Source organism: Moorella sp. E308F (assembly GCF_006538365.1).
Lineage (GTDB): Bacteria > Bacillota > DSM-521 > Neomoorellales > Neomoorellaceae > Neomoorella.
Window position 1 is genome coordinate 678,988 of record NZ_BJKN01000002.1, and the last position, 115,343, is coordinate 794,330.

114 protein-coding genes, 1 tRNA gene, 1 pseudogene and 2 riboswitches are annotated in these 115,343 nt (G+C 54.7%); of the genes and pseudogenes, 25 read left to right on the forward strand and 91 right to left on the reverse strand.

The genetic code is table 11. The features are described from left to right. Positions 1-89: 89 nt before the first annotated feature. The 7 genes from E308F_RS09875 to E308F_RS09900 form a co-directional block, all read right to left on the reverse strand. Positions 90-278 carry a hypothetical protein gene (locus E308F_RS09875; protein WP_141264757.1) on the reverse strand — a complete coding sequence of 63 codons (189 nt, stop codon included), beginning with the start codon at positions 276-278 and terminating at the stop codon, positions 90-92. Then, entirely contained in the window at positions 247-456 is a 210-nt protein-coding gene (locus E308F_RS09880) for a hypothetical protein (RefSeq protein ID WP_141264758.1), read from the reverse strand. The genes E308F_RS09875 and E308F_RS09880 overlap by 32 nt, the downstream gene beginning before the upstream one ends. Before the next feature lie 124 nt (positions 457-580). Next, positions 581-658 (reverse strand) — tRNA-Pro (locus E308F_RS09885). An 85-nt stretch (positions 659-743) separates the two neighbouring features. After that, a complete protein-coding gene (locus tag E308F_RS15870) occupies positions 744-947 on the reverse strand; it encodes a hypothetical protein (protein ID WP_141305120.1) in 204 nt (67 codons plus the stop codon). Beyond that, complete coding sequence (locus E308F_RS09890) at positions 926-1,066, reverse strand: rubredoxin-like domain-containing protein (protein ID WP_129588675.1); 141 nt, start codon at positions 1,064-1,066, stop codon at positions 926-928. The genes E308F_RS15870 and E308F_RS09890 overlap by 22 nt, the downstream gene beginning before the upstream one ends. Before the next feature lie 105 nt (positions 1,067-1,171). Beyond that, positions 1,172-1,333 (reverse strand): rubredoxin, encoded by a 162-nt coding sequence (rd, locus tag E308F_RS09895; protein WP_083476630.1) that lies wholly within the window; start codon positions 1,331-1,333, stop codon positions 1,172-1,174. 112 nt (positions 1,334-1,445) lie between these two features. Then, positions 1,446-1,826 (reverse strand): desulfoferrodoxin, encoded by a 381-nt coding sequence (locus E308F_RS09900; RefSeq protein WP_141264759.1) that lies wholly within the window; start codon positions 1,824-1,826, stop codon positions 1,446-1,448. 199 nt (positions 1,827-2,025) lie between these two features. Here E308F_RS09900 and rbr point away from each other — a divergent pair, with 199 nt between their 5' ends. From rbr to rd (E308F_RS16920), 4 genes are all read left to right on the forward strand, one after another. Next, entirely contained in the window at positions 2,026-2,601 is a 576-nt protein-coding gene (gene rbr, locus E308F_RS09905) for a rubrerythrin (RefSeq protein WP_141264760.1), read from the forward strand. Positions 2,602-2,636: 35 nt separating this feature from the next. Continuing rightward, on the forward strand, positions 2,637-2,876 hold the full coding sequence (locus tag E308F_RS09910) for a hypothetical protein (protein ID WP_253260441.1): 240 nt from the start codon (positions 2,637-2,639) through the stop codon (positions 2,874-2,876). 69 nt (positions 2,877-2,945) lie between these two features. Next, positions 2,946-4,145 carry a nitric oxide reductase FrpA gene (fprA, locus tag E308F_RS09915; RefSeq protein ID WP_141264762.1) on the forward strand — a complete coding sequence of 400 codons (1,200 nt, stop codon included), beginning with the start codon at positions 2,946-2,948 and terminating at the stop codon, positions 4,143-4,145. Between the two features lie 44 nt (positions 4,146-4,189). Continuing rightward, complete coding sequence (gene rd / locus E308F_RS16920; RefSeq protein WP_141264763.1) at positions 4,190-4,879, forward strand: rubredoxin; 690 nt, start codon at positions 4,190-4,192, stop codon at positions 4,877-4,879. Between the two features lie 63 nt (positions 4,880-4,942). Here rd (E308F_RS16920) and E308F_RS09925 read toward each other — a convergent pair whose 3' ends face one another. The 7 genes from E308F_RS09925 to E308F_RS09955 form a co-directional block, all read right to left on the reverse strand. Continuing rightward, positions 4,943-5,680 carry a hypothetical protein gene (locus E308F_RS09925; protein WP_141264764.1) on the reverse strand — a complete coding sequence of 246 codons (738 nt, stop codon included), beginning with the start codon at positions 5,678-5,680 and terminating at the stop codon, positions 4,943-4,945. 15 nt (positions 5,681-5,695) lie between these two features. After that, the gene (locus tag E308F_RS09930; protein WP_141264765.1) at positions 5,696-6,928 is read right to left on the reverse strand and encodes an NAD(P)/FAD-dependent oxidoreductase; all 1,233 of its coding nucleotides are present in this window, start codon (positions 6,926-6,928) and stop codon (positions 5,696-5,698) included. Beyond that, positions 6,925-7,380 (reverse strand): 4Fe-4S dicluster domain-containing protein, encoded by a 456-nt coding sequence (locus E308F_RS09935; protein ID WP_141264766.1) that lies wholly within the window; start codon positions 7,378-7,380, stop codon positions 6,925-6,927. The genes E308F_RS09930 and E308F_RS09935 overlap by 4 nt, the downstream gene beginning before the upstream one ends. Positions 7,381-7,397: 17 nt before the next feature. Beyond that, positions 7,398-8,906, reverse strand: a complete 1,509-nt coding sequence (locus E308F_RS09940) for a glutamate synthase-related protein (protein WP_141264767.1) — start codon at positions 8,904-8,906, stop codon at positions 7,398-7,400. After that, positions 8,888-9,994, reverse strand: a complete 1,107-nt coding sequence (locus E308F_RS09945; protein WP_141264768.1) for a class II glutamine amidotransferase — start codon at positions 9,992-9,994, stop codon at positions 8,888-8,890. The genes E308F_RS09940 and E308F_RS09945 overlap by 19 nt, the downstream gene beginning before the upstream one ends. Positions 9,995-10,047: 53 nt before the next feature. Further along, positions 10,048-11,382, reverse strand: a complete 1,335-nt coding sequence (glnA, locus tag E308F_RS09950; protein ID WP_141264769.1) for a type I glutamate--ammonia ligase — start codon at positions 11,380-11,382, stop codon at positions 10,048-10,050. Positions 11,383-11,539: 157 nt separating this feature from the next. Continuing rightward, positions 11,540-12,196 carry an ANTAR domain-containing response regulator gene (locus E308F_RS09955; protein ID WP_253256489.1) on the reverse strand — a complete coding sequence of 219 codons (657 nt, stop codon included), beginning with the start codon at positions 12,194-12,196 and terminating at the stop codon, positions 11,540-11,542. Between the two features lie 333 nt (positions 12,197-12,529). Between E308F_RS09955 and E308F_RS16570 the strand changes: the two genes are divergently transcribed. Next, on the forward strand, positions 12,530-12,697 hold the full coding sequence (locus E308F_RS16570) for a hypothetical protein (protein WP_253260442.1): 168 nt from the start codon (positions 12,530-12,532) through the stop codon (positions 12,695-12,697). Positions 12,698-13,014: 317 nt separating this feature from the next. On the opposite strand, the gene istA is transcribed toward E308F_RS16570, so the two are convergent. The 9 genes and pseudogenes from istA to E308F_RS10005 form a co-directional block, all read right to left on the reverse strand. Beyond that, on the reverse strand, positions 13,015-13,749 hold the full coding sequence (gene istA, locus E308F_RS09965; RefSeq protein ID WP_253260467.1) for an IS21 family transposase: 735 nt from the start codon (positions 13,747-13,749) through the stop codon (positions 13,015-13,017). 89 nt (positions 13,750-13,838) lie between these two features. Next, entirely contained in the window at positions 13,839-14,507 is a 669-nt protein-coding gene (locus E308F_RS09970) for a type I restriction enzyme subunit R domain-containing protein (RefSeq protein ID WP_172613932.1), read from the reverse strand. A gap of 91 nt (positions 14,508-14,598) precedes the next feature. Further along, complete coding sequence (locus E308F_RS09975) at positions 14,599-17,619, reverse strand: type I restriction endonuclease subunit R (RefSeq protein WP_141264772.1); 3,021 nt, start codon at positions 17,617-17,619, stop codon at positions 14,599-14,601. After that, a complete protein-coding gene (locus E308F_RS09980; protein ID WP_141264773.1) occupies positions 17,616-19,058 on the reverse strand; it encodes a restriction endonuclease subunit S in 1,443 nt (480 codons plus the stop codon). The genes E308F_RS09975 and E308F_RS09980 overlap by 4 nt, the downstream gene beginning before the upstream one ends. Further along, the gene (locus E308F_RS09985) at positions 19,055-19,861 is read right to left on the reverse strand and encodes a TIGR02391 family protein (RefSeq protein WP_141264774.1); all 807 of its coding nucleotides are present in this window, start codon (positions 19,859-19,861) and stop codon (positions 19,055-19,057) included. The genes E308F_RS09980 and E308F_RS09985 overlap by 4 nt, the downstream gene beginning before the upstream one ends. Further along, the gene (locus tag E308F_RS09990; RefSeq protein WP_141264775.1) at positions 19,858-21,885 is read right to left on the reverse strand and encodes a type I restriction-modification system subunit M; all 2,028 of its coding nucleotides are present in this window, start codon (positions 21,883-21,885) and stop codon (positions 19,858-19,860) included. Before E308F_RS09990 ends, E308F_RS09985 begins: the two co-directional genes overlap by 4 nt. Positions 21,886-21,928: 43 nt before the next feature. Beyond that, positions 21,929-22,915: pseudogene (locus E308F_RS16925) on the reverse strand (type I restriction-modification system subunit M); the annotation flags it as partial. Between the two features lie 678 nt (positions 22,916-23,593). Continuing rightward, positions 23,594-24,556, reverse strand: a complete 963-nt coding sequence (locus tag E308F_RS10000; protein WP_253260443.1) for a helix-turn-helix domain-containing protein — start codon at positions 24,554-24,556, stop codon at positions 23,594-23,596. Between the two features lie 285 nt (positions 24,557-24,841). Next, positions 24,842-25,027 (reverse strand): hypothetical protein, encoded by a 186-nt coding sequence (locus tag E308F_RS10005; RefSeq protein WP_141264776.1) that lies wholly within the window; start codon positions 25,025-25,027, stop codon positions 24,842-24,844. A 408-nt stretch (positions 25,028-25,435) separates the two neighbouring features. Here E308F_RS10005 and E308F_RS10010 point away from each other — a divergent pair, with 408 nt between their 5' ends. The 6 genes from E308F_RS10010 (at position 25,436) to E308F_RS10035 (ending at position 30,978) form a co-directional block, all read left to right on the forward strand. After that, positions 25,436-26,578, forward strand: a complete 1,143-nt coding sequence (locus tag E308F_RS10010; RefSeq protein ID WP_141264777.1) for a PRK06851 family protein — start codon at positions 25,436-25,438, stop codon at positions 26,576-26,578. A gap of 152 nt (positions 26,579-26,730) precedes the next feature. After that, a complete protein-coding gene (locus tag E308F_RS10015) occupies positions 26,731-27,801 on the forward strand; it encodes a glycosyltransferase family 4 protein (RefSeq protein ID WP_373995960.1) in 1,071 nt (356 codons plus the stop codon). A gap of 21 nt (positions 27,802-27,822) precedes the next feature. Continuing rightward, positions 27,823-28,524, forward strand: a complete 702-nt coding sequence (locus tag E308F_RS10020) for a glycosyltransferase family 2 protein (protein WP_141264779.1) — start codon at positions 27,823-27,825, stop codon at positions 28,522-28,524. A gap of 121 nt (positions 28,525-28,645) precedes the next feature. Further along, positions 28,646-29,107 (forward strand): hypothetical protein, encoded by a 462-nt coding sequence (locus E308F_RS10025; RefSeq protein WP_054936823.1) that lies wholly within the window; start codon positions 28,646-28,648, stop codon positions 29,105-29,107. Between the two features lie 67 nt (positions 29,108-29,174). Further along, a complete protein-coding gene (locus E308F_RS10030; protein ID WP_141264780.1) occupies positions 29,175-30,293 on the forward strand; it encodes a glycosyltransferase family 4 protein in 1,119 nt (372 codons plus the stop codon). Between the two features lie 37 nt (positions 30,294-30,330). After that, positions 30,331-30,978: a hypothetical protein gene (locus tag E308F_RS10035; protein ID WP_141264781.1), complete on the forward strand. Its 648-nt coding sequence runs from the start codon at positions 30,331-30,333 to the stop codon at positions 30,976-30,978. Between the two features lie 50 nt (positions 30,979-31,028). Here the strand turns inward: E308F_RS10035 and glnA (E308F_RS10040) are convergent, their stop codons facing one another. Then, on the reverse strand, positions 31,029-32,363 hold the full coding sequence (glnA, locus tag E308F_RS10040) for a type I glutamate--ammonia ligase (RefSeq protein WP_172613618.1): 1,335 nt from the start codon (positions 32,361-32,363) through the stop codon (positions 31,029-31,031). Between the two features lie 258 nt (positions 32,364-32,621). Between glnA (E308F_RS10040) and E308F_RS10045 the strand changes: the two genes are divergently transcribed. Next, complete coding sequence (locus E308F_RS10045; protein ID WP_172613933.1) at positions 32,622-33,266, forward strand: DUF1614 domain-containing protein; 645 nt, start codon at positions 32,622-32,624, stop codon at positions 33,264-33,266. Between the two features lie 76 nt (positions 33,267-33,342). Here the strand turns inward: E308F_RS10045 and glnA (E308F_RS10050) are convergent, their stop codons facing one another. The 35 genes from glnA (E308F_RS10050) to E308F_RS10220 form a co-directional block, all read right to left on the reverse strand. After that, the gene (gene glnA / locus E308F_RS10050) at positions 33,343-34,764 is read right to left on the reverse strand and encodes a type I glutamate--ammonia ligase (RefSeq protein WP_141264783.1); all 1,422 of its coding nucleotides are present in this window, start codon (positions 34,762-34,764) and stop codon (positions 33,343-33,345) included. A 258-nt stretch (positions 34,765-35,022) separates the two neighbouring features. Continuing rightward, on the reverse strand, positions 35,023-35,361 hold the full coding sequence (locus tag E308F_RS10055) for a LysM peptidoglycan-binding domain-containing protein (RefSeq protein ID WP_141264784.1): 339 nt from the start codon (positions 35,359-35,361) through the stop codon (positions 35,023-35,025). Positions 35,362-35,428: 67 nt separating this feature from the next. Then, positions 35,429-36,646, reverse strand: a complete 1,218-nt coding sequence (locus E308F_RS10060) for an aspartate kinase (RefSeq protein ID WP_141264785.1) — start codon at positions 36,644-36,646, stop codon at positions 35,429-35,431. A gap of 34 nt (positions 36,647-36,680) precedes the next feature. Further along, positions 36,681-37,571: a homoserine kinase gene (gene thrB / locus E308F_RS10065; RefSeq protein ID WP_141264786.1), complete on the reverse strand. Its 891-nt coding sequence runs from the start codon at positions 37,569-37,571 to the stop codon at positions 36,681-36,683. A 75-nt stretch (positions 37,572-37,646) separates the two neighbouring features. Then, complete coding sequence (gene thrC, locus E308F_RS10070; RefSeq protein WP_141264787.1) at positions 37,647-38,693, reverse strand: threonine synthase; 1,047 nt, start codon at positions 38,691-38,693, stop codon at positions 37,647-37,649. Further along, positions 38,690-39,988, reverse strand: coding sequence for a homoserine dehydrogenase (locus E308F_RS10075; RefSeq protein WP_141264788.1), 1,299 nt, complete (start codon positions 39,986-39,988; stop codon positions 38,690-38,692). Before E308F_RS10075 ends, thrC begins: the two co-directional genes overlap by 4 nt. A gap of 73 nt (positions 39,989-40,061) precedes the next feature. Beyond that, positions 40,062-41,171, reverse strand: coding sequence for a homoserine O-acetyltransferase MetX (gene metX / locus E308F_RS10080; RefSeq protein WP_141264789.1), 1,110 nt, complete (start codon positions 41,169-41,171; stop codon positions 40,062-40,064). Position 41,172: 1 nt separating this feature from the next. Next, complete coding sequence (locus E308F_RS10085) at positions 41,173-42,462, reverse strand: homocysteine synthase (protein ID WP_141264790.1); 1,290 nt, start codon at positions 42,460-42,462, stop codon at positions 41,173-41,175. Positions 42,463-42,546: 84 nt separating this feature from the next. After that, positions 42,547-42,662, reverse strand: a riboswitch (SAM riboswitch). Between the two features lie 78 nt (positions 42,663-42,740). Further along, positions 42,741-43,484 (reverse strand): FadR/GntR family transcriptional regulator, encoded by a 744-nt coding sequence (locus E308F_RS10090; RefSeq protein WP_141264791.1) that lies wholly within the window; start codon positions 43,482-43,484, stop codon positions 42,741-42,743. A 217-nt stretch (positions 43,485-43,701) separates the two neighbouring features. Then, positions 43,702-45,180, reverse strand: a complete 1,479-nt coding sequence (gene spoIVA, locus E308F_RS10095; protein ID WP_141264792.1) for a stage IV sporulation protein A — start codon at positions 45,178-45,180, stop codon at positions 43,702-43,704. A gap of 278 nt (positions 45,181-45,458) precedes the next feature. Further along, entirely contained in the window at positions 45,459-46,466 is a 1,008-nt protein-coding gene (locus tag E308F_RS10100; RefSeq protein ID WP_141264793.1) for an NAD(P)H-dependent glycerol-3-phosphate dehydrogenase, read from the reverse strand. Beyond that, positions 46,467-47,051, reverse strand: a complete 585-nt coding sequence (plsY, locus tag E308F_RS10105; RefSeq protein ID WP_141264794.1) for a glycerol-3-phosphate 1-O-acyltransferase PlsY — start codon at positions 47,049-47,051, stop codon at positions 46,467-46,469. Positions 47,052-47,071: 20 nt separating this feature from the next. Then, on the reverse strand, positions 47,072-48,388 hold the full coding sequence (gene der, locus E308F_RS10110; protein ID WP_141264795.1) for a ribosome biogenesis GTPase Der: 1,317 nt from the start codon (positions 48,386-48,388) through the stop codon (positions 47,072-47,074). Positions 48,389-48,466: 78 nt separating this feature from the next. Beyond that, a complete protein-coding gene (locus tag E308F_RS10115; protein ID WP_141264796.1) occupies positions 48,467-49,810 on the reverse strand; it encodes a DUF512 domain-containing protein in 1,344 nt (447 codons plus the stop codon). A 121-nt stretch (positions 49,811-49,931) separates the two neighbouring features. Continuing rightward, the gene (locus tag E308F_RS10120; RefSeq protein WP_141264797.1) at positions 49,932-50,423 is read right to left on the reverse strand and encodes a DUF3189 family protein; all 492 of its coding nucleotides are present in this window, start codon (positions 50,421-50,423) and stop codon (positions 49,932-49,934) included. Positions 50,424-50,447: 24 nt separating this feature from the next. Then, a complete protein-coding gene (locus E308F_RS10125) occupies positions 50,448-50,942 on the reverse strand; it encodes a DUF3189 family protein (RefSeq protein WP_141264798.1) in 495 nt (164 codons plus the stop codon). Position 50,943: 1 nt separating this feature from the next. Further along, positions 50,944-52,179, reverse strand: coding sequence for a stage II sporulation protein P (gene spoIIP, locus E308F_RS10130; RefSeq protein WP_172613887.1), 1,236 nt, complete (start codon positions 52,177-52,179; stop codon positions 50,944-50,946). Positions 52,180-52,219: 40 nt separating this feature from the next. After that, the gene (locus E308F_RS10135) at positions 52,220-52,957 is read right to left on the reverse strand and encodes a DUF1614 domain-containing protein (protein ID WP_141264800.1); all 738 of its coding nucleotides are present in this window, start codon (positions 52,955-52,957) and stop codon (positions 52,220-52,222) included. Positions 52,958-53,197: 240 nt separating this feature from the next. After that, the gene (gene fni, locus E308F_RS10140) at positions 53,198-54,256 is read right to left on the reverse strand and encodes a type 2 isopentenyl-diphosphate Delta-isomerase (RefSeq protein ID WP_141264801.1); all 1,059 of its coding nucleotides are present in this window, start codon (positions 54,254-54,256) and stop codon (positions 53,198-53,200) included. An 18-nt stretch (positions 54,257-54,274) separates the two neighbouring features. Then, the gene (locus E308F_RS10145) at positions 54,275-56,476 is read right to left on the reverse strand and encodes a bifunctional 4-hydroxy-3-methylbut-2-enyl diphosphate reductase/30S ribosomal protein S1 (RefSeq protein ID WP_141264802.1); all 2,202 of its coding nucleotides are present in this window, start codon (positions 56,474-56,476) and stop codon (positions 54,275-54,277) included. A 115-nt stretch (positions 56,477-56,591) separates the two neighbouring features. Further along, complete coding sequence (locus E308F_RS10150; RefSeq protein WP_141264803.1) at positions 56,592-57,170, reverse strand: lysophospholipid acyltransferase family protein; 579 nt, start codon at positions 57,168-57,170, stop codon at positions 56,592-56,594. A 74-nt stretch (positions 57,171-57,244) separates the two neighbouring features. Next, positions 57,245-57,952 carry a (d)CMP kinase gene (gene cmk / locus E308F_RS10155; protein WP_141264804.1) on the reverse strand — a complete coding sequence of 236 codons (708 nt, stop codon included), beginning with the start codon at positions 57,950-57,952 and terminating at the stop codon, positions 57,245-57,247. Further along, positions 57,949-59,259 (reverse strand): 3-phosphoshikimate 1-carboxyvinyltransferase, encoded by a 1,311-nt coding sequence (gene aroA / locus E308F_RS10160; RefSeq protein ID WP_141264805.1) that lies wholly within the window; start codon positions 59,257-59,259, stop codon positions 57,949-57,951. Before aroA ends, cmk begins: the two co-directional genes overlap by 4 nt. 60 nt (positions 59,260-59,319) lie before the next feature. Then, complete coding sequence (locus tag E308F_RS10165; protein WP_253256487.1) at positions 59,320-60,492, reverse strand: prephenate dehydrogenase; 1,173 nt, start codon at positions 60,490-60,492, stop codon at positions 59,320-59,322. Next, entirely contained in the window at positions 60,483-61,343 is an 861-nt protein-coding gene (pheA, locus tag E308F_RS10170; protein WP_141264806.1) for a prephenate dehydratase, read from the reverse strand. Before pheA ends, E308F_RS10165 begins: the two co-directional genes overlap by 10 nt. Continuing rightward, on the reverse strand, positions 61,340-62,368 hold the full coding sequence (gene aroF, locus E308F_RS10175; RefSeq protein WP_141264807.1) for a 3-deoxy-7-phosphoheptulonate synthase: 1,029 nt from the start codon (positions 62,366-62,368) through the stop codon (positions 61,340-61,342). Before aroF ends, pheA begins: the two co-directional genes overlap by 4 nt. A 179-nt stretch (positions 62,369-62,547) precedes the next feature. Continuing rightward, positions 62,548-63,330 carry a tryptophan synthase subunit alpha gene (gene trpA, locus E308F_RS10180; RefSeq protein WP_141264808.1) on the reverse strand — a complete coding sequence of 261 codons (783 nt, stop codon included), beginning with the start codon at positions 63,328-63,330 and terminating at the stop codon, positions 62,548-62,550. After that, positions 63,320-64,525 (reverse strand): tryptophan synthase subunit beta, encoded by a 1,206-nt coding sequence (gene trpB / locus E308F_RS10185; protein WP_141264809.1) that lies wholly within the window; start codon positions 64,523-64,525, stop codon positions 63,320-63,322. The genes trpA and trpB overlap by 11 nt, the downstream gene beginning before the upstream one ends. Before the next feature lie 38 nt (positions 64,526-64,563). Continuing rightward, on the reverse strand, positions 64,564-65,211 hold the full coding sequence (locus tag E308F_RS10190) for a phosphoribosylanthranilate isomerase (protein WP_141264810.1): 648 nt from the start codon (positions 65,209-65,211) through the stop codon (positions 64,564-64,566). 21 nt (positions 65,212-65,232) lie between these two features. Then, positions 65,233-66,021, reverse strand: a complete 789-nt coding sequence (gene trpC, locus E308F_RS10195; RefSeq protein ID WP_253256486.1) for an indole-3-glycerol phosphate synthase TrpC — start codon at positions 66,019-66,021, stop codon at positions 65,233-65,235. After that, positions 66,009-67,028 carry an anthranilate phosphoribosyltransferase gene (trpD, locus tag E308F_RS10200; protein ID WP_141264812.1) on the reverse strand — a complete coding sequence of 340 codons (1,020 nt, stop codon included), beginning with the start codon at positions 67,026-67,028 and terminating at the stop codon, positions 66,009-66,011. Before trpD ends, trpC begins: the two co-directional genes overlap by 13 nt. A 29-nt stretch (positions 67,029-67,057) precedes the next feature. Continuing rightward, positions 67,058-67,699, reverse strand: coding sequence for an aminodeoxychorismate/anthranilate synthase component II (pabA, locus tag E308F_RS10205; RefSeq protein WP_253260445.1), 642 nt, complete (start codon positions 67,697-67,699; stop codon positions 67,058-67,060). Continuing rightward, positions 67,680-69,164, reverse strand: a complete 1,485-nt coding sequence (gene trpE / locus E308F_RS10210; RefSeq protein ID WP_141264813.1) for an anthranilate synthase component I — start codon at positions 69,162-69,164, stop codon at positions 67,680-67,682. Before trpE ends, pabA begins: the two co-directional genes overlap by 20 nt. A 183-nt stretch (positions 69,165-69,347) precedes the next feature. Next, complete coding sequence (gene aroH, locus E308F_RS10215; protein ID WP_141264814.1) at positions 69,348-69,755, reverse strand: chorismate mutase; 408 nt, start codon at positions 69,753-69,755, stop codon at positions 69,348-69,350. A 54-nt stretch (positions 69,756-69,809) separates the two neighbouring features. Next, positions 69,810-70,220 carry a HutP family protein gene (locus E308F_RS10220; RefSeq protein WP_062281816.1) on the reverse strand — a complete coding sequence of 137 codons (411 nt, stop codon included), beginning with the start codon at positions 70,218-70,220 and terminating at the stop codon, positions 69,810-69,812. A 221-nt stretch (positions 70,221-70,441) separates the two neighbouring features. Here E308F_RS10220 and trkA point away from each other — a divergent pair, with 221 nt between their 5' ends. Both trkA and E308F_RS10230 read left to right on the forward strand, forming a co-directional pair. After that, positions 70,442-71,785 carry a Trk system potassium transporter TrkA gene (gene trkA, locus E308F_RS10225; protein WP_172613889.1) on the forward strand — a complete coding sequence of 448 codons (1,344 nt, stop codon included), beginning with the start codon at positions 70,442-70,444 and terminating at the stop codon, positions 71,783-71,785. After that, the gene (locus E308F_RS10230; RefSeq protein WP_253260446.1) at positions 71,769-73,241 is read left to right on the forward strand and encodes a TrkH family potassium uptake protein; all 1,473 of its coding nucleotides are present in this window, start codon (positions 71,769-71,771) and stop codon (positions 73,239-73,241) included. Before trkA ends, E308F_RS10230 begins: the two co-directional genes overlap by 17 nt. Before the next feature lie 118 nt (positions 73,242-73,359). Here E308F_RS10230 and E308F_RS10235 read toward each other — a convergent pair whose 3' ends face one another. The 4 genes from E308F_RS10235 to E308F_RS10250 all read right to left on the reverse strand — a co-directional run bounded on the left by E308F_RS10235 (position 73,360) and on the right by E308F_RS10250 (position 77,965). After that, the gene (locus E308F_RS10235) at positions 73,360-75,378 is read right to left on the reverse strand and encodes a sodium-translocating pyrophosphatase (RefSeq protein WP_141264817.1); all 2,019 of its coding nucleotides are present in this window, start codon (positions 75,376-75,378) and stop codon (positions 73,360-73,362) included. 160 nt (positions 75,379-75,538) lie between these two features. Next, a complete protein-coding gene (gene ilvC / locus E308F_RS10240) occupies positions 75,539-76,531 on the reverse strand; it encodes a ketol-acid reductoisomerase (protein WP_141264818.1) in 993 nt (330 codons plus the stop codon). Between the two features lie 121 nt (positions 76,532-76,652). Continuing rightward, on the reverse strand, positions 76,653-77,183 hold the full coding sequence (cobO, locus tag E308F_RS10245) for a cob(I)yrinic acid a,c-diamide adenosyltransferase (RefSeq protein ID WP_141264819.1): 531 nt from the start codon (positions 77,181-77,183) through the stop codon (positions 76,653-76,655). Positions 77,184-77,233: 50 nt separating this feature from the next. Further along, positions 77,234-77,965: a pseudouridine synthase gene (locus tag E308F_RS10250; protein ID WP_141264820.1), complete on the reverse strand. Its 732-nt coding sequence runs from the start codon at positions 77,963-77,965 to the stop codon at positions 77,234-77,236. A 187-nt stretch (positions 77,966-78,152) separates the two neighbouring features. Between E308F_RS10250 and E308F_RS10255 the strand changes: the two genes are divergently transcribed. Both E308F_RS10255 and E308F_RS10260 read left to right on the forward strand, forming a co-directional pair. Then, positions 78,153-78,752 carry a phosphatase PAP2 family protein gene (locus E308F_RS10255; RefSeq protein ID WP_172613613.1) on the forward strand — a complete coding sequence of 200 codons (600 nt, stop codon included), beginning with the start codon at positions 78,153-78,155 and terminating at the stop codon, positions 78,750-78,752. 22 nt (positions 78,753-78,774) lie between these two features. After that, complete coding sequence (locus E308F_RS10260) at positions 78,775-79,320, forward strand: methylated-DNA--[protein]-cysteine S-methyltransferase (protein WP_141264821.1); 546 nt, start codon at positions 78,775-78,777, stop codon at positions 79,318-79,320. On the opposite strand, the gene E308F_RS10265 is transcribed toward E308F_RS10260, so the two are convergent. The 12 genes from E308F_RS10265 to E308F_RS10320 form a co-directional block, all read right to left on the reverse strand. After that, on the reverse strand, positions 79,295-79,786 hold the full coding sequence (locus E308F_RS10265; RefSeq protein ID WP_172613728.1) for a spore maturation protein: 492 nt from the start codon (positions 79,784-79,786) through the stop codon (positions 79,295-79,297). The two genes, E308F_RS10260 and E308F_RS10265, sit on opposite strands and share 26 nt — an antisense overlap. Positions 79,787-79,834: 48 nt before the next feature. Further along, positions 79,835-80,425: a nucleoside recognition domain-containing protein gene (locus E308F_RS10270; RefSeq protein ID WP_172613612.1), complete on the reverse strand. Its 591-nt coding sequence runs from the start codon at positions 80,423-80,425 to the stop codon at positions 79,835-79,837. A 135-nt stretch (positions 80,426-80,560) separates the two neighbouring features. Continuing rightward, complete coding sequence (gene ytfJ / locus E308F_RS10275; protein WP_141264824.1) at positions 80,561-81,022, reverse strand: GerW family sporulation protein; 462 nt, start codon at positions 81,020-81,022, stop codon at positions 80,561-80,563. Next, entirely contained in the window at positions 81,004-81,711 is a 708-nt protein-coding gene (locus tag E308F_RS10280; RefSeq protein ID WP_172613890.1) for a DUF2953 domain-containing protein, read from the reverse strand. Before E308F_RS10280 ends, ytfJ begins: the two co-directional genes overlap by 19 nt. Positions 81,712-81,768: 57 nt before the next feature. After that, positions 81,769-82,311, reverse strand: a complete 543-nt coding sequence (scpB, locus tag E308F_RS10285; RefSeq protein ID WP_253260447.1) for an SMC-Scp complex subunit ScpB — start codon at positions 82,309-82,311, stop codon at positions 81,769-81,771. Then, entirely contained in the window at positions 82,308-83,075 is a 768-nt protein-coding gene (locus E308F_RS10290; RefSeq protein ID WP_141264826.1) for a segregation and condensation protein A, read from the reverse strand. Before E308F_RS10290 ends, scpB begins: the two co-directional genes overlap by 4 nt. Before the next feature lie 19 nt (positions 83,076-83,094). Beyond that, complete coding sequence (trpS, locus tag E308F_RS10295; protein WP_141264827.1) at positions 83,095-84,072, reverse strand: tryptophan--tRNA ligase; 978 nt, start codon at positions 84,070-84,072, stop codon at positions 83,095-83,097. 20 nt (positions 84,073-84,092) lie between these two features. Beyond that, positions 84,093-84,722, reverse strand: a complete 630-nt coding sequence (locus E308F_RS10300) for a site-2 protease family protein (RefSeq protein WP_141264828.1) — start codon at positions 84,720-84,722, stop codon at positions 84,093-84,095. A gap of 16 nt (positions 84,723-84,738) precedes the next feature. Continuing rightward, complete coding sequence (locus E308F_RS10305) at positions 84,739-85,803, reverse strand: CCA tRNA nucleotidyltransferase (protein WP_172613891.1); 1,065 nt, start codon at positions 85,801-85,803, stop codon at positions 84,739-84,741. 15 nt (positions 85,804-85,818) lie between these two features. Further along, positions 85,819-87,141, reverse strand: coding sequence for a diaminopimelate decarboxylase (gene lysA, locus E308F_RS10310; protein ID WP_172613892.1), 1,323 nt, complete (start codon positions 87,139-87,141; stop codon positions 85,819-85,821). 103 nt (positions 87,142-87,244) lie between these two features. Further along, a complete protein-coding gene (locus E308F_RS10315; RefSeq protein ID WP_141264829.1) occupies positions 87,245-88,435 on the reverse strand; it encodes a glycosyltransferase family 4 protein in 1,191 nt (396 codons plus the stop codon). Positions 88,436-88,520: 85 nt separating this feature from the next. Further along, positions 88,521-90,683, reverse strand: a complete 2,163-nt coding sequence (locus E308F_RS10320; protein ID WP_141264830.1) for an amylo-alpha-1,6-glucosidase — start codon at positions 90,681-90,683, stop codon at positions 88,521-88,523. Positions 90,684-90,810: 127 nt separating this feature from the next. Beyond that, positions 90,811-90,957, forward strand: a riboswitch (cyclic di-AMP (ydaO/yuaA leader). A gap of 109 nt (positions 90,958-91,066) precedes the next feature. Between E308F_RS10320 and E308F_RS10325 the strand changes: the two genes are divergently transcribed. From E308F_RS10325 to galU, 3 genes are all read left to right on the forward strand, one after another. After that, positions 91,067-92,524, forward strand: coding sequence for an alpha,alpha-trehalose-phosphate synthase (UDP-forming) (locus E308F_RS10325; protein WP_141264831.1), 1,458 nt, complete (start codon positions 91,067-91,069; stop codon positions 92,522-92,524). Beyond that, on the forward strand, positions 92,499-93,254 hold the full coding sequence (gene otsB, locus E308F_RS10330; RefSeq protein ID WP_141264832.1) for a trehalose-phosphatase: 756 nt from the start codon (positions 92,499-92,501) through the stop codon (positions 93,252-93,254). The genes E308F_RS10325 and otsB overlap by 26 nt, the downstream gene beginning before the upstream one ends. 71 nt (positions 93,255-93,325) lie before the next feature. Beyond that, positions 93,326-94,234 carry a UTP--glucose-1-phosphate uridylyltransferase GalU gene (galU, locus tag E308F_RS10335; protein WP_172613608.1) on the forward strand — a complete coding sequence of 303 codons (909 nt, stop codon included), beginning with the start codon at positions 93,326-93,328 and terminating at the stop codon, positions 94,232-94,234. Positions 94,235-94,275: 41 nt separating this feature from the next. On the opposite strand, the gene E308F_RS10340 is transcribed toward galU, so the two are convergent. The 7 genes from E308F_RS10340 to spoVAC all read right to left on the reverse strand — a co-directional run bounded on the left by E308F_RS10340 (position 94,276) and on the right by spoVAC (position 100,920). Next, complete coding sequence (locus E308F_RS10340; RefSeq protein WP_141264834.1) at positions 94,276-95,235, reverse strand: acyl-CoA dehydratase activase; 960 nt, start codon at positions 95,233-95,235, stop codon at positions 94,276-94,278. 55 nt (positions 95,236-95,290) lie between these two features. Next, a complete protein-coding gene (locus tag E308F_RS10345; RefSeq protein WP_141264835.1) occupies positions 95,291-96,379 on the reverse strand; it encodes an acyl-CoA dehydratase activase-related protein in 1,089 nt (362 codons plus the stop codon). Then, on the reverse strand, positions 96,376-97,380 hold the full coding sequence (locus E308F_RS10350) for an acyl-CoA dehydratase activase-related protein (protein ID WP_172613893.1): 1,005 nt from the start codon (positions 97,378-97,380) through the stop codon (positions 96,376-96,378). The genes E308F_RS10345 and E308F_RS10350 overlap by 4 nt, the downstream gene beginning before the upstream one ends. Then, the gene (locus E308F_RS10355; protein ID WP_141264836.1) at positions 97,370-98,929 is read right to left on the reverse strand and encodes a spore germination protein; all 1,560 of its coding nucleotides are present in this window, start codon (positions 98,927-98,929) and stop codon (positions 97,370-97,372) included. Before E308F_RS10355 ends, E308F_RS10350 begins: the two co-directional genes overlap by 11 nt. Before the next feature lie 21 nt (positions 98,930-98,950). Continuing rightward, the gene (gene spoVAE, locus E308F_RS10360) at positions 98,951-99,295 is read right to left on the reverse strand and encodes a stage V sporulation protein AE (RefSeq protein ID WP_062282404.1); all 345 of its coding nucleotides are present in this window, start codon (positions 99,293-99,295) and stop codon (positions 98,951-98,953) included. Positions 99,296-99,378: 83 nt separating this feature from the next. Then, positions 99,379-100,395, reverse strand: coding sequence for a stage V sporulation protein AD (spoVAD, locus tag E308F_RS10365; protein ID WP_141264838.1), 1,017 nt, complete (start codon positions 100,393-100,395; stop codon positions 99,379-99,381). 12 nt (positions 100,396-100,407) lie between these two features. Further along, positions 100,408-100,920 (reverse strand): stage V sporulation protein AC, encoded by a 513-nt coding sequence (gene spoVAC, locus E308F_RS10370; protein ID WP_141264839.1) that lies wholly within the window; start codon positions 100,918-100,920, stop codon positions 100,408-100,410. Between the two features lie 162 nt (positions 100,921-101,082). On the opposite strand from spoVAC, the gene E308F_RS10375 reads away from it, so the two are divergent. Further along, complete coding sequence (locus tag E308F_RS10375) at positions 101,083-102,879, forward strand: glycoside hydrolase family 15 protein (RefSeq protein ID WP_172613894.1); 1,797 nt, start codon at positions 101,083-101,085, stop codon at positions 102,877-102,879. 72 nt (positions 102,880-102,951) lie between these two features. Here the strand turns inward: E308F_RS10375 and E308F_RS10380 are convergent, their stop codons facing one another. The 9 genes from E308F_RS10380 to E308F_RS10420 all read right to left on the reverse strand — a co-directional run bounded on the left by E308F_RS10380 (position 102,952) and on the right by E308F_RS10420 (position 112,892). Next, a complete protein-coding gene (locus E308F_RS10380) occupies positions 102,952-104,325 on the reverse strand; it encodes a PFL family protein (RefSeq protein ID WP_141264841.1) in 1,374 nt (457 codons plus the stop codon). Between the two features lie 81 nt (positions 104,326-104,406). Continuing rightward, positions 104,407-104,691: an ACT domain-containing protein gene (locus E308F_RS10385; protein WP_141264842.1), complete on the reverse strand. Its 285-nt coding sequence runs from the start codon at positions 104,689-104,691 to the stop codon at positions 104,407-104,409. Next, on the reverse strand, positions 104,688-105,440 hold the full coding sequence (locus E308F_RS10390) for a TorD/DmsD family molecular chaperone (RefSeq protein WP_253256484.1): 753 nt from the start codon (positions 105,438-105,440) through the stop codon (positions 104,688-104,690). The genes E308F_RS10385 and E308F_RS10390 overlap by 4 nt, the downstream gene beginning before the upstream one ends. Then, on the reverse strand, positions 105,395-106,537 hold the full coding sequence (locus E308F_RS10395; RefSeq protein ID WP_141265243.1) for a DUF362 domain-containing protein: 1,143 nt from the start codon (positions 106,535-106,537) through the stop codon (positions 105,395-105,397). Before E308F_RS10395 ends, E308F_RS10390 begins: the two co-directional genes overlap by 46 nt. Positions 106,538-106,695: 158 nt before the next feature. Continuing rightward, positions 106,696-106,947: a hypothetical protein gene (locus E308F_RS10400; protein ID WP_141264843.1), complete on the reverse strand. Its 252-nt coding sequence runs from the start codon at positions 106,945-106,947 to the stop codon at positions 106,696-106,698. 5 nt (positions 106,948-106,952) lie between these two features. Then, positions 106,953-108,737, reverse strand: a complete 1,785-nt coding sequence (locus tag E308F_RS10405; RefSeq protein WP_141264844.1) for a phosphoenolpyruvate carboxykinase — start codon at positions 108,735-108,737, stop codon at positions 106,953-106,955. Between the two features lie 211 nt (positions 108,738-108,948). After that, positions 108,949-109,311, reverse strand: coding sequence for a DUF2294 domain-containing protein (locus E308F_RS10410; RefSeq protein WP_054937201.1), 363 nt, complete (start codon positions 109,309-109,311; stop codon positions 108,949-108,951). A gap of 63 nt (positions 109,312-109,374) precedes the next feature. After that, the gene (locus E308F_RS10415; RefSeq protein ID WP_141264845.1) at positions 109,375-110,064 is read right to left on the reverse strand and encodes an HAD family hydrolase; all 690 of its coding nucleotides are present in this window, start codon (positions 110,062-110,064) and stop codon (positions 109,375-109,377) included. Between the two features lie 149 nt (positions 110,065-110,213). After that, on the reverse strand, positions 110,214-112,892 hold the full coding sequence (locus E308F_RS10420) for a calcium-translocating P-type ATPase, SERCA-type (RefSeq protein WP_141265245.1): 2,679 nt from the start codon (positions 112,890-112,892) through the stop codon (positions 110,214-110,216). Between the two features lie 492 nt (positions 112,893-113,384). Between E308F_RS10420 and E308F_RS10425 the strand changes: the two genes are divergently transcribed. The 5 genes from E308F_RS10425 to E308F_RS10445 all read left to right on the forward strand — a co-directional run bounded on the left by E308F_RS10425 (position 113,385) and on the right by E308F_RS10445 (position 115,289). Next, the gene (locus tag E308F_RS10425; RefSeq protein WP_141264846.1) at positions 113,385-113,591 is read left to right on the forward strand and encodes a spore coat associated protein CotJA; all 207 of its coding nucleotides are present in this window, start codon (positions 113,385-113,387) and stop codon (positions 113,589-113,591) included. 24 nt (positions 113,592-113,615) lie between these two features. Further along, entirely contained in the window at positions 113,616-113,873 is a 258-nt protein-coding gene (locus tag E308F_RS10430) for a spore coat protein CotJB (RefSeq protein WP_141265246.1), read from the forward strand. 15 nt (positions 113,874-113,888) lie between these two features. After that, positions 113,889-114,461 (forward strand): manganese catalase family protein, encoded by a 573-nt coding sequence (locus tag E308F_RS10435; protein WP_141264847.1) that lies wholly within the window; start codon positions 113,889-113,891, stop codon positions 114,459-114,461. Between the two features lie 127 nt (positions 114,462-114,588). After that, positions 114,589-114,984: a HEPN domain-containing protein gene (locus tag E308F_RS10440; protein ID WP_216364511.1), complete on the forward strand. Its 396-nt coding sequence runs from the start codon at positions 114,589-114,591 to the stop codon at positions 114,982-114,984. Next, on the forward strand, positions 114,948-115,289 hold the full coding sequence (locus tag E308F_RS10445) for a nucleotidyltransferase domain-containing protein (RefSeq protein WP_011392910.1): 342 nt from the start codon (positions 114,948-114,950) through the stop codon (positions 115,287-115,289). The genes E308F_RS10440 and E308F_RS10445 overlap by 37 nt, the downstream gene beginning before the upstream one ends. Positions 115,290-115,343 lie beyond the last annotated feature (54 nt).

The window sequence follows — 115,343 nt, forward strand, 5'->3', positions numbered from 1 at the left end:
CCTTTAAGAGGCTAGTTCAGCCTCCAGGCGGGCCATATTCTCCAGTTCCTGGCGTATGCGGCCTTCTAAGATAAGGAATTGCTCTCCGGTCATAGCTCCAATCCCTTTTGCCTGACTTCTAACAATAAACCTGCTACAGCGTCTTCGGCCAGAACTATGCTGGGCGGAAAGGGTGCTGTGATAGCCTCTACCTCCAGCCACATGCGCCAGTAGTGGTCTTTAGCTGTAAAGCCTTCTATCAATAAATCAATATCGGAATGAGGGGGTAAAATACTCACTCCAGACCAGGGAACCATAAAGGTAGACTTTTCTAACCTTGTATTTCTCTTTTAACCAGCTGGCAGCCAGGCGAGCTTTTGTTAGCGCTTCCTGGCGGCGGTTTATGGCAGCCTGCTTTTCTATTTCAGCCCGCCGCTGCCAGGCCTTTCGCATGGTACTAATATCATCCAGCACCATGTTCCCCGCCTTTCTTACTTAAAGCTCACCACTGCATTACATTGTATCGTTACTTTTTTTACCAGTTAACGGCTATATCTTAAGAAGTGAAAAATAAAAGACGCCATTATGGCGTCCTGTAAAATGGTCGGAGCGACTGGACTCGAACCAGCGGCCTCTACCACCCCAAGGTAGCGCTCTAGCCAAACTGAGCTACGCCCCGTTCTTCCTCTGTGCAAGGAAAAGTATATCACTTGACGAACGGCATTGTCAAGGGGCGATTCTGGCGCAGCCCGGGGCAAGTAAAATTATTTATTCTGCAGGGCGCTGTGCAGTTCGCACAGGTGCCGCCTTTCCTGGCGTAACAACTCATCAATCACGGCTGTCTCAGTTACAGAAACAAGGTTTTTTAAACCGCTAAAAAACAGCAGGGCATCCTTTTCAAACTGGATGGCGAAAGTAAAATACCTGCTATCAACTGCCGTGTTAACTATATAGAGCCGCCGCCGCAATCAGGGATATAGCAGTTGGCATCGACAAAACTACAGGTTGACTGACAGGAAGGACATTTTTCCGGAGGGGCTTCCCCTTCAAAAGCATAACCACATACGGAACAGCGCCATTTATTCATGCCAATATGCCTCCTTTAGACTCTAGCCCAGAAAACTTTTGTCGCCTTATTGCAACTGCAGTCAGCCATTTATAATAATGGCGCCTACCGGTTAACAGGGTGCTTTCAGGCTTCAGGTTCAAACATCTCTTTGCCGGCGCTGCACACCGGGCAAACCCAATCTTCCGGCAGGTCGGCAAAGGGCGTATCCGGGGCGATGCCGTTAGCAGGATCGCCTTCAGCCGGGTCATAGACATAGCCGCACGCTATGCAGACATATTTTTCCATTAAAAATGCACTCCTTGCCATATTATCTTACCCGGGTATACCGCCCGGGTTAATTTGACTTCAAATAACGTAAAGAAACATGCTGAGCTGGAGTGATTATTTTTAACTTGGTTTAATTATTGGACCGCCAGTGGCCGTGGAGGTTGCAATAGGCGCGGGCCGTGGCACTCCCGGATTCAGTACAAAAAACTGCCTCGGGAGCGTCACCGGGATCCAGGTGCTGCCGCAAGACCTGGCCGCCGGCCTGCAGTTCGATCCACTCAATATAATGCTTTTCTTCCATTGGATGGGGAATACTGCCAACGGTCACTTTAAAACCACCATTAACTTTAGTAACTACCGGGACATGCTTTTCCTTGCTGGCGTCTACAGTGTTCTCCGTCAATAACTCCATGGGTTTGCCGCAGCATACCAGGGCCCCAACACCGGGATGGAGGACCTCGACAATATTACCGCAAACATTGCACCTGTAAACCTGGCCGATTGCTGTCATAATGAAATTCCCCCCTTTTAGTAAGGATTACTATTCGCAATTAATATTCGCTATAATTTCCCTTTTTTCCTGCCGGTTATAAAAGTTTTTCAAAAAAAATTTGCCTTTTAATTGCTTAAACCACCAACTGATGCCTGCCTTGACTTCCTAACTTTGGTAAGGTAAAATGGCGTCGAAATCTTATAGAGGAGTGAGCAATATGCCCGGTCTTAAAGGTACCCGGACGGAAAAAAACCTGCTAACGGCTTTTGCCGGCGAATCCCAGGCTCGCAACCGCTACACTTACTATGCCAGTCAGGCGAAAAAGGAAGGCTATGAGCAAATTGCAGCTATCTTTTTAGAAACTGCCGATAACGAAAAAGAACATGCCAAGCGTATCTTTAAATTCCTGGAGGGCGGCGAAGTAGAAATTAGCGCCGCTTTCCCGGCCGGTACCATTGCCACTACTTCCTTGAACCTGGCCGCCAGTGCCGACGGGGAAAATTACGAACATACCACCATGTATCCCGAGTTTGCCCGGGTAGCTGAAGAAGAAGGTTTCAAGGAGATAGCTGCCGTCTTTCAGGCCATTGCCCGGGCCGAGAAGGGACATGAAGAACGCTTCCGCGCCCTGCTGGCTAATATAGAAAATAACCGTGTCTTTAAGCGGGAAGAAAAGGTAACGTGGCGCTGCCGCAACTGCGGCTATATCCATGAAGGCAATGCCGCCCCGGAAGTATGCCCGGCCTGTGCTCATCCCCAGGCGTTCTTTGAACTACAGGCGGAAAATTACTGAGGAGTGGTGACGGCCTTATGTCTTGCCCGACGATTATGGCCATCCTGGTTGACAACCGGCGCGAAACGGCGACTAAAGTTCAGGAGATTTTAACCAAGTATGGCTGTATTATCCGGGTGCGCCTTGGCCTCCACGAAACTGAGGCCTGTAGCGACGAAGGATTGATTATCCTGCAGTTATGCGCCCCTGAAGTCCAGGTCCAGCAGCTAAGGGATGAGCTTAACGCCCTTAGCCGGGTAAAAGCTGAGGTAATAAAGCTGACATTGGATGATTAATTAGCCGCCCTGTTTTACTGATAGGCGAGGATGAAAAAACAGACCGGCCGAAAGGATGGTTAAGGACTCATGAGCCAGCCCGTTACCATTGCGGAAGGTATTTACTGGGTGGGTGCCATCGACTGGAACATCCGCTACTTTCACGGCCCCGCCTTTTCCACCCACCGGGGTACTACATATAATGCCTACTATATTGTCGATGAAAAAACCGCCCTGGTGGATACCGTTTACGAACCCTTTCAAGAGGAATTGATCGCCAAACTGAAGCAAATCCAGGACCCGGTCAAAATCGATTACCTGGTGGTCAACCACACTGAAAGCGACCACGCCGGCGCCTTCCCGGCCATCATGGACCTATGCCCCGGCGCCCACGTCCTCTGTACCCAGCGTGGTTATGAAAGCCTCAAGGACCATTACCCTCATCTTGATTTCCAGTACACCATCGTCAAAACCGGGACCAGCATCAGCCTTGGTAAACGTTCCCTGGCATTTATCGAAGCGCCCATGCTCCACTGGCCCGACAGCATGTTTACCTATGTTCCCGAAGAGGCCCTGCTCCTTCCCAACGATGCCTTCGGCCAGCATATCGCCTCCAGCGCCCGCTTCGATGATCAAGTAGATGTGGGACTAATTATGGACGAGGCGGCCAAGTATTACGCCAATATCCTCATGCCCTTCAGCAGCCTGATTACCAAAAAGCTGGAAGAAATCCAGAAGATGAATCTGACCATTAAAACCATTGCCCCCAGCCACGGCATTATCTGGCGGCAGGATCCCTACCGGATCATTGAGGCCTATGCCCGCTGGGCTGAAGGCAAAGGTACGGCAAAGGCCGTTATTGCCTATGATACCATGTGGCTGAGTACGGAAAAGATGGCTTATGCCCTTCTGGACGGCCTGGTGGCCGGGGGCTGTGAGGTCAAGCTCTTCAAGCTCTCCGTATCCGACCGCAATGATATTATCAAAGAGATCCTCGATGCCCGCGCCGTCCTGGTAGGCTCACCGACCATCAATAACGACATCCTGCCGGTGGTCTCTCCCCTCCTGGATGACCTGGTGGGCTTAAGGCCGAAAAATAAAATCGGCCTGGCCTTCGGTGCTTACGGCTGGGGGGGCGGCGCGCAGAAGATCCTGGAGGAACGTTTAAAGGCCGCCAAAATTGAGTTAATTGCCGAGCCCGGCCCCACAGTGAAGTGGGTGCCTAAAGAGAGCGACCTGCAGCACTGCTATAACCTGGGCCGGGAGATGGCTATAAGAATTAGGGGCTAGAGGCGTTATGACACTCTGACTTACATTTACATGGAGGGATAGTTTTGGATACCAAAGCCCTGCATACCATTTCCTACGGGCTGTATGTGGTTACGGCCAAAAAAGACAATCGTTTCAACGGTCAGGTTGCCAATACCCTCTTCCAGATTTCCTCGGAACCGCCGACAGTTGCTGTCAGCATCAACAAGCAAAACCTGACCCATGAATTTATCCAGGCCGGCAGGAGCTTTGCCGTCTCGGTCCTGGCCAAGGATACCCCCCTCTCCCTCATCGGCCAGTTTGGCTTCAAATCCGGCCGTGAGGTAGACAAGTTTGCCGGGTTGAACTACAAGCTGACGCAGGCCGGGCTTCCTTACCTGGCCGAACACACCCTGGCCTACCTGGAAGCTAAAATAAATCAAACGGTTGACGCCGGCACCCACAGCATTTTTATCGGCACTTTAACGGATGCCGCCGTCCTGCAACAGGGTGAGCCCATGACCTATGCCTACTATCATCAGGTCAAGCGCGGCACGACCCCGAAAACGGCGCCGACCTTTGCCGCCGCCGGGGCGGAAGGCGGGCCGGCTACCACTGCTCCCAGGTACCGGTGCACTATCTGCAATTATATCTATGACCCGGCCAAGGGCGATCCGGAACACGGCATCGCTCCTGGTACCCCTTTTGAGGACCTGCCTGGTGACTGGGCCTGCCCTATCTGCGGCGCCGGTAAAGAAGCCTTCGAGAAAATTTGATTGCGCCCCCCTGGATTAGCAAAAGCCATCTGTCTCACGCAGATGGCTTTTTGTTCATTTCACTCAATAAGCATACAACGTACCATATGGCCGTTTATTGTAGGGTATCAACTTGGTAAAGGGACGGGCCAGGATCTTTTCGGCCTCCAGGTCAAAGTAACGGGCAAAATCGCCAACAATTTTCCGCAGGCGCTCCTGGTCGGCGGCTGTAAGCGGTACTGCTTTAACTTCTTTACCCAGGTAGAAAGAATCTACCTGGCCGCGGATAAAGATTTCGCCGCCGTGCATCCCGGTGCCTATAAAATTACCCACAACAGCTTCCCCTGGTTGTAAATCCAGGCCTAGGAGGACCAGGGTGCCGCCGGCCATGTACTCGCCGAAAAAGTCTCCGGCCTTACCGCCGATGACAATCAAAGGGTTTTTATCCCGGAAGGCCTTCATGTGGATACCTACCCGGTAGCCGACATTACCACGGATGAAAATCCGGCCGCCGCGCATGGAGTAACCGGCTATATCGGTGGCGTTGCCGTGGATAATTACCGTGCCGTCGTTCATGGTGTTGCCCACGCCGTCCTGGGCATTACCAAAAACCTCTATTTCCAGACCATCCATAAGGGCCGCCAGGTTGTTGCCCGGCACGCCGTAAACCTCCAGCCGGGCCCGGCCCTGGACCCCGGCACCGATATAACGCTGGCCGTTGACGTTTTTTAAAACCAGTTCCCGGCAGCCGTTATCCAGGAGGGTCCTGATGGACTCATTCAGGGTTTGATAAGACAGTCCCCGGGCATCCAAGGTTTCCATAAAATCCCCTTCACCTCACTCTGCCAGCTTTTGCTTCCAGATGGTTTCCGGTAAACTTAAGAGACCAAAATCTGGCCGCAGCAATGCATCTTTAAAGGACGTGACCTCAATGCCTTCCTCGAGCAACTGGCGGTAGATGCCGGCCCGATCGATTTTATTGATCAGCAGCGCGCCGCTCAAGCAGTTATCCTTTAAAACCAGCTTGCGGTAGACCAGGGTGGCAGGGTCTACTTCCGTCAGGAGTTCATATCCCTCACCGGTGGCTACACTGTTACCCATGCTGATAATATGCAGTCCCAGGAAACCAAGGGCGTTATAGGGCGGTAAGGGTAGATAGGTCTCCTGTGCCCCGGCCATATTGCGCCCAGCTATTTTCCCCTGGATGGCAGCATGGGGTAGTAAAGGCGGGTTGCCATCCACCACATCCCCGGCGGCGTAAACGCCGGGTAGGCCGGTGCTGAGGTCCGGTCCCACAACGACGCCGCGGTTAATGGTTACCCCTGGTAAACCCTCGAGCAGCTCAACGTTAGGCCGCACGCCGATGGCAATCACCAGGATGTCGGCCTTGAGTTCCCGGCCGGATTTAAGCTCCATATGGAGGTGGCCATCATCCTCCTGGCGGATGCCGGTCAGGGTATCGTTTAAATAAAGGCTGATACCATTATCCTGCAGGAAGCCGGCTATTAAAGCTCCCGCTTCCGGGTCCAGGGCTGGGGCCCAGATGCGGTCGGCCAGCTCCACCAGCGTTACTTTGACGCCCCGCTGCACCAGGCTCTCCATGGCCTTGAGGCCCGTGGGCCCGGCCCCCAGAATTACGGCTTCCCTCCCGGGGATGGCAAAAGCCTCCAGGCGACGAACGTCGTCATAGTTTATAAAGGTAAAATAGTTGGCCGCGGTTAACCCCGCAATTGGCGGCACAAAGGGCCGCCCCCCGGTGGCTAGGAGCAAACGGTCGTAGGGGAGCTTCTCACCGTTATCCAGGTGGACCTGGCGGACTTCCGGGTCCAGTTTTACGGCCCGGCGTCCCAGGAGGACGCGGACGCAATTTTTTTCATAAAACTCTTGCGGCCGGTAGGGCATATCCTGGTCCTGGACCCGCTTTTCCAGCCAGTAGGAAATCAGGGGCCGGCCATAGGCATAATAGTTTTCCGCCGAGACGATGGTAATGGAACCTTCCCGATCATATTCCCGAATTCCTGCGACGGCGTTGACGGCAGCTACGGAATTGCCGATAATGACGTAGTTCATGCCCCTGCCCTCCTTTCCTCAAAAACAAGGGCCCGGTTGGGACAACCGGCCACGCAGGCCGGCTCATCAGCCTCCCGGCAGAGGTCGCATTTCAAAGGCACCGGGCGACCGTTTTTCTCCCCGGGCCGGATGGCGCCATAAGGACAGCCGGCCACACAGGTCCAGCAACCCACGCATTTATCTTCCTGGCAGTAGACAATCCCCGTCTCCGGATCTTTGACCATGGCCCCCGAGATGCAGCCGGCCACACAGCGGGGATCATCGCAGTGCCGGCACTGGACGGCCACCGAAAGGGGCAACCGCTCTTCGACAATAACCCGCGCCGTACCCCTTAAATTCTCGCGCTTGTAGGCCCGGAATAGATCGCGGCTGCGGGAATGGGCTACAATGCAGTTCACTTCGCAGAGGTGACAGTTCATACAGTAGGCCGGCCGGGCGTATACTTTTTTCACTGGTGTTCCCTCCCCTGCTACATTGCTTCGCCAGCATGCTTGACACCCAGGAGCTTCAGTTCCACTTCGTTCAAGCCAACGCCCCGCAGGTGCAAGCGGTTGCCGCGCAGGCTTTCAATGGAGTTGATGCCCATGCCGCCCAGCATTTCTTTTATCTCGTGGGACCAGCCCCGCAGCAGGTTGTAGAGGCGTTCGGCGCCGATTTCCGGGTTCAGGCGCCGGCTGCGGTAGGGATCCTGGGTGGCGATGCCCCAGCTGCACTTGCCGGTATAGCATTTCTGGCAGAGGTGGCAGCCCAGAGCAATCAAGGCGGCGGTGGCGATGTAGACCGCGTCGGCACCCAGGGCTATGGCTTTCACCACATCGGCGCTGCTGCGGAAGCCGCCGGCAGCCACCAGGGATACCCGGTTGCGGATACCTTCCTCGCGCAAGCGCTGGTCCACGGCGGCAATAGCCAGCTCGATGGGAATACCCACATGGTCCCGGATCATGGTAGGCGCCGCCCCGGTTCCCCCCCGAAAGCCGTCAATGGCGATGATATCGGCCCCGGCCCGGGCAATGCCGCTGGCAATGGCCGCCACGTTATGGACGGCCGAAATTTTGACGGAGACCGGTTTCTGGTATCGGGTTGCTTCTTTTAAAGTAAAGATTAATTGCTTCAAGTCTTCAATGGAGTAGATATCATGATGGGGAGCCGGTGACAGGGCGTCGGTACCCTCAGGTATCATTCGCGTCTCTGCCACAGGCGCGGTAATCTTTTCCCCCGGCAGGTGGCCGCCGATGCCCGGTTTAGCCCCCTGGCCGATTTTAATTTCGATCACGCGCCCGGCATTCAAGTAGTCGGCATGGACGCCGAAGCGGCCCGAGGCCACCTGCACCACGGCATGATCGGCATACTCGTAGAGATCCCCCGGCAGGCCGCCTTCGCCGGTATTAAACAGGGTGCCGAAGGCTTTCGCCGCCCGGGCCAGGGATTCAAAGGCCTCATGGCTGATGGACCCGTAGGACATGGCGGAAAACATGATGGGGGTCTCGATGGGCACCAGGGGGGTGCTGGTTTTATCTTTGCTTTCCTCCCGGCTTACCGGCTCGGCACGGCTGCCCAGGTAAGTCCGCAGTTCCATGGGTTCCCTTAAGGGATCAATGGAAGGATTGGTCACCTGACTGGCGTTAAGGAGCAGCCGGTCGAAATAAGGGGGGAAGGGCTGATCGTTCCCCATGCCGGTGAGGAGCACCCCGCCGGTTTCCGCCTGCTTGACAATGTTGCGTAAGTGTCCTTCCGTCCAGTGGGCATTGGGCCGCATGGGCGGCGGGTTTTTATAAATAGTCAGCGCCCCGGCCGGGCAGATGCTAACGCAACGCTGGCAGTTGACGCAGTTGGCATCAATGGCATAGAGACGGTCGTCTTCCGCGTCATACTGCTGGGCGTCAAAGCCGCACTGGCGCACGCAGGCCAGGCATTTAATGCATTTGTTGTCATCGCGGACGACACTGAATTCAGGCGGCATCAGGCTGAGAGACGGCATTGGGATCCCTCCTCCAGGCGGCCGATGACCGGCTCGCCGCCCTGCGGGTACCATACCTTTTCCACGTCAGGGCAAATTTCCCGGATGGCTGCTTCCTCGCTGGCCACATACAGGGTAGTACCTTGAGAACCGGCCACCAGAGGCCGCAGCTTGATGCGGTCGTTGAGGGCCATAATGCCGCCGCTGAAGCCGACAATGATAGAAAAGGGCCCGTTCATCAAAAGGCTACCGTAAACTACCCGCAGGCGAGTATAAAGGTCGCGTTCCGCTGCCGGCAGGCGGTCAATTGCCTGCCAGAAGGGGGCTGCCAGGACCCTGGCCGCCAGTTCCAGGGGCAGTTTATGGCGCCGGACCAGTAAATCTATGGCATAGGCCACTACTTCGGTATCTGTCTGCAGGGTCATTTTATATCCGTACATTTCTAAAAAGCGCCGGTTGGCCCCGTAGGAAGATATCTCGCCATTATGAACTACAGACCAGTCCAGCAGGGTAAAAGGGTGGGCGCCGCCCCACCAGCCGGGGGTATTGGTGGGAAAGCGGCCGTGGGCAATCCAGCTGTAGGCCTGGTACTCGTCCAGGCGGAAAAACTCGCCGATATCTTCCGGATAACCCACTCCTTTAAAGGCTCCCATGTTTTTACCGCTGGAAACGACATAGGCGCCGTTGACGCTATCGTTGATACGCATGACCAGCCGGGTCATGAAGTCGGCCTCTGACTCCTGGGATTCTTCAATTTTCGACAGCCTGGGGGTTACAAAATAGCGCCATAGTAAGGGCGCTTTGCCAATGGACCGGACATGACGGGTAGGGATACGGTCTTCGGCTTCAATATAAAAATTATCCTTAATCAACTCTTCCACCTGGTTGCGGCTCAGCTTGTCCTCAAAGAGCAGGTGCAGGGCATAATAATCTTGATATTCCGGGTAGATGCCATAGGCGGCGAAGCCGCCGCCCAGGCCGTTGGACCGCTCCTGCATCAGGGCAATGGACTGGATGATAGCGCTGCCGTCAACCCTGCGCCCGTCTTTATTGATAAAGCCGCTAATGGCGCATCCCGAAGGGATCCGGTATTTTCCCTCCCTGAGCATCGTTGCTCACTCCTTAATATGGAAGTGTGAAGTTAGAGGTGAGAGGTGGGATACTAAAATTTCGTCAGGTACTGGTCGATCTCCCACTGGTGTACCCTGGTACGATATTGTTCACATTCGAGTTTCTGGGCCAGGGTCAGGCGCTCATAGATATGGGGTCCCAGAGCTTCCTTGATAACCTCATCTTCTGCTAGGGCTTCCAGGGCTTCATCAAGGCTTCCCGGCAGGACGCCGATGCCTTCCGCCTGGAGTTCGGCCGGGGTCATGGCAAAGATATTTTTATCCGTCGGCGGCGGCGGGGTCAGGCCTTTTTTAATTCCATCCAGCCCGGCCTTCAGCAGTACGGCCAGGGCCAGGTAGGGGTTGCAGGAAGGATCCGGGTGTCGCACTTCAATGCGGGTGGAAGGACCGCGTTTGGCCGGCACACGGATCAAGGGGCTGCGGTTGCGCGGCGACCAGGCGATATAGACCGGCGCTTCATAACCGGGAACCAGGCGTTTATAAGAATTGACCGTCGGGTTGGTTACGGCCGCCAGGGCGCGGGCGTGAGCCATGACGCCGGCGATAAACTGGTAAGCGGTCTGGCTTAAGCCCAGCCTGTCGTCGGGGTCGTAAAAGGCGTTCTGGCCGTCTTTTGACAGGGAGATATTAACGTGCATACCCGAACCGTTAATGCCGTAAATGGGCTTGGGCATGAAGGTGGCATGGAGGCCGTGACGCTGGGCGATGGTCCGCACCACGAATTTGAACGTGGCAATGCGGTCAGCCGTGGTCAGGGCCTCGGCGTATTTAAAGTCAATCTCATGCTGGCCGGGAGCCACCTCATGATGGGAAGCCTCGATTTCAAAACCCATCTGCTCCAGGGTCAGGACCATGTCCCGGCGGGCGTCCTCCCCCAGGTCCACCGGGGTAAGGTCAAAGTAACCGGCCCGGTCGTGGGTTTCCAGGGTCGGCCGGCCGGAGGCGTCGGTATGGAAAAGGAAGAATTCAGCTTCCGGCCCGGCGTTCATGGTAAAACCCATAGCGGCCGCTTCGGCCATAACCTTCTTCAAGGTACAGCGGGGACAACCGGCAAAGGGCGTACCATCGGGGTTATATACGTCGCAAATGAGGCGGGCTACCGTCCCCTCATGGGGCCGCCAGGGGAAAACAACAAAGGTGTCTGGGTCAGGGCGCAGGTACATATCCGACTCTTCAATACGCACAAAGCCTTCAATGGAAGAGCCGTCAAACATGAGTTCATTGTTGAGGGCCTTGGGCAACTGGTCCACCGGAATGGCTACATTTTTCAATACCCCAAAAATATCGGTAAACTGGAGGCGAACAAATTTTACCCCCCATTCTTCAGCCCGGTTTAGGACAGCCGCCCGTTTTTCCTTGTCATCCATCAGCATAAACCTCCTGCTAAATTGATAGAAGTGAGAGGTGAGAAGTGGGAAGTGGGATCTTCTATAGAAACTGGCTACGCCAGTTTCTTTATAAAAAGCGTCCTGCAAGAAAAGGGCATAAAAACCCTCTCCTTCAGGACGCCGTTGCCCTAAAGGGTTAGTCCGTCTTTTTGGCCTTATTGCTGCCACCCTGGAGTTCATGGGCGACAATAATGGCTTCCGCGATGCTTTTCATGGGAACGCAGCGATCCATACTCTGGCGCTGCATGCGCCGGTAGGCCTCGGCTTCCGTTAACCCCATGGTATCCATGAGAATGCCCTTGGCCCGCTCAATTATTTTCCGCGCCGCCAGGGTCTCCTTCAGCTTGCTGATTTCCTGCTGCAGGCGGCATATTTTCTGGTAATTGGCCAGGGCTGCTTCTACCGCCGGCAACAGGGTGCTTTCCTGGACCGGTTTAATTAAATAAGCAAAGATTGGAAAATCACGCGTACGGGCAAGCAGATTGCGGTGCCAGGAAGAGGCTAGGAGGATAATTGGTGCTACCCCATCTTCCTCGATTATCCTGGCTACTTCCAGGGCATTGGTACCCTGGAGTTCGCTATCTAGAATTATCAGGCTGGGCTGCAGGGTGCGGATCATCCGCAGGGCCTGGCTGCCGTCCGGGGCTTCGCCGGCAATCAAGTAACCTTCCCGAACCAGCATGTACTTCAAGTTTTGCCGGGCAGACGGGTCGGCACTGGCGATAAAAATTTTGGGCTGCTGCATAAAATCTAATCCCTGCCCTCCTCGCGCTACGCCGTTGTAGCACTTCATGGACCCCTTTGCCCTGCGAAATGCTTTTTCATTTGGTATGGCACAATTATAAAGGAAAAACACTGAATTGACAATAGGCAAAACTGATGTATTCAGTATTTCAAAAAATATTTCCGCATAGTGAAAATCATGTTATTCTTGGACCAAGCAAGTTTTGTGCCTGGGAGCATAAGATTTAAGTAAGTTAGTATTACAGGGAGGTTATAACATGGGCCAGGGCAAGTTGCGAAGGGTTTTCCCGGCGGGAATACCTGTGAGGGTTTTTATTCCTTTTATGATTACATTATCGAACCCGATGCCACCCGGATCTTTGTCGTTAAAGGCGGCCCGGGAGTGGGCAAGTCCACCTTCATGCGTAAAATCGGCGAAACCATGCTGGCTAAAGGTTATGATGTAGAATTCCACTGCTGCTCCTCCGATAACAATTCTCTGGATGCCGTGGTTATCCCGGCCATTAAAGTAGCTCTAATGGATGGTAAGGCTCTTTTGCAACCTTTTTAATGCCGCCGGCGCGAGCAGACCTGTTTTGGCCCGACAAATCATGCTCACGCCGCTCAAAAAAACGGGCGGCGCGAGTTTAGTTATCAAGATGGTTTCTAGAGGGTCCGCCCAAAAGGCTAAACAGACGAGCGGTTCCACGCTCAAGTTTCTGGCAAGTCGGAGCAGGGTATTGCCGTAATGTCCGGTCTGGATTAACTAAAACCAATTCCCAAACGTACAGCGCTGATAAACCCTCTTTCGCTCTCAAATACGTCATAGAGCTTTTCTTGAGGGAAGTCACCCACAGTCACCACCTGGTCGGAAAATATCTCCCCCAATCACCTCCAGGCCCCGCAGCAGGTGTTCCTGGACGTAGTAAAAGGAGCGTTCCACTTTTCCTTGGTCCGGGCACGGTAGTTTTCGCAAGCCGAAGGCTGGATGCCATATAGCCCGCAGAATCTTAAAAACTCGTCATTATACCGGACGATACCGTCCTTCTGGTGGGTGATAACCATTTGCTTGCCGTTGTCTATCACCAACTCCGGGGCATAGCCGCCGAAAAAGTCAATGGCTTCAACCAGGACCCGGATCACGTCGGCGGTGGTAATGCTTAAAGAGAAGGTATAGAATTTCATCCGGCTAAAAGACAGGATCACTTCGTGGAAATATATTTTCACGGGCTTCCCGTCAACTGGTAGGGTCCACACCTTCCAATCGTACTGCATCTGCCAGCCCGGCCCGGTTTCCACCCGGGTGGTAGCTAATTTAGCTGCCTTATCTTCTGCCTTTATGGACCTAAGATAACGGTGGACACTGGCCAGGGAGCCTTGATAGCCCTTTTCTACCAGTTCTTTGTAAATCTTCGGGCCAATATATCCTTTAGCAAGCATGGCCTTGATTTCTTCCTGATACCTATCCAGTTCTTTTACGTATTCCCTGGCTTTAAACTGGGGCGGGTTGGCTTCTTTCAGGTACTTCCTGACGGTATTCCTGGACACCCCTATTGTTCTGGCTATTTGCTTGATGCCGACCCCTTGAGCATGCAGTGCCTTGATGCGCTGCCACTTGTACATGCTGACCACCTCTTTTTCCTCCCCCTCTCGAGGGAGATTTTATCACATGGTGGTTCAGTTTTATTTGACGATCTGGGGTCAATTCTATTTTACGATCTACACGCCTCCGGGTGGGGACTCACGAGCGCAAACGCCTTGGTTAACTCGGTGCAGGCTTTCAGGAAGCGGCTCTTTGTTTCGTCATCCGCCACCACCGCGTTATGCGCCCGCTGCAGGAGTCGCGTGAGCTCCGCCGACGCCAGCCGCCGCCACCCCTGGTAATCAATCCCGTGGAAGAAGGCACAGGTGATATCGTACTTCTCCCGCAACACCGCAATCGCCTGGTCCAAGGGGATCATCGCCTCGTTGCGGTCTTTCTCGGTGTAGCAGGCCAGCGCTTTTTTGAGGTCGTCGGCGATCCCGATGTAGTCCACGATCAGCCCGCCCGGCTTGTCCTTGAAAACGCGGTTCACCCGGGCGATCGCCTGCATCAGGTTGTGGCCCTTCATCGGCTTATCAACGTACATCGTGTGCAGGCAGGGGTTGTCAAAACCGGTGAGCCACATATCCCGGACGATCACTAACTTCAAAGGGTCGTCGGGGTCCCGGAAGCGCTTCTTCAGTTCCTCCTGCTTGGCCTTGCTCCGGATGTGCGGATGGTAATCCTCCGGGTCACTCGCCGAGCCGGTCATCACCACCGCCACCTCGGGACAACCTGGTAGCTCCCGGAGATACTTGTAAAACTTAACGCAGATGTGCCGGCTCATGTAGAAGACCATGGCTTTACCGTTTAAAGCCTTCAGCCGCCTTTCGAAGTGGAGCACGGCGTCGCGCAGCTGCCGGGCTAAGCCGCCGATTAAGTCGTACTGGCTACCTCGCGCTGCCAGGCTCGCTGTAGGTCAGTGCGAATACCGTATCGGTCAACCAGCGACGGAACGACTCATTGTCGCTGAACTGCTTGAACAGCTCAGTGTCATCCTTGAGCAGCGCAGTCATCACCCGAACGAGGGCCTTGTCGTGCTCGATGCGTGCGTTTTGTTTGTCAGAATGCTTGCGTGCATTCTGGTAGGCGGTGTCGGCCGCTACTCGTGCAGGAATCTCCTCGGTGATCAGTTTGCGCACCCGATCGGCGTCGGTCCAGGGAATGTTGCCGAACTGATCGTTAAAAGCCTTGATGATGTTCGAGAGACGGTCGAGCTCCGGTTCGGGCTTGTGTCCACCACCCACAGCGGGCACCGGTTCGATTTCGGCATCCGCATCGGAAAGCGCGATACTCATGCTCGCCTGCTTTTCGACCCGGTAGCTGTCCATGTCGATCGCCTCGAGGATGCCCTTTGAGAGGTCTTCCTCTTTCGGCGCCGGCAGCTTGGGTACCAGGAAGTTAAGGAAGATCGATAGCTTCTCCCACTCGGCGTTAGTGTAGGGGAGGATTGAAGACAGAAAGTTATAGGTTCGCAAAAACGCCTTGGCTTTGCCCTTGAAGTCGACCTGACCGTCCTCGTCGAGATGCTCCATGTAGGTGGCGACGCAGGCGTCGAGGATCGGGTCGAGCTGGTCACGGTCGGCCCCGCTCAGGTAGAGCCGCACCAGTTCATCAACTTGCTCAGGCGCGTACACCTGGTAGCCGTCAAGGTCGGCTTTAAGGTCGTGCAGCTTGTTCGGGTCGGTCTCGTCGGCGAGGATGGTCGTCCGGTAGTAGGGCTCGAAGGCCTTCCGGATCGTCTCCGGATCGTTGACGAAATCGAGGACGAATGTGTCGTGCTTCTGGGGGTGGGCGCGATTGAGGCGCGAAAGTGTCTGCACCGCCTTGACCCCGGATAGCACCTTGTCCACGTACATTGTGTGCAGGAGCGGCTCGTCATAGCCGGTCTGGAACTTATCGGCGCAGATCAAAAACCGATACGGGTCCTCCCGGATCTTGTCAGCGATCTGGTTCGAGGGAAAGCCGTTAAGGCTGGCCTCGGTGACCTGTTGACCGCCATACTCGTGCTCACCCGAGAAGGCCACAATCGCCCGATAGGGGCTTTTGCGCTCCGCAAGGTACGCCTTAAAGGCATGGAAGTACTGAATAGCTCGCTCGATGCTGCCGGTCACCACCATGGCCCGCGCCTGACCGCCGATCTTGCCCTTGGCGATCACCTGCTCATGAAAGTGGTCCACCATGATCTCGGCCTTGAGCCGGATGGCGTACTCGTGCCCCTCGACGAAGCGGCGCAGCTTCTTCTGCGCCTTTTTGACGTCGAATTCGGGGTCGTCCTCGATGGTCTTGATGAGCCTGTAGTAGCTCTTCACCGGCGTGTAGTTGGCCAGCACATCCAGGATGAACCCTTCCTGGATGGCCTGTTTCATGGTGTAACTGTGGAACGGGCGATGCTTCACCGTGCCGTCGGGCTGCGGGTCGGGTTCACCAAACATCTCCAACGTTTTGTTCTTAGGGGTGGCGGTGAAGGCGAAGTAGCTGGCGTTCGGCAAAAGCTTCCGGGCCTCCATGAGCCGGTTGATCTGGTCTTCGAAGGTCTCGTCTTCGTCCTCGGCACCGGCCTCCGACAAGGCCATGCTCATCTTGGCCGAGGTGCGGCCGCCCTGACTCGAGTGCGCCTCGTCGATGATGATCGCAAAACGGCGCCCGCGGTGCTCGTTGCCGATTTCGTCGAGGATGAACGGGAACTTCTGAAGCGTCGTAATTATGATTTTCTTGCCGCCCTCGATGAAGCGCCGAAGGTCGCCGGAATGCTCGGCGTGCCCCACCGTGGCGCTCACCTGGGCAAACTGTTTGACCGTGTCCCGGATCTGCTGGTCCAGGATGCGCCGGTCTGTCACCACGATAATGGAATCGAAAACGGGTCTTCCGTCCTTCGCGAGACCGATTAGCTGGTGGGCCAGCCAGGCGATGGAGTTGGACTTGCCGCTGCCGGCGGAATGTTGGATAAGGTAGCGCCGGCCCACGCCGTGTGCCGCCGCGTCCGCCAAGAGTTTTCGCACCACGTCGAGCTGGTGATAGCGGGGGAAGATCTGCCGTCGCCGTTTCTTGCCGGTCTTGAGGTCTTTTTCCTCAACGAGTTGAGCGTAGTTTTCGAGGATGTCGGTCAGGCTCTCACGGGTGAGTATCTCCCGCCACAGGTAATCGGTCTTGAGCCCCTGCGGATTGGGAGGATTGCCCGCGCCGTCGTTCCATCCCTTATTGAAGGGCAGAAACCACGACGCCTTGCCCGCAAGGTGCGTGCAGAACCACACCTCGTTTTCGTCCACGGCGAAGTGCGCCACACACCGCCCCAATTCAAATAGCTTTTCGCGCGGGTTGCGGTCACGCTTGTACTGCTCGATGGCATCGTGCACCGTCTGTTTGGTGAGGCGGTTCTTGAGCTCGAAAGTGAAAACCGGCAGGCCGTTGATGAAGAGCACCAGGTCCAGCGCCCGCTGCGTCTCATCGCGGCTGTAGCGGAGCTGGCGCGTGACGGTAAAGCGGTTCTGCTCATAGAGTGCCCGCGCTTGCTCGTTTCCAGGCGAAGGAGTGCCGTAGAAAAGCTCGATGCGGTGCTGCCCGTGCTGAATCCCATTGCGCAATACGTCCACCACCCCGCGCTTGCTCACCTCGCCCTGGAGCCGCGCCAGAAACTTCCGCCGTGTGGGGCTGTCGTTATCCAGATCGAGCGCTTCGGCAACCTCCGGTTGCGTCGAACGCAGAAAGGCCGTAAGCTGAACCAGATCGACGCAGTACTCCCGGTCGTAATCGGCCGGATCGCCAGGGAGCCAACCCACACCGCCGTAGGGTGCCGGCGTCTCGGCAACGAACGCCGGAGTGCCGGCAGGTCGAGGTACGCAGTCGCTGCCAGTCAGCGCCCGGCAGATAAGAGTTTCAAGCCCGGCTTCGCTGGTGTCGGTTGGTTTCATGGTTCAACTTCCTCCTCAGAGAAAGTTTCTGCAGCGGCCTCATTATCTGCCGCCTCACCTTCCGCTGTCTCCTCTGTGTCCTCCAACTCAGCTTCCTCCTCAGCTGGCTCCTCTGGCAGCCGCGCCGCGACCTCGCGCACATCCACCTTGCCGGTGACGACGTCGGAAATGAGGCGGGTGCGGTATTCGCGCAGGAGTTCGATTTCGCGGCGAGCGGCAGCAATGGCAGCGTCGATCTTGGTCGTCTGGGCGTCGAGGTACTCCACGATGGCGGATTGTTCGGGGAGGGGAGGAAGGGGAAACAGCATTGCCCCGACGAACGTCCAATCGGCCCGGGGCATCTTGGCACCGTAAGTCGAGCTGTTTACAAAATCAATAGCTGGTGCCGATCGCAGAACCACCTCTAGATAGTGGGGTGCAACAACGGGCCTTGCGCGCAAAACAAAAAACTCACCAACGCAGACGCCACTCTGTTTGGGACGAACAACCTTAGCAAGATATGGCCTGAGCTTTCCGAAAAGAACATCTCCAGCTCGGAAGCGCTTCACTTGACTGTCAAATTGTGCTTCTCCGGATGGCACCAGAAGGCGACCTGTCCAACTCTCAACGTGCTCCAATGCTATGTAGAGATCCTCATCGTTCTTGGTACTCGTCTGCTCGTTAATATGATCGACTACCGTTTTCAGCCGCCGCACCTCCCAATGCTCCGGCACCTCGCCCAGCCACTCCACGCCCGAGTCCTTGTACGCCGGGTAGGGCTGGCCGGTGCGGACGTCGATCTTGCCGGTGACGGCCTGGTGGATGAGGGTCTGCTTGTACTCCTCCAGAAGTTTGACCAGTTTCTGCTTGGCTCGAATATATCGCCGAATCCGCCGGTCCATGTAATCGAGAAAGCGGACGATGGCGGTTTGTTCATCGGGTGAAGGGATCGGGATGTACAGGGCACCAAACTTCTCCCTTGTAAAGTGCGCGATTGTAGCCTTGTTGGTAAGAGCGTCAAACCAACCGGTTGTCGCAATAACGCTCATGACATACTGCAAGTAGTCGTTCCGACAATGATCACGTGGGCGAACACGATGCAGTGCATTCTGAATAATGAATCCCTCTGGTATTTCTTTCACAATTCCGCAACGCCCTCCTTCACCCCCTTCGCATACAAGAAGATCGCCAGCAGTGATACCAAATTGTTGGATATCTCGTGGACTGGCCCACATCCTTGGTGCATCTGATGTTCTCACCGAAAACCACTGAATATGTTGTGCCTTAAGATAAGGAACCTCAATATCGTCTGGGCTATTCGGTCTTGTTTGCAGCATTTTTCCAAGTTGAATGTCGTAATGACGCTTTACCGGCTTGACCTCCCAATGCACCGGCACCTTGCCAAGCCAGGGCACGCCGGAGCCTTTATAGGCGGCGTAGGGGGTCAGGGTGCGTATCATGGCTGACCTCCTTCACGAACTAGCACGGCATCATCCAGCTTGCGATGCAACAAAGAGAGGAGTGTAAGGTAGTCTACAGCGTCGTCTTCTCCTTTCCACAGAATCTTTGGCTCGTGAGCCCGTGGGTTCCGGATTGCGCCAAAGCAACCTTTCAGCAGTAACGCGAAGCCCTTGTGCTCCGACTTTTCGCTTTCTGTTCGGAGCGAATTCAGAGCGAGCAGAGGTCGGTCGATAGCGAAAACATGATCAATGAGTGCCGCGCCGTCCAACTGAACGCCCGTCATGTCCCGGATACGTTGGGCAAGCCCTTTCGTTGCTTCGAACACGGCATGGAAGTAATTGTCCTGCATTAGTTCGGCTCGGCAGTACTTTAACACCTTTGGGTGCACACTACGGCCCTTTAACTTCGCTCGGATGGTCTCTACGCGTTCTTCTGCCTCGTCCAGTGTTGTCACCATGTTCACTTGTCGGAACTGCCCATCGGGCCCGTACTCTAAGCCAGAGAAAAGCAAGATCTTGTTGAGTTCTTGTCGATGTTCCTCGAACTTCTGCGGCTGATCAACAAATCGTACTGTAGCGAGGAATGCGCGTATGAAATCAAGCACGTGATTGGCACACTTGTACTCATTCTGGTAATGTTGAAATACCCAGTAAAGGCGCCGCCACTTCGTGGATTCGCCGGATTTGTCAACCAGTCCCCGTTCCCGAAGCACTTGGGAAATCTCACTGCCTGTGCCGCATTCACCGAGTAAGCGTGCAAGTCTTTCAATCTGAGCATTGGTAAATGGTCGGACCGTGGTCATCTTGTTGATCCTCCCAAAATCTCCGCCAGCAACCCCTCCGCCTCCTTCTCCACCGCCAGCAGGTCGGCGCGGATCTCCTCCAGGGTGCGCAGGGCCTTTGGCTTGTAGAAGTAGCGGTTGAAGCTGATCTCGTAGCCCACCTTGACGCTCGCCGGGTCGTACCAGGCATCCGGCGCGTAGGGCAGGACCTCGCGGCGCAAGAAAGTCTCGATGGCCGTGCGCTGGTCTTCCGGGCTCGGCAGGTAACCAGGCTGATGGCAGGCCTGGCACTCAAGGAACGGGATCTGCTCGCTGTCGCGCAACTCCGTGTCCGGTTCATACTCCACCACACGCGGCTTGCCACCGATGACAACCTCAAACAGCCCGCGCAGCGGGTCAGGCGCCGTGCCGGGTTTGTGGATTTTTTTGATGACCGGCGGTGCATCTTCGGCACGCTCGGCCGTTTCCCGAAGCGCCTTGATCTCCTTGGGAGTGTAGGCGCGCTCGGGGTCGATGCCTTTCAAGCGCAGGGGGCGCTCCACCGTCACCTTCCAGTAGCCGAAGGCCGCGTTGGAGAAGATCTTGGACTGTTCGGTCTCCTCGAATTTGAGGAAGGTATCAACAATGCGACGGATGTCCTCTTCGGACAGCTCGCAGTTCTTCTTGCCCAGGTTCTTGCGCAGGGGCTTGTACCACTGCGTGGCATCGATGAGCTGCACGCGGCCTTTGCGGTGCTCGGGCTTGCGGTTCGTGAGCACCCAGATATAGGTGGCGATACCGGTGTTGTAGAACATGTTGAGCGGCAGGGCGACGATGGCCTCGAGCCAGTCGTTCTCGATGATCCAGCGGCGGATGTTGCTCTCGCCCTGGCCGGCGTCCCCCGTAAACAGCGACGAGCCGTTGTGCACCTCGGCGATGCGACTGCCAAGCGGGGTGTCGTGCTTCATCTTGGAGAGCATGTTCACCAGGAACAGCATCTGGCCGTCGCTGGTGCGGGTGATCAGTGAAAGCTCCTCGCCCCGGTGCTGCACGACAAAGCGCGGGTCCTTGATGCCAGCCTTGCCGCCCATGCGTTCCAGGTCGCTCTTCCAACTCTTCCCGTAGGGCGGATTGGAGAGCATGAAGTCGAAGGTGCGGCCGGGGAAGGCGTCGTTGGACAGGGTTGAATGCTCGGGCCCGCCGACGATGTTGTCGGCAGCATCGCCCTCGCCCTTGAGCAAAAGGTCGGCTTTGCAGATGGCGTAGGTTTCGGCATTGATCTCCTGGCCGAAAAGATGCACCGAGACCTGTTTGCCGCGTTCTTTCGCCAGCTGCAACAGGGTTTCCTCGGCCACCGTGAGCATCCCGCCGGTGCCGCAGGCGCCATCGTAGAGCAGGTAGGTGCCGGATTCGATCTGGTCGGCGATCGGCTCGAATATCAGGCGGGCCATCAGTTTGACCGCATCGCGCGGGGTCCAGTGCTCGCCGGCTTCTTCGTTGTTTTCCTCGTTGAAGCGGCGCACCAGCTCCTCGAAGATGGTGCCCATGGCGTGGTTGTCGAGGCCGGGCAGCCGGACGGTGCCGTCGCTGTTGAGCACAGGGTAAGGACTCAGGTTGATGGACGGGTCGAGGAACTTCTCGATGAGCGTGCCCAGGGCGTCGGCTTTGGCCAGGCGGGGGATCTGGTTGCGGAACTCGAAGTTGTCGATGATCTCCTGCACGTTGGGCGAGAAGCCATCGAGGTAGGCGCGAAAATCCGCCTCCAGTTGCTGGCGGCTGGCACGCGCCTTGAGGTCGCGTAGCGTGAAGGGGGAGGTGTTGTAGAAGGCTTGACCAGCGGCCTGTCGCAGAGCAGCGTCCTGGTGTACGATCCCCGCTTTGTCGAGCGAAGCTTTCATGTCGAGCACGGCCTGCTTGGTGGGCTCCAATACCGCATCCAGTCGGCGGATCACGGTCATCGGGAGAATGACGTCACGGTACTTGCCGCGCACGTAGAGGTCGCGCAACACGTCGTCGGCAATGCCCCAAATGAAGTTGGTGATCCAGGTCAGTTGGCCGTTCTCCATGTTAAACCTTCCTCCAAAAAGGTCGCATACTCTCTAGTGAAAGTACGCCGAACTTCCAGCGCTTGTCCTCGCGCAGCTGCTCGGCGCCCCACTCCTTCATATTGAAGGGCGGATTGGCCAGGATGAAATCGGCCTTGAGATCAGGGAAACGGTCGTTGTGGAATGTGTCGTCCTGCTCGATCCTGCCGTCGATGCCGCGTCTGGCCAGGTTCATCCTGGCCAGACGCCACGTGGTGTAGTTCGACTCCGGGCCGTAGATCGAGATGTCGCCCTTCGCCTTGCCTCCGTTGCCATTCCCGGTGGCATGAGCCCGGATGAAACCGACGGACTGGACGAACATGCCCCCGGAACCGCAACAGGGATCGTAGACCTGCCCTCTGTACGACTCGATAATCTCGACTAGAAGCCGGACGATGCAGTGCGGCATGTAAAACTCGCCGCCTTTCCTGCCATCGGCGCTGGCGAACTGGGAAAGGAAGTACTCGTAGACACGGCCGAGAACATCCCGCGCCACGGCATCGCCGTTGATCAGGTCAATCGTCGAAAGAGGTTTAGCAGTTCCCCTAAGGTCTGCGCCGGAATGGCGGCGCGGGCGTAAATCTTCGGGAGCACGCCGCGCAACTGCTTCGGGTTCTCTTTCTCGATGGCGGCCATCGCCTCGTCAATCAGCCGGCCGAGATGCGGTTGGTGCGCGTTCGCCAAAAGATAAGACCAGCGGGCTTGGGGCGGGAACCCGATGATGTTGGCGGCCAGGTACTCGTCCTTGTCCTCAGCGACGGAAGCGATGTATTCCGCCGACGCCTCCTTGACGTAGTATTCCGTATTGGCGGGGTCGGTAACGGCGCGCGTCAGGAACCGTTGCCGGTTTTCAAAAGCGTCCGAGAGGTATTTCAAAAAGAGCAGCCCGGATGATGTGCTTGTATTCGGTTGCCTCCACCGTGCCCCTTAGCCGGTTGGTCGCCGACCAGAGCCGGTTGGCGAATTCGAGGTCGCCGTTGCCGTTTTTTACCGCGCTTTTCCATTTCGCCATAACCTTCTCCCGCAGGATGAACCGAAAGTTTACCAAACAGCTGGTTTTTAGAGGTTCAAACAGTAAAGGAGCGTACTGCCGTAACGCCCGTTTTTTGTTTTATTCGCCAATCGCTGCCATTTTTCCTGCCGGAGCCCTTACAGCGTCAACTGTCTTTTTTTCCCCATTTTCTCAGCCGGCGTTCGCACTCGGTGCGGGGCAGGCGGCTTCCCATCGCCCGCATCTTTTCTAGCGCTCGAGCCGCTTATTGGGGCGTAACGATTTGCTGTCGAACCAGTTCGTCAAGTATCCAAAGCGTCCCGTGCACTGATACTTTCTCTTGTTCCGTGGCTTTCCGCAGGTGCCTGTCACCGGTTAGCAAAACAGCGCCCCTTGCTTTGGCCAGCGCCAGGGCAAAAAGGTCCACGCGCGAGGGCGTCGGGATACCGGCTTGCTAATTGAATGACAAGGTGGACTCCGTCGCCGACAAGTTCCTCCTGCTGCAATCCGATGGATACCAGGGCCTGTCCATCGGGCACCCGTAATTCGGCAATAACCATATCCGGGGCGATAAACCGGAGCGGCAGTTGGAACGATTCGTGAATATCCCGCCGGCATACAGGTCGATCCAGATGTTCGTGTCAGTCACGTGGGTCCGCCGGGAATCCTCCATGCCGCTCGGCCACCTCCCGCCAAAATTTAGCCAGGGATTTGGTGAGAAGTTCGGCGGCACGGGATTCTGAGATCAGATCCTCCGTAAGCGCACGCATCACGAGCCGTTCCATCCGCTTTGGTTCCTCGGGGGGCAGAGCATCGCCGGGTTCTTTCTGGTCCCAACCACGGTGGCGAAATTCGCGCGAACAAATTCGTGGCGAGCGCTTCCGAAATGATACTTAAATCCTTCGCCCGGTAAATCCAGGCCTGCATACTGAGGCCGTATTTATGCTTTAAAAGGTGCAGTTCGTAGAGGCTAAGCGCCTGCCGCTGCTCCCCCGATTCGCGGCACGCCGCCAGTGCGGGGTCTAAAAAAGCACCAGCAAACCGGTGCGCCGCTTTCTCTGCACTCGCCCCTTTTTCAGGCCGGAGAATAATGTGCCCTAATTCGTGGGCCAAATTGAAGCGCTGGCGGTCGCCGGGAAGACTACGCCGCATAACAATGACCGGGGTGTTGTCCTCCATCATGAAGGTGCAGGCGTCAAAGCCATCCACACTGTCTACCAACCCAACCTTGATCCCTTTATCCTCAAGAAGTTCGGTCAGGTTTTCGATGGGGGCCAAGCCTAACTGCCAGGCCGCCCTTAGCTCTTCCGCCATCCGCTCCGCTTCTTCCAGCACGGTAATCCTGGGATTTACGCCCTCCGGTAAAACAAAGCCGCGTGCGGCGTCGCCGGGCGGGAAAAGCGCTTCAATTTCGAGATATCGTTCAAGCCACCCCTGGATTTGGGCAAGGACCGTTTGTTCTTGTTTGCGGCGCAGCGCAGAATTTTTACGGTAAGCCGGCACGGAAAGGTTCACCCTACGCGTCCGGAAAAAATATTCAACCTTGACCCCGAGCGCCTCTGCTAGACGGAGCAGGACACCGGAACTTGGTATGTCTAAGCCCCGTTCGTACTTTGAAATGGCCTGAGGCGACACACCTACACGGTTGGCTAATTCCCGCAAACTCAGTCCAGCGGCCCGCCGGGCCATCCTGAACCGTTCTCCGACCATCACCTTTTCACCCCGGTTGACATTCTATCAAAAATATTGCATTTTGTAAGCCGAAGAATAATTGGAAATCAGGGGGGACACCATACTCAATCTGCTCAGTTCCTCGTCCGCCGGGGTCCTTTGGGTCCGCTCTTGCGCGGCGGCAGGATCCGTTCGCAAGGTGCGCCGCGGCACTGCTCAAAGGATACTGCCAGACCTCTTCTACCAGCCCTGCACGGACGGGATTAAGCTCCGCCATCAGGTGCAGGTATGCCCTGTATCATCTTCGCAAAAGAATGTTTGCTGCACTTCCACTCGTTCCACAACCATGCTGCCGGATTTCGCCGCCAGACCGAGAAGGAGAAACAGAACCAAGCCGGGAATGACCAGTTTCAGCACGCGCCGCGGAAAATGATGGTGGATAACATTTTCGCACGTCGTCACCTCTCCCTGATATAATCTACCTGGACATCTCCAACACCTCGATTTCCTCCCGCTGCTAAGTTTACTGACCATTAGCAGCAGGATTCGATTTGTTGGGGGTGGGTCCCTTTTTGTTTACCATTTCCTTAAAAGTGGGTCACTTTTAGATTACCATATACAAGCGGCGTCTTAGAAAATATTTTCTATTAGGTGTTCTGGGGAATCCGCAAAATTAGTGTGACACGTCTTTATCCTTTGCTCCGTAAAGGAACTCCGGCCTTTCTGTGACACAAAGGAACGCCCTGATCTCAACCATTGCTCGCGCTTCACGCCTTCCTGTAGCCAGATGGAAATAATTGAAGCTATATGCAAAGTGTAGGACCGTAAGCATAAGATTTAAGTAAGTTAATTTTACAGGGAGGTTAAAACATGGGCCAGGGCAAGTTGCGAAGGGTTTTTCCCGGCGGGAATACCTGTGAGGGTTTTTATTCCTTTTATGATTACATTATCGAACCCGATGCCACCCGGATCTTTGTCGTTAAAGGCGGCCCGGGGGTGGGCAAGTCCACCTTCATGCGCAAAATCGGCGAAACCATGCTGGCTAAAGGTTATGATGTGGAATTCCACTGCTGCTCCTCCGATAACAATTCCCTGGATGCCGTGGTTATCCCGGCCATTAAAGTAGCTCTAATCGATGGTACGGCTCCCCATATAGTTGATCCTAAGAACCCCGGTGCGGTAGATGAGATTATCCACCTGGGGGACTACTGGGACGAAAGCAAAATGCGGGCCCATAAAGAGGAAATCCTTAAAGCCAACGCACGGGTGGCGCGCTTGTTCCAGATAGCCTACAGTGCCCTCCGGGAAGCCAAGGTTATCCGCGATGAGTGGGAAAGTTATATTTCCGAGTGCATGATTGAAAGTCAGGTAAACAAGGCTGTGGCCAACCTGCTTCATGCCATTCTCAGCGGTGTAGCGCCACGCTATGACCGGCCGGCTAAAGTTCGCCATCTCTTTGCTACTGCTATTACCCCTGATGGCATCATTACCGGCCATGTAGAATCCCTGCTCCAGGATGTGCAGCAGCTATATACCATCTCTGGCGAGCCAGGTTCCGGCGTGCCCCAGGTGCTGGCCCGGATCGCCGACCTGGCCCACGAAAAAGGATTGCACACGGAGATTTACCATTGTCCCTTCAATCCCCGGAATATTGACCTGGTAATTATACCGGAAATAAAAGCAGCGGCCATGAACGTCCAGCCGCCCCACACTTACGATCCCTCCTGCCTGCCGGAACTCACGGCCATGAAACTTAACCTCTCGGCCTATATCGACCGGGATAAGCTAGGAACTTACGCCCACGAGATCAGCAGCGCCGCCTACCGCTATCAGGCCTGCCTGGACCGGGCCGTGGCCTATATCCGCCAGGCCAAGTTAACCCATGATTACATGGAAACCTTCTATATACCGGCCATGAATTTTGAGGCCATTAACGCCAAACGCCAGGAGGTCCTGCAGCGGATTTTGAACTATGCTGCTGAATTTCCTGAAAACCTGATTAAAGCAAGTTAAAGCTTTAAACCCTTCCTAATCTGCAGTATTAGGAAGGGTTTTTGGTAACTATCCGCGGAACAAAAGCATAAGTTAACATGAGTACAAGAGATGGAAAAGAAACGGGGTGATACTCCCTGGACCGGCAAATAGCCATTTTTACACCCAACCTGCTGGCCTGGAATGGTCAAGAACCAGTTATCGGGGGCCTGGAAAGATACCTCCACGCCCTGGCAGAACTCCTGACAGAGATGGGTTATGAAGTTTCCTTCCATCAGAACGCCCACCGGGATTTTCAAACTACTTTCCGCGGCTGGCCGGTATATGGCTACCGGGCCGATCAGCACCATTTGCACTTAACTGTTAAACGAATGGAGGAAACTGTCCGCGGGAGAGTGCTTTATTCCTCTATTCTCCAGCAAGTCTATTACCGACCCCGTTCTATTTGCATCTCCCATGGCGTCTGGTGGGAACTACCGGGTTACAGCCCGGCCCACGCCCGGGCTGCCTATGAAAACTATGTCGCTGCCGCCCTTATTCAGGCCACTTTAATCATATCTTGCGACTACAACTTTCTTAACGTTGCTCGGGCCATCTACCCTAATCTGGCCGACCAGAAGGTCCGGGTAATCCCAAACTTTGTCGATTTAAAGCAATTTTATCCCCGCGAAAAGGAACAACAGCCCAGGGTACGCGTCCTGTACCCGCGCCGGCTGGCCCCGGAACGGGGCTTTGACCTGTTGAAAGAGGTTATCCCTCCTTTACTGGCTGAGTACCCCGACCTGGAGTTTTACTTTGCCATTGATACAAATACCCCCCGGTACCTGGAGATTTTTCATGCCTGGCGGCAAAAAGAGGCCCATAACGGGCGTATTCTTTACAGTCATCCAGACTTTAACGCCATGCCGGAGGTTTATGCCGCTGCCGATATAGTTGTTATTCCCAGTATTTATTCGGAGGGTACCAGCTTTTCATGCCTGGAGGCCATGGCCATGGGTAAGGCTGTTATTGCCACCAATGTTGGCGGACTCACCAACCTGATTATCGATGGCTATAATGGCCTGTTAATCCATCCCTCCAGGGAATACCTGACCCAAGCCCTGCGCTTTTTAATCGATCACCCCCGGGAACGCCTGCGCCTCGGCGCCAATGCCGCTGCTACCGCCCGGGCCTTTGACCGTCGCCTCTGGGAAGCCCGCTGGCGGCAGTATATCAACAAGGTTTATCCTTTGGATAAGCAGTAGTTCGGAGGGAAAGCAAGTTCTATGCCCAAGGTTACGGCCATGATGATCGTCCGTAATGAAGCCAATCGTTATCTGGAGCGTTGCCTTAAAGCTTTGACTAACTATGTTGATGAGCTGGTCATCCTGGACGATGCCTCTACGGATGCTACTCCGGAGATCTGTTTGAATTTCCCCATGGTTAAACTTTATCGCCGCGATACCCCTTTATTTCTTAAGGATGAAGCTCAGTTGCGCTGCGAACTCTGGCACCATACTGTTGCTACCAACCCCGAATGGATACTGGCCATTGATGCCGATGAATTCCTGGAGACCAGGGTAGAACGGGAACTCCCTTATTTGTTAAAACAGGATCTCTTCCCAGCTATTAGCTTCCGCCTTTTTGATTGCTGGGGCAGTGAAGACTACTACCGCGTCGACGGCCTCTGGAATCCCTGGCTGCGTGGTTTTTCTATCTACCTCGTCAAGTACCAGCCCTGGCTGGATGCCGCCTGGCCATTACAAAAATTTCACTGCGGCCGCCTGCCTCTAGCCTACCGCCACCTGCCCCACCTGGAAAGCGATCTGAGGATCAAACACCTCGGCTGGGCCAACCCGGCTGACATCCGGGTTAAATACGAGCGCGCCGTTAGCCAGGATCCGACCTTTAAATATATGCCCCGGGAACATTATGAAAGCATCCTCTGGCCAGCGGATAAAATTCAGCTCGAAAAATGGCAGGACTAGATAACTTCTCCGTGCTAAGATGCATATAGTAATATTAATCCAGAAAAAGGAAAGACCCCCTTTGTTAATACCAAAAAGGCACAGGGGGAAAGAGAAAAGCTTGTAATAAGGAGTGATCTGCATGGCTCTAACCGCCAGTGCCACTGTTACTGGCAGTACGGCAGGAACTGCCGATGTAGCTCTAACCTTAAGCCCGACCACGGCTCTTTTTTCCCCGGCCAACCTGGTTCCCGGCCAGTCTGTCGGGTCGCCCCAGCTGCAAGTGTCAAATACCGGTACTGTAGACGAGTATTACTTTATCTTTGCTGACTGGAAGGAAGTAAGTCCTACTACTCCCCGCGAGGCCCAGTTACTTGCCGACCGCTTAAACATTTATATCGAAGCCAGCCCAGCAACAGTGCTCTATAATGGCACTCTTTCCGGTCTATACAACCAGCCTTCTAGTGGCCGCCTGCTGGTTTCTCCCTATGATGATCTGCTGACCTTCGTCGTCAGCCTGCCTAGTACTGCTGGTACCATAGCCCAGAACCTGGACTTGAGCGTCGATCTGGTCTTTACGGCCCAGGCTTCCCCCCTCGCTTAATGCCCTAGCCCGGCCCTTGGCCGGGCTTAATTTTGTAGAGCTGATTGCAAGAAGGTGAGAAAGAGATATGACGACTAAAAAGGTAGCTTTATTAACGACTAACTTTTTTCACCCTACTAACGAAAGAATTATTATGGGCGGTGCGGAGCGTTACCAGGTTGACCTCTGCCGCCTGCTCCGCGAGCTAGGTTTTTATGTTGAGGTCTGGCAGATAGGCAGCGGTTGGACCCGGGAATTCGATGGCGTGCGTATCCGCAGCATCCCGGTTTCTAAAAGCGAATACCATACCTTTCCCGATCTCAGTACAGCCTTTTACGAGAATTCCATGGCCTTTGATTACGCCATTTATTTCATCCTTACCCTGGCTTACCCCATAGCCCGGGAAAAAAGCATTGCCATTAGCCACGGGATCTTTTGGGATTGGCCGGGTTTCGACCTCATGGCCGGACGCCTGGAGGAACGCCAGGAATGGTTAAGGCGGCTTGGTATTGCCCTGACAGGGCCACAAAAATTAATCTCTGTAGATACCAACACCATTAACTTCTTCAATGCTACCCTCCCCGGCTTTTATCACAAATGGGAGTACATCCCCAATTATGTTGATACTGACCTTTTTCACCCACCTGAAGAGGAAAAAAATAGCACGGATACCATCCGTGTCCTCTTCCCCCGCCGGCTGGTTCCCGTTCGCGGGATTAATGAAACCATGCGGGCAGCAGAAAAATTGACGGCTCGCTATCCCTGGATTGAATTTCATTTTTGTGGACGCGGCCATGATGACAACGCCGAAAGGCTCATGTCCCAGTGGATTGCTACCCAGGAACGTTGTTTTTACTACTGGAAGCCCCTGGAGATGATGCCTGAGGTTTACCGCCAGGCGGATATTGTCATCATCCCTTCACGCTCTACCGAAGGCACGAGTCTGGCCGCCCTGGAGGCCATGGCCAGCGGCCGGCCGGTAATTGCCGGCCTGGCAGGTGGCTTGAGCGACATTGTTTTGCACGGCTACAATGGTTATCTAATTAAACCGACTGTGGAAAATCTGGTGGCGGCCATCGAAGATTTGGCCCGGGATAAAGCTAAAAGGCAGATCATGGGCCAGAGGGCTCGGGAAGTGGCTCTGACTTTCAACCGTAAGATATGGTCCGAGCGTTGGGCCAGGGTTCTGGAAACAGTTTTTCGCTAATTGTCTGGTTTTGGACTCACCGGGTGGGTGAAGGTATGTGTCCTTTACAGCTCCTACTGTGGCCAATAAAGGAAACCTTTTCCATGTCGGTCCCAGTCCGATTATCCTGGTAACGGTGCAAGAATGGGTGGTCTTTAATATCGTGCAATCTACTTTGCTGTTAATTCCAACCTGGGGAATACAGCCAGTAAGTCCGCCTGCACATGCGCTTGCTGCCCATGCCGACCGGCCTTTATTACTTGAGGAACTACAGCCGGGGATTGAATTAATCACTGCGGAAAGGGTGCTGGATTCGGTTTACCTGGCCACGGATAATTTATTCCAGTGGTCTTATAGTTCCTCCTCACCTACCCCAGGCGTGCCGGTTAAAGTTATTGCCTGCTGTGCTAAAAATATTACCGTCAGACATCAACTGGTGCCCATTTCTTCTGGCAGCTATGCCCTGGCGAGGGCTTTCTACAATTATGAAGTTCTTGTGACCTATGCCGATGCTGCCGGCCACACTGCTACCATTACCCTTATGTCCGGGCCCCGCTGGCAGCGGGCCTTTGTTTCCCCCGGATCGGGCCGCCTGGAGGTACAGGTCAAGGTAGCCTGTTCACGTATTGAGATCACCACTCCACCTGCCCCGAAACCCGGGCCGGCCTTACCGTATAATCCGGTCCGGGTATGGGTTTGGGTGTAACAACCCGGGCGTGTCTCTGGTCGCGAAATTGGCGGCACCTCATGCTGATTTCAAAACATGGTCAAATATTGCTCTACTTCCCACTGATGGACCTGGACGCGGTACTCGTCCCATTCTTTTTCTTTGGCTTCGACAAAGCGTTCATAGATATGATCGCCCAGGGCTTCCCTGATTACATTATCACGTGAAAGCTCGTCCAGGGCTTCCTTCAGGTCCTCCGGCAGGCTGCCGATACCCAGGTCGCGGCGTTCGGCCGCCGTCATTTCGTAGATATTGCGCTCTACAGGTGCAGGGGGCTGGATCTGCTTTTTTATCCCGTCCAGGCCGGCTTTGAGCATGACGGCCAGGGCCAGGTAAGGATTGCAGGCCGGGTCGGGGTTGCGCAATTCTATTCTAGTTGAGGCCCCGCGCTTGGCCGGTACGCGAATCAAGGGGCTGCGATTGCGGGGGGACCAAGCGATATAGACCGGGGCCTCAAAACCTGGTACCAGGCGTTTGTAGGAATTGACGGTCGGGTTGGTAACAGCTGCCATGGCCCGGGCATGGTGCATCAGGCCGCCGATATAGTAATAAGCTGTCTGGCTTAGTTGTAAGGGATCTCCAGGATCATAAAAGGCGTTCTGCCCGTCTTTGAACAGAGACTGGTGGGTATGCATGCCCGAACCGTTAATGCCGGCTACCGGTTTGGGCATAAAGGTGGCATGAAGGCCATGGCGCTGGGCGATGGTGCGGACAACAAATTTAAAGGTAGCGATTTTATCGGCCGTGGCCAGGGCGTTATCGTATTTGAAGTCAATCTCATGCTGGCCCGGGGCAACCTCATGATGGGAAGCCTCGATTTCAAAGCCCATGGCTTCCAGGGCCAGGACCATATCCCGGCGGGCGTCTTCGCCCAGGTCAACCGGTGACAGGTCAAAGTAACCGGCCTGGTCATGGGTTTCTAGGGTGGGCTTACGGCCATCGGTATGGAACAGGAAAAATTCCGCCTCGGGGCCGGCATACATGGTATAACCCATAGCTTCCGCCTCGGCCAGGACTTTTTTAAGCACTCCCCGGGGGCAACCGGCAAAGGGAGTGCCGTCAGGGTTATATACATCGCAGATAAGTCTGGCTACCGCCCCGTCTGCCGGCCGCCAGGGAAAGATCGCAAAGGTAGAGGGGTCGGGCCTGAGATACATATCGGATTCTTCGATGCGGACGAAACCGTGGATGGAAGAGCCGTCAAACATTAATTCGCCGTCAAGGGCTTTCGGTAATTCCTTGGTAGTTATAGCAACATTCTTTAAAACCCCGAAGATGTCGGTAAACTGCAGGCGGATAAAACGGACGTTAAGTTCCTTTACCCGCTGAAGAATATCATCCCTGGTCAGTTTTTCATTTATCATCAAAAATCCCCCAGTTAAAATTTTCCCAAAAGCAAAAAGCCCTCTTAAGCTACTGCTTTCCATAGCTTCAGAGGGCTTCTTTACCCCTTTGGGAACGCCATTGCTCCCGTTTAAGGTTTTTACCGGTTACTGACTTTTGCAGTTATTATATCATACTTTATAGAGCCGTCAAGCTTTTTTATGATAGAATATTTACGACGGCCCGGGGATAAAATGGATTAGCAAGGTTAACCGGGTACAAATATCATTGGGGTGATTATAAAAATGTTGTGGTCGCTACTATTCCTTTTTTTATTTATCCCCATGCTGCTGGCTTCCCTTTTCCTCAATTTAGCCGTTTTTTCCTTTGCCCGGCTGGGACTGACACCGGCAGGAGCTTTTGCTTTGCTTGCCGCTTCAATCATTGGCGGGCTCATTAATATCCCTATTTCCCGCCGGCGTCTTTATGTTGAACAACCCCAGTTCGGTCGCTTCCCCTTCTTTTTCTATTACCTGCCCCAGGTGAGCTACCAGCTCCTGTGCGTTAACGTCGGCGGGGCGGTGATCCCCGTCCTCTTTTCCCTCTACCTCCTGGCCACCCGCGCACCATTAATACCGGCCCTGCAGGCTACGCTTATTGTTACCATTGTAGCCAAGGTTCTGGCCCGGGTAGTACCGGGAGTGGGTATTTCCATACCTACCTTTATCCCGCCCATTGTCGCCGCCCTGGCCGCCATTATCGTTTCTCCCCATAATGCCGCCCCGGTGGCCTACATTGCCGGCGCTCTGGGCACCCTCCTGGGAGCCGACATTTTAAACCTCGGCGCCATCCGCAGCTTGCGCTCCCAGGTGGTCAGCATCGGCGGCGCCGGCGTCTTTGACGGCATTTTCCTGGTGGCTTTAGCCGCTTCTTTATTAAGTTAAAGTATTGAATTAAAGCTGCCTGTAGGGGACAACAAACCCTGCCCTTACTGGCAGCAGGGCAGGGTGAATACTTTGCCTAAATATCGTAGTACAGGACAAACTCGTAGGGATGGGGCCGGAGTTTAACCTGGCTGATTTCCTTTTTCGTTTTGTATTCAATCCAGCTATTGATAAGGTCCTCGTCAAAGACGCCGCCCTGAAGTAAAAACTCGTGATCATTTTGCAGGGCGGCAAGGGCTTCTTCCAGGGAGCCCGGCAGGGAGCTTATCCTGGCTGCTTCTTCCGGCGGTAAATCGTAAATGTCTTTATCCAGGGGTTCACCCGGATGAATCTTGTTTTTAATCCCGTCGATACCGGCCATTAAAAGGGCGGCAAAGGCGAGGTAGGGGTTGCAGGAAGGATCGGGCGGCCGGTATTCGATTCTCTTGGAGTTCGGGCTGTTGGAATACATGGGAATACGGATGGCCGCGCTGCGGTTGCGCTGGGAGTAAACCAGGTTCACCGGGGCTTCAAAGCCGGGCACCAGCCGCTTGAAAGAATTGGTGGTGGGGCTGCAGAAGGCAGCCAGGGCCGGGGCGTGCTTCAACAACCCGCCGATATAGTAAAGGGCGGTTTCGCTTAGACCGGCGTAGCCACCGGCGTCAAAGAATAATGGCCGGCCGTCTTTCCACAGGCTCTGGTGGACGTGCATCCCCGAGCCGTTGTCCTGGAACACCGGCTTGGGCATAAAGGTAGCCGTTTTGTTATGCTTGATGGCTACGTTTTTGACCACATATTTAAACATCATCAGCTGATCAGCCATCCGGGTGAGGGGTGCGTACTTCATATCAATTTCACCCTGCCCGGCCGTGGCTACCTCATGGTGGTGAGCCTCCACGGCGATGCCCATCTCTTTGAGCAATAACACCATTTCTGTACGCAGGTTTTGCAGGGTATCAGTAGGGGGAACCGGGAAATACCCTTCCTTATAGCGCGGCCGGTAGCCGAGGTTGGGATGGCCGTTCATTTCCGCTCCCGAATTCCAAAACCCTTCTATGGAGTCAATGAAGTAGTAGCCGGCATACTGGCTGTGATCAAAACGAACGTGATCGAGGATGAAGAACTCGGCCTCCGGACCCCAGAAACTGGTATCGGCAATACCCGTTTCTTTGAGATAGGCCTCCGCCTTCTGGGCTATAAAGCGGGGATCGCGATTGTAGTTCTTACCAGTCACCGGGTCATAGACGTTACAGATCAGGCTCAATGTCGGGATTTCGCAAAAGGGATCAATAAAGGCTGTTCCCGGATCGGGAATGAGGATCATGTCGCTTTCATTAATGGTTTTAAAGCCGCGAATACTGGAACCGTCAAAACCTACGCCGCTGGTAAAAACCTCTTCCCCAAACTGTTCTCTGGGGACCGTGAAATGCTGCCATGTGCCTGGCAGGTCGATAAATTTCAGGTCAACCATCTGAACATTGTTTTCCCTGGCCATGGCGAGGACTTCTTTAGCCGTCATACTCTTGGTGAAACCCCTTTCATTATTAAATTATAGTCTTGGTCTACCATTTTCGTCCTCCCAGGAACAAGCTTTTCCTTACACCTCCCTCTGCTCTAGGAAAAAAGAAAGACGCCCCATCGAGGTTTTTTACCCCTGGAGCGTCTTTGCTCACTCTGGCATGCATCGCCGTTTGATTTAATAAGTTTAAGGACATCCTTGCCCTTTGCTATTAATATATACCACAATTAAATTTTTTGCAAGCACAAATTCAGCAATTTACCCTGGCAGGCAGATATTCTGGCCGACCTGGAGATTGTAGGGATCTACATGGGGATTTAGTTCCAGCAACTTTTCTACCGTCGTCCCGGTGGCCCGGGCAATGCTGTACAGGGTGTCGCCGGGAGCAACCTGCCAGTATACGCCCGAGGGACAGGGCGGTTCGTTAGGCAGGCAGAGCACCTGGCCAATCTGCAAATTATAAGGATCAATCCCGGGATTCAGGCGTTCCAGTTCGGCTACCGTAGTACCAATCCGTAAGGCTATTTGATACAGGGTATCCCCCGCTTCCACCCGCCAGTAACGGCCGGATGGGCAGGGTACTTCAAAAAAGCCCACGTACAACCACCCCTTGCAGGTTATCTTCCTGCATCTTATGCGTGGGCTCAAAGAAAGGTACTAACGTTTATTCCTTGTCCAGGCCGAAGCGGCTGTGGAGGGCCTGCATGGCCCTGGTCAGGTACTCTTCATCAATGATGCAGGAAACCTTGATCTCGGAGGTGCTGATCATATGGATATTGATCCCTTCCTCCGCCAGGCAGGCAAACATCTCAGCGGCTACGCCGGGATTGGTAATCATACCGGCGCCGACAATGGACACCTTGGCCACTTTATCATTATAAGTTACCTTGCTGGCACCGATCTCGGCGCGCACCCTTTCGGTAACCTCAACTGCCTTGCGGAGATCGTTGCGGCCCACGGTAAAGGCAATATCGTTGATACCGTCTCGCATGGCACTCTGGACGATCATATCGACATTAATGCTTTCTTTGGCAAGGGCAACAAATAAGGCTTTGGCAATCCCCGGCCGGTCGGGAACATCGTGAAGGGCAATCCGGGCAACATTCCGATCGCCGGCTACGCCGCTGACCACCATTTTCTTTTCCATTTCGGTCACCTCTTTCACCAGGGTTCCTTCATTATAGTTAAAGCTGGAACGTACCTCTAAAACCACATGGTTCAGCTTGCCGAACTCCACTGAGCGGGGCTGCAGCACCTGGGCGCCGAGACTGGCCAGTTCCAGCATTTCGTCGTAGGAGATAACCGGGAGTTTCCTAGCTGCCGGTACTATCCGGGGGTCCGCCGTATAGACGCCATCCACATCAGTATAAATCTGGCAAACGTCAGCCTTCAGGGCAGCAGCTACGGCTACGGCCGTCGTATCCGAACCTCCCCGGCCCAGGGTCGTAATTTCATTATCGCCAGTTCTGCCCTGGAAACCGGCAACAATGACAATTTTTCCTTCCGCCAGCTCCCGGTGCAGGCGATCACAGCTAACCTCCAGGATACGGGCTTTGGTGTGGACATTATCGGTTAAAATGCCCACCTGAGGCCCTGTCAGGGAAATGACCGGTTCACCGAGTTCATGGATGGCCATGGCCAGCAGGGCAATAGAGGTCTGCTCTCCCGTAGCCAGGAGCATATCCATTTCCCGGGCCGGTGGGTTGGGACTGATCTCGTGGGCCATAGCGATCAGGTCGTCGGTCATATCTCCGGGGGCCGAGACAATGACCACTACATCATTGCCCGCCCGGCGGGTGTCTACCACCCGGCGGGCTACACTTTTGACCCGTTCGGGCCCATTAACGGAAGTTCCGCCGTATTTTTGAACTATAAGTGCCATAAAGAACCTCCTGTAAAAGAGATGTGAGAGGATATTAAACGATCAATGCGCCCTGGGAGCACGGGGCTAGCTCTTTCACGGTACAGGCCACCCCATGGCGGGCAAAGGCTGCCGTCATGGCCTGTCCTACCTCGGGCTTGCGGCCATGGCAAAAAGCAATTACCGACGGCCCGGAACCGCTTAAAGTGACAGCCAGGGCCCCGGCCTCCCGGGCGGCGGCAAAAACATCCCTCATCCCCGGCACCAGGGACAAGCGGTAGGGCTGATGCAGTTTATCCTCCATCATTTTTCCCATTAACTCCAGGTCACCGGCCTGGACGGCGGTCAGGAGGAGACCTACCCGGCTGAGGTTAAAGACAGCATCACTTAAGGCCACCCTGGCCGGCAGGACACCCCGGGATATCCTGGTTGACAGGGTGAACTGGGGAATAGCAACCACGGTCATTAAGCCTGCCGGCGGTTCCAGGCGCCGGCAGTAGACCTTATTCCCCTCCCTGGCGGCTACTACCAGGCCGCCTAAAATAGCCGGGGCCACATTATCGGGGTGCCCTTCCAGTTCCGTAGCCAGATTTACCAGATCATCCCGGCTTAATGGTTCACCGAGAAGGGCATTGGCTCCAACAAGCCCTCCCACCAGGGCTGCTGCGCTGGAGCCCAGGCCCCGTGCTATGGGGATGTTATTATGCATTGCTATTTTTAAATTAACGGCTACCCGCCTGACGCGTGCAAAAACGGCCATGGCCGCCCGGTAAGCTATATTTTCCGGTCCCCGGGGTATGGTTGCCTCGCCTTCACCGGTTACGGTAATCTCCAGGTCAGGAGCTGCTTCGATTAGCAGTTCATCGTAAAGGTCCAGGGCCATACCCAGGGTATCAAACCCCGGCCCCAGGTTGGCTGTTGTAGCCGGCACCCGTACCAGTGGCATAACTTATCCTACCTTCATTTCTCCATCTCCAGGGCAAAACTTTAAAGTGCTCTGCCCCCTGATATTGCTGCATGCTTACAATATTACTTCTACTATCCTGGCCTCTTCAGGCGGCAGGGATATAGGTTCGGCCACTTGTTTAATGGCAATATTGGGATCCTTCAGGCCGTGACCGGTCAATACGCAGACGACACGGTCGCCCTGGTGAAAATAGCCTTTTTTAACATACTTGATTACCCCGGCCAGGGAAGCGGCCGAAGCCGGTTCGGCAAAGATGCCCTCGGCTGTAGCCAGCAGGCGCTGGGCCGCCAGGATTTCTTCATCGCTGACACAGTCGATAAAGCCACCGGATTCTTTCGCCGCCCGTACGGCCGGCTGCCAGCTGGCCGGGTTACCAATGCGGATGGCCGTGGCCACCGTTTCCGGGTTGGGCACCACTTCGCCCCGCACAATGGGCGCCGCGCCTTCGGCCTGGAAGCCAATCATTTTCGGCAAAAAATGACTCCGACCGGCCTGGTAATACTCATTAAAGCCCTTCCAGTAAGCAGTAATGTTGCCGGCGTTGCCTACAGGGATGGCCAGGTAATCGGGCGCCTCGCCAAGCCAATCGCAAACCTCGAAGGCAGCCGTTTTTTGCCCTTCAATACGGAAAGGGTTAATGGAATTAACGAGAGTAATAGGATGTTTGGCCGTAATCCGGCGTACCAGCTTCAGGGCGTCGTCAAAATTACCCTGGATGGCAATCACCCTGGCGCCGTAAAAAAGAGCCTGCGCCAGTTTCCCCAGGGCGATGTTGCCTTCTGGTATAAGAACGCTGCACTTTAAGCCGCAACGGGCGGCATAGGCGGCAGCCGAAGCTGACGTATTTCCCGTCGAAGCACACATAATGGCCTTTGACCCGGCCTCCATAGCTTTGGCCACCGCCATGACCATGCCCCGGTCCTTAAAGGAACCGGTGGGGTTAAGCCCCTCATACTTGAAATAGAGTTTTATCCCCAGCTCCCGGGAAAGATTACCGGCGGCTATCAGGGGAGTGTTCCCCTCCTGTAAAGTAATCAAGGGAGTTGCCTCCGTCACCGGCAGGAACTCCCGGTAAGCGCGAATAACCCCCGGCCAGCTCAACTACTTTCTCCTCCTTCTACCCGCAAAACGCAGGCTATTTCTTTAACAACTGGCAGACCGGCTAAGACACCAAGAGCATCCTTCAGGTTTTGCTCCCGGACACGGTGGGTAATGAGTACTAGCTCGGCCAGTTCCCCCAACATCCGCTCCTGGATGACCGAGGCCAGACTGACTTCTCGGTCACCAAACACGCCGGCGATACTGGCCAGGACCCCCGGCCGGTCGACAACAACCAGTCGTAAGTAATACTTTGTATTGATTGCTCCTATAGGTTTCAGGGGTTTGTCATAAAAGCAGGTACAGGATATGCGGCCCCGGGTTTTGTACTGGAGGTTGCGGGCTGCTTCTATAATATCGCCCACCACAGCGCTGGCCGTAGGCATGGAACCGGCCCCCCGGCCGTAAAACATAGTTTCCCCTACGGCATCGCCTTCCACGAAAATGGCATTAAAAACATCGCTCACTGCCGCCAGGGGATGGTTTATAGGTACCAGGGCCGGGTGGACCCGTACTTCGATTCCCTCTTCGTCTTCGCGGGCAATTCCTAAGAGCTTAATGGCATAACCCAGGTCGGCGGCGTAACTGATGTCCTGGGCAGTCAGGTGGCTGATGCCTTCCCGGTAAACATCCGGGTAAGTAATGCGGGTACCAAAGGCAATGGAAGCCAGAATGGCCATTTTGCGGGCGGCATCGTCACCTTCAATATCGGCTGCCGGATCGGCCTCGGCATAACCCAGGGCTTGGGCTTCCCGAAGGACTTCTTCAAAATCACGGCCTTCCCGGCTCATCTTGGTGAGGATATAATTGGTGGTCCCGTTGACGATGCCCATGACCTGGCGGATACGGTTGCCGGCCAGGCATTCCTTCAAGGGGCGAATAATGGGAATGCCACCACCTACACTGGCTTCAAAAAGAAGATCAACGCCGCTGGCCGCAGCGGCATCAAAAAGCTCCTTGCCGTGAAGGGCGAGGAGATCCTTGTTGGCCGTAACCACGCTTTTGCCCCGGCTGATTGCCTTGAGGAGGTATTCCCGCGCCGCGCCGGTGCCGCCCATAACTTCTACTATAATATGAATATCCGGGTCGGCCAGGATCGTTTCCGGTTCGGTAGTAAGCAAGTCGGGACTGACTTCTACCTGGCGAGGTCGATGCCTGTCCCGTACCAGGATGCGGCTGATTTTCAAAGGCCGGCCCAGCTTCTGGGCGATGGCAGCCCCGTTCTGTCGCAGGAGCTGGACCACGCCGCTGCCCACGGTACCCAGGCCCAGGAGGCCGATATTTATTGGTCCTGACACACCTTCACTCTCCTTGTACCTTTCAATTTTACCTTATCCCTCAATGTTGGGCAATACTTTTTATCCAATCGAGTCAGAGCTTAACCTGGCGGAGGTAAGGTTTAATAATAGCCTCCAGCTGTTTAAATTCAATAAGAAAGGCGTCATGACCATAGGGAGAATTGAGTTCCATGTACTGGGCGCGACCGCCGCTGGCATTAATTAGACTGACAATCTCTTTCACCTGGTAGGGAGGGAAAAGAAAATCGCTGGATATGCCTATCCCCAGACATGGAGGTAAATTATGCCATACTTCAGTATAATTTCCCCGGCCCCGGCTGACATCATGGAGATCAATAGCTTTGGTCAAGTAGAGATAAGCATTGGCGTCAAAGCGCTGGACCAGCTTTCTCCCCTGGTAAGCCAGGTAGCTTTCCACTTCAAACTGGCCCTCAAGCTGGTAGTATTTTCCCGGGTCCACCACGGTCCGGCCGAATTTCATGGTCCAGGAAGGGTCGCTCTTATAAGTAATGGTCCCTATCCGCCGGGCCAGGGCCAGTCCCCGCTGGGGTCCCGGGGTGCCATAATAGTCGCCACCCTTCCAGTCAGGATCGGCGTAAATAGCTTCTCGCTGGACATTGTTGAAAGCTATCTGCATAGGTGTCGTCCGGCCGCAGGTGGCAATGGGGATAATGGCTGTTACCATTTCCGGGTAAAGGAAACCCCATTCCAGGACCTGCATACCGCCCATGGAACCGCCGATGGCCGCTACCAGATGTTTCACGCCCAGGTAATCCAGCAGTATTTTCTGGGCCCGAACCATGTCACGAATAGTAATTATTGGAAAATCTAGACCATAGGGCCTGCCGCTGGCCGGGTTTATGCTGGCTGGTCCTGTAGTCCCATAACAGCTGCCCAGGACGTTGGCACAGATCACGAAATAACGCCCGGTATCCAGAGCCCTGCCCGGTCCCACCAGGGGGTCCCACCAGCCGGGCAGCCGGTCGTCCGGGGAATGGCGGCCGGCAATATGGGCGCTGCCGGTAAGGGCATGGAGAACCAGGACGGCGTTATCCCCGGCAGCATTCAGCTCGCCATAGGTTTCATAGGCTATGGTAAGGGGGCCCAAACGGGCCCCGCTTTCCAGCTGCAGGCTTCCCGGCCAGTTATAAAACCGGGTGGTAACAATACCTACATCGCCCATACTATAACCTGCTCCTGCTCAGGGCCTGATCCAGGTCGGCAATGAGGTCGTCGACATCTTCCAGGCCAATGGAGAGGCGGACCAGATCCTCAGTTACGCCTGATGCCAGCTGCTCCTCGGGCGTTAATTGCTGGTGGGTAGTGCTGGCCGGGTGGATGACCAGGGACTTGGCGTCACCGACATTGGCCAGGAGAGAGAACAGTTTCAGGCTGTTGATAAATTTTTTCCCTGCTTCCCTGCCACCTTTAATACCAAAGGTTAAAATCGCCCCTGCTCCCCGGGGGAGGTACTTTTGCACCAGTTCATAGGAGGGGTGGTTGGGCAAGCCGGGGTAACTTACCCAGGCGACGGCCGGGTGTTCTGCCAGCCAGCGGGCAATCTGCAAGGCATTCTGGACGTGCCGCTCCATACGTAAGGGCAGGGTTTCCAGGCCCTGGAGAAAAAGGAAAGCATTGAAGGGACTTAAAGCCGGTCCCATGTCGCGCAGGAGCTGGGCCCGCGCCTTGACGATATAGGCCGCCGGCCCGAAAGCCTTCAGATAACTGAGACCGTGATAACTGGGGTCCGGATCCACCAGGCCGGGAAAATTACCGTTGTCCCAGTTGAATTTACCGGCATCGACAATGACACCGCCTATGGAGGTGCCGTGGCCGCCGATAAACTTGGTGGCTGAATGAACCACGATATCGGCACCGAAGGCAATGGGCTGGCATAAATACGGCGTGGCAAAGGTATTGTCAACGATCAGGGGTATGCCAGCCGCGTGGGCGATGGCCGCCAGGGCTTCCAGGTCCGGTACGTCCAGTTTGGGGTTGCCTATAATCTCTACATAAATGGCACGGGTGTTGTCGTTAATGGCCCTCCGGTAATCTTCCGGATCGGTACTGTCGACGAAGCGGACCTTGATGCCGAATTTTGGCAGGGTGTAATTAAAGAGGGTGAAGGTGCCGCCGTAAAGGCTGGTGGAAGCCACGATTTCCTGCCCGGCGGTGGCAATATTGGCAATGGCCAGGGTGATAGCCGCCTGGCCGGAAGCCGTAGCCAGAGCCCCCACCCCACCTTCCAAAGCAGCCATTCTTTTTTCGAAAACATCGGTAGTGGGGTTCGTGATCCGGGTGTAAATGTTGCCGGGTTCGCTTAAGGCAAAGAGGGTCGCCGCATGGTCGGCATCCCGGAAAACGTAGGAAGTGGTCTGGTAAATGGGTACGGCTCGCGCTCCCGTAGCCGGGTCTGGTTCCTGGCCGGCGTGGACCGCCAGGGTGGCAAAACGGTACTGCTGCTGCTGGGACATAGATATTCCCCTCTCTTTTTAATTAGCCGGCTGCGGGGGAATAAAAAAGCCTCTCCGATAAGAAGAGGCATAATTTTCTTACCCCCCTTATCTCTCAGGGCATATGCCCTGCAGGAATTGGCACCTGTCGCCCCCGAAAAACCGGGACAGCGGGTTGCCGGGTTTCATCGGGCCAGTCCCTCCACCACTCTTGATAAGAGTTTTTAGTTCCTGTATTAAGTTAAGCCAGCTTGATATACACTATAAACCCTGTTTTAGCTGATGTCAAGGATTTTTATTTATCCCTCGCGCCAGGCGGCGGCTACCTGCTCCTCGACGTCTTCCAAGTGCCGCAACATGGCAGCCGCAGCCCCTTCGCCATCACGGTTAAGCAAAGCCTTTACTATCTCATAGTGTTCATCGACCGAGCGTTCACCGCGCCCGGGAATGGCCAGGCTGCGGGAGCGGCTGTCAGCCAGGAGATCGAGCATGCTGTGCATCAAGCGCACCAGGACGGTATTGCCGGTGGCCTGGGCCAACCGGTAATGGAAATTGCTGTCATGCCCGGCGAGGAGGGAAAGGCGGCCGCTGCGCAGGCGGCCCAAATGTTCCCTGGTGGTGGTCACCATGCCGGCCAGTTCCTGGATATCAGCCTGGCTGGCCCTTTCCGCCACCCAGCGGGCCGCTTGGGGCTCCAACACTTTACGCACTTCAAATAAATGCAAAACGGTATCCCTGTTCACCGGCAGGTGGCTGGCAAAGCGCTTTAAGTATTCATCGGGATCCTGCTCGCTGATAAACGCCCCCTGGCCGTGACGGATGCTTACCAGGCCCTCGGCAGCCAGCATTTTTAAGGCTTCCCGGACGGAAGTACGGCTCACACCCAGCATTTCCGCCAGTTCCCGCTCGGCCGGCAGGCGATCGCCGGGTTTCATCCGCCCCTCAAAAATGCTTTTTTTGATTTCATCTACCACCCGGTGGTAGACGCTTTTGGGATTGCGGTTAATGGGCTGGAAAGGCCTGTCAATCGAACTATCGCGCAAGGTTTATCGCTCCTACCCGTGGGACAAGTGGTCTTACCTCTCTATTCATTGTACCATAACCAGGGGGAGCAGTAAATAACCACCTTACCCGGCTCCTTATATCTGGATAGTTAATCCCGATCCCGCCACTTATCATTGACAATGAGCAGTTACCGGGCCAGGACCGTAACGGCGGAAAAAATCCGGGGCGTTGCCCCGGTTACCGTTAGCCACCTGGCTAAATTATAATGCAGATTAGCCCGCCGCCACCGTCGTTGACAATGCGTTCTACTGTTTCCTGGAGCTTCACCTGGGCACTTTCCGGCATACGGTAGAGTTTACTCTGGATACCTTCCCGCACCAGTTCGCTCAAGGATTTGCCGAAAACATTGGTCTGCCAGATCTTCTGGGGGTTATCTTCAAACTCCTCCATGATGTATTTCACCAGGTCCTCACACTGCTTTTCAGTACCTATCAGTGGCGTTACCTCGGTAGTGATATCGGCGCGGATGAAGTGGTAAGATGGGGCTGTGGCTTTGAGCCTTACGCCGGAGCGACCACCTTGCTTGATAAGTTCCGGTTCGGCCAGTTCCATTTCTTCCTCGGTAGGCGTAACGACACCGTAACCGGTGTTGCGTACTTCCTGGATACCATAGGCGATTTTATCCCATTCTTTCTTGATGCCGGCCAGTTCCTGTATCCAGCGCAAGATATCCTGGTCACCATTGATGTCCAGGCCACTGACTTCCCGCAGGATTTGGTAGAAAAGCCCTTCCCTGGTCGCCAGGTCAATGTGGGCGGTACCGGTTCCCAGGTCCATATCCTTTAATGCTACCCGGGAAACATATTCATTTTCATTAAGCCTCTCAATAGCGCCATTGATATCTCGCAAACGCCGGACCTCCCCTACTGAATCCCGAACGGCATTTTCCAGTTGCTGTCTTAACCAGTGTTCGCCTGCCAGTTCATCCACCCAGCGGGGCAGGTTGACGTTGACCTCGGCCACCGGAAACTCATAGAGGGCCTCTTCCATGATATGCAGGATGTCTTCTTCGTTTAAATGCAGACAGTCCACCGGTAAGACCGGTACATCATAAGCGGACTCCAGTTCCCCCGCCAGGGTAATTGTGTCTTCCGCCAGGGGATGGACGGAATTGAGCAGGACGACGAAGGGCTTACCTAAATCCTTGAGTTCCCAGATGACCCGTTCCTCGGCATCGACGTAATCTTCTCGGGGAATCTCGGTAATACTGCCATCGGTGGTGACAACGATGCCAAGGGTGGCGTGGTCGTTGATTACCTTGCGCGTTCCTGTTTCCGCTGCTTCCTGGAAGGGTACCGGCTCTTCAAACCAGGGCGTCTGGACCATTCTGGGGCCCCCGCCCTCCTCATAACCCAGGGCGCCAGGAACAGTATAACCAACGCAATCTACCACCCGCACGCGCATCTTTAACCCTTCACGGATGGTAATCTCCACCGCTTCATTGGGAATAAATTTGGGTTCGGTGGTCATAATCATGCGCCCGGCGCCGCTCTGGGGCAATTCATCCCTGGCCCGGTCCCGTTCATTGGGATTTTTGATGTTAGGCAACACCAGCTTTTCCATGAATTGAGTAATAAAAGTCGACTTGCCACTGCGTACCGGCCCCATGACGCCGAGATAAATATCACCACCGGTACGTTCGGCTATATCCCGGAAAATATCCCGCTTTTCCACCCCGTATTCTCCCTCCCCAGGCCATTTAGTTTACCGTCCAGTCCTGCTGGCATGTTTTAACAATACATCTATATGACTTGACGGTCAGAATATGACCCAAAAATCATTTTTGGGGTCAACCTTTTACAAGTATATGCACCTGGGGACAAGAGAAGAACCTGCGGTGAATAGAAGATGGAGGTGAGAATTGGGAGGTAAGAGGTTTTAGGTTTGTCTGCCATGACAATTACTGCTTTACTATTACCTTCACTTTGGTTGTGCTCTGGCAAAATAAAGGTCTACCAGAGACCTGTTTCGACTTCGTGGGTACGTGGTCGCTCCATCAGGGCGGCCACACAGTCCCGCGCAGGTTTGCCCGCATAAAGAACCTGGTAAATCTCTTCGGTAATAGGCATCCGGATCTGGTACTGACGGGCTAGCTCCCGGGCTGCCGCCGTAGTCCGCACACCTTCGACTACCATGCCCATCCCGGACAGGACTTCGGCCAGGGCCTTGCCCTCTCCCAGCTGCATCCCGGCGCGACGGTTACGGCTATACATGCTGGTACAGGTGACAATCAAATCGCCAATACCACTTAAACCGGCAAAAGTCATGGCTTTGCCCCCCAGGGCTACCCCCAGCCGGGCAATTTCCGCCATACCCCTGGTCATTAGGGCAGCCCGGGCATTATCGCCCAAGCCCAGGCCATCAGCAATCCCTGTGGCCAGGGCAATAATATTTTTTAAAGCGCCGCCAAATTCGACCCCTGTTACATCGGGATTGGTATAAACGCGAAAGGTAGGGTCCATAAAAATATCCTGGACATATTCAGCTACATTCCTGTCAGCAGCAGCTACGACCACGGTAGTCGGCAGGCCGCGGCCAACTTCTTCTGCGTGGCTGGGGCCGGAAAGCACCGCCACCCGGGTAAAACCTTCTTCGGCCAGGACTTCTGATAAACGTTTTTTAGTGTCCAGTTCCAATCCTTTCGCAGTATTAACGACTATAGTTCCTGGAGGTAAAAAAGGTTTTACCTGCCGGGCTGTTAACCTGACGGCATGGGAAGGTACGCTCAAGACCACCAGGTCTGCATCCCTAGTGGCGGCCTGCAAATCAATCGTCGGCCTGATACCAGCAGGTAATTTCACCCCGGGTAAATATGCTTTATTTTCCTTAATTTCTTCCAGTTCAGCCACAACTTCCCGGCGCCTGGCCCACAGGTTCACCCGAAACCCCTTGCGGGCCAGTAAAATGGCCAGCGCTGTCCCCCAGCTACCGGCACCAATGACGGCAATAGTTCCGAGCAATTAACTTCGCTCCCCCAGTTTATGTTCGGTTCCAGCCAGGAGCCGTTTTATATTGGGACGGTGACGGTAAATAATCAGGGCTGTTCCGGCAAAGGTAAAAAGGGTGTAGGGCCAGGGCCGGTGAAAAAAGAGCATGAGAAAGGGGGCTAAGGCCGCAGCAATAATTGACCCCAGAGAGACATAGCGGGTAAAGACCACAATTATAAACCAGATCACCACCGCCCAAAAAATGGCAGACGGTGCCATGACCAGTACTGCCCCAGCAGTCGTGGCCACACCCCGACCACCTTCAAATTTCAGGAATATGGACCAGCTATGGCCGATTATGGCTACCATAGCCGTAAAGGCTGCCAGCCAGGGGCCTCCAAAAGCTTGCCCCAACCAGACAGCCAGCATACCTTTAAAGGTATCAGCTGCCAGTACCAGCAAGCCTGGAAAAGTACCCATGGTCCTTAAAGCATTGGTGGCGCCCACATTGCCACTGCCCCGTCGCCGAATATCAAAGCCGTAAACATAACGTCCCACCACATAGGCTGTGGGAACAGAACCGATAAGATAAGCAAGTACCAGGGCCAGCAGCCACATATTTTCCCCTCCATTTTAAATTATTGTCCCTTGCTGCGGCGGAACAGCAAGCGTAACGGTGTGCCTTCAAAGCCAAAAGCCTGGCGGAGCTGGTTTTCCAGGTAGCGCTGGTAGGAAAAATGGACATCTTCTGGACGGTTACAGAAAAAGATAAAGGTTGGGGGGTTAACCTTGACCTGGGTGGCGTAAAAGATTTTAACCGCCTGTCCTTTTACCGCCGGCGGTGGCGTGAGCATGACCGCTTCCTGCACTATGGAATTTAATGTGCTCGTAGCAACGTGACGGCTGGCTTCTGCTCCCACAGCATCAATGGCAGGTAAAATCCGGCCAACCCGTTGTCCTGTCAGGGCCGAAATAAAAAGGATAGGAGCATAGGACATAAAACTTAACTCTTCACGGATCATCTCCTCATAACGGGCCATTGTTTTATCATCCTTGGGCACCAAATCCCACTTATTTACTATTATTATAGAGGCTTTGCCCTGTTCATGGCCATAGCCGGCTATTTTTTTATCTTGTTCGGTAACGCCTTCGGTACCGTCCAGGACTACCAGGACTACGTCGGCCCGTTCCACCGCCTTCAGTGCCCGTAAAACGCTGTAATGTTCTGTTGGGTCAGCGATACGGCTCTTGCGACGCATACCGGCGGTATCAATAAGGATATACTCTCTTTCACCCTGGCGAATATATGTATCTATGGCATCCCTGGTAGTTCCCGGCAGTTCGCTGACGATGACCCGCTCTTCGCCCAGAAGGCGGTTGACGATAGAAGACTTACCCACATTGGGGCGCCCCACCACGGCTACTTTTAAGGCCATCCCGTCCTCTTCTGCAGCACTCTCCGGTAAGAGGTCAACTATCCTGTCCAGGAGATCGCCTATATTTAAACCGTGAATGGCAGAAATAGGCAAAGGATCTCCCAACCCCAGACGATAAAATTCGTGGATCAGGGTAGGATCGCTGAAGTCTTCGACCTTGTTGGCCACCAGGATTACCGGCCGCCCGGAGCGGCGTAATAGCTCTGCCACCTCATCATCATCGGCGGTCAGGCCGGTCCTGGCATCAACAACAAAAAGGATGACATCGGCTTCCTCCAGGGCCGTTTCGGCCTGGCGCCTTACCTGGACTACCAAGGGATCGTCTGATCTGGCGGCAATGCCGCCCGTATCAACCAGGGTAAACTGGCGACCCCGCCAATCGGCATCGTGGTAAAGGCGGTCCCGGGTTACTCCGGGGGTGTCTTCAACGATAGCCACCCGGGCGCCGGTGATGCGATTGAAAAGGGTTGATTTGCCCACATTGGGCCGGCCGACAATAGCTACTACCGGTTTAGGCAAAAAAGGATTCCTCCATAAAAATATAATACTATAAATCTCAAAATGATAGACGGCTGGCTTTTATATCGGAGCGAGCTTCTACTGAATAACGACGTGGCCGCAGCATCCCGCTACCAGCCCTTTTCCCGTAGCTGGAACTACTTCTACGTCAACTTTCAGTTCAGCGGCAAGCATTTCCGGCGTCAGGTCATCCAGAAAAACCGGGGCATCCCTTTTTAACATGACGTCGGGGATGAGAATAACTCCGTCTTTTTCCCGAACCCAGGAGGCGGCTTCTTTTAAGCCCCTTAACAGGTCCCGGCCGGTCAGTAGTCCGGCCACCGTCACCTGCGGGCCAAAGAAAAAGTTCGTTACCGGAACCACCCTGGCTTCCAGGTTGCCGGCCCTTGCCATCACCTCCTGAACTAGCCCCTCCAGGACTGGTGCCGCCAGGGTACCGGTAGCTATTATCACCCGGCGAGTCTGGATTTCAGGTCGGTTGAGGTTGGCCAGAACAGCTTCAAAATCATCCAGAAAAAGGCGCGTGAGACCAACACCATTTTCCGTCTGGGGAAAGTCGTCATAGTAAGAAGCTGCAGGTAGGGGAAGATTGGCCAGCAAATAGAATTCATCGGCGCCGTAGACCAGGCCGCACCCAAAGCGGCGGCGAAACCCAACCTGCCAGGCTGCAATCCGGTTTACTATTGCTGCGGCCTCCTCCGGCGTCACCCTCCTTAAAGGGAATAAATGCTCCCGCCGTGAGGTCAGGCCCACAGGTACTACCGCAATGGATTGGACGGCTGGAAAAAGGCTGCTGAGGTCCTTTACCGTCCGCTCTAACTCCGGGCCGTCATTAAGCCCCGGGCAGAGGACAATCTGGGTATGCATCTGAATGCCGGAGGCGGCCAGTTTCCGCAGCTGTGCCATTATCTCCCCGCCACGGGGATTTCCTAATAGCTTGCTTCTTAATTGCGGGTTGGTGGTATGGACGGAAATATAGAGAGGGCTGAGGTGCCAGCGCAATATATATTCCCAGTCCCCAGGTTTTAAGTTGGTGAGGGTAATAAAATTGCCGTGAAGAAAAGAATAACGATAGTCGTCATCTTTGATATAAAGACCGGGCCGTAAGCCCCGGGGCATCTGGTCGACAAAACAAAAAAGGCATTTATTCCCGCAACGGCGCAGGCCATCAAAGGTAGCAGAGGCAAATTCCAGCCCCAGGTCCTCATCGTAATCCTTTTCAATTTCCAGAAGCCATCGTTCACCGCCAGGTTTTTCAATCTCTACCTCCAGGTTTTCACCGGCGCAAAGGTAACGGTAAACAATCAGGTCGGGCACCCTTTCCCCGTTGATGGCTACCAGTACATCGCCAGGGTTGATGCCCAGCGCGGCGGCTATACTGTCCGGCCGGACGGCTGTTATTACTGCCCTTTGTTTAGCCAAGTAGATGTCATCTCCTGACTTCCCTTGCCCAGGTCCAGCTGTAATATACATGGCCTGCGCTTTTTCGCCTTAATTATCCAATATTTTACCCCCGCCGTCAAGGTTTTGCTGGAAGCCTTTGTTATACGCCTGGATAGAGGTTCTGGCTGCCGGATTTAACGTTATGGAGTTCTTGCTGGCGAGCCTCCTTAACCAGGTTAACCAGGACGGGATAGTCTCGCCCCAGGCTAAACTGCAGCAGCAGACGCCCCAACCAGGCCAGTGATGGATAGCGCCGGCAAAAAGCGCCCGCCCGCCATAAAAAGGAAACCCGGTGGGAAACGTCTATCCAAAGTACTTCACGCCGATCTTGGCCCAGGGCTGCCAGGAAAGTCTCTATAGCCCGCCGGGCTGCTTCGCCGTCATGGCCGACGGCAGCAGTATAGACGGCATGGCCTTCTGGCGTATAACCTATATGGCGCATGCCGCCTTCCCCTTCAAAAGCGTCAAAGTGGGGCAATTTTTTTAACTCCTCCCAGGCCGGCTGCCGGCCTGGATTTAAAAAGCCCGCATGCAGGGCAGCGGCGATAACCCCCGCATGGGTACCACTAAAACAGGCATAGACGATAATCACCGTGGCAAACCTTTCCGGGTAAATTTATGCTTGTCTTGTTGGCGTCCCGGGTAATGCACGTGCTGGCATCCACAGATGCTGATTTTGTTCTACTAGCTTCAACAGACTGGCGAAAGCGCGCCTGGTACCCAGGACAACCAAAGGCCGGCCCAGGAACGTCAGGCCCATACGGCGCGAAGTAAAACCGCCGATCCGCATGAGAAGATTTACCAGAGGAGAGGTATTAAGAAGCAGGATGTCCTGCCGCTTTATTCCCAGTGTTGCTGCCAGATCATAGAGAAGGGCTTCAAATCGGCTACCCAGGTTCTTTTTACCCACGGCATAGACCCTGTTACCATACACATCGGTACCCATAAATTTTAGTTCTCCTTCTTCTCCCCGGCTGCGACCATCAAAATACGGCAGGGCCAGGAGTTCCGCTGCCGTAGGTAACCTGTTCCGGGGCAATAGCCCCAGGTGGATAGCCGCCGTCGTAACCGAAGAATGGGAACCACCAAAACAGTGGTATATGACAATCATTTTAATCCTTTTGCCAGTCAGCCCTTTCCTCATTGGATGATGATTCTGGGGCAGGTTTCTTGACATATTTTACCATTTCCTTCTGGTTGTCAGGTTCCCGCCCTTCTTCTCTAGGCATCACGGGCCGCCTTGCCCGCCTCCACCCCAGTAAATTGATCCACTCTATCGAAGTAAACTGCTTCAGCCTGGACACAGCTTTATCCCAGCTGCCGGTAGAAACAATCAGGAAGGCACCGCCGCCAAGGATGACGGCCAGGATAACAAACAGAACGCCTTTCCAGTCGGCAGCCGTACTAGAAGTCCGGGCGGCCGTAGGCCGGGCAGCCACACCCAGGACAGGGGGTACAATGTCAGCAAAAAGAGTTGCCCCCCGTTCGGCTTCAGGCAGAGTGTTGGTATAGGTACCGACTTCCATGAGCAAGGCCCGGGGTGACAGGTCCTGGTTATAGCTGCCGGCGCCGATAAAAATCCCCCTGATCAAGCCGGGATACCTGGAATCGGCGGCTGCCTTGAGCCGTTTGGCAAAATCCAGGTTGGCGCTCATATTCTGATTTTCCCGGCCGACGACCAGTCGAACCATCGTTACATCCTGGTCGTTAATGTTGCGGCGATAAAAGGAGGGATCAGGTACGCCATCGCGGTGCAGGTCAAAAATGGCTGCTGCCCCTTTTTGCAGTAAACCCACGGCCGTGCGACGCGATCGCCGGTAGGCCGCGTCGTCATGGGGGGCATGGGAGGTCTGGTCATCGATTACAGTTAAGCCCAGGCTGCGCAGACGATTGGCAAAGGCCGTACCCACCTTCAGGATGCCACCACGGCCAGGTATACTCTCTGCACCTTGAGTGGGTACGTAGGATTCGTCATCATGGGAATGGTAAATGCCGATTACCTGGGTGCCTTCGGCCTGAACCGGGGCAACTGCTTGCGAGGGAACAACAACCTTTTCTTCTCCACGGGAAAGCTGCTCTATACCTATTTCCCGGCAGATAGCCCGGTTCCCTTCAACACGAATTACCTTATAACGGTGGTTGTCGGCGGCAATAAATTCATCGTTGATGTAAATCCGGCGGGCCATCATATCCAGGATCCGTCCCTGTTCGTCAACTAAAATGGAATATTCGCCTTCGGTATGGGTCTGGCTCATCAGCAGGTTTTTCAGGCTGAAGACCCTGGTAGTAGCTACCTTCCGGCTTTCCTGGAAGGTAAAGATAGCCACCAGGGCCAAGGCGGAAACCAAAAGGATCAATCCACCCCAAAATCTTCGAGGTCTCCTTAATTTATTCACCCTGTTCACCACCGTTATCCTTTTTATTGTCTGGTAAAGGTTTTAGTGAAGCTCCTCGCAATCCGGCCAGCAGGGAACGCGGGCGCCCGTCTGCCTTCGGCCCACCCTGGATCCTTTCCCGCGCTTCACCGATAAATTCTGCCAGGAGTACGGCCACAACGGCGGCCATAAAAGTAACATCGATTATACCGGCCCCACCAAAGGCTACCGTTCCTCTTAAACCCCGGCTGAGGTAGTAAAAGAGGTCGACAAGATCCAGCAACAGCACTCCCAGGATGGCTCCTACAAAGGCTGCCCTGCGGGAGCGGCCTACAAGGTAGGCGACTACACCGGCGATGAGGGGGTAATAGTAAAGGGGGTCTAAGAGGCTCAGGCCGTAAACATTCCAGGCTTCCCGGCCCCGGGTCAGGATGCTGATACCAGAAAGTACGGCGGCGGTAATTACTGCTCCCAGCAAAGCCCGGCTCACTTCCCATGCGGTTCCAGCCCGGTACAGGACATAAATGGCCAGGCCCAGAGGTATCAGGCCACCACCCACATTAACAGAAGTAACCACTCGCCCGCTAGTTATAGGGATATTGATAAAGCTCCCGCTAATCATAGCGACAATGAGGGCCAGGGCCGCCCGGTCGCTTAAATAAAGGCGGTCCAGAACCCGGTGGGCAAGGCCAAAATAGACCAGGACAAAGATGATAACTAACAATAAAACACCGGTGGTATATCCCGTCATAGTTAATCACCTTCCAGGGTTAGATTTCCCCGTCAGGTAAGAAATATACCGGTACCGGCCGGGAGAAAAGAGTCACAATTAAAAAAGCTTGAAGAGTAGGCTCAAAGGAAAGGAGTTCCTCCAGGGGGTGTAAATCCTTGTAGGTGCCTAGCAGGCGAAATTTTTACAGATATAAGCCGTAGACTAAGGATAAAAAAACCAAACCCTCATTATAAGATTGATGGGTTTGGCGGGAGTGTTTTAATAACGGCTACTGCAACCAGGCCGGCGCTGAATACCCTCCAACCAGGCTTTTGTCTTCCCGGTAATGACTAAAGGTTTAGTTGCCAGTTCTGCCGGGGTGGTGCAGCCAGTTAAAAGGCAAATGCGTTTTAAATCTTCCTGCCAGCTGAAAATCTCCTGCGCCAGGGCCTCTTCCCCCTGGTCCAGGAGAATTTTTAAGAAATAGCCGGCCACGCCAACAATTTTAGCCCCCAGGGCCAGGGCCCGGGCGGCATCCAGGGCACTCCTGATACCGCCGGTGGCTACAATCTCCACCGGCAGGCCCAGTTCTTTAATTTCCAGGATGCTCACGGCGGTGGGCAAGCCCCAGTGGGCCAGGGCCGTAATCTGGCGGTCCCGACGTTTATTTTCAATAGCGGTAAAATCAGTCCCGCCGCGGCCGCCGACATCCATGATACGGACGCCGCTATGATATAACTGTAAGGCTGCTTCCCGGGACAGGCCGAAGCCCACTTCTTTAGCAATAACAGGTATGTCCAGGAAGTTTACCATATCCTTTATATTTTTCAGCCAGCCCCGGAAGGAACGGTCGCCCTCTGGCATGACCATTTCCTGGGCAGCGTTGAGGTGTACTTGTAAACCGTCGGCCGCGATCATGGCTACCGCTTCGCGGGCAGCGTCCAGGGAATTACCGGCACCTATATTGGCCAGGATTAAGCCTTGTGGATTTTCCCGGCGGGTGATGGCGAAACTTTCCACCCAGGCTTTATTTTCTATAGCTGCCTTCTGGGAACCTACGGCCATGGCAATACCCGTCCGCCGGGCCACCCTGGCCAAGGCGGCATTGATGTCCTTTGTTTCTGGGGGCCCGCCGGTAAGGGCGTTAATAATAAAAGGGGCGGCTAGGGTTTTCCCCAGCCACCGGCAGCTAAGATTAATATCCGTCCAATCGAGTTCCGGCACGGCCTGGTGGATTAAATGAATATCCTCCAGGCCGCTGGTGCCGTAACCCTTTTCCTGGAAGAAACGCAGGTGTTCCAGCTTGCGCTGGCCCCTCCCAGCTATTGTCTCTGGCATCCCCTTACGCCTCGCGTTTCATTTTGCCTCTTCGAAAAGCTCCCCAAACAGATCACCCAGTTTCACACCACTTTCTTCCTGGTTTTCCTGGGTCTTGTCTACTTGTTTGGACTGCTTTTTGGCTCTATCCCGCAGGGCCTGGCGGAGACTGAGGCTCATGCGCTGGGCTTCCTGGTCTACCCCCAGGATTTTAACCGGGATGACCTCCCCTACGTTTACCACATCCTCAGGTTTTTCTACGTGCCGGTCGGCCAGCTGGGAAATATGCACCAGGCCCTCGATACCTGGTTCGACTTCTACAAAAGCGCCAAAGGGAGCCAAGCGCAGAACTTTCCCTTCCACAATCGCTCCCACCGGGTAACGGCTGGCGGCCGTATCCCAGGGATTGGGCAGGAGCTGTTTGCGACCCAGGGAAACTTTGCCTTCTTCCCTGTCGATACCCAGAATTTTGACTTCGATTTCCTGGCCTTCCGTCAGGGCATCCCGGGGATGTTCCACCCGGCCCCAGGAAATTTCTGAGACGTGGAGCAGGCCATCGACACCGCCAAGATCGACAAAGGCACCAAAGTTGGTCAGCCGCCGGACGATGCCTTTACGTACCTGGCCTACCTCCAGGCTGTCCCAGGTAGCCTGGCGTTGTTTTTCATATTCTTCTTCCAGGATGGCTTTCTGGGAAAGAACAACTTTATTCTTGCTGCGGTCCAGCTCGATAACCCGCAGGCGTAAAGTTTTACCCAGGTAAGCGTTTAAGTCTTCAACGTAACCCCTTTCGATGAGGGAAGCGGGGACGAAACCCCTGACACCCACATCGACAAGTAAGCCGCCTTTAACTACTTCGATAACTTCAGCCTGGAGCTCAGCGCCGCTGGTCAGGTATTTTTCCAGTTTATCCCATGCAGCCCGGCGATCGGCGCGGCGCTTGGATAAAACGGGATGCCCTTCTTCGTTTACGGGCTTTAGGACCATGACATCGATGGTATCGCCCACGGCTACTACTTCCCGCGGGTCGGTTACATTACGGTGAGAGAGTTCATTTAAAGGAATAATCCCCTCGCACTTTCCTCCCACATCCACCAGGACCTCATTATCGTTAACCTGGACTACTGTACCAGTGACAATGCTGCCCCGGCGCAGTTCAGGTATTTTAGTTTCCATTTGTTGCATTTCATTTTTCTGTTCTTCCTGCTGTTCTCCGGGAGCGGCCGGTTCCGCCACAGCCGGTTCTGCCGGGCCGGCTGCGGCTCCTGCTGCTACCGTAGCGTCCTCTGCTCCTGCAGCTGTAACGGCAGGACTATTTTCCGGTTTCACCTCAATTACGTTATTTTCCCCGGCCGGCGCAAAGTCGGCTCCTTCCGGTTTTCTTGCCGGTTCCTTTTCGTCTTCTGGAACCATTACTTTTTCCTGTTCAGCCAGCATTGCTACTACCTCCTCAATAATCCACGCTGGGGTCGAAGCGCCACCTGTAACCCCGACCCTCCGGGCATTATTAAACCACTGGCGACACAACTCCCCGGCCCTTTCCACGTGGTAGGTCGGCGTTCCCGTAGCCCGGCAGAGCTCAGCCAGGTGCCGGGTGTTAGCGCTTTCCTTACCGCCGACTACCACCATTATGTCTACCTGACGCGCAAGGTTAACTGCTGCTTCCTGGCGCCGGCGGGTAGCATGGCAGACGGTATTGTGTACTACCAGAGTGTCCGTATTGGAACGCAAAACAGCTGCAACTTTCTCCAACCTCTCCTCCGGCTGGGTGGTCTGGGCTAGAACCGCCCGCCGGGGATGAAATGGCAGGGTTGCTGCTGCTTCTTTATTAGGAACTACTACTGCTCCCGGACCAGCCCAGCCTACTAGCCCTTTAACCTCGGGGTGTGCCGGATCACCGACAATTATTACTTGGTAACCTTCTTCAGCCAGCTTCCTGGCCAGGCGCTGGGCCCGTGCCACGTAAGGGCAGGTAGCATCGATAACCTCCAGGCCCTTTTCCCGGGCAGCAGCTAAAATTTCCGGCGTCACGCCGTGGGAACGGATTAATACCCGGCCGCTTTCTACTTCTTCCAGGGAATTTACCGGGTGAACACCTTCACTGGCCAGCTGTTCCACTACCTGCCGGTTGTGGACCAGTGCTCCCAGGGAGGCGACCGGTTTGGGAGCCTCTCTGGCTTGTTTTACGGCCCGCGTGACGCCAAAACAAAAGCCCGCATAATCAGCGACAATCACTTCCACCTAAAGCTCTTCTCCTGGATCAAGGTTAAAATTTAGTTTGCTGATTCCAGCCAAGCATTATTTACATTTCGCGAAAAAGAAGCAAATTCCTGCCTGTCATTAAAAAAAGCCGGCTTTAAGCCAGCATTCTGGCTACTGCCTGGTAAGCGGCAGTCGTCAGATCCTGGACCTGCTGGGGTGTACTTGGACCAGCAATCTCAAATTTTAAAGGGGGGCCGAAGATCACTTTAATCCTGCCACCACGAAAGACTCTATTGGTATTTTTTATGGCCACCGGCAATATAGGCGCACCGGTTTTCAAGGCCAGCAGGGCGGCGCCATGCTGGAAAGGAAGTAACCGGCCGTCCTTGCTGCGGGTGCCTTCGGGAAACATGCCGAGGACCTGGCCGTTATGGAGGACCTCCAGGGCTGCTTTTAAGGCCGCCCGGTCGGAGCGCCCCCGCCGGACGGGGAAGGCGTGCAGCCCCTTGATAATCCAGTTAACTACGGGAATATGGAAAAGCTCTTCCTTGGCCATAAAGCGCACCGTCCGGGGAGCAGCCACGCCGACAACCACCGGGTCCAGAAGGGAGATATGGTTGGCAATAACAATAACCGGTCCTTCAAGGGGGAAGTTTTCCCGTCCCTGAACTTCCCAGCGGCAGAAAAAACGCAAGAAGAGATAGCAGACAAATTTAGCGAACTGGTAAAACACCTGGAGGATTCCTCCGAAAATAGGGTTCTTCCAAAAATGGTACCTTCTGGTGGGGATATGTCCCTGGCAAATTTTCATCGTTCGCTGGCGGTGGCATTAACCCCATGATGGGTCTGAATTAGTTCCAGCAATTTAGCCACTACTTCTTCAACTCTCATATTGGTGGTATCAATGATGACGGCGTCGGGCGCCGGCTGCAAGGGGTCAACTTCACGCTGGCTATCCTGGGCATCCCGCCGGCGGATTTCTTCCTTTATGGTTTCCAGGTCTACCGGCCGGCCAGAAGCTATGAGTTCATGGTAACGCCGCCGCGCCCTCTCTTCCAGAGAAGCCGTCAGGAAAAACTTGTAGGGCGCTTCCGGCAGAACATTGGTTCCGATATCGCGGCCGTCCATGACCACCCGGTTGGAGGCGGCCATCTGCCGCTGTAGCTCCACCAGCCGCCGCCGCACCCCAGGGACCCGGGCGACGGTAGACACATGGTGGGAAACAGTTTCCTGCCGGATGGCCGCGGTAATTTCCTCGCTATCGCAGTAAACCTTCACCGTGCCAGCAGCCGTATTTTCCAGCCTGATAGTAGTTGCCTCTGCCAGGGCAACCAGTTGCCGGTCGTCGGCCAGGTCTATCCCCTGGTGCAGGGCCTTCCAGGTCAGGGCCCGGTACATGGCCCCGGTGTCGATGTATAGATAACCCAGTTTTTGCGCCAGGAGCCTGGCTGCTGTGCTTTTACCGGCCCCGGCCGGGCCGTCGATGGCTACGTTACCGTACAATTTATTCCTCACTCTTCTTCCCTGACTTCTACCCCCAGCCGGGCCAGGTCGGCGGCAAAATGGGGGTAAGAAATGGCCATACATTCAGCGCCGTTGATTACCGTTGGCCCTTCGGCCACCAGGGCGGCTACCGCCAGGGCCATTCCCAGGCGGTGATCGCCGTGGCTGTCCACCACCGTTCCCTTTAGGCGGCCCCTTTTAACCCCTCTGATCAGGAATCCGTCGGGGCGTGCCTGGATACTGGCGCCCATTCTTTCCAGCTCGCGGGCCACCATGGTGATGCGGTCGCTCTCCTTCACCCGCAGTTCGGCTGCGTCGCGGATTACCGTTTCCCCTGCGGCCAGGGCGGCCGCCACTGCCAGGACCGGTATTTCATCAATGAGGCGGGGAATGAGTTCGCCGCCCATCTCCACACCCCGGAGGCTGCTGGAAGTTACCTGGATATCACCGACTGGCTCGCCGCCGCTCTCGCCCCGGGGCGTTACCGTTATTTGCCCCCCCATAGCCATTAGTACATCCAGGATGCCGGTGCGGGTGGGGTTTAAGTTCACATTTTTCAGGGTGATTGTGGCCCGGGGATGGATACACCCGGCAACCAGGAAAAAAGCCGCTGCCGAAATATCCCCAGGGATGCTGACGTTTAATGGCCGCAACGGCTTCTGGCCTGCGAGCCTGACAGCCAGCCCTTCGACCTTGATAGCAGCCCCGGCTGCTTTAAGCAGGCGCTCACTGTGATCCCGCGAGCGGCAGGGTTCAATAATAACCGTCTCCCCGGGGGCAAAAAGGCCGGCCAGGAGCAGGGCCGATTTTACCTGGGCACTGGCCACCGGCAGGGTATAGGTAAGGGGTTGCAGGTTACCCCCCTGGATACTTAAGGGGGCCAGTTCCCCGCCCTGGCGTCCCCAGATTCTGGCCCCCATGGCGGCGAGGGGCCGGGTCACCCGGCCCATGGGCCGGCGGCGCAGGGAGGCGTCGCCGGTAATCACGCTGTAAAAGGGCTGCCCGGCCAGCACCCCCAGGAGGAGGCGCATGGTGGTACCGGAATTACCAGCATCGAGGATCGCTTCCGGCTCTTGCAAGGAACTCAACCCTTCACCGCGGACAACTACCCGGCCTTCGTGGGGGCCATTAATCTCTACTCCCAGTTCCTTAAGACATCTTAAAGTGCTGAGGCAGTCGGCTCCCTCCAGGAAACCCTCGATGACCGTTGTCCCTTCGGCGAGAGCCCCGATGATGGCTGCCCGGTGGGAAATAGATTTATCCCCCGGCGGTCTCAAACTTCCCGCCAGGGATGGCGACGGCCTGATAATAAGCTGCATTCTTTTCCTCCTGATTCCCCTTCCAAACTACCAGGAATATCTACCGGTGTCAAGCAGTTCCTACAACTTCCGGGCGTTAATACCCCTGCTTTGTAATATTTCCAGGGCTTTGGCGGCAGCGGCGGCTGTGGTAAAGCCCAGGCGGATGCTGCCTCCTTCCCCCTCCCGCACCCGGAGGATTTCGATGTCAATAATATTAATACCGGCATTACCCAGGGCCGTAGCCATGGCACCGATGACCCCCGGCCGGTCGGGGACGGTCACCACCAGCTCATGGAGGGCGGGCAGCAAGCCCTTTTGCCGCGCCGGCACCTGGGCCCTTAAAGAGCAGGCCTGCTGTAAAACGGCCTGCAGGTCCTCTATGTCACCCCGGGCAATCATCCCCTCCAGGGATTCCACCTGGCGGCGCCAGCATTTTAACAAAGTAAGAATAGCCTGGCGGTTGTGGAGAAAAATATCCCGCCACATGACCGGGTCGCCCGCAGCGATGCGGGTTGTATCCCGGAAACCGCCGGCAGCCAGCATCAATGTTAGGGGATGCTCCCGGGAAAGAATGCCGGCGGTTTGCATCAGGCTGACGGCTAATAGATGAGGTAAATGGCTGATCCCGGCAACCACCAGGTCGTGCTCCTCCGGGTCCATGGTTATAACCCTTGCTCCCATCACCCGGAACAGCTCTTCCAGGCGTTGCAAGGCCCCGGCATCGGTGGCCGGTGTTGGCGTCAAAACATAGACCGCATTTTCCAGGAGATAACGGTCGGCGGCCTTGATGCCGGCCCGCTCGGAACCGGCCATGGGATGACCGCCGACATAAAAGGCCCGGGGCTGGAGAATACTTTCCAGTTCCCGGACAATGGCTCCTTTGACGCTGCCGGTATCGGTAACAACGGTCCCCGGCGCCAGGAACGGGGCGATAACCCCGGCTACCTGGCTTAAAGTGCCGACAGGTACGGCCAGGATAACCACCTCAGCCCCGGCGACTGCTTCCTCCGGGCAGGAAGCCTTGCGGTTGATGGCACCAAGTTGCATGGCCGCCTGGATGGCCTCAACCTCGCGGTCATAGCCCGCCACTTCCCGGGCCAGGCCTCCCTGCAACAGGGCCAGGCCCAGGGAACCGCCAATCAGGCCCAGGCCGATAATGGCCATCCTTTCAACCAGGGGACCGGCCCCTTTATTGCCGCTTATTTTCCCGGCCGGAGGTGCTACCGGAACCGGGTCCCGGTCTAGCTGCAACTGGTTTCCCCCCTGTCCTGGGAGTAAGATCCCAGGATTTTTAATAAACCCGTCCTGGATTTCAGGCCTGCCAGCACTTCTTTTAATGGTGATGCCGTGGCTTTGCCCTCGCAGTCAATAAAGAAAAGGTATTCCCCCAGTTCCTTTTTGGTCGGACGGGATTCAATACGGGTCAAATTTATGCCGGCTTCAGCAAAATCCTTTAAAATGGCATAAAGACTTCCCGGGCGGTTGGCCAGGGCAGCCACCACCAGGGAGGTCTTGTAAGGTCCGGGGAGGGACGGTGCCTCCCGGCCCAGGACCCAGAAACGAGTCTTGTTATCCTGGTAATCCTGGATGCTTGTTGCCAGTACCGGTAGCTGGTAAAGCCTGGCGGCAAAAGCCGAAGCGATGGCCGCCAGTTCCGGCCTCTGGCGGGCCTCCCTGGCAGCCTCAGCCGTACTGGTAACCGCCTTAAGTTTTGCTCCAGGGAGGTTAGTGGCCAGGTAATGGCGGCACTGGGCCAGGGCCTGGGGGTGGGACCAGACTTCCCGGATGGCCGTCATTTCTTTTGCCCGGCCCAATAGGCAGTGGCAGACCGGCAATACTACTTCGCCGATTACCTTAAGCCCTTCTTCCTCCAGGACCAGGTCCAGGGTGAGGTTCACCGCTCCTTCGATGGAGTTTTCCACCGGTAAAATCCCTGCTCCTGCCTGGTGGTTCTGGACTGCGGCCAGGACTTCCGGGAGGCTCAGGCAGGTCAGGAAATTATCCGCCCCTGCCTGCCAGTTGCGATCTACCCGCCGTGCCCAGGCAACTGCCGCCTCATGGGAAAAAGTCCCGGGGGGCCCCAGGTAAGCTATAGCCTTCATGATACCAGATGCCCCAGTTCCCGCTCGCCGGCAGCGATTATGGGCCGGATTTCCTGTACCAGGCGGGCAAATTGCTCCGGTGTCAGGGACTGGGGGCCGTCGGAGAGGGCTTCCTGGGGGTTGGGGTGCACCTCGATCATTAAGCCGTCGGCACCGGCAGCCAGGGCGGCCCTGGCCATGGGCGCGACCATAAACTTGCGCCCGGTCCCGTGGCTGGGATCGACAATGACCGGCAGGTGGGATAAATGCTTTACTGCCGGTACGGCGCTCAGGTCCAGGGTATTGCGGGTGTACGTCTCAAAGGTACGAATGCCCCGCTCGCATAAGATGACATGGCTGTTACCTTCAGCGAGGATATATTCGGCGGCCAGGAGCCATTCCTCAATGGTCGCCGAGAGGCCGCGTTTCAAAAGCACCGGCTTTTGGGTGCGGCCCACGGCCTGGAGCAGGGCGAAGTTTTGCATGTTCCGGGAACCGATTTGCAGTACATCGGCAACCTGCGCAACTTCAGTGACCAAGGCCGGGTCCATGATCTCCGTCACCACGGGCAAACCGGTAACTTCCCGGGCTTCGGCCAGGAATTCCAGGCCTTTGGCGGCCAGGCCCTGGAAGGAGTAAGGTGAGCTGCGGGGTTTATAGGCTCCTCCCCGCAGCATGGTCGCCCCGGCCTCCCGGACGGCCATGGCGGTTTCCAGGAGCTGCTCCCGGCTCTCCACCGCGCAGGGTCCGGCGATAATCTGCACCTGGCGGCCGCCGACGGTCAAATCCCCTACAGGTACCACGGTGTCCTCGGGGTGAAAATCCCGGCCGGCCAGCTTGTAGGGCTGTAAAATGGGCACCACCTTTTCCACCCCGGGCAGGGCGGCCAGGGTTTCAGACTTCAGACGTGTCTTATCACCAATAGCACCGATTATTGTCCGTTCTACTCCCCGGGAAAGGTGTACCTTGAAACCCTCCCGTTCCAGGCGCGCTATCACCGCCTGCTGTTCCTCTGAAGTTGCTCCGGGCTCCATGATAATGATCATTTGTAACCCCCCTGCAAAAGCAAAACGTCACCCCCGCCAGGAGTGACGTTTTTGGACTTCCATCTCTCCTGCCGTCCTGCCATCCTGCCATTTTAAGTAAGCCTTGAGGGTACCCTACCATACTACAATTTAGACTATAGCACAACGCCCCCCTCCTGGCAAGGGGACTTTTATTGTTTTTATATAGCCTGGCGCAAACTATGCACAAGTTCTGCAGCTGCCGGCACGCCCCCTTTATGGAGCGCCTGAACAACGGCGCTGCCGACGATGATGCCGTCGCAGAGGGGAGCCAGGAGCCTGGCTTGCTCAGGATGGCTGATGCCGAATCCTACCCCCAGGGGGAGGTCCGTTGTCTCCCGTACCCTGGCGAGATACGCCGCAATCCCGGGGGGCAGGCTTTCCCTGGCCCCGGTTACCCCGGTCAGGGAAACGCAGTAGATAAAGCCCTGCGCTGCCGCGGCAATTTGCTGCAGGCGTTCTGCCGGCGTCGTCGGCGCCACCAGGGGAATGGCCGCTAGTTTTACCGCTGCTAATTTTTCCCGCAAAGGGGCGCTTTCTTCCAGGGGCAGGTCGGGAACGATCAGGCCGTCTACCCCGGCAGCGGCCAGGTCGGCAGCCAGCGCTGCCAGGCCGTACTGGAGGAGGGGGTTGTAGTAGCTCATGAGGACCAGGGGCAGGCTCACCCGGGAGCGCAAATCCTTTACCAGGTCCAGGATCTTCCTTAAATTCGTCCCCCTGGCCAGGGCGCGGGTGCTGGCGGCCTGGATGACCGGGCCATCGGCCACGGGGTCGGAGAAGGGTACCCCCAGCTCAATGATATCAACCCCGGCTGCCGCCAGCTTCTCAACGGCTGCCGCCGTAACCTCCAGGGAAGGATCCCCGGCACAAAGGTAGACGATTAAGGCCTTGCGCCCTTCCTTTTCCCGGGCGGCAAAGGTCGCGCTGATCCTCTCAACACCCATGGTTTTCTCCTCCCTCCTGGAGCACAGCCTCCACCTGCTGGACGTCCTTATCGCCGCGGCCGGAAAGATTAACAACGATAATTTCCTCCTGTGATAACCCGGGGGCCACTTTCATGGCCAGAGCCACGGCATGGGCGCTTTCCAGGGCCGGGATGATGCCTTCGGTACGGCTCAGCAGTTGAAAGGCCTCCAGTGCCTCGGCGTCAGTAATGGCCACATAGGTGGCCCGGCCGCTGTCTTTAAGGTAGCTATGCTCCGGTCCTACGCCGGGATAATCGAGGCCGGCTGAGAGCGAGTATACCGGCTTGATCTGGCCGTTTTCGTCCTGGACGATATAGCTGTAAGATCCCTGGAAAACGCCGGGCCGGCCGGCAGTTAACGAGGCTGCATGCCGGCCGGTATTTAACCCTCGCCCGGCCGCTTCAGCGCCCCACAGCTTGACACCGGTGTCCTGGATAAAGGGATAAAAGATGCCCATGGCGTTACTGCCCCCCCCTACACAGGCAATGAGGTGGTCTGGCAGGCGGCCTGTAGCCTCCAGGACCTGCTGCCGCGTTTCTGCACCGATGACGGCCTGGAAGTCCCGGACCATCATGGGGTAGGGGTGGGGACCAACAACTGAACCGATTAGATAATAGGTGGTCCGGACATTGGTAACCCAGTCCCGCAGGGCTTCATTAACGGCATCCTTTAAAGTTCGGCTGCCGGCTGCCACGGGGATTACCCTGGCCCCCAGGAGTTCCATGCGAAAGACATTCAGGGCCTGGCGGCGGGTATCTTCTTCCCCCATGTAAATTTCGCATTCCATTCCCAGGAGGGCGGCCACGGTGGCTGTGGCCACCCCGTGCTGGCCGGCACCGGTTTCGGCAATAAGGCGTTTTTTGCCCATGCGCCGGGCGAGCAAAGCCTGGCCCAGGGCGTTATTCAGCTTGTGGGAACCGGTATGGTTAAGATCCTCGCGCTTCAGGTAAATCCGGGCCCCGCCCAGGTGCCTGGTGAGATTGGCTGCGAAATATAGAGGTGTCGGCCGGCCGGCGTACTGCTCAAGGTAATATTTTAATTCCCTTTGAAAGGTGGGATCCTCCCTGGCCTCCCGGTATGCCTTTTCGATTTCCTTAAGGGCCGGCATGAGGGTTTCGGGTACGAAGCGCCCGCCGTAGGGACCAAAATGCCCCCGGCTGTCTGGTAATGCCATATTGCGTTTACCTCCGTATCAGTATTTTCACCTCTTCGCTAGGGGTGATGCAGTGGTGGACGGCTGACCTGCTCTTCAGCTTCCCTCACAGCCTGTAGAAATGAAACTATTTTGGCCGGATCCTTGCGGCCGTTTGTTTCCACGCCGCTGGCGACATCGACGGCATAGGGCCGCACGGTACGGATGGCGGTGCCAACATTTTCGGGTGTCAGGCCCCCGGCCAGGATGATAGGCCGGCCCCGGGCCACGGCATCTTTGGCCAGTTCCCAGTTAAAGGTCCGGCCGCTGCCGCCGGCAACCCCCGGGACGTAAGCATCCAGGAGGAAGCCCTGTACCTCCGGGTAATAGTCCATGGCCTGGACAAAGCTTGCATCCCGTACCCGGAAAGCTTTAATAAGTCGCTGAGAAAGCCCGCGGCAGTATTCCGGCGGCTCATCACCATGGAGCTGAAGGACATCCAGGCGGCAGAAGGTAGCTATTTCCATGAGACTGTAGCGGGGCTCATTCACGAAAACGCCTACCGTCGTGGTAAAGGGCGGCAGCTTCATTATTATCTCCCGGGCGGCTTCCGGGTTTATCTGCCTGGGGCTTCTGGCAAAGACAAAACCAAGGGTATCGACGCCGGCGTTCAGGACCAGCCGGGCTTCTTCATAGCTCCGGATGCCGCAAATTTTTACCCTGACCATTAACGCCACTCCTGTTATGATTTAGGATAGACTCAACTCGGCAATTTTTAACTTTACATCCCCCGCTGTCATCAGGGCTTCCCCCACCAGGATGGCATCAACGCCAACCTCAGCTACCAGGGCCGCATCGGCCCGGCTCATGATCCCGCTTTCACTGACCACCACCGGCCCCGGGGGGATCAAGGGCCGTAAAGCAAGGGTGGTATGCAGGTCGACTTTAAAGGTCCGTAAATCCCGGTTGTTGATGCCGATAATCCCGGCGCCGGCCTGGAGGGCTACTTCAACTTCTGCCTCCGTATGGACTTCTACCAGGGCTCCCAGCTTAAGCTTATCCGCCAGGGCCAGGTATTCCTGCAGTTCTGCCGGCTCCAGGGCGGCAACAATTAGCAGCACAGCATCGGCACCTAAAGCCCGGGCTTCATAAATCTGGTAGGGGTCAACAATAAAATCCTTGCGGAGCAGCGGCAGGGGGGTTACCTGCCGCACCCGGGACAGGTACTCCGGCTTACCCTTGAAGAAACGCCAGTCTGTTAATACGGAAATGGCCGCCGCCCCGGCAGCTGTATAAAGCCGGGCCTGCTCCTCCGGGTCAAAGGCGGCCCGGATCAGGCCCCGGGAAGGTGAAGCCTGCTTTAATTCGGCAATGAGGTTCAGGCCGGCCCCCCGGCGCCGCAGGGCGGCGCGAAAATCCCCGGTCAAGGGTAGATTTTTTACCTCCCTTTCCAGTTGGGCCAGGGGCCTTTGCTCCCTGGCAACCGCCACTTCCCGGCGTTTATGGGCCAGAATCTCCGCCAGCATCAGGCAGCCCATCTTTCTATCCAGGCCGTCATATCTTGTAGTTTGGCCATGGCGGCGCCGGAATCGATACTCGTTGCCGCTGTAGCCAAAGCTCCCGGGAGGGATTTTTCTACACCCGCGGCCAGGAGGCCAAAGGCGGCATTGAGGAGAACTACGTCCCGGGCCGGGCCCTTTTCGCCCTTCAGTACGGAGCGGGTAATGGCAGCATTATCGGCTGCCGTCCCCCCGGCCAGGTCTTCTAAACCAGCCCGGGGCAGGCCGGCATCCTCGGGATAAAAGGTATAAGTGGTGAGGCTACCGTGATCCAGGCAGGTTATTTTCGTAGGTCCGGTGGTTGTGACTTCGTCCAGGCCGTCGCTGCCGTGGACCACGTAAGCCCGACGGCTCCCCAGCCGCCCCAGGACAGCGGCTACTGTTTCCGTTAAAGAAGGATCATAAACGCCTACCAGCTGGCAGGGTGCACCGGCCGGGTTGGTCAGGGGACCAAGGAGGTTAAAGACGGTGCGGATGCCGATTTCCCGGCGCGGGCCGGCGGCATACTTCATGGCACCGTGGAATACCGGGGCAAAAAGGAAGGCCATGCCCACCTCATCCAGGCAGCGTGCCACGGCTGCCGGCGGCAGGTCAACCTTGATTCCCAGGGCTTCCAGCACATCGGCGCTGCCGCAGCGGCTGGATACGGAACGATTACCGTGTTTGGCTACGGCCACCCCGGCGCCGGCAATAACGAAGGCAGCCGTGGTGGAAATGTTAAAAGTATGGCGACCGTCACCGCCGGTCCCGCAGGTGTCAATAAATACCTGGTGGCGGGTGGTGATGCCGGCAGCCCGGCGCCGCATGCTCCGGGCAAAGCCGGTGATTTCTTCTACCGTTTCACCCTTCAGGCGCAGGGCTGTAAGGAAGGCAGCTATCTGGGCCGGGGTAGCCTCGCCTGTCATGATGATATCCATTGCTTGCTCAGCTTCGGTTTCACTTAAATCCTGGCCAGCTACCACCTGGCCAATTAGGGACTTTAACACTCTGCTCCTCTCCCCTCGCAAAGGATAGTTTAGCTGGCTTTATATTCGTTTGTTCCACTTAAGCCTTGAAGCGGAAGGGCACCAGCTTCCATGAAGGTTTGCTTAGCATATACTTCTAAAAAATTTTTCAGCAACTCTTTACCCGCCGTCGTCAGGATCGATTCCGGGTGGAACTGGACCCCTTCCACCGGCAGGTGGCGATGGCGCAAGCCCATTAATTCACCGGTTTCGCTGCGGGCTGTGACTTCCAGGCAGCCCGGCAGGGTCTCTTCTTCAACTATCAGGGAATGATAACGGGTGGCAGTGAAGGGGTTGGGTAGGTTACGATAAATAGTTTTGCCGTCGTGAGTAATAGTTGAGGTCTTGCCGTGCATCAGCCTCCCGGCCCGGACTACCCGGCCGCCAAAGGCCTGGGCTATACTCTGGTGTCCCAGGCAAACCCCCAGGATGGGGATTTTCCCGGCAAAGGCGGTTATGGCCGCCAGGGAGATACCAGCTTCATTGGGCGTACAGGGACCAGGAGAAAAGACCAGGTAATCAGGCTGCAGGGCAGCAATTTCTTCCAGGGTAATGGCGTCATTACGCCGCACCACCACCTCCTGTCCCAGTTCCAGGAAATACTGGACCAGGTTATAGGTAAAAGAGTCGTAGTTATCGATCATTAGCAGCATAATTCTCTTCCCCCCTGGTATTCAGCACTTGAAGCAGAGCCCGGGCTTTATTCAAGGTTTCTTCATATTCACCCGCCGGGTCGGAATCGGCAACTATACCGGCACCGGCCTGGACAAAGGCCTGCCCCCGGGTAAAAGTAATGGTCCGGATGGCGATGCAGGTATCAAGGTTGCCGTGGAGGCCGAGATACCCCACGGCACCGGCATAAGGTCCTCGCGCCGTTGGCTCCAGTTCGGCAATGATCTCCATGGCCCGCACCTTCGGTGCCCCGGTTACCGTACCCGCAGGGAAACAGGCGAGTAAAGCGTCCAGGGCGTCCTTGCCCGGCGCCAGGCGGGCAGTAATACGGGAAACCAGGTGCATGACGTGGGAATAATATTCAACTACCATCTGCCGGGGTACCTGGATACTTCCGGGAGCTGCCACCCGGCCGATGTCGTTGCGACCCAGGTCCAGGAGCATTAGATGTTCGGCTCGCTCCTTTTCACTGGCCAGGAGTTCTCTAGTTAACTCCTGGTCCTCCCGGGGAGTCCGGCCCCGGGGCCTGGTGCCGGCAATAGGACTGTAGTCAATCTTCCCCCCTTCTACCCTGACCAGCATTTCCGGGGAGGCCCCCACCAGTTTTACTTCCGGCAGGTTCAGGTAAAACATATAAGGAGAAGGATTAAGGGTGCGCAGCCGCCGGTAAACAGCCAGGGTATCGCCGGTAAAGGGCAGGCTCAAGCGCTGGGAGAGGACGACCTGGAAGATATCCCCGGCAGCGATATATTCCTTGGCTTTTTTTACTCCCTGGATAAATTCCCGCCGGGTTACATTGGCCTGCCAAGATCCGGCAGTAAAGGGAAGGTTTCTGTCCTGCCGGCACGTTTTTACCGGCCTATCAAAAGCCTGCAAGAGGCGTCGGACTGCGGCTACGGCATCTTCATAGCCCGCTGCCGCCTCTTCCCCGCCCCGGCCCAGGTAACCCACCCGTACCGTTCGCAAGATGTGGTCATAGATGAGAAACACCCGGTGGAGGGTTAGATAAGTATCCGGCAGTTGCAGGTCATCCACGGCGTGGCCGGGTAAGCTCTCTATTTCCCGGGCCAGGTCGTAACCCAGGTAACCCACCAATCCCCCGCAAAAACGAGGCCCAACAACTGGCGGTAGGGATAATTGCGCCATTAACCTGCGTAAAGCCGCCACCGGCTTTTCTGGGAGAAGCTCAGTTTGTCCTCGGGCAGTTAAATAAGCTTTCCCTGCCCGGATTTTAAAAGTCAGCAAGGGATCAAAGCCGATCAGGGAGTAGCGGCCCAGCCTCTCCCCGCCCTCAACACTTTCCAGTAAAAAGCTGTCCGGTTTGTTGGCCAATCTTAAGTACAGGGAAATGGGAGTTTCGGTATCGGCCAGGACTTCGGCCCAGACGGGAACATAGGGGACCTTTTGGGCCAGATCCAGATAGGTTTGCCGGTCAGGCTGGATCACCAGTCTCTCCTCCCCTTTTAGGCAAAATAAAAACCAGCGCTCAAGTGAGCCCTGGTCCGGCATACTCTCCCATGCTCTACTCCAGGCTCATCTCCAACTCCACTCAGCTCAACTCAGCTATATTCAGTTTGTTGCTAACAGCATACCATGGATAGTAAATAGTTGTCAATAGTTTTGTTTTCGCTAACGTAAATCCGGGCGTAATTGTGCTGCCCGGCCCAGATAAACGTGGACCGGTTCCCGATCGCTATAAGCATGGATTAAAACGCGGACAATCCCTGGCAGGCTTCCCGGTACCGGTATTTCGGTAGCGCACATTAAGGCTACTTCCTGCCAGCCCAGGCGCCGGGCAGCCTCGGCCGGGAAAGCCGCATTGAGATCCGGCGTCACCGTAAAAATGGCGCTGATAATGTCTTCTACGGCCAGCCCGTTCCGGCCCATCATTTCCCGGAGCAAACCTTCAGTTGCCGTAAGAATGGCGGCGGCCGTATTCTCCGGCACTTCAACGGCCCCGCGTAAGCCCCGTACTTTTGTACCCCCGGATTCCCGTTTGCGTCCGGTTCCGGGTAAACCCTGAATTTTTTCTTCCATAATTCCCCCCTACCATCCTGCAATTTTTTACCAAACTGCCTGCCATCCTGCCCCTCAGACGGCCCGATGACCCAGGCCAATGCCTACTTCATCCAGGTGTAGCAGGCCGATGCCAAAGAAAATGGCCACACTCAAGTGATCATGCCAGCGGGCAATACCAATTTTGCCGCCTACATTTAAACCCAGGGCCTTGGGCATAATCTGGGACAGGGCTTCCCGGGTTGCCCCGGCAACGGCCCCTTCCTCGGGGTGGGTTTCTTTAATAACCCCTTCCCTTTTGGCGGCTACTACTGCTCTTTCAACGATTTTTTGCACGGAATTGATAAATTCACCGCCGTAATCAACGGCTGCCGCCCGGATACCATCGCCAGCAAATTCTTTCTTTAGCCGAGCTTCTTCTTCCCGGTTTTCAGCAAGGGCCATCTTTATGGCCACCGCCGCCACTTTTTTACTCCCGTATTCCATTTTTTCACCACCTGATTTTCCCATGTACCGATTATAATACATCCCGTTGGACCCTGCAAGAATATGGAATGGGCCGGAGCACCCGGGTTTTAGACTTTCTCTCCGGGTAACATAGCAGGAAACTTGAGGTTCGTTATCGAATATTGAGGTTCGTTATCGAATATATAGGCTCATTCTTGCCAACGGGTCCCTTTTAACACTTTCCAAAAGAGGTGCCAATCTTGCGCATAACTATAATCGGTGCTGGCAAAGTAGGTTTTAAGCTGGCCGAGATGTTATCGTACAGCAACCATGATGTTTTAGTTATTGAGCAAGATGCAGAGAGAATCAGGGCTGTTGAAGAAAGACTGGATGTTCAAACTTTATGCGCCAATGGTGCCAGCCCTGCCGTTCTCATAGAAAACGGTATAGGTGATACGGATTTATTAGTGGCAGTGACTGAAAATGATGAGGTGAATATTGTCGCCTGCCTGTTTGGCAAAAAGCTCGGAGCAAAGAAAACTGTAGCCAGGATCCGTAATCCTGAATACCTGTTAAATAATCAAATCGGTTTCGACAAAGACCTGGGTATAGATTTTGTTATCAATCCCGATTATGTAACAGCCAAAGCCATTGCTGAATTGGTAGAAGCTCCAGAGGCCATCGAATCTGAATATTATGCCGGTGGTAAAATTCAAATGCTGGAACTTATTCTACCACCTGATGCCCAGGCAGTAAATAAAATGCTGAAGGATTTACTCTCTCCCAACCCTTATTTGATTGTGGCTATCCAGCGAGGCGAAAAAATGTTAATTCCCAGGGGTGAAGATCGCCTCCTTGCTGGTGATAAAGTATTTGTCCTTGCCCCGGCCAAGCAAATGGAACCCGTCGAGCACCTTCTGGGACAGAAACGTACCCGCGCCCAGCGACTCGTCATTTTAGGCGGCACCAGGACGGCTTACTATTTGGCCCAAAAGCTGTCAGGAAAAAAGATTGAAATCAAGATTATTGAAAAGGACCGCCAGCTTTGTGAAAGTTTGAGCTATAAGCTGCCCCATGTTACCCTCATCCATGGCGATGGCAGTGACTTGAGCCTCCTGCAAGAAGAAGATATCGGCCAGGCGGACGTTTTTGCTGCCGTTACCGGCGATGATAAAGTAAATTTGCTTGTATCCCTGCTAGCAAAACATCTCGGCGCCAAGAAAACCGTTGTTAAAGTTGGGCGTTCGGACTATGCCGGTCTCATGGAAAAAGTTGGCATCGACGTGGTGATAAGCCCGCGTCTTCTAACAGCAGCAGCCATTTTAAAGTTTGTCCGGCGCGGTCATATTGTAGCGATCAGTTTATTAGGCCAGGATAAAGCTGAGATGATTGAATTTATCGTTCCCCAGAATTGCCGTCAGGCCAATAAGCCGATACAGCAAATCAACTTTCCTCGCCATGCCATCATCGGCGCCATTGCCAGGGGAGACGAGATAATAATTCCCGGAGGTAACGATTATATAACGCCCGGCGATCATGTAATTGTATTTGCCCTTCCCAAGGCCGTAACTGCCGTTCAAAATTTCTTTGGTACTAACAGGTGAAGTAAAGATGCGCTACCCGATAGTTCTACAGCTTTTGGGGAAAGTTATAATTTTGATTGGCCTCTCTTTACTGATGCCCCTGGTATTAGCCCTTTATTTTGGGGAAAAAGAATGGCTGGCCTTTACTTACAGCGCCGCGATAACCCTGGCTGCAGGCATCCCTTTGAGTTCCTTGCCCTCTCATAATGGCGAGATCCGTCGCCGCGAGGGTTACGCGGTAGTTGCTTTAAGCTGGGTGGCAGCTACAATCTTTGGTAGTTTGCCCTACATATTTGCCGGTACCTTTCCTGCTCTTGCCGATGCCATTTTTGAAACAGTTTCCGGGTTTACTACTACCGGCGCCAGTGTAATGACCGATATTGAGGCCCAATCACGTGCCATCCTTTTCTGGCGTAGTCTTACCCACTGGCTCGGCGGGATGGGAATAGTCGTCCTTTTTGTAGCTCTCCTATCACCGTTAGGTTCCGGGGGATTCCAAATACTCCAGGCCGAAACTCCCGGGCCGGTTACAGAGAAAATAAAGCCCCGTATCCAGGAAACGGCGATAATCCTCTGGCGGACCTATATCTTCCTCTCCGCCCTGGAAATTTTACTACTATTATTTGCGGGTATGCCTTTATATGAAGCTGTCGTCCATACTTTCGGGACCATGGCTACAGGTGGGTTTTCCACCAAAAATGCCAGTATCGGATATTATAACAGTCCCCTTATACAATGGATTATTATTATCTTTATGTTTTTGGCCGGTGTTAATTTTGCCCTTTATTACCAGGCCGTGAAGCTCAGGAATCCCTTTTATTTCTGGCTTAACCCGGAGTTTAAATTATATAGTGCTATAATTTTGGCAGCCTTTATTATTATTGTTGTTGATCTATCCCTGGCAGGTTTTAACCCGGGAGAAAATCTCTTGCGCATGGCTGCCTTCCAGGTAGTTTCTATTGTTACTACCACGGGCTATGCCACAGTAGACTTCGATCAATGGCCTAACCTGTCACGCACCTTGCTCTTGTTGTTAATGTTTGTAGGAGGGTGTACCGGTTCAACAGGGGGATCGATTAAAGTAGGGCGCCTGTTAGTGTTATTAAAAAATGGTATCGCAGAACTTTTTCGTGCCGTTCATCCCCATGCCGTAGTTTCAATTCGTTTCAGCAATATAGGCATAATAAATAAAGAACTGGTGTTGAATATCCTTCAATTTATAGGTTTCTATCTGCTGCTGTTTGCCCTGGGAACTTTACTCATGTCTTTAACCTCCTTGAAATTGGAAGAAGCTGCCAGTGCAGTTGCCGCTACCCTGGGAAACGTTGGCCCCGGCCTGGGCGCCGTCGGCCCTGCCCATAATTATGCCCATTTACCTGCAGCAGCCAAGTATTTACTATCATGGTTGATGCTTGTTGGCCGTTTAGAAATATATACGATCCTGGTTCTATTCTTACGAACAACGTGGCGGGGGTAAGGGATTTGGAAGAATAGTGCTTGCTAATTTTTCCCTAGAAAAAAGCCCTTGTCCCCACGAGGGATAAGGGCTTTTAAGCGCTGATGTCGCTTACGATTCTTACCGGTTAGCACAACCCTTATAGTTGCATAAACAAAGGCGCAAACACCAGGGAAACAATGGTCATAAGCTTAATTAAAATGTTCATGGCCGGCCCGGATGTATCTTTAAAGGGATCGCCTACAGTATCCCCATTGACGGCCGCTGCATGGGCCGGTGAGCCTTTACCGCCGAAATTCCCACCTTCAATATACTTTTTGGCGTTATCCCAGGCGCCGCCGGCATTGGCCATCATTACGGCCAGCAAAAAGCCTGTCACCGTAGCTCCGGCGAGAAGGCCCCCCAGGGCTTCTTTACCCAGACCGGGGATCAGCCCCACTGCCAGGGGTACCACTACGGCCAGGAGGCCGGGAATGATCATTTCTTTCAAGGCTGCTCCGGTGCTAATGGCTACACAGCGGGCGTAATCCGGCCGGGCTTTACCTTCCATTAAACCCGGGATGGATTTGAACTGCCGGCGCACTTCTTCAATCATATGGAAGGCAGCCCGCCCCACTGCCTTCATTGTCAGGGCACCAAAGAGAAAAGGCAGCATACCGCCGATAAAAAGCCCACCAACTACTTTTGGGTTAGTAAGGTCAATAGTAGCTATCCTGGCGGCAGTCGTATAGGCGGAAAATAGGGCCAGGGCCGTTAAAGCTGCCGAGCCAATGGCAAAACCTTTACCAATGGCAGCAGTAGTATTGCCAACAGAATCCAGGGCATCGGTAATCTTACGGACTTTAGGATCCAGCTCTGCCATTTCGGCAATGCCGCCGGCATTATCGGCAATTGGTCCATAGGCATCCACGGCTACCGTAGTTCCGGTCGTTGACAGCATCCCAACTGCCGCCAGGGCAATACCGTAAAGGCCGGCAAAATGATAGGCAGCAAGGATAGCAATGATAATTACCAGGATGGGTAAAACAGTACTCAACATACCGGTACTTAACCCCTCAATAATGTTGGTGGCGGTACCGGTCTGGGAAGCTTTGGCAATTTCTTTCACCGGCTCATAATCGCCGGAAGTATAATATTCGGTAATGCGGCCAATGAGAACTCCGGCAATAAGGCCGGCTATGGTGGCTATAAATACCCCCAGGGAAGTATAGGTAGCAGAACCGACAACAAATTGAGAAGGTAACAGGCGGGTAGCCAGGAATGTACCTATAATCGCCAGTATACTCGCCACCATGGTGCCGGTATTCAAAGCCTTCTGGGCATTGGCCCCCTCGCTGGTCCGGACAAAGAAAGCGCCGATAATGGAGGATACAATGCCGGCAGCGGCAATCATCAGGGGTACAAGGGTACCATTGGGGATATTTAAAGTTGCCGCCAGGGCAATACCGGAGATAATGGAGCCAACGTATGATTCAAAAAGATCGGCTCCCATACCGGCGACATCGCCTACGTTATCGCCAACGTTATCGGCAATCACCGCAGGATTGCGGGGGTCATCTTCCGGTATACCGGCTTCCACTTTACCCACCAGGTCTGCGCCCACGTCGGCCGCCTTGGTATAAATACCACCGCCCACCCGGGCAAAAAGGGCAATGGAGCTGGCCCCCAGGGCGAAGCCATTGACGATACTGGGATTTTTAAAAATGAGATTAACAATGCCGAGGCCTAAAAGGCCAAGACCCACTACAGCCATACCCATGACTGAACCGCCGGAAAAGGCTATCTCCAGGGCAGCGTTGGGACTGTGGCGGGCGGCATTGGCCGTCCGGACATTGGCCCTGGTAGCAACCTGCATGCCAATATAGCCGGCCCCAATAGAGCAGAGGGTTCCAGCCACATAGGCAACGGCCGTTACCGGCTGCATGCTTTCAGCACCCTGGGTAAGAAAGCCGGTAATTACGATCAGAGCCGCCATACCCAGAACAAAAAAGATCAGGGTGCGGTATTCCCGCATTAAAAAAGCCATGGCCCCTTCGTGGATGGCTGCCGCTATTTCCTGCATGCGCGCATTCCCGGGATCGGCCCTGTTAATCTTGTTGGTGAGGTAAAAAGCGAACACAAGTGCCAGTATTCCTGCTACAGGTGCCAGGAGTTCCACAAGTGTTTCCTCCCCTTCAATAATTTAACTTTAGCCTTTTTATTATTAGCAAATTATTCCCTCGCCACTCCTTTCACCCAAAAGTTAATAATAAAGTTAATAAATTAAAGCCCCGGGAAGATCCCGGGGCTTCCTTCACCCCGTCTGATTCCCGCCTGCTTTACTTTTTCAACCAGGGCATCATTTCCCGTAAAGAATCGCCGACCTGTTCGATAAGGTGCTCCCGTTCATTTTTCCTTAAAGCATTAAAGCTCGGCCTGCCGGCCTGGTTTTCCAGGATCCACTCTCTGGCAAAGACGCCGTCCTGGATCTCTTTAAGGATGGCCTTCATGGTGGCCCGGACATGGTCGTCGATAATCCTGGGCCCCCTGGTGACATCGCCGTACTCAGCCGTGTCGCTGATGGAATAGCGCATGTACTTGATGCCGCCTTCATACATGAGGTCGACAATAAGCTTTAGTTCGTTCAGGCATTCAAAGTAAGCGATTTCCGGCTGGTAACCCGCCTCCACCAGGATTTCGAAGCCGGCCTTGACCAGGGCGGTGGCTCCGCCGCAGAGGACAGCCTGTTCGCCAAACAGGTCAGTTTCGGTTTCCTCTTTGAAAGTAGTCTCAATTACACCGGCCCGGGTAGCACCTATTCCTTTAGCATAAGCCAGGCCGATTTCTTTAGCCCTGCCGCTGGCATCCTGATGAATGGCCAGAAGGGCCGGTACCCCCTGGCCTTCTACATACATCCGGCGTACCAGGTGGCCTGGTCCTTTTGGAGCAACCATAATGACATCCACATCCGCCGGCGGCACAATCTGGTTGAAGTGAATATTAAAACCGTGGGAGAACATAAGAACATTGCCTGCCGTAAGGTGCGGGGCGATCTCCTCACGATAGACCCTGGCCTGGGTCTCGTCAGGCAACAAAATCTGGATAATATCGGCTGCGGCCGCAGCTTCAGCCACCGTCGCGACCTTTAAGCCCGCAGCCTCAGCTGCCGCCCACGATTTACTGCCAGGGCGCAGGCCCACGATTACATCAAGGCCACTGTCCTTTAAGTTCTGTGCCTGGGCATGTCCCTGGCTGCCATAGCCCATAACGGCGATTTTCTTGCCTTTAAGGACGCCCAGGTCGGCATCCTGATCATAATACACTACGGCCACTTTTCTCCTGGCCCCAAAAAGCCGGCCAGGAATTCACCTCCTGTAAAATGTATTAAACTTACATATTCGCACCCTACGCGGAAATTCCTGCCTGGGAAGTAAAATTCAACGTTTGGCGTTCCTAGTATTCTATCCCTTTCCTGGCCTTTATCCCCTTTTCATAAGGGTGCTTTACCTGGCGCATTTCCGTTACCAGGTCAGCAACCTCAATAATTCTAGGCGGGGCATTGCGGCCGGTGAGGATGACTTCCACATGCGGCGGCCGCTCCATCAGGAAAGCCAGGACTTCTTCTTCTGTTAACAGGCCGAAATAAAGGGCGTTGTTGATTTCATCCAGGATCAGGATGTCCACCCTGCCGCCAAGCATGGCTTCCCGTGCAAAGGCCAGGGCCGCCCTGGCCTGCTCATAATCTTCCGGCCTGGCACCGCCCCGGTGGATGAAACCCTTGCGGCCAAAGGTTTTTACCTCTACCTCCGGCGCCAGCCGCGGGAAGGCTTTATGTTCGCCGTAGTCAGGCGTTTTCATAAACTGGACAATCAGTACCTTGAGACCGTGCCCGCATGCCCTTAAGGCCAGGCCAAAGGCGGCCGTACTCTTGCCTTTAGCCTCGCCGGTATAGACCTGCACCAGCCCCAGCTCCAAACCTGCCAAATCTTTCTCCTCCTCTCTTTTTCACCTTATTTTACCACACCATTGTCTTTTCAACGAGGAGGAAAATCTAAACCCACCAGGCGATACAGCCGGGTTACTTCGGCAGGAGTAAGGCGGCGGTATTCTCCCGGTTTTAAATCTCCCAGGGTGAGAAAGGCAAATTTAATGCGTTTCAGCCTGACTACCGGGTGACCTACTGTAGCCAGCATGCGCCTTACTTCTCGTTTGCGTCCTTCACGCAGGGTTAATTCCAGCAGGGCATGGTCCCCTTTAATCCGGCGCATTTGTACCCACGCCGGGGCGGTAAGGCCATCTTCCAGCTTGACACCCCGGCGTAAATGGGTAATAGTATTAGCATCCGGCACTCCTTTTACCAGGGCCAGATAAGTTTTAGGTATACGATAGCGCGGGTGGGTGAGCCTTAAGGTCAATTCTCCATCATTGGTAAGTAATAAAAGGCCTTCGGTAGCATAATCCAGGCGGCCGACGGGATATAACCTGGCAGGCACGTCTTTGACCAGGTCAACTACTTTAGGGCGCCCCTGGGGGTCGGAGACCGTTGTTACATAACCGGGCGGCTTATATAATAATACATAGACTTTTTCTTCCGGACCGGTAATAGGCCGGCCATCGACAGTTACCTCGTCCCGGCCCGGTATTATCTGGACGCCCATAGCAGTAACAATTTTACCATTAACCTTTACCCGGCCGGCCCGGATCATCTCCTCCGCATGACGCCGAGAAGCCACCCCCGTTTGGGCCAGGTATTTTTGTAAACGCATAAAAACCTCCGTTAACGTTATTATGCTATCATAATTCCCCTTTTAAAGGCAATAGTGCTATACTGATTTTTTTATAAAGACTACCCTTACATCACGACAATAATGTTACCCTCTGGGTACTATCAGAAAATATTACAGTCCCGGGGTTATTTTAGCCAGGAAAAGTCTCGCACGAGGGGGTTCCACTTTGTCCCGTCACCGTCTCATCTTGCTTGCCATTGCTATGATTCTTATCTTTTTTCTGCTGACCGCTGCCATACCCCATGCGGCCAATCTCGATCTCCTGGTCCTGGCAGGTATAATGGCCCGGCGAACGCCTGCGGCTACCCATTTCTTCAGGTTTATTACTTTCTTCGGCACCCCGACTTTCTTTTATCCTGCAACGGCTGCTTTGAGTCTTGCCTACTATACCTGGCGTCGTTGGCAGGGCTTTTGGGGCGTGTTAATTACCATGAATGGTACCTGGGGCATTATGGAATGGCTAAAAAATTTTTATCACCGTCCCAGGCCCAGTCTCGGCCCCCTGGAACCTGCACCGGGCTTTAGTTTTCCCAGCGGTCACGCCATGATGGGAACCGTCTTCTTTGGTCTCCTGGTCCTGTGGTTGTTAAAAATATGCCCTCCCCGTTGTCGCGGCCATATGGTTCCGGTTACCCTTATTTTTTTGCTTTTACTGGGTTTCAGCCGCCTTTACCTGGGTGTGCACTACCCCACCGATGTCCTGGCCGGTTATGCCGCCGGCATGAGTATCCTGGCCCTATTCCTGGCCTGGTGGAAAGAAGGCTAGAACACGGGGAGGTAACGCCATCATGCCGAAAGAATTGTTTACCATTAGCCATTATCCCTCTCCTATCGGTAACCTGACGATAGTAACAGGCCCGGCGGGCCTCTGCCGCCTGTCATTCCCCGGGGAGGCACCTGGAACAACCCCCAGCTACCTGGCCCAAAAATCCCGTGGCGCAACCATCAACGTGGATGAAAACGGCAGCTCTTGCCGGGAAGTTCTCCGGCAGCTGGACGAGTACTTTGACGGCCGGCGCTTTTCTTTTTCCCTGCGCCTGGACCTCCGCGGTACGCCCTTCCAGCTGGCCGTCTGGTCAGCCCTGCAAAAGATCCCCTACGGTACCACCTGCAGTTACAGCCATATTGCCCGGGTCATCGGCAGGCCGGGAGCGGTCCGGGCTGTAGGACAGGCCATCGGCCGTAATCCTGTCGGTATTATTATACCCTGTCACCGGGTCATTGGTAAGGACGGCCGGCTGGTAGGTTTTTTGGGGGGGCTGGCAACCAAAGAGTGGCTGTTGAATTTCGAGAAGGGTAATTTAAAAACTAACCAAACATCAACCGGCAGATAACGATGGCGGCTATAAGGCTGGAAATATCGGCCAGGAGCCCCAGGGCCAGGGCGTAGCGATAGCGCCGCACCCCTACCGACCCAAAATAAACCGTCAGGACATAAAAGGTAGTATCGGTACTGCCCTGCATCACCGAAGCCAGGCGGCCGATAAAGGAATCCGGGCCGTAGTTGCCGATTAGCTCGGCTGCTATTCCCAGAGCTCCCCCGCCGGAAAGGGGCCGCATGATGGCCAGAGGTAAAATTTCTCCCGGCACGCCAATCAGTTGAAGGACAGGGTTCAGTAGCCGCGCCAAGAGGTCCATGGCCCCGGAAGCCCGGAAAACCCCGATGGCCACCAGCATGCCCACCAGGAAAGGAATAATCTTTACTGCCACCTTGAATCCGTCTTCGGCCCCGGCAACAAAGGTTTCATAAACCGGTACGCCCCGCAGGTACCCATACAGGGGGATAAAAAAAAGAACCATGGGAATCGCCCAGCGCGAAACCTCAAGTATGAGTTCAGTCACGTTCCTTCACCCCCGGCGCCCGTTATAAAACCGGCGCAAGAAACGATCGGCAACCACGGCCGTGATCATGCTGAATCCGGTTGCTAAAATAGTAGGTCCGACGATGATGGTCGGGTCGGTGGAGCTGGCTGCCGCCCGGATGCCAATTATGGTCGCCGGAATAAGGGTCAGGCAGCCGGTATTTAATCCCAAAAAGGTACACATGGCCGGGGTGGCTTCTTCAGGGCGGGGGTTTAAAGTTTGTAATTCCTGCATGGCCTTGAGGCCAAAAGGGGTGGCGGCATTGCCCAGGCCCAGGATGTTAGCGCTTAAATTCATAATGATCGAACCAATGGCCGGGTGATCCCGTGGTATTTCCGGGAAAAGATAACAGGTAAAGGGGCGTAAAAGCCGCGCCAGGAGGCCTACCAGGCCGGCTTCCTCGGCAATCTTTAAAAGCCCGAGCCACATGGACATGAGCCCAATCAGTTCAAAGGCCAGGGTTACGGCCGTCTGGGCCGCCTCCAGTGAAGCTTCGGTAACTACTTCAATGTGGCCGGTAAAGCTGGCCACGATAATGCCTGCTAGAAGCATTAATAACCAGATGATATTAACCATTGCCATTCCCTCCATAATTTACCTTCCTGGTAACATTTATGAAGGGAGGGCATTTTCTAGAACGGGACTTGAGAGGCCGGAAACAAATTAAAAACCCGGTATATGAGAACCCGGGCCATAGTCTCAGGGATTATTTCATGTCCCTTCCTGGTGGCGTAAGACCATTTTCGTTCGTACAGGGGCGGGGGAATTATTGCCGTTACCCTTTTCCTTCTTACCTTTCCCCAGGAGTTCCTGGAGCCTTTCCAGCACCTGGGGGGCGACATCGATAATCCGGTCCACAACAGCATTGCCGTCAACCGGCAGCAGCCGGATTTGCTCCTTTCCCACCACCAGGAAGCCCACCGGCTGGACGGAAACACCGGCGCCGCTACCGCCGCCAAAGGGTAAGGATTTACCGCCTCCACCACCGTCTTCCTGGCCGGGTTCATATTCAGTGCCTCCGGCAACAAAACCGGCCGAAACGCGGGATACAGGGACGATCACATGGCCGTCCGGCGTTTCTATAGGATCGCCCACAACGGTATTAACATCAACCATATCCTTGATGCTTTCCATGGCGGTCTTCATTAAAGCCTCTATGGGATGTTCGGGCACCTGCACCTGCCCCTCCTCATCTGCCAGACTATCTGCAGCAACAGCCATAAAGATTGTACTCCGGCACTTATAATATGACCTAACTTAAGGGTAAATATGCAGTTGAAATCGGCCTGCCAGCCCGGCGTATCGAAGAGAGGTGTTACCTGCCATTCGGGTGCGCGGAAATCCAGTCGGGCTCGCCGCCGCAGGTTCTGATACATCCAGGCCAGGATGGTCCAGCTGGTACCGTAAACAAAAGCCGTAGTTGCCGGATCACCCGTCCCCAGGGTTAAAAATAAACGCCAATGCCGGCAGGTCACCCGGGCGAAAAAATGCCGCCAGATGCCCTTTAAATTATTTAATTTATGTAACCAGTACCCTAACGGCCCGGCGGTGATGAAGCAGGCTATCCGACCGGCATTCCACCTTTTGCCCCTGGCAGGACGCTGGGCTACTTCCCCGGGTAATCCTGCTTCTACCCTTTCTCCCGGCAAGAGGGTTTCCAGTCGCCGGTGACTTTGCCCCGGCCACCAGTCACGGAAGGCGGGGAATGCCACTTCCCACCGGCCCCAGTCTCCCGGTAAATTAAGTTTTATCTCAAGTTTTTCTTCTCCAGCTATTTGCCGGTAAGTTACCTCCAGCTGCACCGGTACCAGGAGTAATAAAAGGAAACCCGCAACTATCCCTGCCGTCCAGGCCCACAACACTTCACCACCCCCGGCAGCCAGTTTGCCCCTATTTTTCCACCGGAGGCGCCTTATATACTATTCCTGCCCGGCCGCCGCTTCATCCAGGGGCGGCAGCTCGGATAAATCTTTTAAACCCAAAAATTCCAGAAAGCGAGGAGTGGTAGCATAAAGGATGGGCCGGCCGGGGGCGTCTTTACGCCCTGCTTCCTGGACAAGGCCACGGCTTAAGAGGGTATTTAAAACTCCATCCACCTTGACTCCGCGGATATTTTCTATTTCCGCCCGGGTAACGGGCTGGCGGTAGGCAATAATGGCCAGGGTTTCCAGGGCGGCCATGGACAGGGCCGGCAACTCGGGTTGCAGGAAGGCCTCAACATAATTAGCAAACTGGGGCCGGGTGCACATCTGGTAGCCGCCGGCTACCTCCCGGATCTGCAGGCCCCGCCCCTCTTCATCATAGAGCGTTTTCAATTCTAAAGCCAGCTCAACTACATCATCGCTACTCAGCCCCAGGCAGGCGGCCAGGGTACCAACCGGTACCGGCCCCCCGGCTACAAAGAGGAGGCACTCCAGGGCTGCCCTTTTATCTTCGCTAAAAAATAACGGCAAAGGGATCACCCCCCTGCAGCAGCGGTCTCACCGGGCGACAGCCGGCTTACTTTAATAGTACCAAAGGCTTCTTCCTGGACAAGGCTTACCCGTCCCCGGCGCGCCAGTTCCAGCAGGGCCAGGAAGGTCAGCGCCACTTCCAGGCGCGTGGGCCGGGGACTTAAAAGAGTGGCCAGGGTAAGGTCCTCCTCCTGTTTGAGGCGCCGCAGGATGGTGCGTATTTGCCCCACCAGGGTCAGGGCCGGGCGGGTAATGGTACGGGTTTCCGGCTTGGGGGTGACAGGTTGCCTTGCCAGCACCCTAACCAGGGCGCGGGCTAGATCTACAGGTGTTATCCCGGCCAGGGGGTTAACACCAGCCAGGGCCCGGGCGACGGCTTCCTGGTCCAGGGGACGGCCAAAGACAAGGGCTCCTTGAGCTGCTAGATCGCCGAGATGGGCGGCTGCCTCCCGGTAGCGGCGGTATTCTATAAGACGCTCGGCCAGGAGCCTGGCGGGGTCCTCGCCCTCTCCCTTTTCTTCCTCTCCCGACCCGCCCTTAAGGGGGCGTTGCAGGAGCAGCCTGGCCTTGAGGGCTAACAGTTCGGCGCCCAGGACTAAAAATTCACTGGCCCAGTCCAGGTCTAGCTCCTCTACTTCATGGAGGTATTCCAGGTACTGGGCCGTCACCTCGGCAACAGGTATAGCCTGGATATCGATTTCCTGGCGTTCAATCAGGGTGAGGAGGAGATCGAGGGGGCCCTGAAATATATCCAGCCGAATATTGCCGATCATGCGCCCCACCCCATTTAAGTTACACTCCCATGGCCTCCCGGACCATGGCCATAGTCCGGCCCGCCGTGGCCCTGGCTTTTGCGGCTCCGGCTGCCAGGATCTCATCAACCAGCTCCGGCCGCGCCGCCCAACGGGCCCGGCGCTCCCGGACTGGTTCCAGGAAGGCGTTTATTTTTTCCGCCAGGCGTTTTTTGCAGGGGACACAGCCAATGCGGCCGCCCCGGCAGCTGACCCGCGTCTCTTCAATTTCTTCACCATTATAAATCTCGTGGTAGCGGTGGACCAGGCATACTTCCGGGTGCCCGGGATCGGTTTTGTGAATCCGGGCCGGGTCGGTAACCATAAGCCGGACCCTTTCCCACACCTCTTCCGGTGCAGCCGACATGGGAATGTCATTGTGATAGCTTTTACTCATCTTGCGGCCGTCAATGCCGGGTAACATGGCGACTTTAGCTAACAGGGCCTGGGGCTCGGGGAAAAGGGAAGTTTTATACAGGTAGTTAAACCGGCGCGCCACTTCCCGGCAGAACTCCAGATGGGGCAACTGGTCTTCGCCCACCGGGACGCCGTCGGCCAGGTAGATAAGGATATCAGCGGCCATCAGGAGGGGATAGCCCAAAAAACCATAGGTTGACACGTCCTTACCCTCTTTACCCAGCTGCTGGATCTGATCCTTGTAGGTGGGGACGCGTTCCAGCCAGGACAAGGGGGTGAACATGGAAAAGAGCAGATGGAGCTCGGCATGTTCCTTGACATGGGACTGGACGAAGATGGTGCTGCGCTCGGGGTCTAATCCGGCGCCCAACCAGTCAAGGAGCATGGCGCGGATATTCTCCTGCAGCTCTGCGGTATTGTCATAACCTGTAGTCAGGGCGTGCCAGTCGGAAATAAAGTAAAAGCATTCGTTTTCTTCCTGCAGGCGCACCCAATTTTCCAGCACGCTCAGGTGGCCGATATGCAGCCGCCCCGTGGGTCGCATGCCGCTCAAAATACGCATTCTATGAAACACTCCTCTACTTATATAAATGCCAGGCCGCTGGCCGTAATAATCAAATCGAGTACCAGGGTAACCAGAGGACCCATGATGCGGCCGATAATTCCAGTAGCAATAAGGAGCAGTAAAAGCAAGGTACCGTAGCTTTCTAACTGGTAAACTGCCGCCGCTCCTTCCGGGGGTAAGATGCCGGCCAGGACGCGGGAACCGTCCAGGGGCGGTACGGGGATAAGGTTAAAAACAGCCAGGACCACGTTATAACCAACCAGGAGGTTTAAAAAAGTAGCCAGCCAGTAGCCGCCTACATCAAACCTGAGAAAGACCTGCAGGACAACTGCCGCCAGGTAGGCCAGCACCAGGTTCATGGCGGGCCCGGCCAGGCCCACCAGCATCATCCCTTTACGCCGGTCCATCTGGAAGTAATAGGGGTTGATTTGCACCGGTTTAGCCCAGCCAAAACCGGCCACAATAAGGAGCAGGGTTCCCAGGATGTCCAGGTGGGCCAGGGGGTTTAAGGTTAACCGTCCCTGGTTCCTGGCCGTCGGGTCGCCCAGGATGTAGGCCATCTTGCCGTGGGCATACTCATGAAAGGTCAGGGCAATTAAAATGGCCGGGATGCCTAAGATCAGCTGGGGTAAACTTTGCAGGTGCATGACCGTCTCCTTTCCATCAGGGTGATACCCGCGCTGGTAGCCGGCTCCACCCAGCCATGGCCAGGATAAAAATCAGTGCTTCCGGGGCCATGCGGGGGCCTGCCGCCATGTATTCGGGCAGGAAACTTCGCGCCAGGCAGGGAGCCAGTTCCGGTAACAAATCCCTGGCGGCATAAATCTTACTGCGCTTTTTGCGGCCAAAATTCAAACTATCCAGGACCTCATCCAGTTCTGTTGCCCTTAATTTTGCCGTGGCGATTAAAAAATAAACCAGGCTGGCATCTATGGGTCGCTGGCCCCGCCATTTCCACTGGCAGAGGAGTTTTTCCGCCCGCCGGCCGGCGGCCACATCGGGCAATCCGCCTCCAGGTAAACCCCGCCAGCCCAGGTCGATTAAACTTTCCCAGGCCGCTACTGGCCGCCGTTCTTTGAGTAAAAGGATAAATTCCTGCCAGAAACGCTCCGGTTCTATAAGGTTCAGGTAACCTCCTGCCAGGGCCTCCCTTGCTAAAGAGCAGGTCTCTTCTTCCAGGTTAAATTTCAAACGGGTGGCGAAACGCACCCCCCTTAAAAGGCGGGTGGGGTCATCACGAAAGCTGTCCCGGTGCAGCACCTTTAAGATTTGCCGGGCCAGGTCTTCCCGCCCGCCGAAAGGATCCAGGATTTCCCCCAAGTCGCGGGCCATTAAAGGAAGAGCCATGGCATTGACGCTAAAATCCCGCCGGGCCAGGTCGGCCTCAAGGGTCGCCGCCTCCACTTCGGGCAGGGCTCCAGGCCGGGGATAATATTCCCGGCGGGTGGTGACTACGTCCACCCGTTCGCCGCTCCAGTAGACGGTAGCCGTCAGGAAACGCTCGTGAAAAACTGCGCGCCCGCCTAACTGCCGGGCCAGTTCCCGGGCAAAGAGAAGGCCGTCGCCCTCCACTGCCAGGTCCAGGTCGACCTCGGGCCGGCTCAGGAGCAGGTCCCGGACCGTCCCACCTACCAGGTAAACCCGCTGGCCTTTAACAGAGGCTATTTTTCTGGCCTGGAACAGGATGCGCAGCTGGTTGCGGCGGAAAAATTTCTGGTAGGAGATCATCGTTTGCCAGGGAATTTATCTTGTACAAATCAGCCGTGCCGGAACGACGTCATTGCGAAGCAGATCGTTGTAATCTTCCCGCTTTAAAATCAGGTCAGCGTTTCCTTCGCGGACCAAGACGGCGGCTGGCCGGCCCAGGCGGTTGTAATTGCTGGCCATGGTGTAGCCATAAGCACCGGTACAGGAAATGACCAGGATATCGCCGGCTTCCACCCGGGGAAGCTTTGCTTCCCAGATAAGCATATCGCCGGACTCGCAGCATTTACCGGTAATGGCTACCGTCTCTGTGGCCGGGAGATTGGCTTTATTGGCCAGAATAGCTTCATACTTAGCTCCATAAAGGGCGGGCCGAATGTTATCGGCCATGCCGCCATCAACGGCCACATACTTGCGCACCCCGGGAATTTCTTTAATGGTGCCCACGGTATAGGCAGTGCTGCCCGCCGGCCCGATAATGGCGCGGCCCGGCTCAACAATTACCAGGGGTTGAGGCAGGTTTAAGGCCCGGGCTTCCTCCCTGACCCTGGTAAGGATTGTTTCGGCATAGGCGTTAATCGGCTGGGGATGGTCCTCAGCAGTATAATATATGCCAAAACCGCCTCCCAGATCAAGTTCAGAGGTAATCAAACCCGTCGTTTCTTTAATAGCGGCGGCCAGTTCCATCATAACGGCAGCCGCCTGGTTGTAGGGTTCCAGCTCAAAAATCTGGGAACCTATATGGCAGTGTAAACCTTTGAACTCAATGCCAGGTAAATCTTTGACCCGCCTGGCGGCTTCCAGGGCTTGGCCATTGGGCAGGGTAAAGCCGAACTTGGAATCGATCTGGCCGGTACGAATATAATTATGAGTATGGGCTTCAATCCCCGGTGTCACCCTTAAAATTACCCGCGCTACCTGGCCCCGTTCCGTGCTCAAGCGGCTTAAGAGCTCCAGTTCGGCAAAATTATCGACTACAAACCTCCCTATCCCGGCCTCCAGGGCCTGGCAGATTTCGGCATAGCTTTTATTGTTGCCATGGAAATAAATGTTTTCTACGGGAAATCCGGCCGCGAGGGCCGTGTAAAGTTCACCCCCGGAAACCACATCTAATCCCAGGCCTTCACTGGCGATAATCCGGCACATAGCGGCAGTCAAAAAAGCTTTGCCGGCGTAGATAACCCTGGACAGGCCTTCCTTCACGCCAAAGGCCCGGTAAAACTCCCGGCAGTTGTTACGGATACAGTCTTCATCAAAAATGTAAAGGGGGGTGCCGAACTCCCGGGCGAGCTCGACAACATCGCAGCCTCCGATGGTAAGTTTACCTCTAGAATTTACCTGCATGGTACCCTGTAGGTGCATTAAAACCGGTTACTCCTTTCACCCAGTATATTCTCATTTTAACCGAGGCTGCCTGCCATGTCTAGAAAAATTAAGGGAACCTCTAACGGTTCCCATTTTTGACCTAACTGGCCCGGGGCAGGGCCAGCAACTGGCTGTATACCGCCAAGGTGTTGCGGGCCATTACGGCCGTAGTAAAGTCTTCTTCAGCCAGGCGACGACCGTTCTGGCCCATGGCCGTGCCTACCTCCGGATTGCGAAGCAGGAAGGTTGTGTAGCGGGCTAGTTCCTGGTAGTTACCCATGGAGACTAAAAAGCCGTTATAACCGGGACGGATTATCTCCGGCATACCTCCGGCCCGGCTGACAATTATGGGCCTGGCCGTAGCCATGGCTTCCAGCATTACCAGTCCGAAGGGCTCCTGGAAAGACGACGGGTACAGGCAAACCTCGGCCGCTTTATACACTGCCGGTATTTCCTGCCAGGGGAAGAAGCGGATAAAGACATTTTTTTCGAGGCCCAGGCTGGTAATGAGTTCCTGAATCCAGGCTACTTCCCCCGGTTGTTTCTGGCCCCAGTCGACGGTATTGGTAGTACCGGCCAGAATCAGTAAAACGTTGGGAATTTCCCGGCGGACAAGGTCAAGGGCGCGAATACTCACATCACAGCCTTTGGCACGGCTCATGCGGGCAGGATGAAAAATAAGGCGCCGGCCCCGCCATTCCGGATAAGTAGCATAGATAGACTGGAGTTCCGCCGGGGTAGGCGGCCGAAAAGTAGCCGTATCGGTGCCGTGGTAAACTACCGTCAGCCGCTCGGGGGGATAACCATTTACCATGAGTTCCTGGCGTATGTAATGGCTGACGGCTATAATCTGGTCCCACCCTTGAGCTAGAGTATTCATCTTTGCCCACAGCTCGTCTTCCCAGACATTATGAGCCGTAAGGATAAGAGGCCAGCCGTGCCGGCGGCAGATTTCCTGCAGGCTGGCAGCATGGACGAAACTAAAGTAATGGAAGTTATGGGCGTGAACGATGTCGGGCCTGCATTCCAGTAAAAAGCTTTCCAGTAGATGCTTTATTTCTCCGGCTCTGGCTTCAATGGTTTCCGGGGTTAAAGAGTTCAGATCAAGTAAAGTTGAACGCTTAATGGTTACTCCCCGCCAGCTCTCTCTCTCCGGCGCTCCGGGGGCTGTGGCCGTCAGGAGGCTTACCTGGTGCCCCTGCTGGACCAGGTAAGGGCATAGGAGGGCAAGGTGAGATTCCACTCCCCCGATAATCGGCGGAAATGCCCAGTGTAACATGGCAATGCGCATATTACATCAGCCTCCCTTTATTGATAAAAATATACAATTTAATTTTATATAGAGCTTAAAGGAAAGTCAAGAAAGGACAAATCCATCAGGCTTCGATGATTACTTTAATTGCCCCCTCTTTCTTTAAAACATGGGCAAAGATCCGTCCATCCTTTTCTTCAAAGGCCAGGTCCAGGCGGCTACCGGCGACAGCTAGATTTCTGATTACCACCCTACTGGTACCGGGTATTAATAAGGGCCGGGAAATATAAAGGGTATTCTCCCGCACCTCGATGCCCAGTAAATTCTGTAAGAAGGTAAACAGGCTGCCCACCGCCCAAGCCTGGGGGTCACAGGCAACGGGGTAACGCACCGGGCCGCTCAACCCCCGGCGGGTGAAACCACAAAACAGTTCCGGCCAGCGCCGGTAATTAAAGAAAGAGCTGGCGGCGAAAAGGCCGCCGGCCAGCCGCGATAACTCTTCAAGGCATTGATAGCGGCGCAGGCCGGCAGCGATAATGGCATTATCGTGAGGCCAGACGGAACCGTTATGGTAGCTCATGGGGTTGTATGCTTTTTCATTTTTACTCATGGTACGAATACCCCAGCCGGAATAAAAGTCCCCCGCCAGCAGGCGCCGGGCCACTTTCCGGGCCCGCTCTGGTTCCAGGATGCCGGTGAAAAGGGCGTGGCCGCCGTTGGAGACCAGGGTGGTAAGAGGTCTTTTTTTGCCATCCAGGGCAAAAATTAAGTATCCTTCTTCTTCCAGCCAGAAATCCCGGTTGAAACGCATTTTTAACCTGCTCGCCTGCGCCTTCAGCTCAGTCGCCATTCTCTTGTCCCCCAGGACTGAAAATAAGTGGGCTGCTTCAAGGAGGGCCAGGTAGTAATAGGCCTGGACTTCTACCAGGGCCACAGGTCCTTCGGGGATGCGCCCTTCACGGTCGACTACGGCATCCCAGGAATCTTTCCACCCCTGGTTGGTCAGGCCTGCCGACGATTCCCGCTGGTATTCCAGGTAACCGTCACCATCTAAGTCGCCATAACGCACGCACCAGTGCAGGCAGCGCCTTAAAGGGGTGACCATTTCCTGTAACAGATCCTGATCTAAAGTCCACCTGTAGGCGGCAGCAAGGAGGATAATAAACCACAGGGTGGCATCTATGGAACCATAATATGGACTGTGGGGTACTTCCTGGCAGCGGGTCATCTCGCCCCGCCGCAACTCATGGAGTATTTTTCCCGGCCTTTCTTCCCGCCATTTGTCCACCTGCTTCCCCTGGTAACGGGCCAGGAACCGCAGGGTATGGCGGGCTAGATCCGGGTTTAAGATAAGGGTCTGCCAGGAAGTGATGAGGGAATCCCGGCCAAAAGGAGCGGTATACCACGGTATCCCGGCGGCAATAATTTTCCCCTCCCCGGGATAATCAATTTCCAGGGCCTTCAGGTCGGTGATGGCCGTGCGGAACATATCATTAATAAAATTGTTATCCGTCCAGATCTGGGTGCATTCCTTTTGCCACTGGTGGTAAGAACCGGCCAGCTCTATGGTGGCTGCGGCAAAAAGGTCGCTGATATGCGTGGCCGGGAACATGTTTTGCCCGTCGGGTTCAATCCTTAAGTACAGGTAAAGCTTTTTTTGGGGGCGCAGGGTAAGGTCATAGGTAACTTCCGCCCGGCCCGGCCGGCCTACAATACTGGTCGGTGCCGGTTCGAAGGTAATATGCGTAGTCTGGATCACGTTGTCCAGGCCCAGGTAAGCGAGGATTAACCCCTGGTGGTGAACTTCTGTTTTTAAAAATTCTCCCCGGCGCTGGCGCCGGCTGCCGCGAACTTCAAAAACATCCCGGAAATCAGCACCGATGGTAAAATGAAGGTTTAAATTTACGGGGAAAGGATTAAAATTGATTAAGCGTAAACGCTGGTAGAGGGCCCCTTTAATCAGCCGCAAAAGGCGGAGGTGGATGGACTGGGCTGGTACTACTTTACCATCACTCAGAGCAAAAACGGGATTGGTTAATTCAATCTGGGTAAAATGGCTGTCGCGCACAGAGGAGGAAAGGAAAACAGGCCGCCACCCGCCAGCGGTGAGTTCCAGGCAGTTTAGATAACGGGTATCATTATAATACAGGCCCAGGCTGCTGTTGTCCTGGTCAATAATGGAACCATCCGGCAGGGAAATAAGGAAAATATTCCCTTCTTTTAGGACTTCTGTCCGGGGTTCCAATACACATGGACTATTGCGTAAATCCAGGGACGTTTCCAGCATATATCACCCTCCTGTGTGTTTTTAGAAAGATTGAGCGGTTTTTTGGAATTTATTTCCAATATATAAAACGTAATATTTGCATTTCGTTACCAGTATGATATAATAAATATGATATAATTAATTTGTATATCCTGGAACGCTGAATTGCGGTGCAACAGCCGTAAGCGGGGGACCCATTTTTCCGGGGTGAATCTTGCCGGTTAATTCCGGTGAGTAGGGCTAACCTTCAGCCCGAATCCGTCAGCTAACTTCGTAAGCGTGGAAGGGGATATATCGATACTTACATACCCCGGTCCCTCGGGGTTTAATTTTATTTTTAATTTTATTTTAAAGGAGTGAAGTAGGTCTCGACAATAGGCACAGGCTAAAAGGAGGTATGCTAAGTGGCTAAAAAACAGGCTGCTAAAATTATTATGGTTTCCAACCGGGGTGCCTACAATTTGCAAGCCACTGACAGCGGTATCCAACCTGTACCGGCCATCAGCGGCCTCGTCTCGGCGGTAGAACCATTCTTAAAGGAAAAGGGTGGTGTCTGGGTTGCCTGGGGCGGGCGCGATGCGCCACAGGACAATACTCCCGGGGTACGTTTACCGGTTCCCCAGGACGATCCGGCCTATACCTTCCGGGAGGTTCCCCTGACTGCCGAGGAAATAAAGCTTTATTACCACGGTTTTACCAACAGTGCCCTGTGGCCCCTGTGCCATTATTTTTTAGAAAAGTGTTGTTATAACTCCCTGGAATGGGAAACATATGTTAAAGTCAACGCTAAATTTGCCGATGCTGCACTTATGGAAGCCAGGGAAGGCGATACCGTCTGGGTCAACGACTATCACCTGGCCCTGGTACCGGCCCAAATCCGCCACCGCAAGCCGCAATTAAAGCAGTTCTTTTTCTGGCATATCCCCTTTCCCCACCACGATCTCCTGGCCACCCTTCCCTGGGCGCCCCAATTCTTGCGCGGTCTCCTGGGCACCGATGTCCTGGGCTTTCATTTGCAATCTTATGTCGATAATTTCCTGAATGCCGTCGCCACCCTGCTGGATGCCCGGGTGGATTTTGAGCACAATGTTGTCTACTGGCAACAGCGGCGCATCCATGTCGGTGCCTGGCCCATGGGTGTCGATTACCAGGCCTTCCAGCGCCAGGCATTAGATCCGGCTACCCGGGCCCGGGCTAGAGCCTTGCGCAGCCAGTTTGGTGTTGAACACCTGGCCCTGAGTGTAGAAAGGCTGGATTATACCAAGGGTATCCTGGAAAGGCTGCTGGCCTGGGAACGCCTGCTGGAAGAAGTACCCGAATGGCGCGGCCGGGCGGCCCTGGTCCAGATTGCCGTACCCAGCAGGACGGCCGTACCGGCCTACCGCCAGCTAAAGGAAGAAGTAGAAGCTGCCGTGGGCCGGATCAACGGCCGCTTCAGCGAAGGTAGTTATCGCCCCGTCCACTACTTCTGGCGGGGCCTGCCCCGACAAGAATTGGTAGCCTATTACCTGGCAGCCGATGTCATGATGGTTACGCCTTTGCGTGATGGCCTGAACCTGGTGGCTAAAGAATATGTAGCTTCCCGATATGACGGCAGCGGGGTCCTGGTCTTAAGCCGCTTTGCCGGTGCCGCCCAGGAATTGAAGGGTGCCGTTCTCGTCAACCCATACGATATTGATGGCATGGCCATGATTTTAAATACAGCCCTGAACATGAGCCGTGCCGAGCAGGAAAAAAGAATGCGCCTGATGCAGGAAAAGGTACGCCGCCATGATATCCGCTGGTGGTTGACCTGTTTCCACCAGGCCATGATGGCCCGGGAAGGGGAAACACCCAGTGTCTCCGGCTCAGCTAGCAGCTAAAGTCCGTGATTACCCCGAAGTGCTCCTTATGTGTGACTATGACGGCACCCTTGTACCCCTGGCGCCCCGGCCAGAGCTGGCCCGTCCCAATATTCATCTCCTGACCTTGCTGCGGCAGCTGGTATCCAGGCCAGGCTTCCACCTGGCCATAATTAGTGGCCGGGGTCTAAAGGACCTGCAGGAGTTGCTGCCAGTGGCAGGGCTTTATCTTGCCGGCCTGCACGGGGCAGAGGTAGCTACACCGGAAAGGCAGGTAATCAATCTCCTGCCCTCCGGGCAAGAAGATATCCCCTGGAAAGATATTTTTAGGCTGGCCTGCCAGATAATAGCAGATATTCCTGGAGTTTTTGTAGAAAATAAAGGTGAAGCTATAGCCCTACATTACCGCCTGGCTGACCCAAAGCTAGCTGCGATAGCCTTAAAACAGTTTCGCCGGGCCATGCAGCCCTTTTTAAATAACAATGTCGAACTGCTTTCCGGTCATAAAGTGCTGGAAGTTCGTCGCCGGGGCATAAACAAGGGCTTGGCGGTAGCCTACTTCACCAGGCAATGGCCCCGGTCATTACCCGTCTATTTAGGCGATGACCGGACCGATGAAGATGCCTTCGCTGCTTTGCCCGCCGGCGGCCTGGCCATCCGCGTAGGTAACGAGGTTGCCAGCAAAGCCCGCTATTTTTTACCATCCCCGGCAGAAGTTGTTCAGTTCCTGGAGCTTCTGATCTCTTTATAATAAAAGACCAAGTCTATCCCGGACCCGAGAACAATAAAAATTTTAAAATCCTGAGAACGAGGTGATATTTGTTGTCAACGGTACAGAAAGCCATCATTCCAGCTGCCGGATGGGGCACCCGCTTCCTGCCGGCCACCAAGGCCCAGCCCAAAGAAATGCTACCAATTGTTGACAAGCCAGCCATCCAATTCATAGTCGAAGAAGCCGTTAATGCTGGAATAGAGGACATCCTCATTATTACCGGGAAAAACAAACGGGCCATTGAGGATCATTTTGACCGTTCCCTGGAACTGGAGAACCTCCTGCGGGAAAAGGACAAAGAAGACCTGCTGGCCCTAGTGGAAAAGGTGGCTGAACTGGCCGATATCCACTATATAAGGCAGAAGGAACAGCTGGGGTTGGGACATGCCGTTTACTGTGCCCGTAAATTTATCGGCCAGGAGCCCTTTGCCGTCCTGCTGGGGGACGACATCATCGTGAACCACCCCTCATGCCTGGAACAGATGCTGGAAGTTTACAATGAAGTTAAGTCTGCAGTAATTGCTGTCCAGGAAGTACCCCGGGACGAAGTCAACCGTTACGGCGTCATCGAACCCCTGGAAATCAACGGCCGTCTCATCGAGGTTAAAGACCTGGTAGAAAAGCCGCGGCCGGAAGAAGCCCCTTCTAACCTGGCCGTAATCGGCCGTTATATCCTGGTGCCGGAAATCTTCCCCCTCCTGGCCGGGGTAAAACCTGGGGCCGGTGGTGAAATCCAGCTAACCGATGCCCTTCGCCTGCTGGCGCAGCAACAACGGGTTTATGCCTACCGTTTCCAGGGTAAGCGTTACGATATCGGTGATAAATTGGGCTTTCTCCAGGCTACCGTAGAATTCGCCCTGGCCCGCCCGGACCTGGCCGGGCCCTTCCGGGAATACCTGACGAGTATAATCTCTTGGTCCCCGGGTAATCTGGAGGTTGCTGCCGGCAAAGAAAAGTGAGCACCATACGCCCCCTGGCGGTTCTACCAGGGGGCGTAGTTTTATACCGCTACGGCGTTACTCCATTTACCGCAGCGGTCGCCCCAACGGGCCAGGACCTGCCGTCCTTCTCGCAGTTCCACCACTTCACAGTGATTGGCGCAACCCTGGCACTCAAAACCACCGGTACGGAATTCCCGCTCGGTAAGATCAAAGCCCCTAAAGGTGCTTGCTTTAGGCTGCATTTCCCTGGCCAGCAGGGCGGCCCCAAAGGCTCCCATGACACCGTAGTGTTCGGGGACGATTACCTCCGTCCCCAGGGCACGGTTAAAAGCCTGGCGCATGCCAGCATTGGCCGCCACCCCACCCTGGAAAACAACAGGCGGCAGGATTTCTTTCCCTTTGCCGACGTTATTTAAGTAGTTACGTACCAGAGCCTCACATAAACCAGCGAGGATGTCCTCAAGGGGATGACCCTGCTGTTGTTTGTGAATCATATCGGATTCGGCAAAGACGGCGCAGCGCCCGGCAATACGCACCGGACTTTTGGCCTCCAGGGCGCGGCGACCGAAGTCTTCAATGGGGATCCCTAAGCGGGCCGCCTGCTGGTCCAGGAAGGAGCCGGTACCGGCCGCGCAGACGGTATTCATGGCAAAGTCCGTTACTATGCCTTGGCGGAGGATGATAATCTTAGAATCCTGGCCGCCAATCTCCAGAACTGTCTGCACCCCGGGCACGGAGAAGCTGGCGGCCACGGCATGGGCGGTAATTTCATTTTTGATCACATCAGCCCCTACCATAACAGCTGCCAGGGAACGGCCGCTGCCGGTAGTACCGACACCTGCGACGCATGTACCTCTGCCTAAAGTAGCTGCAACCTGGTGTAAGCCTTCCTGGATGGCCTGGATTGGCTGGCCGCGGGTACGCAGGTAGACGGTGGTAAGTACCTGCCCCTGTTCATCCAGGGCTACAACGTTGGTGCTCACCGAGCCAACATCTATACCAAGGTAAATCGTTAGCATTCTTTATCAACTCCTCCAAAATTAACTCTATCGCAGGCTGGCATTGTCTCCCTCGCTACCTGTGCCCTTGTGGAGCGCCCTTCTGCCAGCGGAGCATATCTACGAAGGCTTCCAGGCGAGTCTGCAGGCCGGCTTCGCCCGTCTGTTCATCCAGGTAAATAGTCATCACGGGTATGCCATTAGCCTCCTGGACAGACGGCATCACGGAGTGGGCGACTATTTCCGGCATGCAGGTAAGGGGTGCCAGCTGAATGATGCCGTTGCAACCCTGCCGGGCAAAGGTAACTGTATCCCCTACCGATTCCCAGCCATGGCCGCCGACAAAGTGGTTGAGAAAGGGCGGGGCTGTTTTTTCCGGGTTGTGGCCGGGCAGGGGCAGGAGACCTTTAAACAGGTTATCATTAATCCAGCGGCTGAGGAAAAGCCCCCGGACCACTTCTACCCCCAGAGCCCCCAGGCGCCTTTCGATATTCAGGTTAACCAGGGGTTCGAGGACGGTATAGATTTCGCCAACAATACCCACCCGCAGCACCGGGCCGTTGGTATGCCGGGGTATTTTCGCCATTTCGCTTTTTACTTTTTTAACGATCCTTTTAATCTCCCCGCTGCTGCCGGCCGCGTCTAGCTCCCGCAAAGCGCGCTGGAAGACGGCATCGGCCTGACCGGGCTTTGCTTCCCTGGGCCGCAGTCGTTGCAATTCCTGTTCCAGGGAATCGACAGCGCAGGCCTTTTGCCAGGCCAGGATTACCCCGCGTACCCCCTCCTGCCAGGGCCTGCGGTTCAAGTATTTAACTTTATCCCAGACTTCAGAAAAATGAACATCCGGTGGTTCAAAGACCACCATCTCATAGTCGCAGCCGATGTCCCGGAGGATCTCCCGCTGCACCTGGGCGTAATACCCGATGCGGCAGGGCCCCACCCCGCCGGCCATGACGATGGTATCGGCGCCCAGTTCTTTTGCCTCCAGGAAATTACCTAGGTTGACCTTTAAGGGCAGGCAGGCCGATTCCGGCGCATGGCGCACGCCCAGTTCCATGGTGCGGCGGGTGCAGGGCGGTGGGACCACCACCTCCAGGCCGATGCCTTCCAGGGCTGCCTTCAAGACCAGCCAAAGGTGGCCCATATGGGGAAAAGTTACCTTCATGCGGTTCGCCTCCGGCAGAGCATATCCATGAAAGCCTCCAGCCTTGTATTGAGGCCGGCCTCGCCGGTATGCTCGTCTAAAGTCACCAACAAAAAGGGCTTGCCCCGGCGGCGAGCATAGCGTTCGGCCAGGTCGCCCACCAGGGAATCGGGACCGCAGCCAAAGGCCGTCAGGTGAATCAGGCCGGCAACGTTTTCCTGTTCCATCAGGTACAGGGCCGCCCCCATGATTTTCCGCCCCAGGGTCCAGTAGAGGCGTTTCGGTAGCTGCCGGCAGGCTGTTTCTACCTGGAGAGTGGTTAAATTTTCGGGTAAAATCACCTTTCCTCCTAACTTTTTCACCTTTCCGGGGATATCCATGCCAAGGTATTGGTCATAGAGAAGGTAACCGTGGCCAATAACCCCTATCTGCAAAGCGTCGCGGCTCTCTTTGCCCTGGCTGGAACCAGAACGGTAAACTCCTGAAGCCGGCTCTTCCTCTCTGCAGTCAGCTGCAGCCATACTATCTCCCTGCTGCCCGGCCAACCAGGCGTGGTAACGGGCCTCCGCTGCCGCTGTTGCCAGATCGACACGATATCCCTTCACCCCCAGTGACCTGGCCATTCCCTGCACAGCCGCAGCCAGGCCTTCCTCAGGCCGGCGGGCAAGATTGACCGTAGTATCGATAATGGGCGGGCAGGGCTTTAAGGCCGCCCGCAGCATGTCAGGCAGGCCCATGAGTTTGGGGCAGATAAAGCTCTTTTTTTCCACACTGACCAGCCGGGGTACAAAAAGGGCATCTACCCGAGAGGCCAGCCAGGCAGCGTGACCGTAATAGACCTTTACCGGCAGGCAGGCTTCGGCTACTGCCAGGCTTACCCCCAGGTCCATAATTTCCCTGCAAGTTGGTGGCGAAACTATCACTTCGGCTCCCAGGGCCTCAAAAAAGGTTTCCCACCAGGGGCCGTAGTAATAATAAAAGAGGGCGCGCGGCACCCCCAAACGCCACTTTTTATTTTTCACGGTTATCATCCTCGTCTTTCATAAATTGCGACCAGATGCGTTTTTCCCGCTCTAAGGGCTTGCGGGCCGGTTCCGGGTAGGGTTGCCGGTCTATGTCAAGGGGGTGGAGAGCACGAGGACGTAATTTTTGTAAGGGAACCGGTGGCCGCACAAAAATATCTTTTAATGCACTGCCGTTAAAGGGTATCAGGGGCCAGAGATAGGGCAGGCCGAATGATTTGGTAGTAAGCAGCAATAAAAAGGCCCCAAGGGTCACGGCCACAAAACCGGGCAGGCGGAACAGCCCTACGCCGGCTAACAAGGCAATCCGTACCAGGGTATTGGCCATACCCAGTTCGTAGCTTGGCGTCGAAAAGATACCGACGGCGGCAATGGCCATATAAAGAATTACTTCCGGGTTAAAAAAACCTACCGCCACGGCAATATCGCCTATCAACACAGCGGCTATTAATCCTAAAGCCGTGGCCAGGGCTGTAGGGGTATGAATGGCCGCCATGCGCATAAGGTCAATGCCCAGTTCGGCAAGGATAAATTGCCATACCAGGGGGATAGCCCCTAATTTTTTAGGCCCGATCCATGACAGGCCAGGAGGTAGCAGTTCCGGCTTTAAGACAACGAGAAGCCACAGTGGTGGTAAAAATACGGATATAGCGACGCCTAAGAAGCGCACCGTGCGTAAAAAAGTACCAATCAGAGGGGCCTGGCGAAATTCTTCGGCGTGCTGGAGATGGTGGAAAAGGGTTGCCGGGAGGATCATGACGCTGGGAGAAGTATCCACCATCACCAGGACGTGCCCCTCCAGGAGATGGGCGGCGGCCACATCCGGCCGTTCGGTATAGCGTACCCGCGGGAAGGGATTCCAGAAACTTCCCGGGCCAATAAACTCCTCCAGGGATTTTTCCGCCATGGGCAATCCATCCATTTTAATTGCTTTAATTCTTTCTTTAATGGTATCCACCAGGCGCGGGTTGGCGATATCCTTGATATAAACTATGGCCACGTCAGTTTTTGAACGGCTGCCCACTTGCAGGATTTCGGTTCGCAGTTTGGGGTCACGGATGCGGCGGCGCAAAAGGTTGGTATTAAATAAAAGGGTTTCAACAAAATTGTCGCGGGAACCGCGGACTACCCGTTCCAGGTCTGATTCCTCTGGATTGCGGGCGGGATACTTCCGCACATCTATCAAGATAACCTTATCAAAGCCGTCAACAATCATTACAACGCCGCCGCAGAGAATTTTATCGACAGCTTTATGCAGGTCATCCAGGGCTTCGACTTCAATGTAGCTTAGATACTGCTTATAAAGCTTAAAAAAAGCATCGGGGGCCAGGTCCTCCCGCTCCAGCCGGGAGAAAGAGATGAGGAGATAGGTCATAATATCATCTTTGACCAGACCGTCAATATAAAACAGTGTCGCTTTGCGGCCGGCAAAGGTAATATTGCGCCTGACGACGTCAAAGCTTTCGCCGACACCCAACTCCTTGCTAATCCAGTCGACGTTGACATCAGCTTTTTTATCAACTTTGACAATATCCCCTGAGATGGTCATTTGTTTGTGTTTTCACCCCTTCTAGCCCCGGGGATTAAATAAAACGGCCATCGTAAAACCAAAAATTACTGCTGCCGCAATACCTGCAGCCCCGGCGGTGATACCACCGCTGAAGGCGCCCAGGAGCCCTTTAGCCTGGACGGCTTCGAGGGTACCCTGGGCCAGGTTATGGCCAAAACCGCTGATGGGGATAGTAGCTCCCGCCCCACCGATTTTCACCAGGGGGCCATAGAGGCCCAGGGCGCTTAAAATAGCCCCACCCGTAACAAAACCTACCAGGATATGGGCCGGTGTTACCTTGTATGGCGTCAGATCCATAATGAGCTGCCCCACCAGGCAGATGAGGCCGCCAATAAGAAAGGCCATCACGATACTCAACTAGTTATACCTCCTGTAGGCTTTAGCATAATCTTGCCCAAATCCCTCCGGCTTTTTTACTCATTTTCTGCCTATAATTTTTCTATCACCACGCCGTGGCCGATGCCGGGGATGGATTCCCCCTGCTGGGTTGCCGTTGTGCTCAACAGAGCCCCGGTACCGACCCCCAGGATGCGCTTATAGCGGCCTTCATTTAGTTTACCCATTAAATGGCCGGCAAAAACCACCGCCGAGCAGGCACAGCCGCTGCCGCCGGCATGGGTATCCTGGCGTTCGTGATCATAAATTAGGATGCCGCAGTCGCTGTAGTTCTTGGAGACATCGTACTTTTGCTCGCCCAGGAGTTTTGTAGCAATATCATGCCCGACCCGGCCCAGGTCACCGGTAATAATCAGGTCATAATCAACAGGGCCACGGCCGGTATCCTGGAAGTGGCGGACAATGGTATCGACGGCCGCCGGAGCCATGGCTGAACCCATATCATTGGGGTCCTTGATCCCCACATCCAGTACCCGGCCGATGGTGGCATGGGTGACGCGGGGCCCGTTGCCCGCCGGCGCCATTAAAACGGCTCCGGCCCCGGTTACCGTCCACTGGGCCGTCGGCGGTCGCTGCACGCCCTGCTCGGTAGGAAAGCGGTACTGGCGTTCCGCCGTATCATAGTGGCTGCTGCAGGCCGCCACTACGTGGTGGGCAAAACCGCCGTCAATGAGCATGGCTGCCAGGGCCATCCCCTCATACATTGTGGAGCAGGCCCCGTACAGGCCCAGGAAGGGTATCCCCAGGCTCCGGGCGGCATAGTTGGCGGAAATGGTCTGGTTTAACAGATCTCCGGCCAGGAGGAAATCGATATCCTGGGGTTTAAGCTGAGCCTTGGCGATTACCATTTTGACGGCTTCTTCCAGCATTTTGCGCTCGGCCTTTTCCCACGTTTCCTCACCAAAGTAGCTGTCGTCAATAACCATGTCAAAGGTGTTGCCCAGGGGTCCCTCCCCTTCCTTGGGACCAACAACTGTTGCCGTAGCAACAATGACCGGCGGGTTGGCAAACTGGATGGTATGTTGCCCTACTCTTTTGGGTGCGCTCAAGGGTCGTCACTCCTACTTCAGGAAATAAGCAATAAGGCCTATTAAGACGGAAACTATAAAACCGTATACAAGTACCGGCCCGGCAATGTTAAACATCCTCGCCGCCACGCCAAAGACGAAACCCTCCCGTTTATACTCCATGGCCGGTGCCACGATGGAGTTGGCAAACCCGGTAATGGGGATAATAGAACCGGCACCGGCGACTTTGCCAATTTCATCGTATACCCCCAGGCCGGTCAGGAAGGCCCCCAGGAAAACCATAACTATTACTGTTGCCGAAGCAGCATCCCTGGGGTTTAAACCGGCAGAAGCAAAAATAAGGGTAATGATCTGGGCCAGGGCCGAGATGATCCCCCCGACCCAGAAGGCATTGAGGGCGTTAACAAGAACCCTGGGCCTGGGTTTAACGCTGTCGGCCAGGCGCTGGTAGGCCTGCTGGTCGTAGGTCTGTTTTTGCTGCTTTACCTGTTCCGCCAGGGTCAGGGGCTTCTTGGGCGGCCCCGGCTGTTTGGTACTGTCAGCCATTACCCTCACCTCGGATTTTTATCGCTCGGCTATATTATCAACCGCTGGGAGCACTGTTTATACGTAAAAAGTCAACCGCTGGCTAATTATGCCAGTAGTTGACTTTACTCAAATACTTACATAAAATTTTTACTAAGATTGGCGAGGGAGTTGAGACATCTTTTGAAACATCGGCCATATTACGGGTTTATCGGCAATGGTGAAACAGCCGCCCTTATTGCTCCTGACTTTTCCATTGCCTGGCTGTGCGTGCCACGTTTTGACAGTTTTCCCCTTTTCGCTGCCGCCCTGTGCCCGGAAAGTGGCGGTAGCCTGCGCCTAAACATTGAACCCAAAATAACGCCTGTAAGCCAGCGCTACCTACCGGAAAGCAATGTTCTGGAAACTATTGGTAAAGGCCATGGCCTGCAGGTTACTGTTCTGGACTTTATGCCATGGGGCTACCACCATTTGAGTCGCCTAATTATTCTAGAAAATACCGGCACAGTAACTTTAAAGCCCAGGGTAGATTGGGTGGCCCGGCCCATTGTTACCAGTGTCCATACTTTTAAAGTCCGGTTCCAGGGATCTTTTCAATTTATCTCCGGTCCCGAAGGCGCAGCCTGCATTGGCATGGCCGGTTCACCGGGACCTACTTCCACCCTGACTTTAAAACCGGGTGAAAAGCATCGTTTCTGGCTGGTTCTGGCTTACGGCTCCAGTTTAACCCTGGCCCGCCAGCACTGGACGGCGGGCTTCTACAGCTCCCTGGAAGAAAATCTCACCTGGTGGCGCCAGTGGCTGAGGAAAGCCCGGCGGCCCCATACTACTAACCCGGAAGTTATGGAAGCATACTACCGCAGCTTGATGGTTTTAAAACTCCTAACCTACGAGCGTACCGGCGCCATTATTGCGGCCCCGACCACCTCTTTTCCCGCCGTACCCGGCGGCAACGACAACTGGGACTACCGCTATTGCTGGCTGCGAGACGGGTATTTCACCGCCCTGGCCTTTGATGCCGCCGGCTATCATGAGGAAGCACGCAATTTCTATGAATTCGCCCTTTCTTTACAACAGCCCGACGGAGGCTGGTATATGCCCCTGGTACCTGTGGAAGGAAGGGGTGGTACCGAATACATCGCCGCAGACCTAGCCGGCCCCAATGGGGAAAAACCTATTCGCTTCGGCAACGCTGCCATGCACCAGATTCAGCTGGATAATGCCGGTAACGTCCTGGACGGCCTGTGGAACCACTATCTGGCCACCCGGGACCGGGAATATATCCGCTCCCGCTGGGATGCCATCCGCCGGGCGGCCATCTGGCTGGAAAATTACTGGGACCAGCCGGAAAACGGCATCTGGGAAATCCGCGAACGCAAGGATCACTGGTTATATGGTAAAATCCTCTGCTATGCTGGTTTAACAGCCGCCTCCCATTTATCTATCGAAATGGGGCGGTTGCAGTGGGCCGGCCGGTGGCACCGGGCGGCAAGTCGCGTCCGCCGCCAGCTCCTTATCCACGGCTGGTCGGCAGAGCGCCAAGCCTACCTGCAGCATTACGGTCCTGACGCTCCCCTGGATATATCCGTGCTGGCCTTGGAATTTTATGGTTTACTGGCAGCCAACCACCCCCGTTTACAGAAGACGGTAGCCGCCATGGAAAAGCTTGCGCCTGTTGCCAGGGGCGAGTCTTCAGGCCGGGGCGGGCTTAATATGTGGGGCGGGATCGCCCGTTTTGAACACGCGGCTATTCCTTTTTACCTGCCCACCCTGTGGCTGGGGCGCTATTACCTCCACGCCGGCAACTACGAGCGGGCGCATGAACTATTACAGGTCTGCCTGGATAATGCTACTGACCTTTACCTGATGGCCGAACACTTCGACCCCCGGACCGGCGAGCAGTGGGGCAATTTTCCCCAGGGTTTCAGCCACCAGGAAATAGTCCGGTTCTTGCTTGACTACGCCTACCGGGAGGAATAACAAAGGGCTCCGGGTATATCCGGAGCCCAACAGCATTTTTTCCTTCTAACTTACCTGGGCGGCCGTCTCCCTCTAATTCCCCAGGGCCTGGACGGGAGCGGGGATACGGCCGCCGCGCCGGATCATGGCCGCTGGGCTGAAGTTGTTGACGCGCATTACCGGCGCACGTCCCAGGAGGCCGCCAAATTCTACCATATCCCCGGGCTTTTTCCCCGGTACAGGTATGACCCGGACGGCCGTGGTTTTATTGTTAATCATGCCGATTGCCGCTTCATCGGCAATGATGGCAGCAATAACTTCCGCCGGCGTATCACCCGGGACGGCGAACATATCCAATCCCACCGAGCAAACGGCGGTCATGGCTTCAAGTTTTTCAAGGCTTAAAGCGCCGCTCTCCACCGCCCGGATCATGCCGTTATCTTCACTCACCGGGATAAAGGCGCCGCTTAAGCCCCCGACGTAGGAAGAAGCCATGGCCCCCCCTTTTTTGACCGCGTCATTGAGTAAAGCCAGGGCGGCCGTGGTGCCGTGGGCGCCACAACGTTCCAGTCCGATGGCTTCCAGAATTTCCGCCACGCTGTCCCCCAGGGCATTGGTAGGAGCCAGGGAAAGGTCGACAATGCCGAAGGGCACTCCCAGGCGGGCCGAAACCTCCCGGCCCACCAGTTCTCCCATGCGGGTCACTTTAAAGGCTGTATTTTTAATAATTGTTGCGAGCTTACCCAGGTCGGCCTCCGGGTGCTGGCGTACTGCCGCCAGGACAACCCCCGGACCGCTGATGCCGACATTCAATACGCACTCTGGCTCACCAGGGCCGTGGAAGGCCCCGGCCATAAAGGGATTGTCTTCGGGGGCGTTGCAAAAAGTTACCAGTTTGGCGCACCCGATCCCACCCCTATCAGCCGTAAGCTGCGCCGTCTCTTTAATCAATTGGCCCAACTCGGCGATGGCGTCCATATTCATCCCGGCCCTGGTGGTGGCCACATTGATGGAGGCGCAAACGCGCTCCGTGGTGGCCAGGGCTTCCGGTAGAGAATTAAAGATGGCCCGGTCACCTTTAGTAAAGCCTTTATGTACCAGGGCAGTAAAGCCGCCGATGAAGTTCACGCCTACCGCTTCTGCCGCCCGGTCCAGGGTCCGAGCCAGAGGGGTGAGGTCGCTTTCTCCCGAAGGTTCACCCACCTGGGCTATGGGGGTTACGGCTATACGCTTATTAACAATGGGGATGCCATAAGCAGTCGCCACTTCTTCGCCAACAGCAACAAGTTTATCTGCCAGGCGGGTTATTTTATCGTATACGCGGCGGCAGGTTTCCTTAAGACTTCCGGTGGCACAATCACGCAGGCTGATACCCAGGGTAATGGTCCTGATATCCAGGTTTTCTACCTGGACCATGCGGATGGTTTCTAAAATTTCTTCCGGGGTAAATGAAAATAGAGTCGGCATTGTTTTCCTCCATCTTTGAATGGGAGAAGGCTTATCATTTAGTTGCGGGCTTACCATCATTTAACCTCATGGGGGCTGCGGTTAGATGCGGTGCATAAATTTGAAGACTTCCGCCTGCTGCATTGTCACCTGGACACCCAGTTCCTCGCCCCTGGCTTTGAGTTGTGTTTGCAGGTCAAAAAAATCAAGATTACTATCTTTCAGGTCTACAACCATGATCATGGTAAAAAATTCCTGCAAAATGGTCTGGCTGATATCGAGGATATTCACATTGGCCGCCGCCAGGACGGCGGTTATACCCGCTAAAATTCCCACCCTGTCCTGGCCTAAAACTGTGATGATGGCCCGGCCGTCGGCAACTGTCATGATTTTTCACCCCCGCAAAAATCCTCCAGTACCGCTTCCAGTTCAGCGGCATCGGCTTCCAGCCAGCCCCGGGTGAAGAGAGCCAGGCCACGGAAAAATTCAGTCCGGGCAGCCCCTTGGATATCGCTACATAAGGCCGGTACCCATTGCTCCAAATGTTCCTTCAAAAAGCGCCGCTGCCCCTGCAGAAATTCAGTTGCCTCTTCACCGGCCTGGACTTTTGCGGCCGCTGCCTGGCTGAGCCAGGCCATGAATTCCATTTCCAGGCCCAGGTGGTCGTCCGGCTCCCGGTTTTTCTTTTTACTCTCCAGGCCAAAAGAACGATAAAACTCCCTTACCGCCAGGGTTTCCTCGCCAAATAGGAGATGCTCCTTGGAGCGATATACTGACTCCCAGGGCGGCGCCTCCAGGTGACCGGGACCGACGAAAAGGCGGTTGTAATCCTCCTGGAGTTCCTGCTGGTAGGCTTCCATGTCACCGGCCCGGGCCGTTAACTCGGCCTGCATCTGCCGGCAACCTGCGGCCAGCATGGGATTATCAATACTGGCAGGTAGTTCGGCGAGGAGTTGCTCCTCTACCAGGGCGGACAACAGTTCCTTTCCTGGCCCTTCCTGGTAGAGCCGGGCCAAGAAAAGGTAAATCAGTTCCCGCCCCTGGAGCCACTCAAGTAATAATTCCTTGTCCATAAAATCTCCCATCCTTTCTACCCTGGCCCGGGCAGGTTCCGGGTCAGGTAACAGCGCAGGCACTCAGTGGCCCCGGCGCTGGCCTGGAAGGTTTCCCCGCAGGTCGCACAAAGGTGTTCGCGGGCTGTAGCCAGATTAAAAGTTGCCTCGTCGGCCACAGCTTCTATGGCCATATCCTCCCCCCAGGTTAGGCTGTGCTGGGGGCAGACTGCCAGGCACAGGCCGCAGTGGTTGCAGCGGGCCGGGATAAACCTTAACTCCCCTTCGCCCAGGGTCAGAGCACCGGCGGGACAGAGGCGGCTGCAGATATTACAGAGGTAGCAGGGACCGGCCAGTTCCAGGGAGGCCAGGGGTAAACGGGCCCTCGTCGGGTAGCCTGTTTCAGGCCGTACTCGCTGTAAGGCCTCCCTGAGGATGGACATCCTCTCCCCGGGAAAAACTGCCTGTTTCTTACCCGGACCCGGGGCTGGTGTCGCTGCTTTAACTCCCGGCACTTTGATCCCCCGTACCAAGGAGCGGAAAAATTCGCGCCTGCCCATGGCAGCCGGGGCTGCGTGGGATGCCTGGCCTTCTCGATGCTTTGGGGCCGGAGCCGGTGTAAGGGTAGTCCCCTGCACCAGACGATCGTGTGGCAGGCCCAGGGCCGCCAGGGTCCTTTGTGCCCAGGCAAAGGAAGCCTTAAAAAGCTCCTGCCCCTTCTCTCCCCAGGGACAGGCAGAGCAATCCTCGGGCCGGTAGCGAAACCCTGTTTTGCCCCTTGCGGCCAGGGCGACCATTATTTCCGGAGCCACTGCCCCCAGGCAGGGAACCATAAAAAAGCCTTGCGGCAGGCTCTTTTCCCGACCCCGGGTGCAGGAAAAAATTACTTGCCCGGTGGCAGCAATAATCTCCTGACCCCGGGCGAGAATGAAGGCGTGGGTTTGCTCTGGATCTTCCAGGGCCCCGGTAGGGCAGGCCACGGCACAAAGGCCGCAGCGCCGGCACTCTTTCAACCCGGGCCGGCCGTTTTGCAGCTCAATCCCATCAACCGGGCAGACCTCCAGGCACTTCTGACAGGTCGCCCAGGGCGACAGGGTGCGGATACATTTTTCAGCACGCAAGCGTACCTGACCCAGCCCCGTCAAGGCGCTGGCAAGGGTTTCGAGATCCAGTTTCCCCACCCCCAATTCCTGTATAAAAGCGGGCCTCATCCAGCCCGCTTTTCATTAACTCCTCAATTTATATTATCGTACTTTCCTGCCTGATGGTCAAGGAGTGGGAAGGAACTGTAACCGGCCCGTCAATAGCCGGGCCATTTCACCAGAAGCGTGAGATTAATTTAGTCTACTATATCTTCCCCAGCCATCTCCGCCAGCATGCGTTCTTGAAAATAATTATCTTCGGCAGGATTATAGTGGTTACCCTGCAAATTTTTCAGTAACTCCTGGCGTTCTTCATTGCTTAAAAAACTACTGATAGCTTTTAATTCCCCAGGCAGGATTTCCTTAAATATAAAGAGTAACTTTTCTGTCCTGTTATCCCTCAAAAAACCGCGCACTTCATCCCATACTGACTCGCCAGCAAAATTCATTTACATCAACCCCCGTAAGTTATAAATTCAAATAAAGCTTTAGCAGCTGCTTCCGGGCCTTTTATTTCATATCCGTGCAGGCCCAACTGGGTACGTAACTGCCCTATTTTGACACCCCTGGCAAGCATCTGGCTAAAATATTGTCTGGCCAGAGCATCATGCTGGTCCCGCTTCTGGGGGGCACCAAAGGGGTTGGCAAAATAAGTATGCACCAGACCTTCTTCATCAGTGGTACCCTTGGAAAGCCGGGCACCCTCGCTAAAGACCTCCAGGGCTGTATCGACGTCATTAAACAACTCTATATGGGGATGCTTGTTATCTACCGGTTCATAATTATTAGCGTACAGGAATAGATCTACAGGATACCCCCTGGTAACTTCCTGGTAGTTAGTAATGGGGATTACCAGGCGGGCGTTTTTTTTATGAGGGTTCATGAAGATACTGCGGTCAATCTCCGCATAGGGAAAACCCGGGGCTAAATCATCCAGGCGGACAAAGGCGCCAATTTCTGTCCCGATGCCCACCACCTCTCCTTCAGGGGTTATCCTTAAGGATCCCATATCATCAAAAATAACTGTTAAGCGACGCATATAGTCCGTGGCCAGAACGCGAAAGGCTTCCAGGGATTCTGATTTGCCAGCACCGCTATCACCGACCAGGACCACGTTGGCACTAGCCCCTGTCCGTAAAACAATTCGCGCCATAGCACCATGAACAGGTAAATAACCATGCTCAATGGCAATAAGGTTATGCAGGGTTAAAACCATCTTTTTAAAATAACCAAAGTAGTCAACATCATCAGTTCGCCCGATCAGTCCTAATACTATACCCGCCTGCCGGTCTTCATAGTATACTGTCTGGCGCTTACCCAACAGTTCCGGCTCAACTCCGAAAATCAGGATGGCTTCTGGTCGTCGACCTTGAATTTCAGCTGGCTCAGCTAATTCAAACAGGTTGGCGAGACTGAGACCCAGGGGTAAATACCGTTTATGAAAATAGATAAAGGTTAACAAATCCCCTACTTTAGCCGGATAGCAAAGCCAATCCCTGGCTTCCAATTGACTATGCTTGAGGGGATTATGGGACACCGGCATAAACATACCCTTGCGGTAATTGCGTTTGGGGTAATATACCAGCGGCGGTTCGATAACTACCAGCTGGATAAAAGGTATCGCCTGCAACTGTCGGTATTCTTCCCCGGGAATATCCCAGGCAATTTTATCAGCCAGTATTCCTGCTCCTGCTCCGCAGGGTAGTTGCCGGTATACCCGGGGGAGTTTTTCCATTAAATTGGCCCCGATTTTCCGGTAAATTTCCAGTACCAGGTTGGTAAAGCGCTCATTAAGTTCAATAAACTTATGATGATCACTGGCAGTTTCTCCTGCCTGGTGGCAACCATCATCAACAATCAGGAAACGGGCATATTTCCGCCAATAATTGTAAAGCTTTTCCGCAAAATCATATAGCATTGTCTTTCTAGCCAAAACAGAATTGAAAGCAGGATAACGTTTGCTAATTTCATCTGGCCGGTATTCAGTAAGAAGCAAAAGTAAATCGGCAAGGGCCTCCTTATCCCACAGGTTGCTGGCACCAGCACCGCTACCTTGCTTACCAGCAGGTGTTCTCAGGAAAGGTTTTATAGCCTCCAGTTCCGGTGCCTGGTGTTGCTCTAAATCTTCAATGAAGCTTGCCAGAATCCGGTGGAAAATTGGACTTTTAAATATGTCCGATGCTGTTTCGCATATATTAGGTCCAAGGACAATAACATGATGCTGTTCCCACTCTGTCATCTCATTTACCTCCATAAGGTAAATAAAAAGGCCAACAATAATGTCTGTTTAAAGACACTATTGTTGGCCTGCTATTCGCCAGCTCTTCTGTACCAGACCAGCTGCCGACCAGCGGACCTTAAAGTTTGATGTTGGCTTCTCCCTCGATTAAAGGAGAATCCCCCATCGCTACCCCGTGTTATTATATACTATAGTTATGGTAAAGGCAAGCTTAATCAACTAGGGCTTCAAGATTAGCCTCAAGGGTAAAAACCAGAATCCTTTCTCCTGTGACGGTGCTAATATCAGTATGCAAACTTATTACCTTCTGACCGGTGAATTCCTGGATCATTTTTTCTAATAACGGACGGGAATCCTCCAACAACTGAGTACGTACTTTCTTAATCAAAATTTTACCTTCATGGCTATGAGCCAGGTGTTGTTCGGCCGGAGTTAAAACTCCCTTGAGACGGATAAAGATCTGGTCTTCAATGATAAAGGTTTTAACTTCCTGGGGTCCCCGGCCCAGATATTCCTTTTCAAATTTCATTAATGCTTTACTGATATCATCTTCAAGCTGCCCTTTACGGGTCATTTATATCACCTCATCCTGCTTTTAATTTACACCCAGAGTTAACGCTGGTAATATAACGGTCCTTTAGTTTACCAGGTCACCTATAATGTCCAGAACTTCCTCTAGACATTCAACTATATAATCAGGCTGTACAGGCTGATTTTGAAGTTTGGCCCTTTTACGGTTCAACCATACGGCAGTAGCTCCAAAGCCCTTGGCGCCTACAACATCGGCAATGAAAGAATCCCCTACATGAATGATCTCTTCCGGATTACACTTTAAAAGCTCAGCCGCCTGCTGGAAAATCACAGGCGAGGGCTTGTAAGCTCTGGCGTCTTCTGAAGTCACAATGGCATCGAATTTTAGTCCGTGTCTCATTAAAGCTATAGATAACTCGTGATTGTCAGTGTTGGAAATCAAAGCCGTCCTGAATTGACGGCCCACAGCCTCAACTACTACAGGAGCAGCGGTATAAACCTGACAGTTTTCTATCATTCGCAACCATATTTCCAGGTCATTGGGAACTCGCCTCCCACGAAAGCCGAATTGCCTGAAGGTCATATCCAATGCTTGATCAAAAACCACCCAGAGCTTAGAGAAAGGCCCCGCCATGATTAGTTTATCAGCAAACTTATCCCACTCCTGGTGAAAAGCTACAGGGTCGGCCGGAAAAGAGTTGGCTTGTAATATTAGTTCTGTGGCTTTAGCATGCAGACCCTCGATATTGAAAAGCGTTCCATAGGCGTCAAAAGTTACAGCACGTATATGATACATGTGTGTTCCCTCCAGCGGCCAAAAAGTCCTCCTGCCGTTGAGGCTAAGGTTGTGACAAGGGCGTATTTCCCCTATGCCGTAGGATGCCAAAGTAGTCCGGGCAGCGGCGAGCAGGCCCCGAGGGCATCAACATTAACCGGCATCAAAGTCTACCCTTTTTTGCCAACCTTCAGCTTGCCCAAAAGTTTACTTATTTCCACAGCCACCATGGGGACAAGGCTCAGGCTCAGGACCACCGCCCAGTCGCCGGTACGCAACACCGCCGTCTCAAAGATACCTCGCAAAAAAGGAATCAATACTACAGCCACCTGGAGAGATATTGACGCCAAGAAAGCATACACCAAACTGCGGTTACTTCCCAATCCTATGGACAGGAGGGATTGATCCATGCTCCGGACATTGAAGGAGTGCACCAGTTGCGACAGAGCCATGGTTACAAAAGCCATGGTATGGGCTTCCTCCAGGGTCCGTCCCCAGCTAAGGGCCAGCCAGTATGAAAACAGAGCCAGCAGCCCGATCATGGTACCCTGCCACACGATGTTAATGCCCATGCCCCCGGCAAACACTCCTTCCTTGGGTTTACGGGGTGGACGGTCCATAACGCCTTTTTCGGGTGGCTCCAGGCCCAGGGCCAGGGCAGGAGGACCGTCAGTAACCAGGTTTAACCATAGTATCTGGATGGGAGTCAGGGGACTACCCAATCCCAGTAAAATGGCAGAAAAGATAGCTACAATCTCACCGGTGTTGCAGGAAAGGAGATACTGGATAGACTTGCGAATATTGTCGTAGATGGTTCGCCCTTCTTCAACCGCATTGACGATGGTGGCAAAATTGTCGTCTAATAATACCATATCTGAGGCTTCTTTGGCTACCTCGGTACCGGTAATCCCCATAGCAGCCCCGATATCGGCCCGTTTGAGGGCCGGGGCGTCATTGACACCATCGCCGGTCATGGCCACCACATGTTTGTGTTCCTTTAGGGCTGCTACGATGCGGAGCTTATCCTCAGGGGATACCCTGGCGTAGACGGTGACGCGGTTTACCACCTCTTTCAGTTGTTGGTCGTCCATCTGGTCCAGTTGCGCACCGGTCAGGACGCCGTCACCCTGCTGCCAGATACCCAGTTCTTTCGCGATGGCCATAGCTGTTTCCTGGTGGTCACCGGTGATCATTACCGTCCGGATGCCTGCCCGGCGGCTGACAGCCACCGCTTCCTTGACCTCGGGACGCGGTGGATCCTGCATGGCATAAAAACCGACAAAGGTAAGGTCCTGCTCGGCGGTATCCGGTGAGAGGCCAGCCGGAATTTCAGGCCACCGGCGGACAGCCAGGGCCAGTACGCGTTGCCCCTGGGACGCCAACTGAGAGTTAATTTGCAAAAGCCGGGTACGCATTTCTCCAGTTAGAGGTTCAATTCCTTGCCCGGTCATTACTCCGGTAGAGCGGGCCAGCAATACATCGGGGGCTCCCTTGGTAAAGGATTGGATTGAGCCATCTATATGGTGAAAGGTGGTCATCATTTTGCGGGCGGAATCAAAAGGGATTTCGGCTAGCCGGGGGTAGGTCTTCTCCACCTCCTCCCTTATCAAACCCGCTTTGGCTGCTACCACTACCAGGGCTCCCTCCGTGGGATCGCCGATTACGCGGTAACCCTTCTCTGTTGCCTCTAACCGGGCGTCACTGTTTAACAACCCGCCCAGGAGCATTAATTCCAGGTTCCGATCAGTTAAAGGAGCAATTTCATTTCCCTGCTGGTTCAGAAACCGGCCGTCAGGCTGGTAACCAGTACCAGTTACCTGCAGGAAGTTGCCGGCAGTATAAATCTGGGTAACAGTCATTTCATTTTTGGTAAGGGTACCTGTCTTGTCAGAACAAATAACAGTTGCAGTGCCCAGGGTCTCTACCGCCGGCAGTTTTCTAATAACAGCCTGCCGCTGGCTCATCCTGGTAACGCCCAGGGCGAGCACAATGGTCACTACGGCGGGCAGGCCTTCCGGAACTGCTGCTACTGCCAGGCTGATGGCTGTCATAAACATTTCCAGAACATCTTCGCCCCGCCACAACCCGGTGGCAAACACCAGGGCCACGATGAATCCTGCAGCCATTCCCAAAGTTTTACCAAGTTCATTCAACCGCCGCTGCAGCGGTGTAGGCTCCAGCGGCGTTTCCTGAAGCAGTTGCGCGATCCGACCCAGTTGGGTGTTCATCCCTGTTTCCACCACCAGGGCCTTGCCGCGTCCGCTGGTAATAATAGTACCCATAAAGAGCATGTTTTTCCGATCGCCCACCGGGACTTCACCGGCCGCTATCATGGCAGGGTCCTTTTCTACCGGTACCGACTCGCCCGTTAAGGCGGCTTCGTTTGCCCGTAGGGAAGCCGCCTCGATCAGCCTGGCATCAGCCGGTACAGAATCTCCTGCATCTAATAATACTATATCACCAGGGACCAGTTCGCCTGCGTCAACCTGCGTTACCATTCCGTTCCGGATCACTTTGGCTGCAGGTTTGGTCATCTCCTTTAAAGCTTTAAGGGCCTGTTCAGCTTTATTCTCTTGATACACGCCCAGAACGGCATTCAACACTACGATAACAAGGATAACAATAGAATCTTCCCATTCGCCCAGGATACCCGAGATGATCGCCGCTCCAATCAGGATTAAGACCAGAATTTCCTTTAGCTGCCCTATAAACATGGAAAAAAGGCTGCGGGGGGGCGGCTCTTTTAAAACATTGGGGCCGTAGATCTTTAATCGTTCGTTGGCCTCCTCTTGATTCAGCCCCTGGTGCAGGTCTGAATTAAGTTCCTGGCAGACCTGATGGATCTCCATGGCATACCATTTCTTCTCTGGCAACTCATAATCCTCCTCCCAGTTTGTGTAGAGCTTTATCACTACAATAACCCTTAGCAAGTTAAAAAATGTAAATAAAAAACCTTTGTTCAGTGCAAAAAAGCACTAAACAAAGGTCTTGCTCCCAAGTTAAGCCCCTGGGACCAGGGCGGCTCTTACCGATGCGTACTGTCGCCCTGGTCAACAGGCCATAAGGCCTACGAGCTACTCCCTTTTGATTTTAATTAAATTATATACGAGAAACCCCTTGGCGTCAACCATTGGCTGAAATGCCAGTCACCAGGCCGGCACCGAGGGCCACCAAAGGGCGATTGCCCTTAGCCTCCTTAGGAAATGCCGCACCCTTCTCCTTGTTGCAGGAGTACCGGGCTTAAACCTGGATACAGGTGGCATCAAGCTTATCTTCTGGTAACCCTTCCTCCCCTATCCATCATAATATAAATTAGCGATTTTTAGGAGAGGAGGTCTATTATGACTGCCGACCAGCAAGGAAAGCGTAGTATTACTGTCCGTCCCGGCGACGAGCAGGTAGAAAAACAATCCTTTTCTTACCAGCTGGCCCGGGCCTATGTACCCTGGCAGCGTTTTACTAACAGGTGGGACCCTATGGAAGGCCTGGCCCGGGGGACGATTTTCCCCGAACTCTTCCAGCCTTACCAGCCCCGGCGGACACCTTAAAACAACCTGGCGGAGGGAGAAATGATGGATCCTCAACGCTTAAATCTGCTAAAGAAAATTATGGCCCTGGAATTTACTTGCGTAGACTTTAACCTTTACCTGGACACCCATCCCGAGGACTACCGGGCGTTAGCGGAATATAATGCCGCCAGCGAAGCCCTGCTGGCGGCAAAAAAGGAATACGAAAACCTTTACGGTCCTTTAACAAATTACGGCAGTACGCCCAGTCCCCAGGCCTGGCGCTGGATTGACGAACCCTGGCCCTGGGAAACAACTTTTTAGGCGGAGGGATTCAAAATGTGGATTTATGAAAAAAAACTGGAGTACCCTGTGCGCGTCGGTGGCCCCAACCCCCGCCTAGCCAAGGTAATCATCACCCAGTATGGCGGGCCCGACGGCGAGCTTGCTGCCTCTCTACGCTACCTCACCCAGCGCTACACCATGCCCCTCCCCCAGGCCAAGGCAGTTCTGACGGACATCGGCACGGAAGAGCTGGCCCACATGGAGATCGTGGCCACCCTGGTCTATAACCTGATAAAAGACGCTCCCCTAGAAGAAATCAAACGCGCCGGCCTGGACGGGTACTATGCCGACCACGACCGCGCCCTCTACTTTGTCAACGCCGCCGGCGCCCCCTGGACGGCCACCTACATCCAGTCCAAGGGTGACCCGGTCACCGACCTCTATGAAAATATGGCTGCCGAACAAAAGGCTCGTTCGACATACGAATACCTGATCCAGCTCTCCGACGACCCCGATGTTAGCGACACTCTCAAGTTCTTGCGCGAAAGGGAAGTCGTCCACTTCCAGCGCTTCGGCGAGACGTTAAACCTTGTATACGATTACCTGGAGCGTAAAAAGTATTATTAAAGCTAAAGCCCCGGTAAAGGGGCTTTTTTAAGTAAGTCACTTATCGGATTAGATTATAAAATGAGTTTAAAAAATTAGTGTTGGCCTTTCTTACAGAATGTGGTATCATATGGGTGAGGTGTTGTGGGTGTCGCCAGAAGTCAAGGAATGGATGGAGCAGGCCGAATACGATTTTTCCACCGCTAAAGCTATGTTCCACGCTAGAAAATACCTTTACATGATTTATATGTGCCAGTTAGCTCTAGAAAAAATCCTGAAAGCTGTCGTTGCTCTGCGAACAGATAAAACCCCTCCTAAAACGCATAAATTATTACTCCTTGTGAAGTTAGGGCAGGTTAATTTAGTAGAAGAACACCTTGAATTTTTAGGAACGTTGGATGCCATAGGTTCGGGGGCCCGTTACCCTAAAGACCTTGCTGCCGCACGAAAAACTTATTCCCGTAATGTTGCTCAAGATTATCTTGTTAAAACAAAGGAGATACTGGAATGGATAAAGAAAGACCAGATATTCAAGCAATTATAGAGCAGTTTGCTGATGCTCTAAAAAATCAAGGTATCCAGATCGACAAGATCATTCTGTTTGGCTCCCAGGCCAGAGGCGATGCTAGAGAAGATAGCGATATAGATTTACTGGTAGTATCATCCGATTTTGCTCAAATGCCCCTGTATCGCCGCTATGAAGTGCTGGGCAAAGCCCTGGCCAGGGTAATGCAGCCAATTGAACCCCTAGCCTGCACTCCTGAAGAAGTGCAGGTGGAAAAATTGAGCAAGGCTAGTTTCCTTTACGACGTCCTGGCCCGGCAAAAAACCGTAGAATACCGGCTTTAAACAAAAGCAGCAGGAACGCTTTGCCGTTCCTGCCAACAGGAGCAAGGTTTTTTA

Bases quoted from the DNA above. Each gene is read 5' to 3' on its own strand.
- E308F_RS09880 (WP_141264758.1), bottom strand. From the start codon at position 456: ATGGTGCTGGATGATATTAGTACCATGCGAAAGGCCTGGCAGCGGCGG.
- E308F_RS09890 (WP_129588675.1), bottom strand. From the start codon at position 1,066: ATGAATAAATGGCGCTGTTCCGTATGTGGTTATGCTTTTGAAGGGGAA.
- rd (WP_083476630.1), bottom strand. From the start codon at position 1,333: ATGGAAAAATATGTCTGCATAGCGTGCGGCTATGTCTATGACCCGGCT.
- E308F_RS09900 (WP_141264759.1), bottom strand. From the start codon at position 1,826: ATGACAGCAATCGGCCAGGTTTACAGGTGCAATGTTTGCGGTAATATT.
- rbr (WP_141264760.1), top strand. From the start codon at position 2,026: ATGCCCGGTCTTAAAGGTACCCGGACGGAAAAAAACCTGCTAACGGCT.
- E308F_RS09910 (WP_253260441.1), top strand. From the start codon at position 2,637: ATGGCCATCCTGGTTGACAACCGGCGCGAAACGGCGACTAAAGTTCAG.
- fprA (WP_141264762.1), top strand. From the start codon at position 2,946: ATGAGCCAGCCCGTTACCATTGCGGAAGGTATTTACTGGGTGGGTGCC.
- E308F_RS09925 (WP_141264764.1), bottom strand. From the start codon at position 5,680: ATGGAAACCTTGGATGCCCGGGGACTGTCTTATCAAACCCTGAATGAG.
- E308F_RS09930 (WP_141264765.1), bottom strand. From the start codon at position 6,928: ATGAACTACGTCATTATCGGCAATTCCGTAGCTGCCGTCAACGCCGTC.
- E308F_RS09940 (WP_141264767.1), bottom strand. From the start codon at position 8,906: ATGCCGTCTCTCAGCCTGATGCCGCCTGAATTCAGTGTCGTCCGCGAT.
- E308F_RS09945 (WP_141264768.1), bottom strand. From the start codon at position 9,994: ATGCTCAGGGAGGGAAAATACCGGATCCCTTCGGGATGCGCCATTAGC.
- glnA (WP_141264769.1), bottom strand. From the start codon at position 11,382: ATGGATGACAAGGAAAAACGGGCGGCTGTCCTAAACCGGGCTGAAGAA.
- E308F_RS09955 (WP_253256489.1), bottom strand. From the start codon at position 12,196: ATGAAGTGCTACAACGGCGTAGCGCGAGGAGGGCAGGGATTAGATTTT.
- istA (WP_253260467.1), bottom strand. From the start codon at position 13,749: ATGTACAAGTGGCAGCGCATCAAGGCACTGCATGCTCAAGGGGTCGGC.
- E308F_RS09970 (WP_172613932.1), bottom strand. From the start codon at position 14,507: ATGGTCTTCTACATGAGCCGGCACATCTGCGTTAAGTTTTACAAGTAT.
- E308F_RS09975 (WP_141264772.1), bottom strand. From the start codon at position 17,619: ATGAAACCAACCGACACCAGCGAAGCCGGGCTTGAAACTCTTATCTGC.
- E308F_RS09980 (WP_141264773.1), bottom strand. From the start codon at position 19,058: ATGATACGCACCCTGACCCCCTACGCCGCCTATAAAGGCTCCGGCGTG.
- E308F_RS09985 (WP_141264774.1), bottom strand. From the start codon at position 19,861: ATGACCACGGTCCGACCATTTACCAATGCTCAGATTGAAAGACTTGCA.
- E308F_RS09990 (WP_141264775.1), bottom strand. From the start codon at position 21,885: ATGGAGAACGGCCAACTGACCTGGATCACCAACTTCATTTGGGGCATT.
- E308F_RS10010 (WP_141264777.1), top strand. From the start codon at position 25,436: ATGGGCCAGGGCAAGTTGCGAAGGGTTTTTCCCGGCGGGAATACCTGT.
- E308F_RS10020 (WP_141264779.1), top strand. From the start codon at position 27,823: ATGCCCAAGGTTACGGCCATGATGATCGTCCGTAATGAAGCCAATCGT.
- E308F_RS10025 (WP_054936823.1), top strand. From the start codon at position 28,646: ATGGCTCTAACCGCCAGTGCCACTGTTACTGGCAGTACGGCAGGAACT.
- E308F_RS10030 (WP_141264780.1), top strand. From the start codon at position 29,175: ATGACGACTAAAAAGGTAGCTTTATTAACGACTAACTTTTTTCACCCT.
- glnA (WP_172613618.1), bottom strand. From the start codon at position 32,363: ATGATAAATGAAAAACTGACCAGGGATGATATTCTTCAGCGGGTAAAG.
- glnA (WP_141264783.1), bottom strand. From the start codon at position 34,764: ATGACGGCTAAAGAAGTCCTCGCCATGGCCAGGGAAAACAATGTTCAG.
- E308F_RS10060 (WP_141264785.1), bottom strand. From the start codon at position 36,646: ATGGCACTTATAGTTCAAAAATACGGCGGAACTTCCGTTAATGGGCCC.
- thrB (WP_141264786.1), bottom strand. From the start codon at position 37,571: ATGCCACTGGTACGGGTGCCGGCTACAACAGCCAACCTGGGGCCGGGG.
- metX (WP_141264789.1), bottom strand. From the start codon at position 41,171: ATGGGCGATGTAGGTATTGTTACCACCCGGTTTTATAACTGGCCGGGA.
- E308F_RS10085 (WP_141264790.1), bottom strand. From the start codon at position 42,462: ATGTCCCAGCAGCAGCAGTACCGTTTTGCCACCCTGGCGGTCCACGCC.
- plsY (WP_141264794.1), bottom strand. From the start codon at position 47,051: ATGTGGCTGCTGGCCCTGGTACTTGCTTATCTTATCGGTTCTGTTCCC.
- E308F_RS10125 (WP_141264798.1), bottom strand. From the start codon at position 50,942: ATGATTGTCATATACCACTGTTTTGGTGGTTCCCATTCTTCGGTTACG.
- E308F_RS10135 (WP_141264800.1), bottom strand. From the start codon at position 52,957: ATGACGGGATATACCACCGGTGTTTTATTGTTAGTTATCATCTTTGTC.
- fni (WP_141264801.1), bottom strand. From the start codon at position 54,256: ATGCCAGAGACAATAGCTGGGAGGGGCCAGCGCAAGCTGGAACACCTG.
- aroA (WP_141264805.1), bottom strand. From the start codon at position 59,259: ATGCAGCTTATTATCAGGCCGTCGCCATCCCTGGCGGGAAGTTTGAGA.
- pheA (WP_141264806.1), bottom strand. From the start codon at position 61,343: ATGAAGGCTATAGCTTACCTGGGGCCCCCCGGGACTTTTTCCCATGAG.
- aroF (WP_141264807.1), bottom strand. From the start codon at position 62,368: ATGATCATTATCATGGAGCCCGGAGCAACTTCAGAGGAACAGCAGGCG.
- trpA (WP_141264808.1), bottom strand. From the start codon at position 63,330: ATGGGTGTTGAGAGGATCAGCGCGACCTTTGCCGCCCGGGAAAAGGAA.
- trpB (WP_141264809.1), bottom strand. From the start codon at position 64,525: ATGGCATTACCAGACAGCCGGGGGCATTTTGGTCCCTACGGCGGGCGC.
- E308F_RS10190 (WP_141264810.1), bottom strand. From the start codon at position 65,211: ATGGTCAGGGTAAAAATTTGCGGCATCCGGAGCTATGAAGAAGCCCGG.
- trpC (WP_253256486.1), bottom strand. From the start codon at position 66,021: ATGGGCTGCCTGATGCTGGCGGAGATTCTGGCCCATAAACGCCGGGAA.
- pabA (WP_253260445.1), bottom strand. From the start codon at position 67,699: ATGCTGCTAATGATCGATAACTACGACTCTTTTACCTATAACCTGGTC.
- aroH (WP_141264814.1), bottom strand. From the start codon at position 69,755: ATGGAAGAAAAAATTCAGGGTTTACCCGGAACCGGACGCAAACGGGAA.
- E308F_RS10220 (WP_062281816.1), bottom strand. From the start codon at position 70,220: ATGGAATACGGGAGTAAAAAAGTGGCGGCGGTGGCCATAAAGATGGCC.
- E308F_RS10250 (WP_141264820.1), bottom strand. From the start codon at position 77,965: ATGCGTTTACAAAAATACCTGGCCCAAACGGGGGTGGCTTCTCGGCGT.
- E308F_RS10260 (WP_141264821.1), top strand. From the start codon at position 78,775: ATGCCGAAAGAATTGTTTACCATTAGCCATTATCCCTCTCCTATCGGT.
- E308F_RS10265 (WP_172613728.1), bottom strand. From the start codon at position 79,786: ATGGTTCTTTTTTTTATCCCCCTGTATGGGTACCTGCGGGGCGTACCG.
- E308F_RS10270 (WP_172613612.1), bottom strand. From the start codon at position 80,425: ATGGTTAATATCATCTGGTTATTAATGCTTCTAGCAGGCATTATCGTG.
- E308F_RS10290 (WP_141264826.1), bottom strand. From the start codon at position 83,075: ATGATCGGCAATATTCGGCTGGATATATTTCAGGGCCCCCTCGATCTC.
- trpS (WP_141264827.1), bottom strand. From the start codon at position 84,072: ATGCGTATTTTGAGCGGCATGCGACCCACGGGGCGGCTGCATATCGGC.
- E308F_RS10300 (WP_141264828.1), bottom strand. From the start codon at position 84,722: ATGCACCTGCAAAGTTTACCCCAGCTGATCTTAGGCATCCCGGCCATT.
- E308F_RS10305 (WP_172613891.1), bottom strand. From the start codon at position 85,803: ATGATCTCCTACCAGAAATTTTTCCGCCGCAACCAGCTGCGCATCCTG.
- lysA (WP_172613892.1), bottom strand. From the start codon at position 87,141: ATGCACCTACAGGGTACCATGCAGGTAAATTCTAGAGGTAAACTTACC.
- E308F_RS10315 (WP_141264829.1), bottom strand. From the start codon at position 88,435: ATGCGCATTGCCATGTTACACTGGGCATTTCCGCCGATTATCGGGGGA.
- E308F_RS10320 (WP_141264830.1), bottom strand. From the start codon at position 90,683: ATGCTGGAAACGTCCCTGGATTTACGCAATAGTCCATGTGTATTGGAA.
- E308F_RS10340 (WP_141264834.1), bottom strand. From the start codon at position 95,235: ATGCTAACGATTTACCTTGGTATAGATGTTGGCTCGGTGAGCACCAAC.
- E308F_RS10345 (WP_141264835.1), bottom strand. From the start codon at position 96,379: ATGAAGGTAACTTTTCCCCATATGGGCCACCTTTGGCTGGTCTTGAAG.
- E308F_RS10355 (WP_141264836.1), bottom strand. From the start codon at position 98,929: ATGACCATCTCAGGGGATATTGTCAAAGTTGATAAAAAAGCTGATGTC.
- spoVAE (WP_062282404.1), bottom strand. From the start codon at position 99,295: ATGGCCTTTCTTATTGGCGGCCTCATCTGCCTGGTGGGGCAGCTCATT.
- spoVAC (WP_141264839.1), bottom strand. From the start codon at position 100,920: ATGGCTGACAGTACCAAACAGCCGGGGCCGCCCAAGAAGCCCCTGACC.
- E308F_RS10380 (WP_141264841.1), bottom strand. From the start codon at position 104,325: ATGCCGACTCTATTTTCATTTACCCCGGAAGAAATTTTAGAAACCATC.
- E308F_RS10385 (WP_141264842.1), bottom strand. From the start codon at position 104,691: ATGACAGTTGCCGACGGCCGGGCCATCATCACAGTTTTAGGCCAGGAC.
- E308F_RS10400 (WP_141264843.1), bottom strand. From the start codon at position 106,947: ATGAATTTTGCTGGCGAGTCAGTATGGGATGAAGTGCGCGGTTTTTTG.
- E308F_RS10405 (WP_141264844.1), bottom strand. From the start codon at position 108,737: ATGACAGAGTGGGAACAGCATCATGTTATTGTCCTTGGACCTAATATA.
- E308F_RS10410 (WP_054937201.1), bottom strand. From the start codon at position 109,311: ATGACCCGTAAAGGGCAGCTTGAAGATGATATCAGTAAAGCATTAATG.
- E308F_RS10415 (WP_141264845.1), bottom strand. From the start codon at position 110,064: ATGTATCATATACGTGCTGTAACTTTTGACGCCTATGGAACGCTTTTC.
- E308F_RS10420 (WP_141265245.1), bottom strand. From the start codon at position 112,892: ATGGAGATCCATCAGGTCTGCCAGGAACTTAATTCAGACCTGCACCAG.
- E308F_RS10425 (WP_141264846.1), top strand. From the start codon at position 113,385: ATGACTGCCGACCAGCAAGGAAAGCGTAGTATTACTGTCCGTCCCGGC.
- E308F_RS10430 (WP_141265246.1), top strand. From the start codon at position 113,616: ATGGATCCTCAACGCTTAAATCTGCTAAAGAAAATTATGGCCCTGGAA.
- E308F_RS10435 (WP_141264847.1), top strand. From the start codon at position 113,889: ATGTGGATTTATGAAAAAAAACTGGAGTACCCTGTGCGCGTCGGTGGC.
- E308F_RS10445 (WP_011392910.1), top strand. From the start codon at position 114,948: ATGGATAAAGAAAGACCAGATATTCAAGCAATTATAGAGCAGTTTGCT.